Raw genomic sequence first — 115,343 nt, forward strand, 5'->3', positions numbered from 1 at the left:
TGTTCGGTCCGGAAATCCCGAATGGCTTCCGCTTCTTCACTTAATGGAAACTCCTCTTTCCGTTTTATTCGAACATTTGCTGGCAGGAAAATTATTTTCTCCGGTATGGAAGTCCGGATCCTGGGCCGCGAGCGTCGTCGCCTTTCCGAAAAATTATCCATTAGGAGGCGAAGATGAGCGAAACGACCATTCGTTTCGATTTGCCCGTTTACCCCGGAGCATCAAACTCACCGGAGAAAGAATACGAAAAAGCGGCGATTTTTACCGCGCGGAAGATGGACGGTGTTTCACTCTTACCTCTATCGGAAGCGACTGTAAAGCGATGATGGGAGAATTGTATGCTTATTTGGAAGCGATTGAAAGCGGTCTTTGCTATCGATCGGATGTCGGTAAAGAGGGGATCAGCTTTCGTAAGGAACGAGCTTTCCTGAAGATCCTTCCTTCGAATGTTTAAAGATCTTATTCGATTTGAGCCCATCCTCTTAGACTTTTTTCGATCGTATCTCTTGTCTCCTCTAAGGCTTCCATAATGGAAAGCGCTTCCTGATCCGAAATCGGACTCTTTAACGGCATAATGATCTCTTTCAGTTTGAAAGTATCCCCGTTTTTCTCCAAGTAGGGACTTATTTTGTTCTCCCTCGTTCCGATTAATTCAAAAATTTCGACGGGGACATGAATCCCCTTGATCTGGACTTTCCCGAGCGATCTGGCACGGAACTCGTCTTTAATCAATTCATATGTGGAAACCGAGATTAGGATCGAACCCGGGCGCGCTAATTGTTCTAACCTAGCGGCAACGTTCACCGTATTGCCGATGATCGTATAATCCATTCTTATATCCGAACCGAAGTTTCCCATCGTGCAAAAACCGGTATTAATGCCGATGCGTACCTGCACGGATTCCGATATTCCGAATTCTTTCCAGGCTAACCGGATTAAACGAAGTCTCTTTTGCATTTCCAAGGCCATATGGATACAGTTTAGCGCATAAGCCTTTCCGGAATCGGAATCGGATTCTTCAAAAAAAATCATCATCGCGTCCCCGATGAACTTATCGATCTTACCTCCGTACTTAACTGCAAGCCGGGACATATCGTTCATATAGCAGTTTAAGCAACTAGCGATTACTTCGGGTTCGACGCTATCGGTAAGTTCGGTAAAACCGACTAGATCGGAAAAGAATACGGTAAGTTTTTTTCTTTGGTATCCGCTCGAAATCGATAATTCTCCGTCAGTAACCCTTTCATACAGCTTCATCGGCAGATATTTCTGCATATTCTGCAGTAAGCGCTCGATCTTCCAGCGTTTATCTTCCAACTCGTTTTCAAGCAACGTAGCATGCTCTATCGTGTTCTTATAGAGGATCCGCAGATCACGCAGTTCGGACCGAAGCCGCGATATCTCGCTCGCGGGCTTGCTAGGATTTTGTGAAGTGCTCATCGTATGACCAGATCAATCTCGGGCCAGAGTTTCTTGAGATTGCCGAGAGATTTGGACTGCCAAGGAATACTTTTTGATCCCTGCACGCATATCGCCGTTTTGGCGTTGTTTCGGGTTTCTATAATAAACAGGCTGATGCAGGTGATCCCGGAGCTATTTAGAAAAATCAGTTTGGAAAAGTCTAGGACAAGTTTCGAATGACTCGTCGTGGAAGACGCATTCTTTAGTAAGGCCTTTATCGGACCGTAAGCATCCAGACTTTGCAAACGCAGAGATCCGGAAAAGCTTACGACCGACCTTGAAGAATCGAATAGGACTTCATAGTCCTCCTTATTGATTAGAGAGTCCATCCTTCCTCCTTCGAAAGGTCGTTCTTTTTAAGATATGCACAGACTCCGATCTCATTTTCGTCTTCACCTATCTTCCTAAATTTAAAACCGAAATCAGCAGGATAATCCTTCATCAACATCAACAAGCCGATGCCGGAATAAGAAGCATCCTGGTCCCTGACTTCTAACGACTTCAGGTACTCTTCTTCCAGATCCGTTGAGCATAATCGTTTTACCACTTTTTCGAAATTGCTCCTGGTCCGATCGGAAATCAGATTCGTGACTTCGATGCGTAGGATATTCATGTAATATTTAAAATCGATGGTTACCGTAGCATCGCGGACCTTGGAATACTTCGCCGAATTTTCGATAAGTTCGTTGACGATCGTCGAGACGATATTCTTAAAGTATTCGCTGTCTTGGCTGCAGTACGAACAAAAGGCGGCCGTAAAGTTTGCCGTGAGACCGCATCGATTCCAAAACGCGGTGAGATCGATAGGCTGAATAATGAGCCGAAAATAAGACTCCGGAGGAATGCTATCCTGAAGCAAATCATACCGACCGTACTTTACCTCTTCTTTCATAGATGGCTTCCTAATCATTATTTTCCATATTTTAACGCTAAAAGCGTGATATCATCTTCGATATAAGTATTGTCGCTCCAACTCTTCCAGTCCCGTAGAATCAGATTCAGCATATCTTTCGCGCTATTATCCGCATGCGCAAGAAAGGATGCCGCTAATTTCTCTATTCCGAAGAAATCCCTTGATTGGTTTTGGGACTCGATAATTCCGTCGGTGTAGAATAGGACGGAATCCCCATGTCTGAGAGTTATCTCGAATTCGGAGATGTGAGCCTCTATGTCCGGCACGAGACCCACGTACATTCCGAAATCGATGGTATCGATAATTTCTATTTTTTTCGAACGAGCTCTTTTGATTAAAATCGATTCATGTTGCCCGCATAACGTAAGTTTTGCGCCTTTCAGCCTTCCTAATAGCAGAGACATATTGCAGCCGTTTTGGATGCGGATCTGATTGTTCTTATACAATGTGGAATTTAGATTTATAAGCATAACCTTGAGATCGTTTCCTAAACCGCTTTCCACAAGGGTCCGAAAGGAGGATTGAGCCATTAGCATCGTTAAGCCTGATTCCAGTCCGTGATCGGTAACGTCACCGATGCTTAGATAAGTCGTATTTCCGTTCACTAAGATATCGAAATAGTCCCCTCCCACTTCGGCTGCGGTCTCCATGATTCCATATATTGAATAATCCCCGGAGACTAACGTTTCCTCTTCTTTCGGGAGTATCATAGTCTGTATTCGTTTGGCTATACTGAGTTCCGTTCCTAAGCGGACATTTTCCACTTCCAGTCTGGCTTTCTCCTCCGATCCTTTTCTTATATTTTCAACGACCCTCGGTATGACGGTGAGTATTTTCCGCACTATTCCGGATTCCTGATAAATCAAAAGGATCGACATGATGAAATACGTCAGGATAAACGAAAGAAAACTCGTCATAGGAATCGATTCCGGAAAATTCCAATCGCTATTATAAACGTATTTGAAGCCGACTTTATTTGCGGCAAACAGTAGGTTTGATAGTAGGATAAACGACACGATCAAGCCGGTAGGCTTATTAGTCAGCATGAAGGTTATCAGGATCACCGGGATTCCCGTCCAAGCGTCGACCAACAGGGCCAGCGGAGGGTTTTGACTCACATAAAGAAGACTAACGGAGAAGATCGAAAAAAGAATCACCGTCCCGTAGGAGAAAAATTTGAATGTTCGGGATTCTTCCTGTCCGACATTTTTCGAACGGAATCCGATCATTATCATGCAGCTTAACGTAAATAAAATTCCCGTACTAAAGTAGATCCAATCCATTTGCGGGTTATTGGTATGGCCTCTCAGTGCAAGCTGACCGATCAAATTGACGATCAGTAACATCAATGCGACCGAGTTTACGAAGAGAAGAATGTGCCTACGAGCATTCAGCGAAGGGCCGAGCAGCATTTTCTCCGCCTCTCCCAAAACGTTTTCACGCAAAGAATTCCTTTTATTACTCATACTATGAAATTTCTTGATCTTCGGTGAATCCGATCTTCTCGTACAAATGCAATTGGACTTCGGCTTCGATAAGAATTTGTTTGTGCACATATTCGTTTCGAAAGGATTCGTAAAGGGCCGAAGTTTCCCTTCTTTGCCCCATGTAAGAAAGTATCGTCAAAAAGATCATCTTGCCTAAACTGAAGCGAGGGTATTTCATAACAGGCATCGATTCGGTTCCTTGGTTATCGACGAATAATGTCTGCCCCGAATACAAGGAAAGGCCCACTTTTGCGGCTTCCGTTCTGAGCGAGTCCAGCACATAGCGGTTTCCTTCATGAACTTCCGCATGTTTTTTCACTAATTCGCATAACAATTCGGAACCGCGTATGCTCCGATCGTCGGGATTGATCGTATAAAATTTCCCGCCGGGTCTTAATACTCTAGCGATTTCTCGAAGAGCCATCCGAATATCCCGGACGTGGATCAACAAGTACGACGCCAATATGAAATCGAAAGAGTTATCTTCGAAAGGCAGGGAATTTATATCCGCTCGCATCCAGTGAAATTGCGGATATCCTACTTTACCCAGGGATAACATCAATTCGGAGGAATCGACGGCAGTAACGCGTAAGTCGGTAAAATATGAATTTACCAAGCAGGACGTGAACGCTCCTGTGCCTGCACCGATATCTAAAAAATCGCCTTTTTCGGGAAGCGGGACGCGAGCCAAAAACGGAGTTTGTGCGGCGGATAATAATCGGGCCTGCTGCGATAGACGTAACAATTCTCCGCTCATGGATAGCGGATCTATATATAAATTTTCCAAAGTATTTCTCGAAGAAGAATGAACCTATTCGGCTCCAAAACGGTTTTTGTACCGAAAAAATATTCCTTTTGGATCGGAAACCTTTCGGGTCGGGAATGCGGAGGAAGGGAGGAGCGTCCACTCTCGGATCCGATTCATCAATGAAATTTATTTCCAAATCTCCGGGATCCATAGGGTCCCTTCCAATAGCGTTCTGATTTTTTGACGGTACATCTTCTTGATCGGGACCGATAAGGGGCATGAAAGATCTCCGGTTCTCATTCTCCCTTTTTTTCCTCCGAACCGGAACGAAACCCGTCTTATATCGATTTTTTCCCCAACGGCGCCTATTTCTTTCCGCGGCCAAGGAGAGTAACATTCGATCGATACCGGGATCTTCGCACACGGATCTTTCCTTCGGCACTAGCTCGGAGATTTTGCAACCGCCCCAACGATCTTATAATTCGCATAACACTCCCGGGAGAAATTCGGGCCGTTACACTAGCGTAGGATCGTCTAGTGAATATTGAGCGAGAATCGGAAGGAAGAGAATGAAAAACGTATTGGTTGAGAAAAGAAGTCCTTGGTTTTTGGGGATACCTTTCACGTTTCTCTGCGGTTTGCTTGGAACTGGTTCCGATCTACTGGCGGGAAGTTACGGCGATATTTACGGAGCTCATCCTGCCGCCACGGGAATGGCAGGGGCCGTAACCGCGACGGTTAATAACTCTTCTGCAGTATTTTATAATGTAGCCGGTTTAGGTCGTTTAAACGAAGCGGATCTCTTTATGGGTCGAATGGAAGAAGGCGAGAAGGAAAAGAATCCCTCCACAGAATTGGCGGTACCTGGGTATAACCAGAAGGATGGATTATTCAAGCAGGGACCCTTACCCAGGTCTTCCAAAAATTATCATGAAGTTACCTTTCTGGGCACGTATGCCAATCCTACGATCCGAACGAACGCTCCGACGAGCCAGGATATCAAGAAACCTCATGATAGCTTTGTCGGTTTAGGAATGACTATGAATTTGAACGAGATGTTCGATACTGGCAGGACGATCCGATTCGGACTCAACGCGATTTTGCCCGCGAACGGCAACTTACTGGTGATCAACGACCAAAATCCGACAGTCCCAAGATATTTACAATCCGGTACAAGCAACGAACGCCCTACCATTATGGGAGGAGTGGGAGTGGAACTTTGGAAGGACCATTTATTTGCAGGAATGGGATTTACGGCTTTAGCCGGAGGCTCCGGCGCAATTCTTTTGAAGGATGTTCCGATCTCACCTAACCCGGTGCAGGCGAATTCCCAGGTCGTGCTCACGGTAAAGCCCTTGATCAATCCTACCTATGGACTTCAATTCACTTACGGGGCATTCAGTTTAGGAGTATCTTATAAAAGGGAAACATACGTGGCGATCGATCCGATTCCAGCCAGGGCCCAAACGATATTATTAGGGATGCAGCTGGATTTCGATCTTGCGCTCTACGATCAGTACAATCCTAGAGTCTGGTCTTACGGGATCGGGTTCCGTCCTTTTAAGCGAGTGCTTTTCAATCTGGATATCGATCGGGAGCTATGGAGTCTTTTGAAAAATTCCCGGATCAAAGCGAATTACTCCGATCCTCTTAACTACCATGATACTACGGATGTTCGGTTCGGAACGGAGATCGAGTTGACTTCGACGATGAAAGCGAGAGCAGGTATCGGAAGGCGTCCCACACCGGTTCCGCATTATGCCGGGACAAATAACTGGATGGATAACGATCGAACGATCTATTCTTTAGGATTCTCTTATTTACTAAACGGACGAAATTTCGGATTCTTAAAGGATAAATTGAAAAATCCGGTCATCTTCGATGTGGGCTTACAGTACCAACGTCTTCGCTGGGTCGATGTGGAAAAATACGCGCCCACTCTTCAGAATCCGAATTATAGTTACGGAGGAGGGATCTTTTCCGTGTCCGCTTCCGTCAGCCTATTTTTTTAGAACAGAAGACAGAGGACAGAGGACAGAGGACTGAAGCTGCTCGAAGTTCGAAAAGTTACTGAAGTAGAGGAAAGGTCTACTATAACACAAGAATCTTCCTCTAGAACGTGGAATCTCCGCCCACCAATGTTCTGTCCTCTGCAGAAGACAGAGGACAGACGACAGATGCATTCGCTTCGCTCACGCTAGACAGAAGCTGCTAGACATTGGAAAAGTTACAGAAGTAGAGGAAAGATCCCCTGTAACACAGGAATCCTTCTTTAGAACTTGGAATCTCCGCTCACCAATGTTCTGTCCTCTGCAGAAGACAGAGGCCAGAAGACTGAAGACAGTAGCTGCTAGACGTTGGAAAAGTTACAGAGGTAGAGGAAAGATCCCCTGTAACACAGGAATCTTTCTTGAAGAACTTGGAATCTCCGCTCACCAATGTTCTGTCCTCAGTAACTCAGTAACTCAAAATCCTGTTATTGACGCCGTCTATGATGAACAAACCTCCGGAAGGACTTATGCCGATCCCGGTGGGGCCACTCATGCTAGAAGCCGAAATTCCGCCGTTATTGTTTATTGCAGTCGTGAAACTTCCTCCTTGTCCGTAGACTCTCGTTGCGGTTGTGCTTCCCGGAGGAAAATAGAGAAGGCGAGAGTTATTGTAATCACCTATGTACAACCCTCCGGAGAACGGATCCCATCGTAAGCATTCCGGAGAAGATAAGCTGTTCGCGGAAATCCCTCCCTTATTCTGTACTCCAGTCGTGAAACTTCCTCCTTGTCCATAGACTCTCGTTGCGGTTGTGCTTCCGGAAGGAAAGTAAAGGACTCTTTGGGCGTTCCTATCGACGACATACAATCCGCCGGAAGAATCCACGTCTAGGTCTTGCGGGTAGTTTATGGAATCTGCCGAAATAACGCCTACATAGTTGTTGTTTGAAGTAAAGTCCCCGTTTTGCCCGTATACTCTCGTTGCAGTTGTACTGCCGGACGGGAAGTATAGGACCCGAGACGTGCCAGAATCGACGACGTACAATCCGCCGGAAGCATCCAATGCCAAACCCTGAGGGCCAGATAGACTATTCGCACTTCGCCCTCCCTTATTGGCGGTGCCTGTAGTAAAAACTCCGCCCTGCCCGTAGACTCTCGTTGCAGTCGTTGTGCCGGATGGGAAGTAAAGGATTCGATTATTTCCATTATCAGAAATATACAGCCCATTAGAAGAATCTAATGCCAGTCCATCCGGTGCGCGCAGACTATCTGCGGAGATCCCACCCTTGTTTGCCGTGTTTGTAGTAAAAACTCCACCCTGCCCGTACACTTTTGTCGCGGTGGTGCTATTCGCCGGATAATATAGCACACGATTATTCGACTGATCGTTTACGTACATTCCGCCGGAGGAATCGAAAATTATACCACGGTAGGGGCCGTATAGACTACTTGCGGAAATCCCGCCATCATTTGCGTTGTCTGTGGTAAAATTCCCGGTTTGTCCGAATACTTGTATGGCAGTGGTAGAGGAGACCCGGAACGTAACGGTTCCGGTGGCCGTTCCACCATTCCCATCCGTCGCGGTAAGCGTATATGTGGTACTAGGGGAGCCCGCTGTCGGCGTCCCGGAGATCGTACAGGTGGTCGGATTCAAGGACAACCCTGGGGGAAGTGCTGGACTTACTGTACAATTTGCAATCGTAATTCCGTTGATCGTAGGGGTTACGCTAAAAGGATTTCCGTCGGTCAGTGTGGGAGTAAAGGATCCGAATGTAATCGGTTGCGAACTTCCACCACCCCCACTGCCGCCGAAGCCTCCACCTCCGCCGGCCGATCCCTGATTCAAGCCTAAAAGAAGGGGCCATAGATTGTCCGGATTCGAATTCTTTATGCAGGGAGGTATTTTACCCGCCCCGCATAATAAAGCAGCATCTTGTCCAACGCAGCTAACGTTCTGGGTAAAAAGAAGAAATAAAAGAAGAGAAAAAATATTCGCTTTTCTCATAAAACGACTCCTAACGTGTGTTCTTAGTGTGATATAAACGAAAAAAAAACAATATTTACGAATATTTTTTTAAAAAAAGCGGTACATTCTTTTTTTAATATTTTTCCAGATTAAAAGATAGGATAACGTTCTTTATTAAAATAAAGAATGATGTTAGCTATGAGATATTCATTTTTACAATAAAATGTCTCATAACGTATGTGATTAGAATAATATGATGAAAAAAGTATTAACCATTTTATAGATACTTGAAAGAATTAGGAAGATACGATGTATCGGATAACGTTTTTTATAAAAGAATCCTTGGATATATTCATTTTTACAATGAAAAGATTCCTAACGTGTGTCCCTAGAGTGATACAAATTAAAGAAAGTATTGGCTATTTCTTGATGACTTCACTGTATTCTGGCATTATGATGTATCGGATAACGTTTTTTATAAAAGAATCCTTGGATATATTCGTTTTTCAAATGAAATGTATCCTAACGTGTATCACTAGAGTGATGCAAATTAAAAAAGTATTAACTATTGCGTGATGGCTTGACTGTATTCTGGCATTATGATGTATCGGATAGCTTTTTTTATAAAAAAAGTAGAATATATTTATTTTTACAACGAAATGTATCCTAACGTATGCTATTAGGGTTATATAAGAGATGGGGTGTTCGCTATTATTTAAAGGCTAGTCTGAATTTAGCTTTTCCGTCGGAATCGGGGAAACTTTAGCCTATATCGACTTTCCTTCCGAGCATTGGAGAAAGATACGAACGAATAATCCTTTAGAACGTAGAAACTCCTTCCTGAATTTCAAAGCGCGGTTTTCTGGATGGTTCGGATAATTCTTAGTTATGCGAAAAAGCCGGCAAAATTTTCCGGTTAATTCGAACTTCTTAAACGCGTTCCGTGCGACTAATCTGCATCCGATTTTTTTCTTAAAAGTTAGATGCTCGCTTTGCTTTGAGATCGTACGATTATAATTGACATACAAATGTTTAGCATAAGTATAGTTTTGAATGCCTACGATATTAAAGATATTCGGCTACAGATTTCATTTTTATTCGAATGAGGGGGCAGAGCCGCCTCATATTCATTGTAGGAAGGGGAATTCGGAGTGCAAATTCTGGTTAGATAGTGTAATGTTATCTGATAACAAAGGCTTCAAGGCTCACGAAATCCGTGAAATCGAAAAGCTTGTATTTGAATATAGAGACCAATTCTTAAAGGCGTACAATGAGTTCCGTAACCAAAGATAGTATTCTCTCCAATGTTCCGGCAATTAAAGTTTGGACAGAAAGTCGCATGATCTACATTGAGCTTTCCGATGGTCGAGTGATCGGTTTTCCCGCTGATCGCTTTAAACTTTTGAAAGCGGCAACGGAATCCGAACTGAAGGAAGTGAATTTAGAGTTGGACGGTTATGCCCTACGATGGGAAAATCTGGATGAAGACTTGACGGTTCAAGGAATTCTCGAAGGTCGTTTTCAGCTTCCTTTATAATACACCAAAATTCTTAGGGTTCGTCGCCTAACTATCGGGTCTTTCCACAGCGCTTCGGGCTCGCTTCACAACTCTCGCTCGGGCTTCGCCGCATATTGCTTTGTCACTCGTCTTACTCGGTAAACCTCGTTCGTGCCAAGCGCTTGCGCACTTGCGAAACGTCGCCAAACCTTGGGCGATAACCGAAGTCCGCGATTGTAAAGTAGGGAAGTTAGCAAACCTCATGCACCTGCCTTCGGGCTCGGCAGTTTCGGAGCTATCCTTTCGTAAAAAAGATTTCGCGTAAAACCGCCGGCAATTTCTTCCAGACTTAAAAATTCCTGCCTTTTAGCCGTACGGTTTTAAATTTCCTTTGAGGGATCGTTTTCCTTCCGACGATCCGCAGCCTTAGAAATCGAATCATGTATGCATCAAGGATAGGAAACTGTTTTAGGTATTTTTTGCGTGCACAATCTTGTAGAAACTCCTTCCTGAATTTCAAAGCGCGGTTTTCTGGATGGTTCGGATAATTCTTAGTTATGCGAAAAAAAGGTCAAAATACCTCTTGACTAAGTAACACTATTGTATATACTTTGTTGTTACGGAAGGTTTTTATGATTAAAAAACTTATACAACACGGTAATAGTTCAGCTCTTATAATCGAAAAGCCTATCCTTGAGCTTTTGAGTATTACTTCGGAAACTTCATTAGATATTAAGACCGACGGTAAAAGCTTAATAATAACTCCGATAGATAAGAGATTGGAGGCTTCTTTAGTTAAGATTAACGGAAAGCATGGTAGGACATTGAAGCGACTTGCTGAATGAGTAATTTGCACGTTCGATATTTAACTCTCGAAGAAGTTTTATATATTCATACAAATCAGATAGATGAATACGGTGGATCCCATGGAATTCGGGATCGAGGTCTCCTTGAATCCGCGATTGCTCAACCTTTAGCAGGATTTGGGGACAAAGAATTTCATAGCGACCTTTTGGATAAGGCAGCTGCATATCTATTCTATCTTTGCAAAAATCATCCATTTATGATAGTGACATTGAGGAATATTTTTCTAAAATTGCCATTTCTAAAGGTAAAGACTTAAATTTTATCATTAATAAGGTTCTTAAGAAAGAAGTCGAACTTCAAAAAGAACTTAGCCTTTAACTATAAGATACTCCGCCTATCTTTCGGTTGCCGTTCCCCTCCGGGCTCTCGTGCGACCCTTCCTCAGAGGGTAGCCAAATTTCCTCTAGCATTCGAGTCTACAATTTTAAGATAGAGAAGTTAGCAATCCTTATGCACCTTCCTTAAAGCCCGGCGATTTTGGAGCTATGCTTTCGTAAAAAGGATTTCGCGCAAAACCGCCGGCAATTTCTTCCAGACTTAAAAACTCCGACCTTCTAAGCCGTGCGGCTTTGAATTTCCTTTGAGGGATCGATTTCCTTCCAACCGGAAAAAGATTGTCTATAGAGTAGAAACCAGGCAAGGGACAAGAACGCCAAACCGCCGATAATCGCAAGATTTGCCTTGCTAAAACCGAATAGAATTGCCGTAGCGACTAGAATCGCTAGTCTCGCGGGTTCCATATAAAGCGCCCATCGTTTTAAATCCAGGATCCCTCCGATAGAGACCAAAGAAAGAAAACTTAGGACAAAGATCGTATATTGAATGTTAGTCGGAATGATGGAAATTTTTACGAGCATCGCAAAGGTCCCTGCAACGGTTGCCGCGAACCAAACCAAAGAGTAAGCCGTTAATCCGGTAGGCAACGAAACATCATATTTTTTGAAAGTTTTTACGTTCACTTCGGGAATCGGATACTGTCCGCCCAGTTCCCGGGGCCTCCAGCCGGGTACGGCTAGGAAAACCTTAATTTTGTCGATCCACCGAGAGGATTTCCAGGCAAGCTCGAACATCTCCCACCAATAATGTACGTTCGCCCAAATCGGGTTGAAACTTCGAAGAGGTTTTACGGTTCCATATACCGGGGCCTCCTCTTCTTTCTGGAAAGTGCCGAACCATTTGTCGAAGATGATCAAGGTTCCGCCATGGTTTTTATCGATGTATTTAGGATTGATTCCATGATGCACTCTATGGTGGGAAGGCGTATTGAATATCGCTTCGAACCAGGAAGGTAGCTTATCGATCGCTTTTGTATGAATCCAAAACTGGTAGATTAAGTTCAGTTCTCCGTTTAAAATCATGACGATCGGAGGGAACCCTAATAATGCGAGAGGCAGGTAGAAGACCCAGGAAAAGAGGGAATGGAAGCTGGCCTGTCGTAAAGCGACCGTTAGGTTATATTCTTCGCTCTGATGGTGAACTACGTGTCCAGCCCATAGAAAATTGACCTCGTGACTAAGGCGATGATTCCAGTAATACGCTAGATCGTACAGGACGAAGCAGGTAAGCCAAACGAGGAGAACGATGGACACCGACCAGGTCTCGACGGAAATGCCTAGAAGATCCTGAGCTGGCATCCAAGAAACTCTTTCGCTAGGCCAGGCCGGAAGGTCGAAAATCCTCCAATTTTTATATATCCAGAGATACGCCAGGAAGATCGTCGTCTTAAAAATGATTCCGAATATTTGACTCGAGACTCCCGCACTCAGATCATTAATCGAGTCGTTTAAGCGATATAGTCCTCGTTTCTTGTACCAGGAAAAGAATAGTTCCAATCCGATTAACAGGAAAAAGAAAGGAATTGCGATGGTGATAAGGTTTATTTTTTCCATACGTTCGTTCTCTACGAATCATCTCTCTTGAAATTAATAGGGTCAATCCAAAACTAGCGAAGCAATCGGATTCCAATTTTTATCATAACGGTTGGTTGAAAAAATTCAAGACCTAGCGGATGCCGGTTGACTAAAATAAGAATCGTTTTGAAGATTCCCTCCTTATGGCTTCGAAAGAATGGTTACTGTATGGGGCAAATGGATATACCGGCGAGTTAATTGCTCGTAGAGCGGTTTCTCGAGGAATGAAGCCGGTTCTCGCCGGCAGAAGTCCCGCAAAAATCGAAGCTCTTGCAAAAGAATTAAGGTTGGAATACAGAGTCTTCGGCCTAGACGATCCAGAGATGATAAAAAAGAACGTTCGTTCATTTTCGCTCGTCCTTCATTGCGCGGGGCCATTCATTTCGACGTCCATTCCGATGGCCGAAGCATGCATCTCTCAAAAAGTTCATTACCTGGACATTACCGGCGAAATTCCGGTTTACGAATCTTTATTCTCTTTAAATCAATCGGCTCAGGAAGCCGGAATCCTACTCTTGCCGGGAGTCGGTTTTGATATAGTGCCGACGGATTGCGTAGCTGCCGCTTTGAAAAAAAAATTACCATCCGCATCCGAGTTGGAGCTTGCTTTCGTCGGCTTGACCGAAGTTTCTCCGGGAACGATGAAAAGCGCCCTCGCTCAGCTTCCGCACGGTTCTAAAATTCGAAAGAACGGAGAACTGGTCGGAGTTCCCCATCTAAGCTCGAGTCGGACGATATCAATCAAAGATAAAACATATCGGGTATACGGAATTCCTTGGGGAGACGTGTTTACGGCCTACATTTCGACGGGCATTCCGAATATCCAGGTGTTCACCGATATTCCCGAAGGACAGGTTAAGGCGATGAAATATCTAAAGCCATTCTTATCCATATTAAAGTTTTCTTTTATACTGAAATTGCTGCAGCTCCTTGTGGGAAAAACCGTAAAAGGGCCGGGAGAAGAAACTAGAACGAACGTGAAGACCCGCGTGTGGGGAGAAGCTCGAGCCCAATCCGGAAAGTCAGTTTCTTTACTATTGGAATGCAAAGAAGGTTACGAGTTCACGATCGAATCTTCGATTCTTGCCGTGCAAAAGGTATTGAACGGGAAGGGTGGAAAAGGAGGCTTTCGTACTCCTAGTCTAGCCTTCGGTTCCGACTTCGTGTTAGAAGTCCCCGGCTCTAAATGGGAATTCACGGAACGGAAAGAGTGATTCGATTCGACGACTGTCGTTTTGACTTTCGCCGAGACCTTCGATTAAAAAATTTCTTTACACTTTCGGTGGACGCGTAATATTTCCTTTCGCATGAACGAGACTTTTTTTATTCGTAATTTATACAAAATCGTTCTCGTTCTATTTGTCGGATCGCATTCTTTTTGTTCCGGTGTGAATATACTTACCGTAACGAACGTGGAATCTTCGACCCATCCGGTCGTAGGAGATTCCAATTTTCTCCAAATTTTATCGAAGGGAAATTGGATTTTCTCCAAGCAATCGACCGTCAGCGGGATTCCACAGCAAGGAGAAGTCGTATTGTCCTCTTCCTCGTGTGCCAGAAGTTTTCTCGGGTTAGTCGGCTGGGGAGATTCCTCCTTGGAGGAGGTTTTGAGACGATCGAATATTAAGAAAATTGCATTCGTGGAATACACTCAGGAGGCATGGCTTTCCGGCCTTTTGTTTCATTCCTTTTGTACTGTCGTAAGCGGGGAAACCGTGTCGGAGAAAGATTCCTCCATTCCGAAAGGGGACGATCCTCGCTGATCGGAACGTATAAGACTCCGTGATTTTAACGATGAATACCAAGATTCTCTCGATTCTGCTTCTTTCCTTTTTCATAAAATGTACCGGATGGAATCTTTTGAGCGCCGGATCTCCAAGAATCGAGACGCATCCGATTCGCGGGGGAAGCAACCCTGCCCAGTCGATTTCGAGAGGAGGGTTTCTCTTTTTCGAAACAAGTACTTGGACGGGAGATCTTTCAAAATCGGAACCGGCCGATTTCGGGGAATCCTGCGCCTATAGCATTTTTTCCGTTTATGCATACGGTGATGCTAGTGTGGAAGCTTCCATGCGGAACGGAAATATTCGGGACGTCGGGTTTGTCGAATTCGATCAGATCGCGGTTTTAGGAGGCACAGTGTACCAATCTTTTTGCACGGTTGTTTGGGGACGACGGAGGGCGGAGTCGATCCGACCGGCGCGTTCCGACGGAGAAAAAAAATGAGCCAGTCCCGAAAGTTTTACGTTATAGTCCGAATCTATCTTTCACTATTCCTCCTCTCTATAGTCGCCATGAACTGCGCATCGGGGCCCGTATCCGGTCTACTCTATTCGAAGACTTCATTTCCGGGTACCATCAATCCGGATGTCTCGGTTCGTAGAGAATCGAGAGCCCAGGGTTGTATTCATAATTTCCTGACCCTTTTTTCCGTCGGCAATGCGGGAGCCGGTGAAATCGCATTTAAGAATGGAATTGCCCGGATTTCATTGATCGATCATTCTAGCATGCAAATTCTGACTCTTCTCTATCGAAATTACTGTACGATCGTAATTGGAGAGAAAGGATGAAGAGTTCGATTTTCCGTTTATCGTTCGTTTTGCTGATTGCATGCGCTTCCTGCACATCGACGCCGGAACCGGGCTGGATCTATACGAATAATAAGTATCATTTATCGACGGACTCCGCGGGACATACCGTCACTTCGGCTAGGATTTTGAAAAAGGGAGAATCCTGTACTTTCGGATCCGTCCTTTTTTACTTCGGTTATTACGGACAGCAGGTCTCTTTGAAGGAAACTCTCCTTAGGAGCAGGATTTCGAAAGTGGCTTTAGTGGATCGAAGTACCGAAAGCTATCTGATGGGGTTGGTTTATTTCGATTGCGTCGAGGTCTGGGGGGAATGATTCGAAACGGAAACCCTCTATCCCGGTTTCATAACCGGCATCGGGGAATTTTAATATTTCATACTATTTTTATCCTCTTATCTCTTTTTAACTGTATTTCTTTGCGAGTGTACGTCCCCCGTACATACCCCGATCCTCGCGACGGTTTCCTGCAATGGAAAAAATACAAAGATCTGGGAACGTTCGTGGCATCCGGTTCCATCGTCGAGCCGTCGATTAGTGTCGAGTTTCCCGAAGAATCGGCAACCCAGTTTGCTAAACGCAATCCTAGTTGGCTATTTTTGGCTCCGAATTATCTAAAGAACGAATACGGTCCGTTGACTTCTCTTATGAGAAAGGAATTTTCGGAGCATCCGGACGAGTACAAGGGAAACTATCGGGTCCTTATAAAGAAATTCGATTTATCTACGAAGGACAATTGGATCGTGCATCCGTTTACGAATCTTGTCCGCGTAAATTTCGAAGCGGATGTTTTTTCACCGGGAAAGAATGATCCGATTTGGCAATTTCGTTTTCAAGACAGTATCGAATCGGCCACTACGGACGCTATGTTCGTTATCTCCACGATTTCCGTCGTCGGATGGATTATTTATCTGCCATATCTCGGTTATAGGGGAAATCGCGAAGACCAATTGAATCAGCTCGGTCGAATTGCTCTATTAGAATTTTTTGAAGGATGGAAGCGTCATCCCGTGTTGGGTTCGTTCCATCCGTCGGGAAAGAGGGACTAGGATGAGCGGAACCAAGTTCTTAACCCTTCTTATTTTCGGCACCTTTTTGCAGTTCGGATGTCTGTATTCGGCCGAAAAAAGGTACACGATAGGACAGCCTTACGATCCAACCGAAGAATATTATTTTTCGGAAGATAATCCTCAGTTCGAGGAAGGGGTCCCGAATAGTTTCCTGGACGGGTTGGGGAATATCTTGGGGGTTTTGAGTAAAATCGTAATCGGAGACAAGCGAATGAGCAATCATAGAATCTCCGAGGAGACTAAGAATTTTTTAAAGGAATATATCAAAGATAATAATCTTAGCGATGTCAAGGTCCGCTTTAACCAATATTCTCCGGGTAGCGATTTTATGAGACTCTGGAGATCCAAAAACGTGAACCCTTTATTAAAGTGGACTTTCGGTTTGCTTACCTGGGTTATAGAACTGGTTTTTCCCGAACGAATTTTTGCGAATTGCGGCCTGCCATACGTATGCGGCGGGGATCATTATAATCCTTATACGAATACGATTCATATTTATTCCGATCTTCCTGCCGCAGCAGTACATGAGGGAGGTCACGCGAAGGATTTTTCACTCCGTAAATATAGAAGTTTATATACCTTCTCGTACATGATTCCGATCTTGGGAACCTTCTATCCGGAAGCCCGGGCGTCCGACGATGCCATTCGATATTTTCGATATCGATGCGATCTCGCGACTCAAATGCATGCATTCCACGTTTTATATCCGGCGTACGGATCCTACATAGGCGGGCAATTCATCGGATTGGTCGGGGTCATTCCGGGATATATCGTAGGGTCCAGGAGTGCTACGGAAGTTTTACGCCGAGAAGAGCCCCGCGAATGCCAAATCGCGAAAGAATTGGAATCTAAGAAAAAATAAATTTCCAAATTCGTAAGCCTTTCAGAGGACTGAAGACAGATGCGTTCGCTTTGCTCACGCTAGACAGAAGCTGCTAGATGTTGGAAAAGTTATAGAAGTAGAGGAAAGATCCCAGTGTCCTCATAAAAATCTTTCTGTAGAACATGGAAATTAGGTATACCAACCGGTCTGTCTTCTGCAGAGGACTGAACATTGATGAGCAAGGTTTCCCTGTTCTGGAGAAAGATTCCTACGGTACCAGCGGATTCTTCCCGAAGTCCTCAATTTTTTCATGGATAAACTCTTATCAAAAATCCGAGAGTTCCGGAAAACCGGTCTTAAGAACTTGCATTTTGTTCTTTATTCAATATTATTGTATATTTATTGTACAACTGGAAATAAATAGATTAAAAAATAAGCGATAAATCTAAATTCTGCTTGTTAAATAGAAGGCATGGCCATATCTTCCGGTAAGAGATGGAGGAATTTCTATGCTCCTGACAAACTATCAAACAGATTCGTTTTACGATGAGATGTTCTCGCCCGAAGGCGGGATTCGGCAAAGTTACCATATCCTGAAATCCAGAATCGAGGGAATGGACGACAAGGAGTTGTTCAAACGCAAAAGCTCTGCGGAAAAAGCTCTGCTCTCTTTGGGGATTACGTTTAACGTTTACGGTGATGATGAGGAGGAGGAGAGGATCATGCCTTTCGATATCATTCCCAGAATCGTAACGGCTCACGAGTGGAAAAAATTAGAGGAAGGATTAAAGCAACGAATCCGGGCGCTCAATCTTTTTGTTCAGGATATTTACGGCAAAGAAAAAATCATCAAAGACGGAATCATTCCTGCTGAAATCATTTATAGCAGCACCGGTTACTTAAAGGAATGCAAAGGGGTCGTTCCTCCTAAGGGTACTTGGATTCATATCACGGGGACGGATCTGGTTCGGGACGGAGACGGTAGAATGCTCGTGCTCGAGGATAATCTTCGATGTCCGTCCGGAGTCTCCTACGTATTAGAAAATCGTGAAGTTATGAAAAAGACGTTTCCGGAATTATTCGCAAGTCTTTCCGTTCGTCCGATTTACGATTATCCGATTCGACTGCGCGGTATGCTGGAACATATTTCCGGAAAACCCGGTCCGAATATCGCGGTTTTGACTCCGGGAATCTATAACTCCGCCTATTATGAACACAGCTTTTTAGCCTCCAAGATGGGAGTTCCTCTGGTCGAGGGAACCGATCTGACGGTTAAGGACGATAAACTTTACATGAGGACCACTCATGGATTAAAACAGGTGGATGTTCTTTATCGTAGAATCGACGATATCTTTCTGGATCCGAAGGTATTCCGTAAGGATTCCCTGCTTGGCGTACCCGGGATTTTCGAAGCGTTTAGAAAAGGAAACGTCGCTTTGGCAAACGCGCCGGGTACCGGAGTCGCCGACGACAAGGTAATATATTCTTTCGTGCCCGAAATCATTAAGTATTATCTGGGCGAAGAGGCGATCATTCCGAACGTCCCGACTTATCTTTGTTCGAGGGAAAAGGATCTGAAATATGTCCGCGAGAATATCGCGAATCTAGTCGTAAAAGCTGCGAACGGCGCGGGCGGGTACGGTATGATTATCGGTCCGGTTGCAAGTCAAACGGAACGGGAGGAATTCATTAAAAAGGTGAATGCGGATCCGCGAAATTACATCGCGCAGCCGGTGTTGAGTCTTTCCCGAGTTCCCACTTTGGTGGAGGATAAATTAGAGGGTCGTCACGTCGACTTGCGTCCGTTCATTCTTTATGGAGAAGATATCTATGTGATGCCCGGAGGGTTGACGAGAGTCGCTTTACGAAAAGGATCTTTGGTAGTGAATTCCTCCCAAGGCGGAGGATCCAAAGACACTTGGGTGATGGGTCAAGGATGAGTAAATAGGCACCGGGTAAAATTCCCGGCAAGCGGAACCGTAGTAAAAAACGAACTAGAGAGGTTTCCTATGCTGAGCCGAGTCGCCGAGTCCGTTTATTGGATGAATCGATACATGGAGAGAGCGGAGAATTATTCCCGCTTCCTCGACGTAAATTTCCAGCTTTCTTTGGATTTAAACGAAGATGCGAATCGTCAGTGGATGCCGTTGGTCTACACGACGGGAGATAACGAGCTTTTTACGAAGAAATATTCCCTTCCGACAAAGGAGAACGTCATCCATTTTATGAGTCTGGATATCGAAAATCCAAACTCTATTATGAATTGCTTAATTAGAGCCCGGGAAAACGCGAGAACGATTCGCGAGAATATCTCCACGCCTATGTGGGAAGTAATCAACGAGTTTTATCTTACTTTTAGGACGAGGAAGAGATTCGAAGAATCCGACATGCCAGGCATCGCGGAATTTTTTAAATCGATCAGGAATCAATGCTTATTATTTTACGGATGTCAAGAGGCCACTATTTCGCACGACGAAGTTTGGCACTTCGCGCTGTTGGGACGTTTATTGGAAAGAGCAGATAAGACGACTCGGATTCTGGATATGAAATATTTCATTTTGCTTCCGTCTCACGAGGAAACAGGATCGACTTTGGACCTAATTCAATGGCTTTCTCTCTTGAAATCAGCGAGTGCCCACGAGATGTTTAATCGGATCTATACGAGGATCACGCCTAAGAATATAGCTCAATTCCTGATCCTGGATAAGCTGTTCCCTAGGGCGATCCGATTTTGTTTATCCAAAACCTTCGATAGCTTAAAGATTCTAAGCGGTACCGACAAGGATTCATACGCGAACGAAACGGAACGTAAGGTAGGATTGTTGTTATCCGAAATGAATTACGCTTCCATCGACGAGATTTTCGGAACCGGCATGCATGAATATCTGGATCAATTGCAGGTAAGATTGAACGGTATCGCGTCGGAATTGGACGAAACGTACTTTAGGAATTGATATTTACGCATGTCCTTATTGGTATCTCTAACGCACGAAACATCCTACGAATACGACAAGGCGGTTTCCCTATCCCCGCATGTGATTCGTTTACGTCCGGCTCCCCATTCTAGGACCAAAATTATCTCGTATTCGCTTCAAGTGGAGCCGACCAAGCAATTCTTAAATTGGCAGCAGGACCCGTTCGGAAATTACCAAGCGAGACTGGTGTTTCCCGAAAAAACGAATAAGCTTCGGATACTCGTCGATCTAATCGCGGAAATTCAAGTCTTTAATCCGTTCGATTTTTTTCTGGAGCCGGATGCCGAAGAGGCGCCCTTTATTTATTCCGATTCTCTACGGAAGGAACTCCTACCTTATTTGAGCGCCAGTGACGGAAGTTACGCTTTGGCGAACTATATTTCCCAACTTCGGAAAGAAGGCATATTGCAGAAAGCTCGCACCGTCGATTACTTGGTCGGATTAAATCATCGAGTCTATGAAGATGTTTCCTACGTCATTCGCATGGAGCCAGGCGTGCAAACATGTACGGAAACGCTCGAAAAAAAATCCGGATCCTGTCGCGACTCCGCGTTCCTGCTGGTTCAAATTTTAAGACATATCGGATTGGCGGCGCGTTTCGTTTCAGGATATCTCATCCAATTAAAACCCGACGAGGTTCCGGTAGACGGGCCGGCCGGTCCGAGTACGGACTTCACCGATTTGCATGCCTGGGCCGAAGTATATTTGCCGGGGGCCGGTTGGGTAGGTCTCGATCCGACTTCCGGCCTGTTGACCGGGGAAGGTCATATTCCGTTGGCTGCCGTTCCCGAACCTTCCAGTGCTTCGCCGGTATTCGGATACTCCGATCCCGCAAATTCTAAATTCCAGTTTCATATGGCGGTAAAACGGATAAAAGAATCCCCCCGTGTTACGAAACCGTATACGGAGGAACGGTGGGAGAAGATTCTGAAATTAGGAAAGAAAATCGATGATAAATTAAGAAAAAATGATATTCGCTTATCGATCGGAGGGGAACCGACCTTTGTTTCGGATACCGACCGTCAAAATCCGCAATGGAATACGGATGCTCTCGGGACCGAAAAACTTTCCTTGGCGGAAGAACTTCTGGGAAATCTTAGAAAGAGATTCGCTCCAGGTTCGATCGTACAGGTGACCCAAGGAAAATGGTATCCCGGAGAGCCTTTGCCTCGTTGGTCTTTGAACACATTTTGGAGAAGGGACGGGGAAGCGCTTTGGCATGAAGAGGCGTATTTATCCTCGGTTAAGGAAAAAAAAGACTCCGACCGAGAGGAGGAGTTGGCCAAAGCGGAAGCGATCGGGGAGCAGATTTGCGGTTCCTTAGGAATTTCCGCCAAGCATCTAATACCGGTATTCGAGGACGGCTTCTATTATCTATGGAAAGAGGGGCAATTGCCGAAATGGGAAAAGCCCGAATCTCCGAAGGAGGACGATTTTTCTTTCGAATCGCTGGAGAGAAGGAGAGTTCTCTCCGTGTTGGAAAAGGATTTTAAATTAAAGAAGGGATTCGCTCTACCATTACAATACAATTATATTTTAAAGCATTGGGAAAGCTCGGAATGGAACTACCGTCGAGAGCGTCTATATTTAGTTCCGGGCGATAGTCCGGCAGGTTTACGATTACCCTTCGCTTCCATTGCGGATTCCTTCCGCCTTTCCGCAGTTCTTACTGATATCGCGGAACCGAGCGAGCTTCCTTCCTATAAAGATATTTCGAAAAAAGTGAAGGAGCGATCGCGAAAAGAGGGAAAATTTTATCCGAGCGGCAAAGACCTTCCGATTCGAAGCACTCTCGTAATCGAGCCCCGAGCAGGGGTTTTACATATATTTCTTCCTCCGATCGAACGGCTGGATGTTTGGTTGGATTTATTGTCCTCCATCGAAGATGCCTGCGTACGAACGAAGCAGCCGATCGTGTTCGAAGGATACGAACCTCCCCACGATACTCGATTGTGCCTTTTTAGGATTACACCCGATCCGGGAGTGATCGAAGTGAATCTACATCCTTCCTCGGATTTTGCGGAATTGGAGGAGAAGACCAGGATTCTTTACGAGGAAGCGAAATCCATCAAACTCAGTGCGGAAAAATTTCAACTCGACGGTCGACATTCGGGAACCGCAGGCGGAAATCATATTACGGTAGGCGCTATGACTCCCGCGGATAGTCCCTTCTTACGAAGACCGGATTTGTTAAGAAGCTTGGTCAGTTATTGGCAGCATCATCCGTCCTTATCCTACTTATTTTCGGGGTTGTTCGTAGGACCGACCTCCCAGGCTCCGAGATTGGACGAGGGTAGGGACGAGGCCTTGTACGAATTCGAATTGGCTTCAAAGCAAGTCGATGATAGGAAAAAGGACCTTCCCCCTTGGCTGATCGATAGATTATTTCGAAATTTGTTAGTGGACCTAACCGGAAACACGCATCGGGCCGAGATTTCCATCGATAAATTATATCCACCGTCCGGACCTCGATTGGGATTGGTGGAGTTAAGAGCCTTTGAAATGCCTCCGCATTACCGAATGAGCGTCGTGCAACAACTTCTCGTTTTATCCCTCTTAGGTCGCCTTTGGGAAAAACCGTACCAGAAGTCTCCCGTACATTGGGGAACGGAATTGCATGATCGGTTTTTACTTCCTCATTATGTATGGAACGATTTTAAGGGCGTCCTGAGGGATTTAAAAGATCACGGATATGCTTTCGAGGAGGAGGATTTTATCCCGTTCTTCGAGTTTCGCTTTCCCATTTACGGAACGCTCAAGAAGGATGAGATCTTTTTGGAGTTAAGACTTGCATTAGAACCTTGGAATGTACTAGGAGAAGAATCTTCTTCGTTCGGGACTACTCGGTCCGTCGATTCCGCAGTGGAACGTTTGCAAGTAAGGGTGGAAGGTTGGACGAACGAACGCTTTCAACTGGCCTGTAATGGGGTGGAAATTCCGCTGCGGCCAACGGGTAAGCTCGGTGAGGCGGTTGCCGGTGTTCGCTTTAAAGCCTGGAATCTCCCATTTACTCTCCACCCGAACTTGCCGGTTCAAAATCCTCTAGTGTTCGATATTTGGGATACCTGGTCGAATCGGCCGGTAGCAGGGTGTAGATATTATGTTTCTCATCCCGGAGGGCGAGCCTACGAGACGTTTCCGGTAAATTCCTTCGAGGCCGAAAGTCGCAGGATCTCGCGCTTCTTCCCGGATGGACATTCCGGGGGCTCTAAATCCTCACCGCGGAAACTTGCGAAGTCCCACCCTTATACGTTGGACCTTAGATGGGTAGATAAGAGCCTTTGATTTTTCTATAACAGGTTCAGTCTGATTTTTGTCAATTTTTGAGAATCTTTCTCAAAAACACTTGTCCTCAGAAGGCCCTAGTTAATCTTGATTCTCAGATCCAAGTTTAATAACGTCTGAGGCGAAACGATGAATCGTTCGGGTTTTCGTTCCTTTGGGGAACTTCCTTTCAAAAGATCCTATTATTTGCGTAGAATTTTTTCCGGTTGCGGAACCATTCTTACCTCCACCATTCTATTTTTCTCCGTGCTTTCCTGCAATCCTAGGAACGCGTCCTCGAGTGATTCTTCGCTTGTTAACGGATTTCTCTATGCGATGTTTAATTCCTACGATCCTAAGCCCTTTTTGCAAAACATGGGTCGGAATATTATTCCTCCATTATATGCCGACCTAAATAGTAAGGCTCAGGATTTAGTGACGAAAGCCACGGCCTTGTCCTCTTGTAACGCGGGTACTCTCTCTAATGTGCAGGCTTCCTGGCTTGCGAATATTTCCGCAGTAAAAAAGGTCGAGCTATATCGCTTCGGGCCTTCCAATACATATTATCCTCTATTCGATGCTTGGCCTGGAGAAGCGACGAAGACGGTCAGTCCGGAATCGCCGCCAAGTAACGGCGATATGGACGATTTGGATGCATCTCCCGGCTTCTCCGGTACGGCAGCAGCCTATATCGGCACTTTAGATAAGGATGCGAAAGGTCTCCCCGCTATCGAATATGTCATTTATGTAAAGCCTGCCAGTTACGGTGCTAGTGCTCTTTCCTGCTCGGACATGAGTGCGAGTCGCTACCAACTTTTATTGGCATTAGTGAACGATTATGCGGCAAACGTTGCCGCTCTTGCCGCCGCCTGGGCTCCGAACGGTGCCTCCCCGTACGGGGAACAACTCGCGACAGCCGGGAACGGGTCAACGGTTTTTCCGAATTCTGCGGGAGCATTCAATACGGTCTTTGCCAGCGCTATTCGGGAATTAAGCACGATGAAGGACGGCAAGTTGGAAGCGCCCGCCGGCCTTGCAAAAGGAGGAAACGGGTCCGTTATCAATCTTAGTTTGTCGGAGTCCCGTTTTTCGGGCAACAGCATACAGAACCTTCGGAACAATCTTTCTTCCTTCAAGACGTTCTACTTAGGGGGCGGGGGGATCGGTCTGTCCGACTATGTAACTTTTTATAGTCCTAGTCTGGATACCCAAGCAAGGACTCAAATTTCCCTCTTAGAATCCACGTTAAATTCGTTTAACAGTGTTGGCGCAGGTAATATGGCCGCAATCATACAAGCCGTGACTCAATTAAATACCTTACTGACGATTTTGAATACGCAACTCGCGGCTATCGTGGGTAGCGGCGTCGTATCAGGAAAGACAGGGGATGGGGATTGATGGCGTACAAATCCCATTTGCGTACGCTCATTCTATGTTTATTCCTTCTTCTTCCGATCGCCGCGATCCTTTCCCAACCGAACGGGAACAACGGAGAAGAAAAGTCTAAGGACGGAACCGAAACCAAGGAGCAGCCTTCCAAGGAAGAGGAAGATATCAACGAAAAGCGGCGTAGGTTTTTAGAAAGCGGACAGATCAACGTGATCGGATCCAAGGACGAGGATCTAAAAAAAATTCCCGGATCGGCTAACGTCATCGGAAAGAAAATTCTGAAGGAAACGAGTCCGATCGATTCGATGGAAGCTTTGAGAAGGGTTCCCGGTGCGACGATTCGATACCAAGATGCGGTGGGTCTTACGCCGAACATCGCGTTTCGAGGAGTGAGCAACGAGGAATCTCGGAAGACTCTCATTTTAGAAGACGGTGTTTTTACTTCTTTGAGTCCGTACGGACAACCCGAAAGTTATTTTATTCCTCATATAGATAGAATGGAAAGAGTGGAGGTCGTTAAGGGTTCCGGTTCCATCCTGTTCGGTCCCACGACTCTAGGTGGTATCGTCAATTTCGTGACTCGAAAGCCGCCCGAAAAACCGACTCTAAACTTGAAATTGATCGGGGGGACCAACGGTTACGCTTCCAATTTGGTTCAGTACGGCGGAACGGTTCAGAACACGAATACGGCTTACGACGTTTCCTATTTACATACCCAAGGAAACGGATATAGAAATTACCAAGGTTTTAACGTTAACGACTTTAACGTTAAACTGATGCAAAAAATCGGAGACAAGGATACGGTTTTTTTAAAGTATCAAGTCTACCAACAAGATTCGCAAGCCACGTACCTGGGATTAACCCAAGGATTATATTGGAAAGACCCGAAAATCAACCCGGCTCGTTTCGATAGAAAACACATAGAGCGTCAAGCTGCAGTTATCGGTCACGATCACGCGTTCAGCGAAAATTGGAAATTGATTACCCGTTCGTACTGGACCAATGTGGGATTCGATTTTAAGCAGGAATCCTATTCTTATAATAGCGCGAACGAGCTGGGGCTCCCGACTCCGCCGACCGGAAACGTTTTTGCCGTGTATGCTCCCGCGCCGATCGGAAACCGTCCCGGGGATGTGATTTATATGTTGAATACCACTCCCAATCGACACCAATTTTTTCGGACTGGCGGATTGGAATCGAAACTGGAAGGTAAGTTTGTTACCTTCGGTCTAGAACACGAAATCTCCGTCGGTGCAAGGGCACATTACGAAACCGTAAACGCCGCTTATAATCAATTTCCGTATCCGACGATGAACCAAGGACTCACGACTCAACAGCAGACCCGGAATGCGAAAGCGTATGCTACGTACGTTCAGGACTCGATTAAGCTGACCGAACGATTGAAAATTATTCCGGGAGTGCGTTATGAATATATTTCCCAGGGAGTATACACTCATCGAAAATTCGCCACGACTACGGATGTAGCTTACGGATTGGCCACTACGGTCGGACAAAATATTCTCGTAAATCAGGCCAATGAAAGTTATACGAAAGTGGTTTTACCGGGCTTCGGGATTACCTATGATTTGATGGAAAAGTTCATGTGGTTTGCGGGGGCTCATACCGCCTTTGCTCCACCTTCCTTCTCCACCATCTTGAACCCCTCGTTAGGGTTAGGGTATAAACTGAACGCGGAAAGATCCAATAACTACGAAACGGGTGTTAGAGGAAATATTACAAAATACTTTTATACTCAAGTAAGCACATATGCGTTATTCTTTTCCAACCAGATTGTGAACACGAATGAAGCCGGTTCCTCGATCGGGGCGGTTCCTATCAACGCCGGGAAGTCGGTAAACCGCGGTGTGGAAAGTAATTTCGTATTCGATTTCGGGAAATTCGCCGAGTCCCGCTGGGAGATACCTCTCGAAATCGCGTATTCTTATACTCATGCGATTTCGACGACATATGTTCCGGTAGGAACGATTCAAAATTCGGACGGCACGGTTAGCGTAACCAATCAACCGTTATTCAGCGTCAATTCCTCCGGAAACGTGATCAAAGTGAATACGAGCGGAAACTATCTGCCGTATGTTCCGATGCAGACGGTCATTACTGCGATCGGCTTCAAAAGCCCCCGCGGGTTTTACGCAAGAGTCGAATACCAACATTTCGATAAACAGTATTCCGATTTGCAAAACACGAAAAATCAGAGTGCTGACGGTAGCCAAGGAGTGGTGCCGGCGTACGGGATTTGGAATGCGGACTTCGGATACGAGCTCCCCGGAGGAAGGTGGTCGATATTCGTGAATGGCAAAAATCTTGAGGACCGAGTTTATATTTCGGGAAGACTCCCGGTCGGAATCCAGCAAGGACCGTACCGTCAGATCAATATAGGGGCCACGCTGAAATTGGATTAAATTTCCGCTCCGTTTCGGAGGAGGGTTCGGGAGCCTCCTCCGGAATTCGTTCTTGCCGTTAAAAAAGGACCTATAGATTTGCTCCTAAGGGGCTTTTCCTCCGCGTAAAAACGATCTCGGGTAGTTCGAAAGGATGGAAAAAATCCGGACCGGACCGGAAAATGACTCTCGGAAGATGAGCCAGCAAGCTTCCCAGAACAATAGTCTCTTATCCGGGTATTTTCCCGTCTCCGGAATTTTTGACGAGGTATGCTCTCATCAAGGAACACCTCGCGAAAAATACGATTTTCTTCTTCGGTCTTTCGATCATTTAGGTCCTTCGGAATTACGTCGTAGAAAGGAAGACAGTCTCAGGATCCTTCGCGAGAACGGCGTCACGTATAACGTTTACGGCGACGACCGTGAAAGAATCTGGTCCTTGGATTTATTCCCGCTTTTAATGGAAAGCAAAGAGTGGGATCAAATCGAAAGGGGTTTGATCCAACGATCCGAATTACTGGATGAAATTCTCAAAGATGTTTATGGTCCTCGAAAACTTTTATACGAACGTAAAATTCCCCCGCAAGTGCTGTTTCATTCCGGCGGATTTTTACGCGCTTGCTCGCCGATTTACGATAATTCGACGTTTCGATTGGCGTTCGTCGCAACGGATATTAGTCGGGATAGGGACGGTAATTTTTTCGTAATCGGAGATAGAGTTCAGGCTCCGTCCGGTTCCGGTTACGCTCTCGAAAACCGTATCGTTTTATCCAGGATTTTTCCTTCCGTTTATCGCGATTCTCAAGTTCATCGGGTTGCCCTATATTTTAGATCCTTAAGAAAAACATTATATAATTTGTCTCCTGCAAAGGATCGCGATCCGTTGATCGTACTTTTGACGCCCGGCCCCGGAAATGAAACGTATTTCGAACACGCCTACTTGGCCGGATATCTCGGCTTTACTTTGGCTCAGGCCGAAGATCTGACCGTTCGTGAAAATAAGGTTTTCCTAAAAACGGTGGAAGGCTTACAGCAGGTGGACGTTATTTTTCGTCGAGTCGACGATTGGTTTATGGATCCGCTCGAACTAAAGGGAGATTCCTTATTGGGAGTTCCCGGAATCCTAGGAGCGGTAAGAGCAGGGACGATCGTGGTCGCGAATCCTATCGGCTCGGGTTTTCTTGAAAATCGCGCTTTGCATGCTTATTTACCCGCATTATGTAAATTTTATCTAGGTGAGGATTTAATTCTCCCGAACGTAACGACTCATTGGATGGGGGAAGAATCGTCCCGAGCGGAAGTTTTTTCGAATTACGAAAAATACGTTTTAAAACCCGCCGTTCGCTCTTCCTTCGAGCCTTCCGTATTTTTGTCCCAACTTTCTCCGTCAGAGCGCGACGACTGGAGAGCAAAAATTAACGCCAAGCCGGAGAAATACGTCGCTCAGGAAATTCTAAGCGGATCAACCTGCCCGGTTTTCTCCGGAAATTCGGAAGGATTACTGGTAGGAAAATCCGTTTTAAGGACTTTTTCCTGCCTGTCCGAAAACGGATACTCGAGTATGCCCGGCGGGTTAGTTCGTGTAGCGCCGAAACATGACGAGCTTATCGTTACGAATCAAAGAGGGGCCGTATCCAAGGACCTCTGGATCTTATCTTCGGAAGAAAAGAAGGATATCACTCTTCTTCCGGGCAATGTGGAACGAATCCCTCTCAAACGAAAAGGGGGAGGGGTTCCGAGTCGCGTCGCGGACAATATGTTCTGGATGGGACGTTATGCGGAACGCGCGGAAAATATGGCTAGGCTCGTTCGAGAAGGAGTCAATAAAATTCTCGAATCGGAAGAGTCCTACGAAAGAGACCAGTCCTCCGTTCTCCTCGGAATCTTAAGCCAAGTTTCGAATTTTTCCGGAGGATTCGACGAGGCAATCGGGTCCGGGTCCCTGGAAGCGATCCGCGATAAAGTCTACGAAATGGTTACCTCGCACTACTCGTCGGGAAGTATCCGTCACGATTTGAATTTCTTTGTCCGAACCACTAAATCCGTCCGGGACCGCATCTCCGACGATACCAGATATTTGATTTCACAGATTGAAAGCGAATCTCCGAGCGATTCTTCCTACGGAGAAATTCTAGAATACCTGCAAATATTAGTCACTCTTCTTTCTTCCTTATCCGGATTATCCTCCGAGAACATGAGCCGCGAGACCGGATACCACTTCCTGGATTTGGGAAAACGGCTGGAGCGCTCTCAATTCTTAGCAAGAGTATTGCTTTCCGTAATCGACCGGACGACTCTTTATAATAAAGGGATTTTCGAGAGTCTATTAAACGTAAATGATATTCGAATAACGTATCGCAGAAGATATAAATATAGGATCGAAGCGGAGTCGGTAATCGATATTCTATTATTCGACGAGACGAATCCTAGGTCTCTGGCTTATCAATTATCCCGGATCCGAGAAAACGCGTTGATGATTCCCGGAATCAACGGGGAGCTTCCGGAGGAAGTTCGACTTTTCAACGAACTTGTGGCTAGATTTAAGGAAGAGGATGCCAAACGATTATTCGAGTACGCCGATCCGGCGGGAGGTTTGCGACGCTGGTTGGACGATATCTTCCTACAGTTGAAAGCGGTGGCGGATGCGTTCGCTAAGAAGTATTTCCGGTACGTGGAAAATCAGGTTCGCCTGGGAGGACCGTATGGCTGAATATTCGGTACGCCATCTGACGCATTATACATATGAAAAGCCGGTCGCGCATTGTTTAAATTTGGCTCACCTATGTCCCGACTCTAACGATCGTCAGATTTGCCGGGAACTCAGGATCACTGTCGAGCCGAAACCTAAGCTAACCGAATTTCGGAGAGATTATTTCGGAAATACGGTTTATTCTTTTTCCGTAGACGAACCTCATACCGTTCTTTCCGTCCTCGCCGAGGCTAAAGTATCCACGAATTCCGTCCCTACTCGGTTTTCAAACTCTCCTACAGGCTACGAGGTTTTACGGTCCCTGAACGATTGCTCCACAAAAGAGGAAATGGAAGCGCTCGAATTTATCGGGGATTCCCTATTCGTTCTTCGATCCGAGGTATATTCCGAATTCTTAAACCGTTTTCTCCCTTTGAATAAACCCTATTTGGAAGCGGTATTGGAATACGTGATGCGGTTCCGGGAAGAATTCAAATTCAAAGCGGGGAGTACGAATATATATACGCCTTTGGAAGAAGTGCTGGATAAAAAAGAGGGAGTTTGTCAGGACTTCACTCATTTATCCATCGCCGCGTTTCGCTCCATGGGATTTCCTTGTCGGTACGTATCCGGTTATATCGAAACGTATCCGCCGCCCGGCAAACCGAAATTAAGAGGTAGCGATGCGACGCACGCTTGGATCTCCGTTTACTGTCCGGGATTGGGTTGGTTTGATTTTGATCCGACCAACGGTAAAAGCATAACGGAAGAATACATTTATACTTCCTTGGGGCGGGATTTTTCCGATGTTTCTCCGCTACGAGGAATCCTTTTCGGCGGCGGAAAGCATAAATTAAAAGTCGAAGTGGATGTGATTCAATCGGGCGGGTCAGAAGGCTGAGGACAGAGGACAGAGGACAGAGGACAGAGGACAGAGGACAGAGGACAGAGGACAGAGGACAGAGGACAGAGGACAGAGGACAGAGGACAGAAAATTATTCCTATTACCCTGACAACAATTTTTTAAAAACGAATTATGTTGGAGCGAGGTGTTACTGGATTTTCGATGCGGGGGTATCAGGGGGGTGACAGCTCAAGTGTGTAAATGACTTGTTAATAAATTAAAAAACATAGTAGATTCTTCCTCCTACCCCAGCCTTTCCAACATCTAGCAGCTTCTGTCTAGCGTGAGCAAAGCGAACGCGTCTGTCCTCTGAAAACGAATTATGTTGGAGCGAGGTGTTACTGGATTTTCGATGCGGGGGTATCAGGGGGGTGACAGCTCAAGTGTGTAAATGACTTGTTAATAAATTAAAAAACATAGTAGATTCTTCCTCCTACCCCAGCATTTCCAACATCTAGCAGCTTCTGTCTAGCGCGAGCGAAGCGAGCGCATCTGTCTTCAGTCGTCTGTCCTCTGAAAGCGAACGCGTCAGTCTTCTGACCTCTGAAAAGAAAACCCTCCTTTTTAGGGGAGGGCAATGCTGGGATCAGGTACAGTGAATTCTTATACTAGGGCCAAATCTCCGGATACGAAACGCTTCCAGGTCTTTAATGCCACTTTGAAATCAGACTGAGCGTCTTTTACGGCCTTTTTATCGACTTCCTCTTTTTCGGTTTTGAGAGCGAGTAAGCGAAGTTGTCTTTCCTGCACGGTCTTACGCAGGGATTCCAATCTTTCTTCGAATCCCGGAGCTAAAGATTCGGATTTAACTTCCAGTTTGTTACGAAGCCTCTTTTCATCCATGATCATTTTCTTACGAAGAATCTGCTCATCCGAGATGGTCTTTAGATCGCTTGCAAGTCCTAGATAGGAAAAGATATTAATCAGCCATTTGGTCGGATCATAATCGTGCCAGCGGATTCCGTTTCTATAATCCGCCTGGAATTCGTGATGGTAGTTATGGTATCCTTCCCCGAAAGTGAAGAGAGCGATGAACCAATTGTCCTTAGCGGTGTGCTTATCCGAATACGGTTGAGCTCCCTTGTAATGCGCCAACGAGTTGATGAAAAACGTGAAGTGGTGATTGATCGCGACTCTAAGAGTTCCCACTACGATCAGTCCGCCTAGCCAGTCTCCCCAAAGCCCGCAGACCAGCATCGGCAAAATGAAATTCATGAAAATCGCAACCGTATAATAATGATCGTGTTGGAATTTGACCCATTTATCTTCCCAAAGATCCGTGACATTGGTCGGTTCTCTGTAGCTTCGATCCTTAAATAACCAAAGGATATGGGCATGCCAAAAACCTTTGGTGATCGAGTAAGGATCTTCGTCCTTATCCACATATCTATGGTGAATTCTGTGATCGGAACTCCATTCGATAACGGATTGTTGAAATGCGGCGGCACCGAAGAAAATATAGAAAAGACGGACAGGAAGAGCCGCTTTATAGGCTCTATGCGAGAAAAGACGGTGATACCCGGCCGTTATCGAAAGCCCCGTTGCAACTAGCATAAAAGCGAATGCAAGCCAAGTATAGGTCGGTATTCCTCTCGTTAAGAGAAGTGCGGCCGTGCCAAACACCCCGATAATCGGAGTGGCTATCAGAAAGATGGTAGTTTTTAGCGCAATTTTTTTCGTTTGTTCCATATCGGTAATCCGGTCTTGGTTTGCTTTATATGAGCGAAAGCCGTTCGGTAGGTTGCGGAAAAGTTTCCGTTTTTCGGATTTTTTCCGAATTTAGAAAAAGCGGTTTTTCGTTCGGAGATCGTTCTTATTATGGAAAAGCGGCCCGAAACACCGCGGAGGATGCAAAGGTGAGAGAGGAATTATTTAGACTCGTACAGAATCACGCGTATCGATTTAGGGAAGAACCCTTTACGTTGGCAAGCGGAAGAAAGTCTAGACATTACTTTAATTGCAAGGAAATCACGTTGCACCCGGAACGATTGGAACTGCTATGTAGATATATTGTGGAAAGACATATTCCGAGCTCGGGATTGTCCGAACAGGAAGCTTACGGCGGTCTAACCATGGGGGCGGACCCGATTTGCTACGGAATCGCTCTTGAATTCAGACGACAGACCAGAAACGTATTTCCCTTAATCGTCAGAAAACAAGCGAAGGAGCATGGAACAAAAAATCTGGTGGAAGGCGCTGTGAATGCGGTGAAGTCCTGTGTGGTCGTGGACGACGTGATAACCACCGGCGGTTCGACTCTACAGGCGGTAAAGAGTCTCCGGGATTCCGGCTTGGATGTAACGGCTTGCATCTGTATTTTAGATAGGGAAGAAGGCGGAAGGCAAGCGATCGAAGCGGACGGAATTCGAGTACATCCTATTTTTAAAAAATCGGAATTCGGAAATTTGGAGTAAGCAATGGCAAGCTACACGTACGACGTTCCTGCTTTTCGTAAAAAATTGATGCAGCGGACCGGAATGGTGGTCTTCGTGTTCCTGCTTTTTTTAGGCGTAAATTTTCACCAAGTTTCTCCGGAGAGTCGGGAATCTTTTTTGACGATGTTTGCGGTTTTAGGCGGGCTTTTGATTTTTTTACTCGTTAAGAATTATTCGAGACAATTAAAAACTTTAGAAGGTTCTAAAGTGGAATTATCCGGAAACAGTCTCAAGCAATGGAACCCTAAAGGTCAATGCATGGAATTCGATTTGCGGGAGGTGAACGGAATAGAGAAGGATACGTTTAGAGGATACCAACGAATTCTGTTAATCACAAAACAAGGAACGTACGTCCCGATTTTGAATTTAGAGTCGATGGACGAGTTTCTTGCCGAATTGGAAAAAAAATCCGGTAAAAAAGCGGTGGTCTTCGACGAGGATTCCCGCGTTCTCACTTGGAAAACACCTCTCGCATTCCTACCGACGTTCGGAACCATCCTGGCTTATTTATTCGGTCCTTGGCATCTGAAACTGGATGCGATTTATATAGTCGCAACTGCCAACACTCTTTTGTTCTTACTGTATTGGCCTAAGGATAGAATGAATACGGGCCAAACGGCGCGAAGAAGATACATATTCACACTTCTGATCCTTTTAATCGTGCTGGTTGCGAGATATTTCGGATTGGTTTAACCTGGGCCTATCGGGCCCGAATTCGTGATTCCTTTTAGGATGTTCATTTTCTTCTGAGCTAATCGGCGCAGCTCCGTCATTTCCGATAAGAAATTATTGAGTAGAGGATCCAGGTGAACGTGACTTTCCATTACCTGCAGCGTATCGCGGACGAATTTTAATTCATCGTATTCCGCTATCTTTCCGCCTTGAATGAGTTTTTTAACCGTATCGAATTCGTATTTTCTGAGGTGAATTCGAATCAGGAACTCGGAGGAGAACTTCGAGGTCAATCTGGACCAAGGGTTTTTGGGATTGATAAGAATTTCGTTGGAAGCGACTCTATCCGCGGCTCGCTTCGTTCCGTGACTTCCGATCGACGGACCGATTTCATATTCGGGAATGTCTCTTGCTATCGTAGCGGGAGTTCCCGATTGTTCCAGTAATGCGGCAAGATTATTTCTACGACGTGCGTCCTCATATTCGTTCGGGGCTGCAGTAAGGACTCTCTGATATTCTTCCAGCATGACGACGACGTTTACATATCGTCCTAACGGAGTGTTATTATGCTCCTTGATTTTAGGAAACAATTCGCGGGTGATTTGAAAGGGGGACTTCCGTTTATAATAAGTAGCTTCGTAGGCTTTCTCTAATTTTTTCTCCGAATACGACCTAAGGTCGCTTACGATTTTGGAGTCGGCATAGATGTAGGCATCCACTCCCGGGTCCTGATTTTTAGCGTTATGGGCCGCGTCGGGAAGAACGACTTTAATGATGAAAATATATTTCGCTTCCCGTAATACCTCCAAGATTTCTCTGATTTGCGCGGTTTCCCTGGAAAAAAAAGACATCATATCCTTGAGGAAGGTATCTGAGTAGGGAATTCGGTTATCCTCTTGAGCGTTGACCTTTCTTATTTCTTCGGCTAATTCAAGGGCGGTTGCGAGCGAAGTTCCCATCGTTTTGGTAGCTTAATTCCCTCTATTTTTCAATCAAGAGAGATTTAACTCTTTTTCTATGCTAGTCGTCATACGAAGTAATTTAAATTCTTCCTATTCCGGACTTAGTTTAAAATTCAAACGTTTCAGAATGCGAAGGGGATAAAAAGAAGCTAGCCAACCCAAAATCGGAGCCGCGATCATGATCGTCATGGGCATCCAAGGGAGAAATGTGAACGTCAAAGTCCAACCGAATGCATTTCGGTTTATCACATAAAGGATGATCGGGGCCATAACTAAGGAGGCTAGAATTCCGAAAATCGCGCCGAAACCGGTTAAGAAAATGGCTTCGGCCCGAATAATCGCGGCCAATTGAGAGCGGGAGGCGCCTAAGTATTTTAGCAAACCTAGAAGTCTTTGTTTATCGAATAAATTATGCATCAAGGATGACAGGAGAGAGATGAGAGTGATGAATAGCGCCGTGATTTTTAAGGAATCCAGAACTCTAAAAACTTTGTTCACTTCGTACAAATAGAGCTCCCGAAGCTGGGAGGAATCCAAGAGAGCCAGATCGGAGAAAGTCGGGTCGGACGCGAATAATCTCCGTAATTCTTGCTTTGCGGTTGCGACTCCTTCTTTGGTCTTAAATTCGTTTTTCAGAAAAAGTTTGATGGAATTCAGGGAACGAATTCCGAATATTTTTTCGTAGGAACGAATATCCATCATAACGGTTCCTCTCTCGGAGAAGAAATGCTCCTTGATTCCCCGAACGACGAATTTTTTCGGACCGGTGGGAGTTCCGGAAATAAGCGAGTCCCCCACTTTCAATTTATGGAGGAATGCCATATTGGAAGAAACGAGAATATCGGTTTCCTCCCGAACTAATTTTTCAGGACCGTCGCTTCTCGCAGCGTATGCATCGAAATCGTAGGCGTGAACGGTAAAAACTCCCTTATCGGTTTCAAAGCGGGTATTTACCAAAAAACCGTCAAGATAAGCGGTGATCTTCAAATCCGCGATTTTTGCCAATAGGTTTCTCGGTACGCCTCCGTGTATTCCGGAATAAAAAAAGCGGTTGTTGATGACCGTAATGTCCGATGGAAATTCGGAGTCCACCCAGTCGTTCAGCGACCGCTTATAGCTATCGGTTAAAATTGTCAAACAGAGAACTAAGGAAACCGAAAGCATGACGGTCGCCGCAGTTAGAGTATTTCTTCCCGGATTTTCCTTCAATTCCTCCAGGCCGATTTTTAGAAAAGGAAAGGTAGAATCCCCTTTTTCTAATAGGAGAATCAGCATACTCGTGATCGTTTTTATGCAGAAAGGGAACGTGAGGGTAATCCCGATTACGATTCCGCCGATTCCTAAAAGCCCGGGCAGCGGGAGTTTCCAAGGCGATGGTATATTCGAAATTCCTAAAGAAAGAATAAATAATGCGATTCCGGCAACGGCGAATTTCCTACCCTCGAACGTGGAACTGCCTTTGGATGCGTCCCTTAAGATGGAGAGAGGAGTTATCTTGCCCGCTCTAGACGAAGGAATCAAAGCGGAAAAAACGGATCCTGCAATTCCGACTAGCAAAGCGATAGCATAGTCGGCGGCAGGTATCGAGCCGTATGTGGATAAAAAGGATCGATCTACAAGAGTGGATTCCGGTCTAAAAAAATCCAAACTGGAAAAGAAAGCGCCGATGCCTAACCCTAAGATGCTGCCTAAGATCCCTAAAATCAAAGATTGACTTAAAAATAAAAACGTGGCTTTTCGATGATCTAACCCGAGAGTTCTTAGGATTCCCAATTCCCTCTCGCGACTTAAATAAAGACCGGACATGGTGTTTGAGACCATAAAGAAAGCGATTAGAAGAGAGATGAACGAGATGACCAAAAGATTCAGTTGAAAGGATCGAAGCGCATTCGCCGATTTTTCCTGAATCTCACGGGATGTTTCGACCTGAAAATTTCCGCCCAGGTCTTCCGTTAGAATTCGCTTCATATAGGCCGTGTCGTCTTCCGAACAACGCAAGAGTAGATAATCGGGCCCTTTTTCGGTGTCGATATTCGCGGATGCGAGAGAAAAATCCTGAAAGACCAAAAATCCTCCTTCCGTTTTAATCGGTAGATAGTCTCGGATTTCTCGATTGGTTCCGTCCAACAAAAGATCGAAGGGTTTTCCCTTATAGCGATCCCAAACGGCTTGAGAGACGAACGTCGTGTTGTCGGGAGATGCTGTCCTTGTTCTCTCGTCCTGTTCGAGCAGGGATTTTCCCGGTGTCTCTTTAATCAAATCTATGGCTAGGTAAAGAACCCTTAAGTTGTCCGATGCGATCGCTTCGCGTTGGCTCCTCGGTAGGATATTCGTGATTTTACGAAGTCTTGGATCATTATAAATATATGATATTGTGTCCCAAGAGATCGTCTGGCCGGGTTGCGAGGCTCCGACCTTGAGTTTATAATCGCCTCGAAAATAACCTAACGAAAAATCGATTAGGGATCGTTCCGCTTTTCCCGCATTGGTGGTAGTGGATAAAAATAATCCCACGCCTAAGGAAATTCCCAGTAAGGCGAAAACCACGCGCGGGATATGGGTTCTAAAATATTCGAATAGAAAAAGTAAATAAAGACTCACCGAAGGATTTCTTCCTCCTGATAGATTCGTCCATCCTTCATTCTCAATCGGATCTCACCTTTCGCTCCGATTTCCCTATCGTGGGTGACTAGGATGAGCGCGAATTTTTCCTTCTCTTGGAGTTCCAGCAAAAGCTCTAAGACTTTTCCCGCATGGACCGTATCCAAATTTCCGGTCGGCTCGTCCGCCAAAACGATACTAGGTTTTTTACTTAAAGCTCTTGCTATTGCGACTCTTTGTTGCTCTCCTCCGGAAAGTTCGTCCGGTTTATGAGTCCTTCTGTTTGCAAGGCCGACCCTTTCTAACGCTTCCTCCGCAATCGAACGGGCGGCCTTTCGTCCGAACCCGGAAATATACAAGGGTAGAGCGACGTTCTCTATCGCATCCAAATAGGGGAGGAGGTGGAAAAATTGGAATATGATCCCGGTGTCGTTTCGACGGTATTCCGTAAGTTCGGATTCCGAAAGTTTCGTCAGATCGAATCCGTTCACCCATACTTCTCCGGAGTCGGCCGAATCGATTCCGGAAAGAATATTCAAAAAAGTTGATTTTCCCGAACCTGAAGGTCCCATCAAGGTAATGAACGCGGTGGGAAGATCGATATCGATCCCGTTTAGAACGGGCGTCGTTACTTTTCCCGTTTTATATTCTTTCTTAAGATTGCGGACGATGAGTCGATCGGGTGCTCCGAGCATACGACTATTTTCGTCCCCGGTGTGCGAATGCAAGGAAAAGAACCGGATAGTCGAAAGATTAAATAGTTTGAAGTCTAATTAAATAATCGACTATGCGATGAACGATCGATTCTATTTCGTGATTCGGGCAAAATCGATCCCTTGATAATAATGGCGAAGAATTTCGGTATAGGAATAATTTTGTTTTGCCATTCCGAAACTTCCCCATTGACTTAATCCCACTCCGTGCCCTGATCCCATTCCTTTAACTAGGAAGCCGTCGTGCTCGCGTTTGATCCCGAAGCGAAGCGATTTTACGGAAGAGCCCAATAGGCTACGGAACTCTTTCCCTTTGATTCGACTCGTTCCTTTCGAGCCTATGACTTCCATCAAATCCACTCTTCCGGACGGGGTTCTGGATAAAATTTGGACGGAATGTATACTACCCGCTCCCAGGGACACTAAGGCCTGATCGATTTTATCCTGATTGAGGACTTCCTTCCAGACGAAATTATCTCCTGCGTCGTCGAAGCGGGACGAAACCGATTCCAGATAGGGAAGTCTTTTACCGCCCCAAACTTGATCCGGGGTCTCCGTTTTTCCCCCGCTATTCGAATGGAAAAAAGTGTGAATCGGATCCTCGTCGAAAACCGCCAAAACGCCTTCGGTTTCGCGAACCGCTTTCGTAGTTTTCGGATTTTCCTTATCTAAGCCGGCGTATGCTTGGGAACTTACCGTCGCTTCCACATCGTAGGAAGAATCTTTCTTATTCAACATTTCGCGAACCGCATAGGTTCTGGAGCAGATCGCCTGCGCCTTCAATGCTTCCGTAGGCCAAGTGGCGGGAACCTCCGAAGGAACCACCGCGTACAAATATTCTTCCAAGGGAACCGCGTTGATGATAAGCGAAGTACCGGATCTATCCGGTTGTAGAATAATTTCCCCTCGATATCGTTTCCCCTTGAATTCGATTCCGGTAGTTTCGGAGACGAAGCGGATCGGAGCCTTGATTTTTCGAGCGTCGATGGAAACGATATCATATGCGCGCTTGATCAAAAGATCGTTTACGTCGAATACCGAAATGGTTCCATCCGCTTTTATGATCAGATCGGAATCTGTTTTTCCCAATAGCACTCGGATCTTATCCACCGACTTCATCTGATGGGGAGGATTCCAGGGCTTAATCACGACGGTGTTGCAGCCGATCGCCAGCGAGATAAGTAGAAGTGAATATAAGACGCGAAATTTCATCGTTCGGAACCCTGGGAATTTGTCTCTTTGGGTACTGTATCGAACGAAATAGAGGGATCCTTCAGCTATTTTTGGGAATTAAAAGCGCGACCGCTTCCAAATGAGGGGTGTGCGGAAAGGGGTCGCATATGAGTAAATCTTCGATTTCGTATGATTCCGATAAGATTCGGAGATCCTCCAGTAGTTTTTCCGGATTGCAGGAAACGTAGAAAAATTGGCCGACTCGGCTTCGGTTTAAGAGGGCGCAAAGTTCGGGAGATAAACCGCTCCTGGGCGGATCGGCGATTAACACCGAGTCGGATTGGAGAAGCCCGGTCGCTTCCAATTTTTCCAGACCTTTTTTATGGAATAAGTCGACGGACAACATTTCCGATTTCTTATCGGGAAATTCCCTTTGCAGTACGGACAATCCGGCGGCAACCGAGGAAGGAATTACATCGATTCCTAACAGGTTCGGAAATTCCCTGCCGAATAAAAGTGAAAAGAAACCGCTGCCGCAGAATAAGTCGATAAGCGTTTTCTTACCGGCAAGCCTTCGCTTTACAAAATCCAGAATATGCAAAAATTCTTTTGGGTTGGGTTGAAAGAAACCGTCGAACGGGATCAGGAAGCTGTGGTCCAAAACGATATCGACCAGGCTGTCTTTTCCTCGAACGACAAGGCTTTCCCCGGATGCGGATATTTCTCCTTTTTTGCGATTAAAGCAAAAAACTAGGTTTTTACCGATCGAAATCCGCTTTGCGGCTGCGGCGACTTTCTCTAATAAAGGATTTTCTTTAAAATCCTCCGTAAATGTGAAGATCGTCATCGAATCGTCAGTGAACACGGATTTACGAAGAGTAACGTATTTTAGGAATCCTATCTCCTTCTTTCTGTCGTATTCTATGCCGGGAAATTCGGATAAGAATATTTTTATGCGGCTCAATTCCTCGTTGGCCCAATCCGATTGTATCTCGCAATTATCTAAGAGAATTATTTTTCGGAAATTCCCGGCCATCCTAAGACCGACGATTTTATCCGGGAAAACCGCAAAGTCCATTCTGTTTCTATAATGGTATTGCTCTACAGCGGGTTGAACGGAAAAATTTTCGATTCCGCGCTCTAACAGGCCCTGCCGAATCGGTTCGAATTTTAATTCGAACTGTTTTGCATATTCCAAATGCTGTCCCGAGCAACCGCCGCATTGGCCGAAGTGGGCACATTTCGGAACTACATCACGTTTTTCTAAAGAATCCGCCTGCCATTTATAAAAAAATTTACGTTTTCCGAATTTAAAAACCCGGTAGACGTCTCCTACGAGAGAGTAGGGTATTTCGACGGATTTTCCGCCCAATTTTCCGGAACCTCGCAGGTTCCGCCCGAGTCTTTCGATCGTGATGACGCCCGTAGGTTCGATATTATCCATGCTTGACATTACGATACGCGTTTGCTCGACGTGAAAGGATACCGAGTCTCGGCTTCACTTAATCTCGATATTATCCAAACCTTGGTTGGCAAAGATCTCCTCGTACTTCGTAATATAGGGAGCCTCTTTTTCGATTCTTTCTTCGATCGCCATAGCCGCAATTCCGTCTTCGCCGTATTCGATCGCAAAGTCTCGACGAGCCATCCTATGAATCAACTCGTCCCAAAATAGTTCGTTATCGTATTCGGAGATGATATCGAAGATGTCCGTTTGATCCTCGAATTTTCGGGTCGGATAATAGACGTTATCCGCGGCATCATAGTCGACGAATTCCTGCTTTCCAAAATCCTTTGCGAATGACAGGATGTATTGTTCGAGTTCGGAATAAGCCGTCGTTTCTTCGCTGCCTTCGTTAAAGGCGTTGATCATCCAGCTCGAAATAGCGATGGATTTAAGCAAAGTCTCGAATTGCTCCGGTGTGAACTCAATTTTCATTAGAAATCCTCGGTATGGGGTCAATTTTACCCGAATGCCACTAGGGGAAACAAGATTTTTGAAGAAATTACGCGCTTCTCTGTTTACGATTTGGCTTATCGGTTTGTTCGCTTCTTGTGCGACCTCCGCCAAATTTCAGTCCTTGGAAAAGACGACCGACGCGCGGGCATTACTCTACGTCCTGCGTCCTTCCCGAATGGCGCTCTCTCTTTGGTCCTTTCGAGTGGAATTATTTCAGTACGAAGGGTCCTTCACCTCGGATAAGAAATCATTGATCGCTAGTTGGAGTTTGGATTCCGCGGATTTTATAAAAGTCCGATTGGATCCCGGTTTTTATTCGCTTCGCTGTAAGGACATGGATAAAATATTTTACGCGAAAGAAGGGGAAATTCTTTTCCTATCACTCGAGCTATACAATAGGGGGCCTTTTTCGCTTCCGGGCTTGTTTATAAAAAGTTTAAACGCGGAGGATGCGCTTCGTAATTTATTGGAAGGGTCAAGGATGAACGAAATCGGTGGAGGATAAATCCGTTCTCCACTCGACGAAATTCGAGCGTCTATTTCGTCCTTGGATAGTTGATGCAGTCCTATTGCCCAATAGAATAAAACCCCTTCCGTCGGATCGAAAGGGGTTTTCTATCAAAGTTGGCAGGTACTATTCAACTTTTGATTGGAAGAGACTTCCTGTCTTATTTTCTGCAGGAAGGAGTCCGGAGAATCCTGATTAAAAAGTACGGCATACTTCTCTTTCCCGATTCTGCTGAATGTCGCCGAATCCGAGCAACCCATCAAAGAAGCCAATGCGCCGACTCTTTCTCCGCTTCCCTGAGCGAATTCCTGCTCCAGATAGCGGTAGTTCACATGGACGAAGATTTCCTGCGCTTTTTGTTTTTGGGCAAGGCTAGCCGTCTTACAATTCAAGGTGCCTGTGGAGATTCCGAAAGTTTGATTTCCTAAGGTACCGTTCACGGTAGCTGCGATGACTTGGTGGACCTTTTTATTCTCCGTGATTACTACCGATCCGAGTCCGCAACCTGCGGCTCCGTATCCGTCTTTTGCCGCGATATAAGTCGGTAAAATCGCTAGAGTGACAACTAATAATGTTAATAAGAATTTCTTCATGTCGTTTTCCATTAAATCTTGCAACTACGAGATAGAGTTTCGTCTTCTCGAATACCGTCTTTTACTGCGGAAAGAAGGGTCGATGGAGTCGTCTCTTTTACGAAGAGCTTTGCATAGTTCGTTTTTGCCAACAAACCGAGTTGGTTAGCGCTTTCGGGACTGCAACCGAGTAGATGCGAAAGGGTATTCAATTTTTCCCCACTTCCGCTGGACATTTCCCGCTCTAACGATTCAAAGTTTTGAGCGATGAAAATTTCCTGAGCCTTTTCATTCTTTACGATTCCATCCGTCGTACAATTGAGCGAGCCGGTGGAAATTCCAAACGTTTGGTTCGCGGATGTTCCATTTGTCGTCGCGGCTAATACTTGAAGAACGGTCGTATTCTTGCTAAAAATAACCGAACCGAGTCCGCATCCGGCAACTCCATAACCGTCCGCGAAGATGCTATTTGCACTGGATCCGAGCAGCAGGAATGTACCTAAGCCGATCGAAATTAGTCTTTTGTCCATAAACTAATCTCTCCTATATTTTAATTAAAGAAAACATGTGATCTACCGAAATGGTTATGTCAACCAGAATAAACGACGGTCCTTTTTGAGAGGGCTCGAAGTAGGTTCCGATGGAATCTAAAATTTTTACTCGGGTTTCGTTCGCGAAGGTTTCGTCGATTGAAATTAGACTTTTTAAAAGGTTTATTTTTGAGCGCAAAATACCTTCCGGGGAGGCGTCGGAATGATCGAAAGAACGTATCCGGCAATTTCGAATTACGGACGAGCGGAACCCGACTCGATCCATCGTTTCGAATTTGGAAAAGAGAATCCAGGCTATCGGGACGGACTCGAAGAGGTGGTCGAGTCGTCGTAAATTCTATTTTTATAATTCTATTAATGATCATCGATTTCGGAAGAAGGAATTACCGCTTTGCAAATGCGATTTAAAACCTGCCTAAATAAATCATGCTAAGCGAATTGATATATGTCAAAGGGGGCGCGGAGCGTATTTAAATAGGTCGTTCTATATCGATTCATTTTTAATAGGGAAGTAGGATTCGAAACGGCGATTTTTAGAATGAATTCGAGTTACGATTTAGTCGTAAACTTATTTCCAATATAATTCCGGCTTTGTGTAATAAGATAGAAACGGGATGTTTGAGCTATCCTAAGTAGGGTAAAGAAAATAAAAAATCGATTTATTTCTGTCGTTCGACCTTTGAGGCTTCGGACTCTCGCAAGTAGCGCAAAAAAGTCATTGACTGCCGACTTTTCCTGAATACGGTGAAGCCCTATTTTTCCTTAGGAGACAGTAGAATGAAAAACCGATTATTGGCAGTTCTATCAGTTACTGCTTTGGCAGGTGCGTTATTTGTATCGCCGAGAGTGGAAGCGAAAGGCTATGGGATGGCGGGATGCGGCTTAGGCTCTCTGGTCATAAAGAGCAACGATATTTCTCAGATTTTTGCGGCAACCTTAAATGCGACCGGGATTCAGACATTCGGAATTACTTCAGGAACTTCAAATTGCAGTTCCGACGGAATTGTCCTGAAAGAGAAAGCCCAGGAGCTGTTCGTGACCGTTAATTATGAAAGTCTCGAACAGGAAATGGCATTAGGAAAAGGTGAAAAATTAAATACGTTCGCTCAGCTATTAGGATGCACTTCGGATATTTCTTCGGCACAATTCGGTAAAATGGCGAAGGACAAATATTCTTCTCTGATTCATTCCGATACTACTCCAGCACTTCTACTTTCAGCCGTTAAATCTGAAGTTCGTAAAAACGAAAGCCTCTCAAAAAGCTGCGCTTTACTATAAATTCGGAGAATAAAAGATCATGAGAAAACTTATTATTTTATCCTTTATTTCTTGTTTTGCATTCTCTTTCGGAATTGCGAATCTTTCGGCGAAAGGTTATGGGCAAGCCGGTTGCGGTTTGGGTTCGATCATAATTAGCGGAAATGGAATCGAGCAAATTTTTGCGGCGACGACCAACGGGACTTCATACAATCAGACCTTCGGAATCACTTCCGGAACTTCCGGCTGCACGAAAGACGGAATCGTTCGGACCGAAAAAGCTCAGGAAATTTTCGTCCATATGAATTACGAAAGCTTAGAGCAGGAAATCGCAAAAGGACAGGGGGAAAAGCTCAGTAACTTGGCATCTCTTTTCGGTTGTCCTAAAGACTCGAAACGTTTTCAAACGGTCGCGAAGGAGAATTATTCCAGAATCTTTACCTCTGCGTCTTTAAAAGATCCGAGCCTGGTGCTGACGAATTTAAGAAGCCAAGTCGGAAGTGACTTAGAACTCAAAAATTCCTGCAAGATTTAAAAATCGGTTTGCAGCCTTTTAATTAAGAAATACCCTGGGGAGCTAAGACCCCCAGGGTATTTTTTTGTGACGAAAGTCAAACGTCTTACTTTTATATTAGTCTTCTTTCTCATCCTTTCCCTTTTCGGCCAAAGCAAAAAAGAGCCGGAGCTTTCGGGCGAAAACTCCAATTCAAAAATTGAAGAGGAGCCTGTGACTTCTTCCGAGTCGGAACCACCTCGCGTTATTCTTCCGAAACCGGAGGACGAGTTGAAACGAAATCGATTTTATTCGACTTTTATTCCTACCGATCCGACCCAATCCGTTTATCTAAACGATTTGCTCAAACGGATTGATGAGAAAAAATTGTACGAGGAAAAACACTGGTATCGTCTACAGCGGTATTCCAAAAATCTTTGGGGAGGCGTGGAAAGCGAGTCCGACAGCGTTCTCTATTTTCTTTCTCCGGAAGGAAGAGTAAACCCAGCTGAAGAAATGAGGGCTACGATCCGCGCCTTTTTTGCGCCGGAACCGGTCGAGGAAGGAGCCATGCATCCTCAATGCATTTATCCTGAACGGTATTTTTGGCTGAAGCAGAAATTGTCCTTTAATGGGGCGCTATTGCAGGAACGCGAATGCGCCCGGTTTCAAAATTGGAGGGAGGCATTGGATCCTGGAAGCATCACGGTCGTATTTTCGTCCTTTTATATGCAATCACCCGCTTCCGTGTTGGGTCATACTTTATTCAAAATCGATTCGGCTAAAAATGCGGACTCGGAACTTCTGGATTACGGAGTAAATTACGCCGCGAACACCGACGACACGAATCCTTTTACCTACACTTTTCGAGGATTGACCGGAGGTTATCCGGGAATGTTCGCCCTTTTTCCGTATTACCTTAAAGTAAACGAATACAACGATATGGAAAGTCGTGATCTTTGGGAATATCGTTTGAACATTTCCAAGGAAGATCGAGAGAGATTTTTACGCCATTTATGGGAGATGGGGAGGAATTATTTCGATTATTACTTTTTTACTCAGAATTGTTCCTTCCATATGCTAGGACTGCTCGAGGCCGCCGATCCCGATCTTGATATTTCCAGCAAGGCAAGTTGGATCGTAGCCCCTCCGGATACCGTAAAGATATATTTATCCGTGCCGGGTTTAGTGGTGGATCGCAAATATCGCCCTTCGCTTTACTCCAAAGTGAAACAAAAAATCGTAGCAATGACGTCCGAAGAGAAGGAGATGTATTGGTCTCTTCTGGACGGGGAAAAGGAAATCGATTCCGTAAAACCGATCGGAATCAGATACCCTTTGATTCTGGATACGCTTTTAGATTCCTACCGGTACAGAAAATCGAGAGATAAGAGTTCGGAAGCCGAGCAAGCCAGATATAGAAAGTTTCTGCTACTTCGAAGTAAAATTAACGAGCAGATTACGATTAATGAAAATGAGGAAATGACGACTCCACCGGAAGATTCGCATTCTCTTAGTCGAGTTTCGACAGGATTCGGTTTTTCTAATGTGGGGCCCTTTGCGGAATATAAATACAGAGTCGCATATCATGATATTTTAAATACGGATCGCGGACATGTTCCGAATTCGGAAGTCCAATTTATGAATTTTACGCTTCGCAAATACGAAGCGGCTCCGCTGGAATTTACCTCTATGAATCTGGTACGTTTGCTGTCTTTTACCCCGTATAATGCGGTTTCGAAACAATTTTCGTACGGAATCGATATTGGAACGGACACCGTTATGGTGGAAAAGGAGAAATTCCAGAAAGATTTGAACGTAAATCGGTTAGGTGCTTTACTCACCGGGGATCCGACCGCTCAACTTTTAAATATGGATGCCGTAGCGAGGGGTGAGAAAGATGGGCGCGAATATATCCGGAAACAGGCCGGAAATTTCGAGGTTCTATATGGGTATTCTTTTCAGGACGAATTCTCGCAAAAAAAAGCTCCGGTTTTGATTTCATTTCTCGGCGGAGTAAAAGCGCAGCCTGCTGCGTTTTTCAACGGGGGAGTCCGATACGGACCCGAAGCCGTCGTCAGCGTCTTAAAAGAATACGGATCTTGGAAATTTCAATTGTACGGAGCATATCAATATTATCAGGGAAGCGGAAACGAAAACAACTATTCGGGGAATCTTAAAATTCGCTATCTGATAAATAAGAATAACGAATTGAGATTCGAGGTAAATTCTATGAGGTATTATGCAGAAGCTTTACTTTCTTATAATTTTCTTTTTTAAAACAATTTGTCTGTTCTGTTTGATAAACGGTTTCGCTTGCACTAGCTTATACTATCATCCTTCAAAGCAGGAGTATTTTTCTCCGGAAAAACTCGGTTTTTACAGCAAAAATATATTCTTAACCGCCAAAGACGGAATTCGTCTTCATCTATGGCAAATAACCGATCAACATAAATCGTCGAACGAACCGAAAGGAGTTATTCTTCAGTTTCACGGTAACGGGGAAAATATGACTACGCATTTTATTTCGTTGGTATGGTTGGTTAACCAAGGCTACGAATTATATACGTACGATTATCGGGGTTACGGACTTTCCGGCGGCGAACCCGATCCGGAAAGCATTTACAAGGATAGTCTAATCGTCTTGGATTACGTCCATTCATACGCGAAATCAATTCATAAAAAACTTATCGTTTATGGACAGAGCCTAGGAGGTGCAATCGCCCTGAGATCCATTCCGGATATGAAGGAAAAAGGGAATCTAGGTCTGGTCGTAGCTGACGGGACTTTTTTTTCCTACCGTTCCGTCGCCAAGCAAATAGCAAATAAGACCCTATTCCCTCCGATTGGATTTCTGCTCGCTCCGTTTTTCAGCGACGTAGCCAGTCCGAAAGAATATATTCCGAAGATCGCTCCTGTTCCGCTTTTAGTCATTCATGGCACTAACGATCCGGTCGTTCCGTTCGATAACGGAAAGGAAGTTTTTCGATTGGCCTCCGACCCGAAAATTTTTTGGGAGATTCGAGGAGGAGGTCATGTGGACTGGATGCAATTAGGGCGAAGCGACGGGGCAAAAGATTTCCTGAAATTATTGAACGGTTATTTCGAGGTTTCCAAATAGATTTTAGAAGGCTCTCGGATTAATTTTTTGTCCTCTAATAGATGCGTTAGAGCCGTTTGTTTTTCTATTTCCTTTAAAAAATACTCGGGGCCCGAGAACTCGCTTTTACTAAAAATGATGAATTCTAAGAAACGCACTTCTTCGTTCTTTAGCTTGAATATTTTTTCGACGGATTCGTCCGAATTTAAAGTAAGTTTATAAAATCCTTCCGGCAAATTTTCCATAAAAAAGGAACCGTTAGACAATCGAATCGTACCTATTTCCTGCGGATTCTTGTCGGTTTTGAAATTTCCCGTATATTTGTACAAACGAAAGGAATAGTTCCAAATCGCCATTTGGGTTGCGATCGGGCGAATTACGTAAAGTATTCCGGAATTCTTATTAGGAGTTTCTAATATTACGAAATGATCTTTGCGAGTGCAGGAATTGAGTTGGGAAATCGATAGGTTCAAAAACAGGATTATAGATACTCGCTTTAAATAGTGCGCGATTTTGTTTTTTGAATGCATTAGAAATGATTACTCTCCGGAATAACGATCCTGGCAATTTCGGAGTTATACAAGCCTAAAACGAATCTCTCTTCTCCGGTCTGATATAAACCGAACGCGTATATTTCGAACAGAAACGCGGCACCGAAACCGTAACTACCGTCGACTCGATCGTCGCAGGCTTCCGTATTTTCCAGGGGAATTTTGGGAGATCGCAGGCTGACGTACGGAAATCCTTCCGGACATTTCGAATGTGTGAATTCCCGTCCGTCGGCATGTCTCGCTTCGTGAATTAAAACTAAGGCCTGTTCCACTTTTGGAAGAGTAAAAAAATCTTTACCAAGTACGACCATACCGTCGTGAAAATAAGCTATATATTTCCCGGTAGGTCCCATCTTGAAAACTTTAATTCGAGAATTGAGCCATGCGGATAAATCCGCGCCCGAAAAAGAAAACCCGAAGAGTTTCCGAAAATTTGATTTTCGACGGTAAAAGCTTTTATCGATATGCAATCGATTCGAATTCAATTCCTGAATGTAAAACTTTAAAGATTCGATCTTAAGAGATTCTTCGGCGTTCGGTACACGCAACGTCCAATCCGAAAAGAAATCGCATGCCAGCAAGGGAGAAGTAGACAGAAAGAGAATCGTTATTATCCGTATCATAGATTCAGATTCGTTAGACGTTGCCTGTCACGATAGATTAGGAGATCCGACAGAATCACCCCTTTCGGATTCTATTTTAGAAAGTCCTTCGAATCCGCGAAGAACTTATTCGTTATCGCCGCAAAGGCTTCCTGCTCATTATAAGTGGATGCGTTTATCCAAACGACCGGAAGCATAAGAATCCAGGCGAAAACTTTTCTGCGAATCGGATACGTGTATGATTTTACGGGAGATCCATCTTTCGAGATTTGGAACTCCACATCGTAGCCGTCCTCTCTACTCCAAGCCGGAAGTATCGTTAAAGTTGCCATGGAAAAATATCCGAATAGGATCGCCGGAATACTGGGGGGGACGGACTCGATTTGAACTCTTACAAATAACCCCTTTGCCGGCGGATTTGCAGTGGATATCGTTTCGGAAAAAGGGGTTTCCTTGGCAAAAATTTCTTTCAGACGATTTTTCCCTTTGAAAATCGTTCCGTTCTCGATTTTATAATATAGAATACTCTTGCCGGTCGTCTTTTCGGGAGCTTTATGGATGAACTCTTCCGGGAATTGATGATAATCAATGCAGGTATTTAAGAAGAAAAAAATTGAAATGATTCCGAGTGAAACAGAACGAATCCGAGATCTAAGCATGGATTCATAGGAGACTTTTTCGAATTCGTGTCAAGATAATAAACGACGTTGGTCCGAGGCCGGTTCTAACCTTGGACTTCTTTCAAGCAAATAAATTCCTGTCGATCGGAATATCCTCGGTTTAGCGATTCGATTTGAACCTCCTTTTTTTATTTTTAAACGAATCGGTTTATTGTAAAATTTACTAGCGGCTTATATCCAAAATTGGATATAAGCGATCGATAGACTCGTTACCTAAGCAAACACCTTCCCCAGGAATTGCGGAAAGCCGCCGCAAGAGAGATCGTAGATTTTCTATCTTATTTTTTCAAAATAATAAAAAATTATTTATTATTTTGGTATTTTTATATTACTGTAGAATTTGATAGTTTGATAAATTTTATTATTTTTAATAGCATTTACGGTTGGGAATACTAGGGATTTGCAAGAGTTGAATCGTGATTCGTAATCGAAGCCTCTAAATTTTCGAGGAGCTTTAGAGTCATTGGTGTCTCGTTTTACGTTTATCGGTGAAATGATTTTATTTGGATTTATATGATAATTTTAGGATTTTGAAAATAGAGGTTCTCGTTGTTGGAGTAAATTTTAACTTTTTGAACTCTATTCGCGAGAGTTTGGATAATTTTCGTATGATTTAAGTGAGACTGAGCGGACCGAGAATGTCTCAAGAATCTATTCGTCCTCTCGGTTTATTCCTTTTTTGATTCCATTTATAATAACTTTAATATTCTATATTTGAATATAATTTTTATATTCATTATTTTAAATAAGGCATGTTATTTTAAATATATTAAAAATACGAATATTCTTTTCAAAAAAGTCGCGCCGGTGGCTTTTGGTCGAATGAGAAAGAAGAATATTACTTTGTTATTGGTTCTTTTTCCGTTACTGATCGGATCGATCGCATGTACTTCCGGGGAAGTACTGATCCAGCCGAAACTAACGGGAAATGAAAAGGCTATTCGGAGAGTAAACGGCGAGGCATGCGGCTTTTTGGGCCTTGGTTTCACCGCCTATTATTTTCTCCCGATCATGCATAATTCTAGAGTGGACCGTGCCTATTCGAACGCTCTAATGCAGGCGCCGGGAGCCGTAGCTCTTACGAATATTACGATCGAGGAAAGCTGGACATGGATCTTATTAGGGACGTTACGTTGTCTAAAAATTTCAGGGGACGCAGTACAATGAGATACAATTCGTTACTAATGAGCGCGATCGTCGCGTTGTTTTTCATCGGCTGTGATTCGACTCGGCTCGTAATTCCCGAAGCCCCTGTAGTTAAACCGCCGACAAAAGGACAAACGATTTCCAGTTATCCGATCTCGGCGGAATCTTGCGGATTTCAACTTCTTCTATTTATTCCGATCGGAATTAATTCCAGACAGGGAGAGGCGTATTCGAAATTGACGGCTCTTGCCGCCGGCAGTAGAATTTCCGATCTTAGGATGGAAGAATCCTGGTACTATGGTTTAGTCGGGACTGGTTATTGTACTCGATTCTCGGCGTTGGCAAACCGAATTAATTAAGACTAGAACGGTTATCGAGGGGTTGCAGATCCTTTGATAACCGTTATTCCAAGATTTTTGTAGCAATCCTAGGTATCGGAAATTGACTGAAAGCCTATACTCGAAACGGAAGATCGGTGCTCGGTTTCCTCTGCCTATTCCCCTGCGGACGCATTTTCCAAAAATGACTCGAAGCTTCTATCCAGATGATAAGGACCGGCAAACCTGGATAAATCGTTTTCCCTTTCTTGGCTTCGGAGGGACAAATATCTTTGTCGCAAATCGGAGATGGCTTTCTCGGATTCGTCGGTCCTTTCGGATTTCTTGATTTCGGATATAGCAAAACTGAGTATTTCCCAATTAAATCGAGTTTGCTTCAATAGAGTTTCCCATTCGCTCCCGGATAGTTTTTTCTTCTTCAAAAGAACGTCCTCCAGCAAATCCATTGCGAGTGTATCGTTAACCGAACCGTTTTGGAGATAGATTCTCCGAATCGGTACTAGATAGTCTTTTTCAGGAAGCTGACTTTGTTGTAAGGCCAAGAGCAGCGCCCTTCTTGCCAATGCGCAGGAATCCACGTATCTCTTTTGGTCCAAGTATTCCATGGAAAGAATATGTTGAAAAACCGGATCGTCCCGGAAAATTACCGCGCGTTGGATCAATCCTTCCTCGAATAATTTCGGGTCCTTGTTTCTATAGGAAAGTATGCAGGTTCGATGGAGGTCCTTATTTTTCGGAAAAAACGGGAGAAATTTACGGCAACGAGAAATGACAATCTCGTCTTTTTTACCGGATTGTAAAATGCGAATTTCGTCCAAAAGCGCTCGTTCATCGGAGGCGTACGGATTAGAGACTTCTAATTCCCGTACTGCATTTTTGTAATATTCTAGGTTTCCGGTTCGCGAGGCCCAAACCATCGCGCGATAACGAAGTTCGGCGTCATCGGGTTGTTTCGCTAGGATCACTCTGGCCGTTTCCAACGCCTTGTCGGGGAGGCGAAGTCTATCGTATAGCTCCGTCATTTCCCTTAGCAGAGGTTGTTGGTCCGGCTGGAGCTGTAAGCTGTGCCGAAAATTCCGCAATGCGTCTAATTCGCTCCCTTGTCCCAATTGGGCTTTTCCCAACACCCAATAATAGCGAAAGTCCCGAGCTTCTCCGGTCTCGTCCGCGATCCTGAGTTTTTCTAAAGCCTGCTCGTATCTTCCCCTCCGGACTTCCTCGGCGGCTTGCTGTAGGAGTTCCTCCCAAGAAAAGGTTGAATTCAAGGGTAGGATGGATTTTATAGTGCAAATAACTAGAAAGAACCAAATGGAAAATGTGCGTCGCATTATAGGAGCCCGCCCTGGAGTGTAAGCTTCGTATACACGGTCGAATGCATTCGTATGCAACCAAGATCCGCCGTGCCCCAAAAAATGCTCATTCCCATCTTTTTAAACCATCGGACATTTTAAAAAAAACAAGAGGTTTCTCTGAATGAATTCGGTAACGATTATTCTGTCCTTGGCCGTCCTGGCAATTTTGACCGCCGTAATTTACGCGCTTAAGGTCACCAGGATTACCATCGGAACCGAGGGCGGTAAAGACCAAGAATCCAAAAAATTGGTCGAGATCTCCTCCGCTATTTCGGAAGGCGCTATGGCCTTCCTGGTTCGGGAATATAAAACTATTTCCCTGTTCATCGGCTTTATGGCCTTGTTGATCTTCTTTCTTTTAGATAACCCGGAATCGGCCGATTTCAACGACGGCCTTTTTACGGCTATTGCATTCGTTTCCGGAGCGGTCATTTCCTGCCTTTCCGGTTTTATCGGAATGAAGATCGCGACTGCCGGGAACGTCAGAACGGCCCAAGCGGCAAAAACGTCCATGTCGAAAGCCTTCAGGGTCGCTTTCGATTCTGGTGCAGTGATGGGTTTCGGTTTAGTCGGTCTGGCCGTTCTTGGAATGATCGGTCTTTTCCTTCTCTACACCAGCATGTTTCCGAACGTCAGTAAGCTTTTTCTAATGGAAGCACTCGCAGGATTCGGTTTAGGCGGATCGGCAGTTGCCCTTTTTGGTCGAGTCGGCGGCGGAATTTATACTAAGGCAGCCGACGTGGGTGCCGATTTGGTCGGTAAAGTCGAAAAAGGAATTCCCGAGGATGATCCTCGTAACCCCGCAACGATTGCGGATAATGTCGGAGATAACGTAGGCGACGTGGCGGGAATGGGCGCCGATTTATTCGGTTCCTGTGCGGAAGCTACTTGCGCCGCGCTCGTGATCGGAGCCACTGCAGCGGGCCTTTCGGGAAACGTAGACGCGCTTTTGTATCCGCTATTGATTTCGGCGTTCGGAATTCCTGCATCTCTTTTAACTTCGTTTATTGCTCGGGTAAAAGAAGGCGGTAACGTCGAGACCGTCTTAAAGATCCAGCTTTGGGTTTCGACTCTACTGGTCGCCGCGATCATGTATTTCGTGACCGATATTTACATGACCGATTCTTTCGAGATCGCGGGCAAAACGATTACGAAATGGAACGTTTACGTTTCCTTAATCGTGGGTCTATTCTCCGGAATGTTTATCGGGCTGATTACGGAGTATTATACTTCTCATTCCTACAAACCGGTTCGTGAAGTTGTGGAAGCTTCCAAGACCGGTGCGGCCACTAACATCATATACGGCCTGGCATTAGGTTACCAAAGCTCGGTGGTTCCGGTAATTTTATTGGTGATCACGATCGTAACCGCGAATCTTTTAGCGGGAATGTACGGAATTGCCATTGCGGCGCTTGGAATGATTTCCACGATCGCAATCGGACTGACAATCGACGCATACGGACCTGTTTCGGATAACGCAGGTGGAATCGCGGAAATGGCGGAATTAGGCAAAGAAGTCAGAAACCGGACCGATACCCTGGACGCCGCGGGTAATACCACTGCGGCAATCGGTAAAGGATTTGCGATCGGATCGGCGGCGCTTACTTCGCTCGCTCTTTTTGCCGCCTTTATTACGAGGACCGGTACGGTCGGTCTGGATATTTTAAACGCGGAAGTATTCGGCGGTTTATTATTCGGAGCCATGCTACCGTTCGTTTTTACCGCCATGACGATGAAATCCGTCGGCAAGGCCGCAGTCGATATGGTGGAGGAAGTTAGGAAACAGTTCCGCGAAATACCGGGAATCATGGAAGGAAAGGCCAAGCCGGATTACAAACGCTGCGTTGATATTTCAACATCCGCGGCTCTTCGCGAAATGATCCTACCGGGTTTACTCGTTCTTTTAACGCCTATCGTTGTCGGTTATCTTTTCGGTATCAAATCTCTTGCAGGAGTTCTTGCAGGAGCTCTTGTCGCAGGAGTGGTTCTTGCAATTTCTTCCGCAAACTCGGGAGGCGGTTGGGATAATGCCAAGAAATATATCGAGAAAGCCGCGGGGGGAAAAGGTTCCGATCAGCATAAAGCGGCCGTTGTGGGAGATACCGTAGGTGATCCGTTAAAGGATACTTCCGGACCTTCAATCAATATCCTTATCAAACTCATGGCAATAACCAGTCTTGTCTTTGCAGAATTCTTCGTTCAACAAGGCGGACTCCTATTGAGACTTTTCCATTAGGAATCTATTCGGAGGAACTCCTCTATCGAGGATGTTTACTGAAGGATATCCCTCGAACGAGGGATGGAAAAGGGGACCGACTCGGTCCCCTTTTCTGTTTCATAGTATTTTTTGCGTCTGTTTGTTCGGATTTTAAGGAGTTAGAAAATTCTTAAATAGAATGAAGGAAAAGAATTAGGTTGAACGATTTCGGGTTAGAGATTATACTAAAGCCCGATAAGCGGTATTAGCCCATGATTAAAATGAAATATTTGAAAACGAATCATGCTTCGAGTCGCTACAATCTTGGAATCTTTGCGCTATTGCTTGCGCTCCTTTTTCTCAATTGCGGCGCATTGCTGATCACCGAGTCCGAGGCGAATAAAGTTACCCAGAGTTCGAGCCAGACGGATGCTACTTTAGGTTTATTGGGATTATCTCTTTCCAATCGCCCGAATGGCGGGACCTTCTCCCTTGCAAATACCCCGTCCGGACAGATTTCTTTGCCGCAGATGAATTATACGGTCAGTTATCAGATCGTAGGGGCTTCGGTTGCGACTTCGACGAACCTGACGATCTTGATTCAGAAAAGCTGCAGTGCTTTGAATATGTCGGACTCGTTTAGTTTTCCGGGAGCGTCCCCTGCTGCGAACACTTATACGGTGCAATATCCCCAAGATTTCAGCAACGGATCCGTTTCCATCGGCATTGCCATATATAATAGCAGCTATACCACCGATACATGCAGTTATTTGCATATAATCTCCGCATCGAATAATATAGCGTTACCTGTCGGGACTAATCTCGGCACTGCAACGATTAGTTATTGGAATAGCGGTTGAACAGAGGACAGAGCATTGCTGAGCGGAGTTTCCACGTACTAGAGAAAGATTCTTGTGTTTTAGTGGATTTTCCTCTGTCACGGCTGCCTTCCCAACTTCGAGCAGCTTCTGTCTAGCGTGAGCAAAGCGAACGCGTCTGTCCTCAGTCTTCAGTCCTCTGAAAGCGAGCGCATCTGTCTTCTGACCTCTGGTATTTTCAGACGAACAAACGATCCGAATTTAAGTCCAATCGAATATGGCTTTTAACGAGCCGAAGGGCTTTCTTTCAAAGCATTAAAGGTTTATTTATTGGTGAATTCGACTTTGAAAATTCTGGGTATCGTAGGTAGCTTGCGTTCGAGTTCCGTGAATAAGGCTCTACTTTCTGCGGCAATGCGTTCGGTACCGGAATCTGTGCAATTCGATATTTACGAAGGGATCGGAGACCTACCTCTATTTAATCCCGATTTGGAAGGGCAGGAATCCGAAAGTGTTTTGGGTTATCGTTCCGCTTTGCGATCGGCAGACGCGATTATGATTGCAAGTCCGGAATATGCCCACGGAATTACGGGCGTTTTAAAGAACGCTCTAGATTGGGTTGTAGGAAGCGGAGAATTCGTCGATAAGCCGGTGGCAATCTTGAACTCCTCGAAACGTGCCACCATAGCGTATGATTCGCTTGTGGAAATCATGACGGTACTGTCTGCGAATATTATCCGCGAGGCCTCCCTAACGATACCGTTATCAGGTAAAGATATCACGGAACAGGAAATTTTGGCCGATGGTGAATCTACTCATCTCTTAAAAAAATCCCTGGAAGCCCTGCGTTTCGCAATCAAAGCAAATAGCGAGAAACAAATATCGCGATAAGTAAACCGACGGAAAGTTGAAAATATTCATCTAAGCTTGTCGGTTCAATCGACTAATTTTCGAAAACGAATATAGAAAGGATCGAAGCCCAAGGATTTCCAAAAGGCAACCGCATTTTCGTTTTGGGCGATTGCACGTAACTCTATCGCTTTGATTCCCTGTATTTTTGCCCATTCGAAGGTAGCTTCGACGAGAGGTTTCATAAAACCGGATCTTCGCTTCCCTTGTTTCGTGATTGCGAGGTCGATATAAAGGTTTTTTTCCTCTTCGAGATACGGCTTGTCTTCGACTCTTGCGATCAATAGGGAAACCAGTTCTTCTCCGAGAAAGCCGCCTAAAAAAACGATCTTCTCCGTTCCTCGTAGTTTCAGATAAATATCCACCATTTTAGCTGCGGCTCTCGGTCGGATCTTAAATACGCCGTCTAACGTTAGTTTGTTGATGAATCGGAAGAACTGATTTACGAGTTCGATCGCCGCTTCCCGCTGTTCCGGTAAAACGGGTTTTATGATAAAATCTTTTGCATTCATAGTACTACGGAAGAAAAAAGAAACTTGATTTAGGATTAAATCTTTACTGTTATCGAAGGGATGAAAGCTCGATTAGGGACATTTTTTATGCAAAAAAACGCCGGTCGAGTGTTTTTAAATAGGATGGCGGTCCGGAGTTTTTTTAGCGGAATTCTATTCCTAGCTCTCTTCGTCTTCACAAATTGCCAAAACCACCACGAAGGCCTCCCGGCTCCGGTACTCGATTTCATCGTTTTGGATTATGTGATATCTCAAGACCCCGATCGTTCGGCCGTCTATTTTTCGACCGTTCGAAACGTCGGCGTGGAAGTCGCTTATGAAACGGGGGCTACTCCCGAAGACGGAACGTTCACAGGCACTGTCCCGCCCATGCCGGTTTGGGAAGTTACTCGTAGGAATTTGGAAAATGTATTTGCAAATAGGGGTTATTCCGTTTCCGTTTCGACTCCGTCCGGAGTCTCGGGAGAAATGCAGGAAATTCCGAGCCAGGGGAAGGATGTTTGGAGCGTGGGTGATTTAGTCGCTTTAGCCTCGAAGTATAGAAGAAAATCCTCCGATTTTCAAACGGCGAATTTCTTCGTAGTATTCGTGAACGGAAAAATGAAAGACAGCAATATCATAGCAATTACGATTTCGGGAATATTCAATATAGGCGCGCCGGCGGTCTTCGTATTCAAGGATATCATTAACACTTTTCCCGCCCAGTATCGAAAATCGGGAGAGCAGTCGACCGTCGTGCATGAGTTAGGTCATGCGGTTGGATTGGTTAACAACGGAATTCCGATGCAGTCTTCCCACCAGGATCTTTCCCACGGTGCTCATTGCACGAATAAGAAATGTACGATGTATTATTCCATACAATTAGAGAATTTTAATGCATCCACTCCCTTGATCTACGGCGACGAGTGCATAGGCGATATTAGGAATTATAAACCTTAGACAGAGGACAGAGGACAGAGGACAGAGGACAGAGGACAGAGGACAGAGGACAGAGGACAGAGGACAGAGGACAGAGGACAGAGGACAGAGGACAGATAATTATTCCTATTTCCCTGACAACAATTTTTTTAAAATCGAATTATGTTGGAGCTCCTGTGCATTAGATCTTTTCCTCTACCTTAGCTGCCTTTCCGACATTGAGCAGCTTCTGTCTAGCGTGAGCAAAGCGAACGCGTCTGTCCTCAGTCTTCTGACCTCTGAAAGCGAACGCGTCCGTCCTCTGACTTCTGTCCTCTGAACGCAAGCATCTTCGATTAAAGAATTTTTTCCGCAAAGAACGTCTTGAGGTTCGCGATCGGCAGTCTTTCCTGAGACATGCTATCTCTCTCTCTGACGGTCACCGTTTTATCCTTAAGAGAATCGTAATCTACAGTGATGCAGTAAGGGGTTCCGATTTCGTCTTGGCGACGATAGCGTTTTCCGATCGCACCTCCGTCGTCGTATTCCATATTTCCCAAGGAGGATAAATCGGAAAAGATGGAGCGAGCCAGTTCGGGGAGTCCGTCCTTTTTCATCAACGGGAAGACTCCTATTTTTACGGGCGCTACCTTGGGGGCAAAGCGAAGCACGGTTCTAGTTTCCCCATCCGCTAATTTTTCTTCGAAGTAAGCATCGGTAATCGTAGCAAGGAAGAGGCGATTTAAGCCTAACGCAGGTTCGACGACATAGGGAATGTATTTCTTATTGGCGACCTGATCCTGATACTTTAAATCTTCGCCCGAGAATTTTTCGTGCTGAGTTAAATCATAGTCGGTACGGGAGGCGATCCCCCAAAGTTCTCCCCATCCGAATCCGTATTTGTATTCGATATCGGACGTTGCCTCGCTATAAAAGGATAGCTCCTCTTTCTCGTGCTTTCGGATCTTCAGATTTTCCTTACGAAGTCCGACGTGATCGGTCAAAAAACTCAAACAATAATCGACCCAATGCGAGAACCATTCTTTCTGGGTTCCCGGTTCGCAAAAATATTCCATCTCCATTTGTTCGAATTCGCGGGTTCTAAATACGAACTGTCTGGCCATAATTTCATTTCGAAACGATTTTCCGATTTGCGCGATTCCGAACGGTATCTTACGTCTTGTGGTGGAGACTACGTTCTTAAAATTGATGAAAATTCCCTGAGCGGTCTCGGGTCGTAGGTAGATATCCTGCGCGTCTTCGGCGGATGCACCGTGGGACGTTTTGAACATCAGATTGAAATCGCGTGCCTCGGTAAAAGTGCCGCGGTTCCCGCAGGTCGGGCAGGCGAAGTTTCCTTCCTTAATCACCTGATTCATTTTTTCCAGAGTGAGGCCCGTTGCGGCGCCTTCCCCTTTTTGGTCTTCCAAAAATTTATCCGCGCGGATGCGGGCTTTGCAATTTTTACAATCGATCAACGGGTCGTTGAAATTCGAAACGTGACCGGAGGCCTCCCACACTTTCGGATTCAGAAGTATGGAGGAATCCAAGCCCACGACGTCTTCTCGTAAGTGAACGAAATGCTTCCACCAGAGTCGCTTTAAATTATGGAGAAGTTCCGCCCCGTACGGACCATAGTCGAAAGTATTCGAGAGTCCCCCGTAAATTTCCGAACCTGGATAAACGAAGCCGCGTCTTTTACATACGGACACGATATCTTTCAACGATGAATCTAGGGTTTCTTTCTTCTCCATGCATCCAAGAATTCCCGAATCGGTGTTACGATAAAGTATTAAATTCCCGCAAATCCTTCAATTCTTGTTTGCGTTGGAAGACTAGGGAGGTCCAATAGGCGGAGGATGTTCGAGGCAGTGTTTTCCCGTAAACGTCGAATCGTAGAGTGGGGGATTAACTTTCTTTCCTGGATTTCACCGTTCGTCGGATTCGGCATCTTTTTTCCCCTAGGGGTCTTGTTTGCGTTTCCGACCGGAAGAAATGTTAGAAGAAACGCTTTTTCTTCTTTGGCGTTACAAATCGCCATACTTGGAATTTTATATCCTCTCGAAATTATTCAGCTTTTTTCCCCGAAAGCCGAGGAATTCATTTCAATCTTCGTCTTAGTAAGTCCGCAGATATCCGGCTTACACGGATGGTTTATTCTCCCCCTGTTCTTTTTGCTCGGCCTTGTATTCATGCTTCTGCAAGCAAAGTCGGTTCGTTCTAAATTGCGCTCGGGGGATAAAAAGCCTCTAATCCTCGTACCCGTTTTTTCGATTTTGGCCTTATTCGGCGTCTTAATTCTGACCCACCATCTAGCCTTCGAGGATGAGTTCAGGGTAAAGATGGCGCCTTTTGTGGTTTTGTCCGAAAGTATTTGGATATTCTTCCCTTGGTTGATCGCAGTCGCAGGAATGATATCAGGAGGCCGTCCGATCTTTTTATTTCGGAAACCCTGGGCTTGGTTTTCAAAACAGGTTTTCGTTTCTAGAGTTTCCGAGACTAAGGAAACTCCATCCGCTTTTAAGAAACGAAAATATTCGACGATTCGAGACTTATTACTTCCCGGTTGGGGGCATATTTATTCCGGAAATCTTTGGAAAGGATTTCCGATTCTGTTCATTTACTTACTTCTTCTTTTATTCTTTGCGACTTTCTTTTTCTCTTGGATGGAACCTGCATTCGGAATTCGTTATTTAGCCTCTCTGGGTTTGAAGCCCGGGATACCGGATAAGAAATTTTTCGAAGTAGCTTCCTCCTTTTTCCCCTGGTTTATCGCGTTGTTGCTTTTATCGGCGACCAACGGTTTCTCCCATTGGTTATTGCGTAGATCGTTTCGGACGAATTTGCCTGCTCGCGGTTTACGACCCGGGTTCGCGAATAATATCGCGCTCAGCGTTTTGATTCACTTGGTTCTTCTCTCTTTGATTTTAATCATCCCCGCGATGATTAATCGGAAAGCGGATAAGGAAAAATCCAAACCGGAAGGACACTATACTCCTGAAAATACGATGGAATATTATTTCATCGATCCGAACCTTCCTGACGAAGTGCAAGGTTTGAATGGGGGAGTGATCACCGGGACGGAAACCCCGAATACGCAGCAAGGAGAGAAGATTCCGAACGAGAAACCTTCCGACGAGGGGCGGGTCAAAGGAGAAGTAAAACGCATTCGAGGAAAGAAACTTCCTCCCACATATTCCAATTATATTTCCGCCAAAATGCGGGCCTTCGAATCCTTTATGGAATATTGGAAGACGGCTCCACTCAATTATTCCTGCGTAGTTGCATACACGATCACTCCTGAAGGCGATGTCGTTGACGTCGAGCTCGTGGAAAGTTCTCCCTACCCCGAACAGGATCGGAGGACCTTGGAATTGATCGAGAATCTATCTCCGATGATGCCTCCGCCCGGAACCAAGGGCTTTGTTCGAGTGACCGAGCTTTTCTGGAACGGCACCATTAATCCCGAAACTATGCCTACCAAATTACAAAGTGATTTGGTGCAGATGTTCGACGGACGTTATATGGAGGAGTTATGAGCGTCGAACTACTTGCCATCCTGAGTATTTTCCCCTGGGCTTTCGTCTTGGTTTATATTCATCCTAAAATCCCCGTTTCTAAACTCTTGTTTACCCTGTTCGGTGCTCTTGCCTTAGGTTGGCTGGCTACCGAATTGGTTCTGCAGTTGAATGCTTGGTTCTGGCCCAACGTTCCTGTGCCAGGTAAAAAACCTTCCGGGTCGATTCTATCCCAGACGGTTCACATCGCTTTCGTTCAGGCGGGAATGATGGAGGAAGCCTGTAAATCCGCCCTTATTTTAGGATTTTCTTATTTAGTGGCGTATGACAGAACCGCAAAGCGATTCTTACCGGAAGTTTTCCTGATCGGAGGATTTGTGGCGCTAGGATTTGCCGGCGTGGAAAATTATCATTATATACAGTCCGCAAACGAACATGACCGCGTTGCGACCTTCATCGCTAGAACGTTGAAATCCACGAACGCGCACTTACTCATAAACTTATGCTTCTCCCTGTTCCTGATCAAAAGTAATTTTAAGGAGAAGGGGGACAAGGCCAAGTATCTAGGCCAGGCATTCCTGCTTGCCGTTTTTCAACACGGCCTGTTCGATTTTTTCGTACTGCCTAACGGGAGATTCGGAGCCTGGATCGCGATCGCCTTATTCGTCGGGATTTGGGTTTGGATAGTGAAGGATCGAAGAAAATACCTGGTTCCACTTGATGTAGAAATCGTAGATGACGGTAGGGTCCGTCTACCTAACTTGTCCTCAGGACGGTCGGGTGAAGTATAAGGAAGTTAAGGTATCCATACCTAAAGATTTTGCGGAGGAGTTTTCCTCCCTGCTTGATGAATGGCAGGTCGCGGGATATTATGAGATTCTTTTCGATAGGGAAGAAGCTAGAAAACCGGACGAGGAAATTATTTCGGATAATACTCCGATTCGGGTTTACTTAGCGGAAGAAGATCCGACGTCGGAAGCGAAAATCTGGGTTTACCTAAAGGCGATCGCTCCGGAGAATTCTTTCGCCGAATCGAGATGGATCGAAACGAAAGAATACGAAGAAGCTTACAAGGAATTTTATAAACCCTTTTCGGTAGGAGTGTTTTGGATAGTACCAACTTGGGAAAAGGACGATTGGGAAAATGCCAAGGCTGCCGAAATTCAACCTGCCGTTCCCATATACATCAATCCCGGACTGGCCTTTGGTACCGGACATCATGAAACGACCCGATTGGTATTATCCCGACTCGGGGATATCGAGCTGACCGGAAAGCGCGTGGTAGATATCGGCGCAGGTTCGGGAATTCTTTCCGTCGCTGCTTCCAAAATCGGCGCTTCGGAAATTCTCGCCGTCGATATCGATCCGAATGCGGTTCGATCTTCCGGTTTCAATCGGGATGAAAATCAAATCTCCGATTCGAAACTTAGAGTGGAAGAGGGCGGATTCGATCACCCATTAGTCTCGGAAAAAGAATACGATCTCTGCGTCGCAAATATAACCTTCGCCGTCCTGAAGGCGAATATGGAACGGATTGCCTCCTTAAAAACGAATCATTTCCTATTTAGCGGGGTGATAACGGAAAGAAAGGAAGAGTTCCTGGAACTTCTCGCCACCATAGTCCGAGGAAGGTTGGTCTACGAAACCTCTTGGAACGGTTGGGAGTTGATCGAATGGCTTCGCGAATGAGGCATTACCCGGTCGGCTTTCGTCGGCGAACGGAAAACGTTAATCCACTTTAGATTTATTGCATTTTACTTTTATAATAGTTTAGGAGATTTTCATGAAACATTACGACGTATTCGGAATCGGAAACGCATTAGTCGATATTTTAGTATTAACCGATGATCCTTTTCTGAAGGATTTAGGTTGGACCAAAGGAATCATGACGTTGGTGGATTCCCTAACGCAGGGGAAGGTCTTGACGGCTCTCGACGGACATAAGAAGGAATTGCGTTCCGGCGGAAGCGCGGCAAATACGATGATCGCCTTGGCAAACTCCGGCGGAACCGGAACCTATACCGGAAAAGTCAGCGAAGATACGTACGGCGAATTCTATAAACAAGATATGGAAAATGCCGGGATTCTATTCGAAGTTCCTCCGGTAACGAACGGGCATACCGGTACTTGCGTAATTTTAACGACTCCGGACGCCGAAAGAACGATGCTTACCCATTTGGGGATCTCGTCCACATTAACGAAGCAAGATATCGATCTCACTAGATTGAAAGCTTCTTCCTATAGCTACTTGGAAGGGTATCTTTGGGATGTTCCTTCCACAAAGGAAGCTTGTATTTTAACGATGGAAGAATCCAAAAAAGCGGGAGTCAAAGTCGCTTTTACCTACAGCGATCCGTTTTGCGTGAATCGCTCCCGGGAAGATTTTATTAAATTAACTAAAGAATATTGTGATGTAGTTTTTTGTAATGTAGACGAGGTAAAGGCTTTGGCCGGTTCGGAATCGAAAGAAGAGGCTCTTAAATTCGTAGCATCCCTTTGTCCTACGGTTTTTATGACGGACAGTTCCAACGGAGCGTTCGTATCCGAACAGGGATCGATACGTCATGTCGGAGGTTTTCCCGCTCAGAATTTATTGGATACTACCGGCGCAGGAGATAGTTTCGCTGCGGGTGCCCTATATGGTCTTACGCACGGATTTTCCCTGGAAAGGTCGACAAAATGGGGAAACTACGTGGCATCGCGAATCGTTCAGGAAATCGGACCCCGTCTAACCGTTCGATTGATGGGAAGACAAGAGGAAATCCTGGGGAACGTTTCCTAACGAGGCATCCGACGGTAGAGAAAAGACTTTGCGAATCGGCGAGATATTACGGACAGTTTAAGGAAACCGCCATAGTATTTCCGTTCCCGTTAGGAGGAACGGAAAAGGTGGTCTGGCGTACGATCGTATCCGGAAAACCGTCGACTCTCGCAATGTCTCCTAGGCAAACGAGCTGGTATTGTCCTGGCATGATGTATTTGATCGGCGTAGCCCCCGAAAGAGCCGGAGATGCGATCAAAGGTAGTTTTTTCAACAGGTTGATTTCGGTGTCTCGGAAAATTCCATAATAGTGGTACGTGGAACCGCTTCCTCCGTTGATCAGCAATCGGGAGGCGGAACTAGGGTAAATGGTTCGGGAACGGAGTAGTAAATTTCCGCCGATATCCGTTTGACCTTGGTGATCCACATTCCAATCGCTGACCGCAACCAAGGTTCCCGCATTCGATCCGTCTAACGCAGCGAACGAGTGAACCATTAAGTTTTCCTTAAGATTCATCCTCACTTCGAAGATATAGGGTTCATAACCGGGGCGGAATTCCATGTCGCCGTTGCCCATGGGTCCTCCTTCGTCGCCGCCCATAGAATAGAGTAAGGGGAAAATCAGCGGAGTGGTGGATTTTGTCAATGCACCGGGAACATAGGCCATTCTTGGAACGATATTGAAGCCGCCGATCGGATAGTTATCGAAAAAGGTGATCGTAGTCAGATCCACATTCGGAATATTTCCCCAGGCGGTGACCATGCTTCTTAGGAAGACTCCCGTGTAATAATATTGACTAGGGTTGCCTTGGCTAGTCCCCTCCGTCGGATCATTCGAGTCGTACTGAGCCCCGTCTCCGTTCAATAATTGCTGCATTTTAAATTCGCCGTTTTGCGATCTGCATGTATTGGAATTCAGGGTATACGGAACGGTGCAAAAGACTTCGCGGTTCGGCGCGATAAAATCCCAAAAAGCTTTCGATTGCTTTGTCGTCGTAATTTGGGAAAGATTCCCCAGCCCTTGTTGGTACTTGGATGAGATCCTGATTTCTCCGATATCGATAAAAATCGGTAAGTTCTTTGCCAGGGGAAGGCCGGTAAGATTGAATGCAGGATCACCGGGTACATCATCCTGGTACAAGGCTCCCGTTCCGCCGTTGTATTGCGAAAAATCCTGAGGATTATCGGTCGCATAGGTGGCTTTTAAAAGAAGAAGCATTCTATTATTAAAAAGAGAACTTACGACGGGCGCTCCGGTAAGATTTCCTTTCCAGTCGCCTTGGCGACAAGCCGCAAGCATGAGGCCGAGCAAAATGGTCGTTAAGATTTTAGGATTCATAAGAACATACTCACCATAAGACCGAAGTTGAAAAATTCCGTATTTACCGTATGATAATAATTGGGATTCGTAAGTCGAGAATCTTCCGTAGGTCCAATGTACGGATATTTGGTCGCACTGGGAGGTTCCAAGTCTGTCTCGAATATTTTATAATAATCCACTCGAATTCCGATTCGAATTTTTTTTCCTGCGATGAAGCTGGCCTCAAAGCCTGCATACAAAGTTTTATCCCAGCGAGACGTGTTTGCTGGACGAGCGACTACATAGGTTTCTCCAGCTCCGGCTTTTACGAGGAAATTGATGGGAATTTCAAACGGAAGCTTATAAACCAATGCACCATAGGTTGGAATGGTCGTAAGAGCACGTTCCGACCTTGATAGATAATTGGCGTAGGAAGCGCCGAATTCCAGATAAAAGATCCAAGGCCAGGGTATCCTAAAAAATAAACCGGCCCCCAGAGTCGTATTTAATATTTGTTGGGATTTGCTTCCGGGGAAGGGGTTAGCGGCGCCGAGCCAAAAGCCGATCTCCGGTTTCCGATTATCATAAAAGCTGGGGAGGTCCTCTGCTTCCTCGTCTTCTCCCTCTTTGTCGTCGTTCTTTTTCCCGGACCGGGTCAGTCCCGAGGACGGAAGATTTCCGCCTTGGGCGACTAATTCCCCGTTTCGAAAGCTATTTCCTATCTTCGGTAAGTTCCAAGTTCCAGGTATGCTGGATCCGCCTAAAAAGTTCAGAGCCCGTTTACTTAGCCCATCAGGAACAGCCAAGACACCGGTCCAAGGAAAAAATAAAAAGGCAATCGGGAGAAATTTTTTCAACGTGAAATTCCCCCAAGAGTATCCCGATCGACATACAGTGAATCAATTTGAGGAAAGGAATCGTAATACGCTCGAATAAAATATAATCCGTAAGGTGGAAGAGTAATTCCGGCTATCGTTCGATCTTTTGAGGATAGGATTTCCAATATATTCGTCTCTTTGCGCTTTCCTGTCGCGATCTCTAATAACGTGCCCGTTAGAATACGGATCATATTATGGAGAAAGCCATTTGCCTTAATCCGGAAGCGATACAATCCCGGTTCCTCTGGGCTCTCTTTTAAACTCGTATCATAAATGACCCGAATCGTAGTCTTTCGGTTCCTCATGGAAGTGGCCTTGGCCAGACTACGGAAATCATGCTCGCCTTTTAATAGTTCCAGTTCTTGCCGTAACCGGGAAACGTCAATCCGATGTTGGTACCAAAACACTCGGTTTTTCCAAATAGGTCGGGGAATTTTAGAGTTTAAAAGCAGGTATTCGTATTCTCTAGCCGTACAGGAAAATTGGGAATTGAAGTTTTCCGGAACTGGACTGATTCCTAGGAGGGACAGACCTGGGTCGGTGAGTGCATTCAGTCCGAGTAGGAAGCGAGATAATTCTCGGATCTTGGATTTCGTTTTGAAATTTACGATCATTCCCCGGGCATGAACCCCGGTGTCAGTCCGCCCCGCTCCGTAGATGCGCGTGGGTTTCCCTAAAAGAATCGCTAGAGCTTTCTCTATTTCGTTCTGAATCGTAGGTGTTTGCCTTTGAGTTTGGTAACCGTAAAAGCATCCACCGTCGTATTCTAGAAGGAGAGCGTAATTGCCGGGCTCGTCCATTTCATTCATGTTTCGGAAACCGCGGGAGAGTTCGACGGAACGGGAGGGAAAGGGTTATTTCTCTCCTCCCATCTCATCGATGATCTTGTTATACTCATCGTACAATTCTTTTGCCATATCGATGATTACCGACGGTTTGGATTTAGAAGCTTTCCCGGAACCGTACAGTCTAGAAAGAGTTCGTTTGGCTCGAACCAGCAGATTCAGTTTGGACTGAGGATCCGAAGCCAATTCGTCTTTGAATTTCATCGTAAGGTATGCGGAAAGATAAATGACCCCGTCAAACCCCCAGTTTTTATCCGTATCGGGACCTAACAAATAAGAAGCTGCATCTACCGGCTCGGAACCGGATTGCATGATTTCCATCGTTTCCGTATACCAACCGGCGGCTTTCTGGTAGAGGAGGTCCCGAATCCTATCGAATCCGATTTCGGGAAATTCGGCATGCATGTCGTCGAAGTACCAGGCTCCACGCACCGCGCAGACGGCTTTTTTGGGCGTCGGGGCAACGTTTACTTTTCTGCTTTGATAGCATTCGATCGCCAATAAGTAGGATGCCGTTCCTAAAACTAGATTTCTGTCCTGGTAAAAATCAAGAGGACCGAAGATTAGTTCGATATTCTTTCTGCGGGTTTCCGCACTTTCTCTTAGTTTTGTGTTTTCATCAATGTCTAAAGAGGACCAGTCTTTGGGGAATGCGGTGTACAGGCATCTAGGACAAACATTGAGAACATAGTCGTTCGGACTAACCCGGCCGAATTTTTTGTTCTTTTCGTAGAGGCGACGTAATTCCTGGGTAAGTCGACCGGCAATTAGGCGCCCGCCACCTTGAAACATGCTCTCCCGTTGGTGAACTTCGTTGCATACGGGGCAAACGGTGTCTTCCTTATTGCGGAAGGAGATTTTCTTACCTTGTGCTAGTGCGATTGCTGTCATTAGTTAGAGAATTTCCGGAAAAATCCAGCCGGAAGCGTCAATTCTCACCGTATTCTAACCGATAGACTAAGAAGAAAAGCACGATTTTCGGGTTGAACCCGGTCTCTTATGGGAGATAGTAAAGAAAAGGTCCGCCAATGAAGAAACTACTCGTTTTCACGATCGCGATGTTTATCGCGCCCGCAATCCTCCACGGCGAAGCCGTTTCGATGAAGGCATATAAGAAACGGGTCGAGCTCCTTACCTACTTACGGGAGATAGAGCCGATCGTCCGGAATTATCCGGGCGAGCCAAAAACGCCCCAGAACCAGCAAGGTCAGGCTGCGCCGCAATCGGAAGGGGATCGAATCGGGAAATACAAAGAGTTGAAGCGTCTGTACCAAGAGGGATTGCTCTACTACTTTGAAGGGAATCACGTAAATTCCTATCGTCGTTTCTTGGAAGCGCAATTGGGAATGGAACTTCTGCTGGAAGAAATTTCCCAAGCATATGTGGAAAGAACCGAAGAAATATTGAAAACGGCGATTGAACGAAAAAACCAAAACAATCCGCAGGACAAGGCTCTTGTAGATATCGCAGTCGAATACGGACAGGGGAGTTATATTCGCGCGGATATGAAGGAAAATCGCGAAGCACCTCATTTCCGGAGAATGTACAACCCACGCGAGTATCATTACGTAACCAATAAATACACGATTGAAAAGAATATGGAACTAGGTTATCAATTTTTGGGAGAAGCGAAAGAAACCAGAAATAACGCGCTAAAAATCGAGAAGCAATTGGAAAAACACCAAAAGCTTCAACCTAGCCATCGCAAATATCGGATCGAATATTACTTAGGAGCCATCAATCTCTGCCGGGATGCAAGAGCCAATGCGGTCAATATCTTTAAATTGAAGTATCCGTATGATAATTACTTTATTCAAAGATCCGATGCTAAGACGGAAGAGCTGAAAAACGAATACGGGGAAATCACTCCCGCGGAAGTCGTTTCAATCGAAGGAATTACCTACGATTTCACGCAGAATCCTCTAGTCCGTATGGATGCAAAAATGAGCCCCGTATTTGATAAACGAATTCCGGATGAATACCGCAGGGATGCGGTGGATATTCTTGGCAGGGTGTATGACGACGAGATCAGTAGTCGTTTGTATCTGAGATGGGATGCCGAAAAGAGAAAAGCTCTCGTTGGAGATAAACTTCCTCCGGGGAAAACGAAAGCAACCCAACCCGCGAACCCGAATAAGTAAGCGTCTTGGTCTAAGGAACTTCTCGAGTAGTTCTTTTCCAAATTTCGAAGTTCGTTCTGAATGCCGTTCGTTAAAGGAACGGCATTCCTATTTATTACCGTTTCATTCGTTTCGTAATAAAAGAGAGTCGGTTACGCTTACAGAAAGTACTTTCCAGACGGCGTCCTCTCCGAGAGCATAGCCATGCATGAGTCCATTCAAGTTTTTGGAAAGTCGACTGGGTAGATTCTCGAAGGAATACCAGAAACTCGTTTTACGAACCTATCTGATTACGGTCCGATTGGTATTAACCACCGCTTTACCTTCCATGATTAAAGGAATTTATTATTCTCTGATCGGGAATCGTTCCAAGCAATATATTTCTTTTTTGAAAGGTTCGGCTCTGTGGGGTGAGTCCGTCCGTAAGATGACGAAAACGAAACTGATTCTTACGAACGAGATTGCGATTCCGCAAACCGGACATATGATTTTTTTAAATCATGTGAATGAGATCGATTTCCCGTACGATTGCCTGGTGGTGAATAAACCTTATCTTGCGAATCAGGTGATTAAGAAAACTCTAGTAGCGTATTGGTGGATGAAGGCCATGGGTTCTCAGGTATTCGAGACGTCCAAGGCGACTACGATTGCAGTCTCCGTTCGAAAACTACTGAAAGGTTTAGATACGACTTCGTACATCGTGTATCCGGAAGGCCATAATACGTATTCGGAGACGATCCAACCGTTAGTGAAGGGAATGGTCAAGATCGCTTTCGAAAATCGAATTCCGGTCGTTTTGGTTCTCAAATCCGGGATCGCCCGGTATCAAACGGATCCGATGAACGTAACGGTGGGTTATAAGTATGTCGGGAGATTCGAGCCGAACGGTTTTGCAACCTGGGAAGCGTTTAGAGAATCCTTGCAAGAAGTTATGATTCAGGAGAAGGCCCTTCTGGATCAACAGATCGGAACACAAAGAGAGCCCGAACCGGTAAAGCCAAAGTGATCCACACATTGCTCATTGCGAACCGGGGTGAGATTTCTCTTCGGATCCAAAGGACCTGCAAACGACTCGGAATTAAAACCGTCGCAGTTTTTTCGGATGCGGATGAAAATTCTCCCTTCGTTCGACAAGCCGATCTTGCCTATCATCTAGGCGCTTCCGAGCCCTCTAAATCGTACCTCTCAATCCCATCGGTCTTAAAGGCGGTCAAGGAAACCGGCGCAAATGCCGTGCATCCGGGTTACGGATTTCTTTCGGAACGAACCGAATTTGCTCTCGCACTCGCTAAGGAAGGAATCTTATTTTTAGGTCCTCGTCCCGAGAGCGTGGATTTGATGGGAGATAAGATTCGTTCCAGGGAAGCGATGGTGCTCGCCGGAATTCCGGTTGTTCCGGGATATAATGGGAATTCGCAGGATCCAAAATTATTAATAAGCGAAGCCAAAAAAATTGGGTTTCCGGTGATGATTAAGGCGAGCGCCGGCGGCGGCGGAAAAGGAATGAAGAGAGTGTATTCCGAATCGGAATTTTACCATTCTCTTGAATCCGCTCAGAGAGAAGCGAAGAACGCATTCGGGGATGCCCGAGTATTTTTGGAAAAATACATTACCAATCCGCGTCATATAGAAGTGCAGGTTTTCGGGGATTCCAAAGGCAACGTTCTCCATCTGTTCGAAAGGGAATGTTCCATCCAACGTAGACACCAGAAAGTCATTGAGGAATCACCTGCTCCGAATTTGGATCGGAATTTGCGGGACAAGATCTGCGAGGTCGCCGTTAAGGCGGCGGAGTCCATCGGTTATCTCGGCGCAGGCACGGTGGAGTTCATCCTCGGCGAGGACGGAAATTTTTATTTTCTGGAAATGAACACAAGACTTCAGGTGGAACACCCGATTACCGAGATCGTAACCGGATACGATCTAGTCGAGTGGCAGATACGCATCGCCGAAGGAAAAACCTTACCCGAACTCTTAAAGGGCTCCAAACCGAATCAGACAGGGCATGCCATCGAAGCTAGGGTCTATGCGGAAGATCCGGAGAATGAATTTCTTCCCTCGATTGGAAAGATCGAATTTGCTTCCTTTCCGGAAGGACAAAATATTCGCGTGGATAGCGGGGTCGTTACCGGTTCGGAAGTATCCTTATATTATGATCCTATGTTGGCGAAAGTAATCGGATCGGGCAAGAGTAGGGAAGATGCCCGAAAAAATCTGATCAGTGCGCTGGAAAATACGGTAGTGTTCGGGCCTATTACGAATGTTCCGTATCTGAAAGGGATTTTGGTTCATCCTGAATTCGCAAATGGACATACCCATACTCATTTTCTGGAACAATACTCGATATCCGTCGGCGAGAACGGGGAAGAGAAGGATGCTTTAGAAAAAGTCGCCTCCCTACTTGCCGCTCGGAGAAAAAAAGCGCCGTCTATCTGGGAGGCATTGGGCTCGAGGGATTTATGGGAAGTGAATTCGTGAGTAACTTATACAGAATTCGCTGGAAGGAAACGGAGTACCTTCTCGATTTGGGAGAGTCTTCGTCTTCCGCAAGAGTCTTTGATCCTCGATCCGGCTGGGAAACCCTGCTTTCCCATTATTCTTGGACAAGAGAGACGGAAGGGACTTTTTCGCTTCCCGACGGCTCTATCGCGTTGGTTTCCGGCGCGAAAATTTTCATCCATACTAGAGGACGCAGTTTTCAGTTTTTCTTGAAGGGGAAAGAAACTAGCGGAGTCGATGCTGCGCAAAACGAAATTAAAAGCCCGATGCCTGGAAAGCTAATTAAAGTCGAAGTAAAACCTGGCGATTCCGTAAAGAAGGGGCAGGTACTTGCCGTCGTCGAGGCAATGAAAATGGAGCACGCTTTAAAGGCGGGCGCAGACGCCGAGGTCCAGGAATTGAAAGCATCTCCAGGCGAACTAGTAGCCCAGGATCAGATAATTTTAATACTGAATTCGTAATCCTTTTTCCAATTTTCGGAATCGCCATTCAGATTGCCTTCCATAGCAGGTGCCGCTCGGAACGTTAGTCGCTCCAACGGGAAGTATTTCCGCCGAATCAATTTCGAAGCGAAAAAGAAACCCAAGTATTGTTCTCGAACGCTTCTATCCTTTCGCAAGCATTCATTGCTCTTATTACGGTGCGAATTTTTTTAGGAATGCGTTTAAACATTCGTTCATTTCTTACATCGTCTCGGACTCTTAGTATCGAAAGAGAAGAAGGACGTTTATTTCGATCTCGAATTATGAGATATAAAACATGTTTTTGGTGCAGAGCTTAAACTTTCTTCTTGTTCAAGATTACAATTCTATTTCGAACGATTGTACGGACTCGAATCTAGAAAATTTGTGAAAGACCCACTTAAACCAGCAACGGTTCCCCGTTTTCCAGGAATAAATTTGACATGGCTTCTTACCCAACTATAACTTGCGAAATCGTATTTTATTACCTGGGCTCTGAATGAAGAATTTTCTTGTTTGTCTTGCTTTAATCGGACTGATCACCTTTGGATTCGCTGAACCGATATCCGCGCAGAATATCATCGGCGGATGCGAAAAGCCCGAGGCCCGTAAGGATCTCCCGTTTCCAATTAGCCAACAGAGGCAACTCTGTAAGAAGGATTTAATAAAAAAGAAGGAGGGTTGGTTTCCGACCGGGCTCCCGCTTCTAAATTCGGATCCGAATAGCGGCGTGGGATACGGTGTACGTATCTTCGCTTATAATAATGGAAAGAGAGAAGATCCGTTTTTCGAATACACGCCGTATAAATTTCGTATCTATGCTCAGTACTTTAACACGACCAAGAATCGACAATACCAAGACGTCGCATTCGACGCGCCGTACGTTTTTGGAACTCAGTGGAGGTTAAGAGGCGAGGGCGTATACGATGCAAACCCGAATACTTTATTCTTCGGCGTCGGGGAATCCTCGCTTCAAAATTTAAGTTCTCACGATCGTAACCAACCGGGTTCGCAATTGGATACGAACCAAACGTTCACGCAGCAGCAACAAAATCTCGCTTATACTAGACCGGGAGGTCCCGGTGATCCAGTCGCCTTAGGTGGAGGAACGTATAGCGGTTTTCCCGCGCAGAACGGATTTAGGGTTTCCGACGGGCAGTACAATCGATACAATATCATTTCTCCGACGGCGAACTTAAGCGCGGAGCATTCTTACTTAGGCGGAACGGTTAGGCTTGTTACGGGAGCTAGGTTTTCGCAGAACATCGTTCGTACGTTTGACGGGACGCAAGTAAAGGGGAACGACCCGATTTTGGACGGATGGCCTATCAATTCGGGTGGGTTGGTCTATAACGGTGTGACAAAGTTGACGCAAGATCAGCAAGCAGGTAAGATTTTAGGGTACCACGGCGGAAATGTGAATTCTATTCGTTTGGGTTTAGTGTATGATACTCGCGATTTGGAACCTGATCCCAACCAGGGTGTTTTCATGGAGGCGACCTATGAAAGAGCGACCAAAACGATGGGATCCGATTACAATTATTCGAAATATTTCGCTCAGGCTAAATTCTTCTATAGCCCGTTCCCGAAAGTTTTTGATAAACTCGTATTGGCGGGCCGGGGAGGTTTCTCGCTTACCGAAGGCGACGTTCCCTTTTTCGAGTATAGAAATATGTGGGGAACGGAAGGTGTGATTTCCGGTCTTGGGGGCCGCACGACTCTTCGCGGTTATAAACAAGATCGATTTGTGGGTCGTACGATGGGTTGGGGAAACTTGGAGATTCGATATAAATTCGCGGAATTTTCGATATGGGGGCAGCACTTCGCCTTCAATATCGTTCCCTTCTTCGACTTCGGCCGCATTTGGGACGACGAACATAAGATCGGCACCCAGGGATATAAATATTCCAGGGGAACGGGACTCCGGATTGCCTGGAACCAAACTACGATTATCATGATCGATTACGCTGTTTCTCGAGAAGATAAACAACTTTTTATAAACTTTAATCATGCATTTTAATAGAGTATTATTTATGAAGAACCAGTTAACCATTTTCTTTTCATCGATCCTTCAATGTACCCTCGTTCTTTCGATTTCGTTTTTTGCAATCGCAAACTGCGAACAAAAAAAGGATAAGGAGACTCAAGGTTTCTTGAATGAGGACGCAAGCGTATTGTTGGCCGGTGCGTTATTCTTCAGCACGTATCGATCTAACGGGGACGGAACGATCACGGATTCTTCCATCGGGTTGACTTGGAAAATTTGTTCCCAGGGACAGACCTATGTTGCCACGTCGGGGGGTTATAGCTGCGAAGGAGGCGGTCTTATAAACAACGGATGGGGCGCCGTTCAATTGCAGTACTGTAATCTAAACAACGATGCCTGTAACGCGGTAAGTTTACCCAAAGCGTTAGTTCCGGTTTCCCAGATCGGGGTGGCCGGTAGTTCGGAGGCTTATACTAGTTGTTCGGGAGATAGGACAGGGGGATATTCGAACTGGCGAGTGGCGAGTTATACGGAGCTAAAATTGCTAAGTTCCTCGAGTCGCGCCGAGATGCTGTTGAAGTTTCCCGACACGATAGAAGATCTGTATTGGAGTTCCTGGGCCAACGAACAGGACCCTTCCAATCAAACTGCTCGAGCCGTTTCATTTGCGAGAGATAAATTCGGAACGGACAATGCATCCAACAAAACTAATCGTTATTATATCCGCTGTGTTCGCCCCTGACCGCTATTCGTTTAATAACGAAGGATGGATCGAGTTATTTATATTTTTATAAAATTCTAAAATGCTTGCTGATTCGATTCGTTCTTTGCGAGGCTTATCTCCGTTCGCGTCGCTCTCCGAGTTAGTCGGTCTTGTTATGAGAATGCGAGTATTTGGTCACGATTTATATTTGACAATTTTAAAAAATTGCGTATCTATCTTATGAATTTGAAAATGTGGGAATCAATGAGCCGCTCCAGGAAGATTCGAAATATCGGAGATCTTGCTTGCCTGCTTACTCTTTTGTACGCGTTCGAATCCGTTCGAGCGGAAGCACCTCCTCCGACCGGAGGTTGCGAAAAACCGACACCCCGATCGAATCTACCGTTTCCGATGGACCCGAGCAAACAGTTATGTAAAAAGGATCTGGATCAAAAAAAAGAAGGTTGGTATCCGACCGGCTTGCCTCTGATTAACTCGGATCCGAACGAAGGGATAGGCTACGGAGTTCGAGCGTACGCATATAACAACGGGAAAAAGAGCGACCCTTTATTCGACTACACTCCGTATCGAGTCCGTTTCTTTGCGCAGTATTTTGATACGAATAAGAATGCCCAATATCACCAGCTCAGTTTGGACATGCCGTTTATTGCAAATACGCAATGGAGATTGAGGGCGGATGCATTTTTGACGATCACTCCGACCACTTTATATTTCGGAATCGGACAGGATTCCATGAAAAATCTAAGTTATCATGATCGAAATCAGCCTGGGGGAAACCTGAACACGAACGCGACGTACCAGGATCAGTCTCAGAATCTAGATTACTGGCGTCCCGGAGGTCCTCAGGATCCCGTTCGGTACGGGAATAACACCTATGCCGGAATTCCTAGTCACCCGGGCTTTGTGGTTACCGACCGTATGTACAACCGCTACCAGATTCAAACTCCTATGATTAACCTAAGCACCGAGCGATCCTATGTCGGGGGAACCGTTCGTCTGGTCGCGGGAATTAAGGCTTCCGATAATATCGTTCATACTTTCGACGGTAAGTTCGTACAAGGTCATGACCCTTTGCTCGGAGGGGATCCTTTAAACTATGGTGCCAAAGTTCCGAACGGTAAAACTAGACTCACACAAGATCAGGAAGCGGGAAAAATTTTGGGATACGCGGGCGGCTTTGTGAATACGCTCAGAATCGGACTAGTGTATGATACTCGAGATTTCGAACCCGACCCGAACAGCGGAGTTTTTCTGGAAGGAACGTACGAAAAGTCCAGTAAGGCGATCGGCTCGGATTTCGATTTCCAGAAATATTTCGCGCAGGGTAAGTTCTTTTATAGTCCATTTCCGAAAGTTTTCGATAAGCTCGTTTTCGCCAGCCGTTTCGGAATGGGATTAACGGACGGGAATACTCCATTTTTTGAATATAGGAATCTGTGGGGAACGGAAGGAGTCATCGGAGGCTTGGGAGGTTTGCGGACCTTACGCGGATACAAACAGGATCGATTCGTGGGCAGGGTAATGGGTTGGGGGAACTTGGAAATTCGTTGGAAATTCGGGGAAGCCTCCGTTGGAAGCGAATACTTTGCCTTTAATATCGTTCCATTCTTCGATTTCGGGCGGGTTTGGGACGACGAGCACAAGATCGGAACTCAAGGGTATAAATATTCCGAAGGGTTAGGTTTGCGTATCGCTTGGAATCAGGCTACGATTATCATGATCGACTATGCAAAATCAAGGGAAGACGAACAGCTTTTCGTGAATTTTAGCCATGTCTTTTAATAAGGCTTATTTATTAAAAGAATTAGAATCGCCTATTCCCGCAGAACGGTATCGTCCCGCAATATGGTGTCGTGACGGGAAGGGGCGCGATTTTCGGGATAATCCGTGGAATAGTGCAATCCACGACTTTCCTTTCGAGAAAGGGCAGCCCTTATAATCAACTCTCCGACTAAAACCAAGTTTCTCAATTCCAGTAAAGGGGCGGTAATAATCGTCCGCTTGTAATAGTCTCGGACTTCCGAAAATATCAAATCCATTCTTCTGAGAGCTCTTTCCAGACGAAGGTTGGATCGGACTATTCCGACGTAATTCGACATCGTATTCTTAATTTCTAATAGATCATGGGAAATTAAGACCCATTCTTCGGTGTTTACCAACCCTTCCTTATTCCAAGCGGGAATCTGATCGTGTTCGGGCAGGAAAGTAGGAGGATTTCGTTCCACGTCCTGTGCGATACGATTCGAAAAAACGAGGCATTCCAATAAACTGTTGGATGCTAGACGATTCCCGCCATGAACTCCCGTGCAGGCCACCTCGCCTGCGGCATATAAATTCTCGATATTCGTTTTTCCGTGTAGGTCGGTCGCGACTCCGCCGCACATAAAATGCGCGGCAGGGACCACCGGAATCGGTTGGGAAGTGATATCGATCCCTAATTCCATGCATTTTTCGTAAATGGAAGGGAAGGCCGCCTTGATTTCCGAGGCCGGCTTGTGCGAAATATCCAGCCAGACATGGGGATCTCCCGAGCGTTTCATTTCCGCGTCGATCGCCCTAGCTACTATATCGCGGGTCGCCAAGTCGGCCATCGGGTGATACTTTTTCATGAACGGCTCCCCGTCCATAGTCAACAAGATCCCGCCCTTTCCGCGAACCGCCTCCGAAATGAGAAACGAATCGCCTTTTTCGTGATAAAGCGAAGTAGGGTGGAACTGGTAGAATTCCATATTCTTAATTATGGCACCGGCGCGATAAGAACACGCAACGCCGTCGCCCGTCGCAATTTTCGGATTCGTAGTATGAGAATAAACCTGTCCGGCTCCTCCGCTTGCGAGAACGGTTCGCTTAGCAAGAATCGGAATCACTTCTCCGGTATGATTGGAAAGTACGTACGCCCCGAAACAGATAAGTCCTTTTCTCTTGAGATGATGGGGTGTGATCAAATCCACCAATGTATGATATTCTAAAATTCGAATTCTCGGATTTTGTTTAACGTTTTCTAATAGAGTTTTCTCTATTTCCCGCCCGGTCCGATCGTGGGCGTGAACGATTCGATTTGTTCCATGTCCGCCTTCTCGATGGAGATCGAAACCTCCCTGGGCGTCCAAGTTAAACGGAACGCCGTAGTCTAGCAATTCGCGGACGAGGGCCGGACCTTCCTGGACGAGAATATGAACCGCTTCCGGATCGCAAAGTCCCGCTCCGGATTCCAGCGTATCCCGCACATGATCCTCGAACTTATCGCCTTCCGCAAAGACGGAGGCGATTCCTCCCTGGGCATAATTGGTGTTCGATTCATAATCGGATTTTTTGGTGATGATCGTCACTTCTCCAAAGGGAGAAAGTTTGAGAGCTTGAAAAAGTCCGGTAATCCCGGTCCCGATGATAAGGAAATCGGTACGAATTCTAGGCATGGATAAATCCCCGGATTGCGCTATAGAACGAATGTCGTTCCATAGCGCTTTATATATTATTTACGTTTGTTGGCTCCAGTATTCATGAGAGCCTCGACGTAATCGATGGACCGAATCAATTGGTAATCCGGTTTAATCGGGTCATTCTTATGTTCTTGGATGAACTTTTCGGCCTTGCCGTTAGCTTTGACCCAAGCTTCCAATTTCTTCACATCGAAGTGGCTCTTTTCTTCCGCGGCGGAAGGTAATTCCGGAAGGTGATTCCACATGTTTTCCTCGCGATAATGGAACGGAAAGCTTCCGTCCTCTTCCGCGGAAACCTCTACATCCGGTTTTACTCCGACTACCTGAATCGTATTTCCGGACGGGGCGTAGTACCGAGACTGCGTTAATTTTATGTAGTAGGCTCCGTTACCCGGCAGTTCCTGCAACTTCTGAACCGTAGCCTTTCCGAAAGAACGTTCGCCTAAAATCAATCCTCGTCCATGGTGTTTCAAGGCGGATGCGACGATCTCGGAGGCGGAGGCGGACTTGGCGTTAATCAACACCGCGACCGGAAGATCGGTTAAGTCCCTGTTCTTCGCGTTCGAGTCTTCGGGACTTCGGTTCGGGCTCTTAACGGAAACTATGAGTCCATTTGTGATGAACATATCCGCTAAGTCGATAGCCAGGTCCAAATATCCTCCCGGATTATTTCGCAGGTCCAGAACCAAAGCTTTTAATTTAGTTCCTTTGGCCTGGGCTTGTTTTTCCAGGTCCTTAAAGTGAATTACGAACTCCTTATCCACGGAAGGATCCGACTTAACAAAGCCCGTTAATTTAATATAACCGATCTGATTATGGCCTTCAATCAACTTACTTGCAATATTCTTAATTTCGATGGTATCTCGTACGACGTCTATATTCAACGTGCCGGAGGTTCCCTTGCGTCGGATCGTCAAGCTGACGGTGGAGCCTTTCTTCCCCTTGATTCGCTCGACAACCTTATCCAGGATCATTCCTTTTACCGATTTTCCGTCGACGGCAAGAATCACATCACCTGCGCGAACACCCGCGTTGACGGCGGGTCTGCCTTCGAGCGGATTTTCCACCACGACTTCCTTATTTCCGCCTCCGCTTAAAATCGCACCGATGCCTTCGAAGCTCCCGTCTTCTATCTTCGCCATGGATTCTTCCCAAACGGCTTTTAGAAATACCTGGCTATGCGGATCGAGAGATGATAAATATCCGTTAGCTGCAGCTAGGTAAACGTCCTTGATGGAAAAGGGTTCCTTATCTTTCGTTTCTTCCGTTCCGAACGGATCCTTTAAGGGAGGAGTCGTATAATTTTGAAGATTCTTTTCAATGAAGGCTAGCACCCGATCGAAGTCTTTTTTCGAGAAATTCGTTTGCTCCCATTTTGCGGACAAAACGGCTTTTCTTACTTTTTCCCGTTCGACTAGCTTGATCACTTCTTCCCCGGAAAGTTTGGGCTTATTGGCCTCTTCTTTTAACTTTCGATCTCTGATTTTTTCGACTTCTTTGTAGTCGGGATCGAAAACGACAAACTTGTCTTCGGAGGATAATTTGAACGTTTTACCGGGAAAAATATCATCCGGCTCCTCGTATTTTTCCCGGTCCTTAAAATAGCTTTCGGGATAAAGATATAATGCATGCGGGAGCGCGAATAGAGCGAAGATCGCTGCGTCCTTGTATGCACGATTTTTATCTATGTTTTTATCGATATAACTTCGATCAACGGTCTTGACTACACTGTCAAAATCTTTAAGAGTGAAATCTGCGGTAGTCTTGGAGTGTCCAGAGGAAGGCTCGCAAAAGAAGATACTCGTACATAATACGACGGAGACGAAGGAGAAAGAGAGTGATCTCAGGCTTTTCAAATCGGTTCCTCTTGCCGGTCGGGTTATTTTCGAACATTTTCCACCTCGTACGGGGTCTGTCAATACATTCCCCCGAAAAGGCGATCTATCCTTCGACCGATCTACCATGAATGGACAAACATACGTGAATATCTTTCTCATTTTTCCGATCATTATTTTTCTCTTTTCGGGAACCTTTGGCTGTTCGTCTGTTTCCGTTCCGGGAGGCGGAAGATTCGGTTCCGAGTTAATCCAGGAGCAGGCGATCTTGGATTTTTATGGAACCGAAGAGGAAAGGATTTCCTCCTTGAAATTACTGCGATCCACCTGTCGTTCTATTCGAAGCGATCGAGGGCTTGCTTGCTATAATTTATCCGTTCTATATCAATCGTTGGGAGATTTGGACGGAGCGATAGAATATGCGATCCGCGCTAAATCGGCCAATCCTAAAGATCCGTTATATGCTGAATTGGCGTTTCAAACCGCCTTAGCAAAGGATAATCGGGAACGTTCCGATTTGGATCAGGGTGAAATTTCACTGATCTCCGCGATTCGGGCCTGTAAAGAAGGTCGGAAGGACGACGCGTACCTTTTTCTTGCTCCTCTGGTCGCCTCCGGGGAAATTTCCAAAGAATCCTTGAGCCGAGGATTGTTTGCGGATTGCGGGCTGGATAAATCCTTCATTGCCGAGGCAAAATCGAATTCGATAAAACCTTCGTTAGAATATTATAAAACGTTGGAAAAGAATCATCCCTTCCGGAAAATATGGGATCTATCGGGGGAATTCGGGAGAAACCAGAAAGAATCCTCCGCAAATAAAGCCACTCGCTCCTGGCAGGAACTGCGCAAGGCCCTCCCCTTGAGGGATATCGCTTCTGCGAAAAAGCATATCGTTTCCTTCAAACAAGGGCTGGAGGATTTATCGAGAGAAACTCCGGCTTCCAAACAGCTGGCACTTCACCTTAAAAAAGCCGCGTATTTGCTTTTGTCCGAGGATTCGAACTTCTCCACGTTTAAGGATTTGGCGAAAGAGCTTTCAGATAGGCCTGTACAGACTCAGTGATTCCCACCTCCAATGCGTAGGAAATCAACCTATGTCCTATGGAAACTTCCAAAAGACCGGGCAGCTTGGAAAAAAGAAGCAGATTGAATTGATCCAAATCGTGGCCGGCATTGATTCCGATTCCGGTAGCGAGGAGGGCTTCGGCGGCGGTTCGATACGCCTGGAAGGATTTTTCCCCTTCTTCCCGAGAAGAATCGAACGCCATTGCGAAGGGACCCGTATAAAATTCCACCCGGTCCGTACCGGTGTCCGAAGCGTACTTTAAATTTTCGAGATTTGTCTCCACGAACAAGGAAACTCGAATTTTTGCATCATGAAATTTCCGAATATAAGTTCCTAGCGCGTCCCCGTCTTTTTTTAGATCGAAACCGTGATCGGAAGTGATTTCCCCCGGAGTAACGGGGACTAACGTGACCTGGTCCGGTTTTGCTTCCAGGACCAAATCCAAGAATCGAGGAGACGGTTCTCCTTCCATATTATATTCTATTTTTCTGTTCTTGGATTGATTATACGAAATTAAGAAATTTTTAAGCAAAAACACGTCGGATTTCCGGATATGCCTTTCGTCTTCTCTGGGGTGAACCGTAATCCCGTGAGCTCCCGCGTCTAGAATCAATCTAGAAATATGCAAAATATCAGGATGGTTTCCTCCGCGAGAATTGCGAAGAGTTGCGACTTTATTTACGTTCACGCTCAGCTTGGTCATTTGCTTCCGTTTGGCCTCATTTCCTAATATCTAAAGGGAATCGGAAACTAGATTTCAAATAGGTTTTTCTGCTTGAATCCGGTTTTGTGTATTCCACGATGGTCAATTCCAATGGCAACCGCTAAGAAAACGGCTAAGAAAAAAGTGGCCCCTAAGAAGAAAGTTCCGGTAAAAAAACCGGCTCCGAAAAAGAAGGTCGCAGCAAAAAAGAAGGAAATCGCAGTTTCTGCAAAGCCTGCCGTATCATCCTCATCGTTCGCAAAGAGATCTTTTGCAGGAAGTAAAATTTCCGCAAATCCGTTGGGTAAAAAGTTCACCTGTCATACTTGTGGAACTAAATTTTACGATTTAAATAAGGAAGATAAGATCTGTCCAAAATGCGGTGCCGATCAAAATAAACGACCAGTAGTCAAAAGTCGGGCGGCCGCTCGGCCTCGTATCGAAGAGGAGGAATTTCTCGAGGATACGATCGTGGAAGACGATGCGGAAGTCGGTTTCGAAGACGAAGAAGCCATCGTGGAAGAACCTCTGGAAGAAGAGGAGGACGAAGAAGAGGAGGAGGAATAATCCGCTCCCAGTCTTCGATCATAATCCTGGCCGCGCCGACTGGCGCGGGTAAGACGGCTCTGGTCTCGGAATTGGACCCTTCTCGTTTCGAGATTCTTTCCTTTGATTCCCGGCAAATCTATCGAGAACTCCCGATCGGAACGGCTTCTCCGTCTCCGCAGGATCTGGAGAGAATTCGGCATCACCTAACGAATTTGATCTCTCCTGCCGAGAGGATCGATGCGGCTCAATATACGAACGTTGCGGAAAAGGCTTTGGATACGGTCGTCTCCAAAGGAAAGATTCCCGTACTGACCGCAGGTACGGGGTTTTATTTGAATGCATTTCTATTCGGAATGTTTGATGTTCCGAAGATTAGTCCGGAAGTTCGCGCTCGTGTAGAATCATTTCCGATGGAGGAAAAAACGAGATTGCTCCGCGAATTAGACCCGGTCGCGTTAGAAAGAATATTCCCGAATGATGATTATCGATATGGTAGAGCCTTGGAAGTTAATTTAATGGGAGTTCGATGGTCCGAATTAAAAATCAAAGAAGGATCGGGCGCCTTACATACTCGAAATTTGAATATTCTTCGAGGTTATTTTTTGGATTTAGATCGTAAGGAATTGTATCGCAGGATCGACGAACGGGCCCGGAAAATGATCTCGGGCGGAATGGCCGAGGAAGCTAAAAGAGTCGCCGACAAATACGGCGAGAGTTGTCCCGGGCTCTCGTCGCTTGGTTATAATTTCGCGCTTGAAAATATTAAAGGAAAGTCCAATCTTGAGACATTCTTAGGGAATTTAAGCCAATCCCACAGAAATTACGCCAAACGACAAATCACTTGGTTCAGGAAGCAAGCCTTCTTGACTCCCGTGAAACCGAGCGAAGCGTATAAAAATATACAAAATATATAAAACGGATAAAACCTATGTCTGCTAAAAACAATATCCAGGACCAACTCCTTAACACTGCAAGGAAGGAAAAATTGGAGCTCACCATCTACCTTCTGAATGGAGTTCCTTTAAAAGGAAAGGTTGTAAGTTTCGATAATTTTACAATCATCCTGGAGCAGGAAAATAAGCAGAGTTTAGTTTACAAACATGCGATTTCTACCATCATTCCTTCCAAAGTGATCAAACTATATACCGAAGAAGCGGCGAAGGAAACTCCTTCTGCCTAGATGATTCGATGGATTGGTAGAGCTTTTCTATTCCTCCTGTTAGGAGGAATCCTAGTCGGAATCGTCTATCCAATTTATATTATAGGGGACGGAGAAGTTCTCGTTTCCTGGTCATCCGACTCTCGAGTATCGTCCTTTATACGTGGGCCCGGGTTCGCTTACGAACCTCGGGTGTATTTATTCTGGGATCATAAAGTTCTAAAGGAAGAATTGCGTTCGCTTTCCGAAGAAGTGCAAATCTCCTACGATTTGTCCTCCGGCTTGTTTCCGAAAGATTCGGAAGAGGGGAGGATTTTGGCCAGGTTCGAGGTCGTTTTTTCCTTAGAGGGAGAAGGATCTAAAAAATGGTTTTCCGCCGGAGGAATCTCCGAATCCTCGAGGAAGAAATTTCTCTCGGGGATTTTCCTGTCTTTGCTCCGGTCTCGGATCGAAGACGAAAAAAATCTGAATCTCACAAAGGACGGACTCTCGAATTTTCTGAGAAAGGAGGCTTCTATCGGTGTTTCGAACCAATTACCCTGGCTCCGTGTCGAGTCGGTTCGGATCGTGGAGCTACAGGTTCCGGATCCGTTAGTGATTAATAACCTGTTAAGAAATCCGAATTACTTATTGGCCAAAAAACAGGAAAAATTGGATGCGCTAAAAAAAGCGGAACTCCTCTTGGTTCAAGAAGAGGCAAAGCTTTCCGCCGCAAAAAATCGTTGGGAAGCGTATCGAGACTTCTTAAAAAAGAATCCGGAAATGAAAGAGTTTGTACTGTACGAAAGCCTGGGAGATAAGGTCGAAGTAATCCTCCTTCCTGTGGACTCCATTCTCGGAGATCCGAAGGCTTTGGGGAAAAAGAAACAAACCGCTCGAAAACCCAAAGAAGTGGAGTAGAGATGAGTCAGGAAAAACCCGTAGTTTTAATTATGGCGGGGGGAAAAGGGGAGAGGTTTTGGCCTCGGTCCCGAATTTCCACGCCGAAGCAGCTTCAAAAAGTCTATTCTAAAAATACCTTACTTAAGGAAACCTTAAATCGGGCCTTAAGCATCACTAGCTTGGATCGGATCTTTATCGGGACTAATCCTAGCTTAAAGAAAGCGATCCTAGCCCAGGAACGGAATTTTCCGGAAAAGAATTTTATTATCGAGCCCGAAGGCAAAAATACGGCACCGATCATCGCCTTGGCCTCTCTCTATTTTAGGGAAATGTTCGGCGATCCGGTTCAGGTAGTTCTTTCCGCGGATGCTTGGGTCAGTTCCGATAAGGAATTTACCAAAACGATTCAAAAGGCGATTCCTGAAACGAAAGACCATTTGGTCCTGCTTGGAATCAAACCGAATCGCCCTGAAGTAGGATACGGTTATATTTCTTCCGGTAAACCTACCAAGCACGGATTCGAAGTGAAGGCGTTCTTCGAAAAGCCCGATGCGAAGACCGCATTGAAGTACATTAAAAAAACGAACTTCTATTGGAATCCCGGAATCTTCATTTGGAAAACCGGTTTGATTTTAGACGAGTTCTCTTCTTTAGCTCCTAGAATTTTAAAACCGCTTCAGGATCGTTTTCCCTTTAAGAAAGCCGGAGAGTTGGGCGAAGCGTTCCGATTACTTCCGTCGGAACCGGTCGATATCGCGATCATGGAAAAGAGTTCGAAGATTCGAATGGTGGAAGCGAGTTTCGGCTGGGACGATGTGGGCTCTTGGCTTTCGTTGGAGAGAGTGCTCCCGGGCGATTCGCAAGGAAATCGACATATCGGAAAGGATATTCTATTTTTCAAATCTTCGAATAACGTAACTCAGACTCGAAAAGAGTTCACTGCCTTACTCGGAGTTCAAAATTTAGTCGTAGTGGAAGAGGAAGATGTGCTGTTCATCGCTTCTAAAGAAGGTATCGGAGAAATCAAAACACTAGTGGCCGAGATCCGTAAAAATAAAGGTTTACAAAAGTATACCGAATAATTTGCTGACAGGGTAGGAAACCCATAGGAGCACCGAATGCCTTCCGGTAAAAAAAGAAAGCGAAGAAAGATCGCGACTCATAAAAGGAAGAAAAAGAGAAGACTTAACCGTCATAAGAAGAAAGGCAAATAGACCGGGACTGACCGGACTTTAAGATCGGGTTCCTCTTCCATCATAGGCGAGCCCCGGTCTCGCCGCCCACCTTTCCGACTCGAAGGTTTCCTTCGAAATTCAAAACCGCCTCAAACGGACCTAAAGCAATTTTTGAAATTCACCGATAGGAACGTTGTATGGCCTCGTTCCAGGATTATTCCGTTCTTCGTCGCTGGTGGAAACCCGAGTTTCCTCCGGCAAAGGGATATACAAAATCTTACCAAGCTAAAACTCCGGACGGAGATATTCTCCAAGTCGATTTTCATTATCATGATCGTAAAATTCGTCTGACACTAGAGGTCGCCGGAGAGAACGGAAGGATCTATGTTTCTACGATTCGAGACGGTTCGATTCTCAAGGAGACCGATCTAAGTACGGGCCGTTCTTATCCTCTGTATTCCAGATTCGCTCCCTTTCGTGATTTAGTTTCCTCTCTTCCCGACAAGGACGCTCTGCAAGTTATGGGCGGCGCCTATGGGGTTTCTCCCGAACCCTTAGGAGCTCCGACGGAACGAAAAGAGTCGAAACCTTGGGAGAATTCCACGAAATACGACCATGTCTTCGGGATTCGTAGGGGACCGGGCTTCTGGGAGAGATTTTCGGATAAAACCCCTCCTGAGCCCTTATGGCCGAGAATCCGTCGCAGGCTCTGGGGGGACCTGCACGATCTGTTTTTAGGAATCCTGAGTGCGGTCGGAATTTGGTATGCCTACCTGGATTTTTATTTACTGGGTTTTTCACTCGCCGTTTTCGGTTTGCTTTTTGGCGGTTTAGACTGGATACTGAGGAAACGCGATCCGCTCTTTTCGAAGGTGATGCTTTTCTTAGGTTCAGGATCGTACTTCTATTATTACGGATACACCCGTTTCTGAGGAGGGGGAATGTCCGACGAAATCGAACACCAATACATTCTGTTTAGTTTAGGCGAAGAGGAATATGCAATTCCGATTTCCTGGGTAGACGAGATCATTAAAATTAATAATCTCGTACGAGTGCCTCGTTCTAAAAATTACTTTGCCGGGATTATGGACATTCGGGGCAAAGTCGTAAAAATGGTTGATCTCGCAGTAAAATTAAATATTCCGAGGGAGCACGAATCCGAATACGATCGAGCGATCGTAGTTAAGATCGGCGGAGAATCGGTAGGAATTATCGTGGATAAGGTCGCAAACGTGGCCTTGTTTCCGCCGGAAACTGTCAATCCTCCTCCGCCTTCGGTTAAAGGAATTTCCTCTCGATATATTACCGGTGTAGGTAAAAAAGATGATCGATTTATTATATTGATTGATATCGAGAAGATCCTTGGTTCCGAAGAGCTATCGGAGTTAGGTTCTGCGGTAAAATGAATTTTCTCCGCCTGAAAACGGGCGCGCTGCTTCTGGTTTGTATCGGGTCGGCGGGCTTGCTTTTGGCGGACGAGCAGGATCAAAGACTCGATCCCGCCGGGATTTATAAACTTCCTCATGAAGTTATCCCGCCGGACGATATCGCAAAATTAAAGGAAACTTTAGCCAATCCTCCGGAAGGCGCCGATCCGATCGCGTTGATACGGGCGCCCTTGGACCGTTATTACGCGCAATTCGTAGATCCTAAGCGCACAGAAGAAGAACGACGACTCGGAAAAATCTTCACCGAAAAGACCGATAGAAATACATTACGATTATTGATTTTAAAAATGGTGAATAAGCTCGCCGATGGATTTGTGCTCCGCGAGTCTCCCATTCTCTTCGAACTTCATTCGCTTTTGGCGCATGAATACGCCAAGAAAAAGCAGAATTTCAAGGCGTTAGAGGAGGCTAGTACCGCTTTACGCTACCGGGATTTTGCCCACACCGAAGAGTCGTTCTCAAAAGAGTCGCGACTCAGGGAATTGTACGATACCGCCGAAATCGAAAAGGCGAGGGGACATGGGAGGATTGCAAAGGAACTCTCCCAGGCCGGAATCGATTGGAATAAGGCCAAGGATAAGGTTCATGTTTTGGAGGCGGCGAACGTAAGAGGGAAGGAGCTTCTCTTCGAGGAAAACCGACCCAAACGAAAGATAGATCCTAAGGATATGGCGGATGCGAGGCAGAACGTAAAGCTCGCCGAAGAACGTCTTAAGCAAGCGGACGCCTCTTACAAAGATTCATTCGAGAAAAATTATTATCCGTTTTTTAAGAGAAAATCCAGGGAGGACGCGAGCGCCGTATTCGATTTGGCAAAATACGTAAAGGAAGCGGAAAACGAAAACAAGGAAAGACTTAAAGTAGTTAACAAGACTTCGGTTAGCGGACAAGGGATCTTCGTTTTATTCGATTATAAGAGAAACACGGACTACTTCGGCTATGCCGGCCTGCTCGAAATCGCGTTTCGACTGGATCCGGAATATTCTCCGGTGGTCTTAAACCTTGCCCAGGAATTGCGTTCCGCCGGAAAGAAATCCAAGGCTTTGGATTTTTACTTAAAATATCTTACTCTTGCTTTAAAAGAAAATAAAACCGACGCCGAGATGGCTCAGACCTATCGGGAAATCGCGTCTCTTCATACCGAACTGAAACAGTACGTCTTAGCGGCCGAATATTATGAAAAATATTACCAAGCCGAACCCGATCCGAAACGGAAAGGATTGTACGCCTTTGAATTGGGTAATTTTTTCGAAACTAAAATCGGGAATTTGGAAAAGGGTGCTTTCTATTATTCGGATTGGCTGGAGGGTAGGGCGAAAGAGACCGAAACGGAATCCGAACTTTCATTTCCCGATTCTCAAGAACGCTTTAGAATGGAAACCCTCGCTCATCTGGGAATTTCACGTTTGTACAGATATCAGAAAAAGCCGGTCAAAGAAAAGGCGGAATTATTAAAGGCGATCGATTCCTATACTAAGCTCCGTGAAAATTTGGCAAAGGAAGATCGTAAATATTCGGAAGGCAAAAAGGAATTATTGGCGATCAAGAAAGGCCTCTTGGAACGCACGAACGATCAGGATATGGCTCAATATCGATTGAAGAGTTTGGAATTGGAGGAAACCAAGGAGAGGATGGACGTCGTTCGGACAAAGCTGGACACTTCTCCCGGGACGAAAGCTATGCAGAGAGTTTCCATCTTATTCGAGTTCGATAAGGACTTTGCCGGCGCAAAGAAATTCAACGAAGAGATTCTAAAAACCGGGACTCAAACCGAAATGAATCTGGCTTTGCGGAATATAGAAAGAATTAATCGAATTCTGGAGGACGGTATTCCCCGCGATGCTTATCCCCGGGATCCGCTTGCGAGCGACACTCCCTAATCCTTTCCGTTTCTTGTCTTGGAATATTTTTCGATATCGTCCGAGTTGGATGATCCGTCCTCATCCTCTTCCGCCGATCCTTGGGAGGAAACGATCCTAAACTCGACGCTATCGATCACGTCCTCATCGTACGAAACTTTAAGCAGATATTTTCCTGTAGGCAGATCGCGAAAGCTCCCTCGAATCGTGGATGTGGATAGATCCGGACGTTTTCGACTGACTTCTATTTCATTAAATCCTAATTGAAATCGGCTTAGGCTAACGTAAGTTTCGGCATCGGGATTCGGCAGGCGGGAGAATTTGTAAATATACGCTAATGTCTTATCGTTTGGAAAAGCCAACTTATCCCGAGTTAGAGTGAATTCGTTTATGCGGGTCATCCGCTTTTCGAGAAAATCCAATTGGTCCTCATCCAAAATAGCCCAACCGAATTCTCCCTTCATACCAAGGCATGAAAGCATAAAGAACGTGAGCAATGCTAAGGGAAAGGAGAGCGGAGATTTCTTCATCGATTTTCAGAATCTTTTTTTTCTAAAATTCTAGCTTTATCGGAAATATCTTTTTCCCGTCCGACATTCTGCGAAGGATCCGGAAAAATAACCCGAAATCCGGCTCGTCCTTCTTTCGAAATCGGAGAGAGCACTCTCTGAACGAATCGAAAAACAAGATAACTGAGTAGTAAGAAAAATAGGAACTTCATCCTAGAATCATTCTTTCGATAAAAAGGATTCCGGCAACCTGATTTCGTCTAGCTCGGACGGAGGCGAATCGACAGAATCGTCGGGAACCCGACCGGAAAGCGGTAATTTTCGTATTTGCCGTGGACGATACGGACTAGCCGCTCAAAGTTCAAATAAAGCCGGATTCACTATAAATATAACGTTTCAGATTTTTATTTTCCTCTTCCGTTTTTTCGATTTTAGCTTTTACCGCATCCCCGATGGAAATAATACCGGTGAGCCGATTCCCATCCAGAATCGGCATGTGTCGGATTCTTTTTTTTAGCATAATCGCTAAGACTTCGTCTACTTGGTCTCCTGGAGTCATCGTGGTCAACTGGGTTGACATTACTTCCGCAACGGTTTTATCAAAGACGTTTTCCCGATCCGTGGAGGCAAAGTGCAGTAAATCGCGCTCCGTAAAGATTCCTGCCAACTTTCCCGCGTCCAAAACGATTACAGAACCAATATCGTACTTGGTCATGAAGCGAATCGCCTCCCAAACCGTCGTTTGGGGTTCTACCGAAAGAATCTTTCGGTCCTTCTTTTCCAAGATTTCCTTAACCAGCATGTTAAACCTCCGGGCCAAAGTGTATGTCCGAAGATGCGCCGGTTCAAGGATTTTTTATCACTTTCCGGATGGGCTTTTCAGAAAGTACAAGGCGAAATTAAGGAAAAAAAGCATCGAAATTCCGAAAAATAAGTCCTAATTCCCGCACTTCCCACGAATTTCGAAGGTACGATTTATGGAACGTTCCGGCTAAACTGAAAAAAGGTTTCCCAATTCATACTAACGTGGAAGGATATCGACAGAGGAAGTCGCCTGCTATCACTGTGGGACTAATTAAAAAAACAATCACCTATGAGCTCAACTTCTTCTGAGCAACCGAATATCTTAATCGTTGAAGACGAATGGTTGCTATCGTTTAATCTTCAAAAGACTCTTCAAAATTTGGGTTACCGGATTGCCGGTGTGGCTGCGAACGGACAGGACGCGCAGACGATCTTTCAAGAGACCGATCCCGATCTCGTGCTCATGGATATCTCCATAGAAGGAGATATGGACGGGATTCAAACCGCGCAGAGTATCCAAAGAATCAAGGATGTGCCGATCGTTTTTATGACCGCATACACCGACGATTCCACGTTCATGCGCGCAATGGATTCCGCCTCTACGTACGCTTATATTACCAAGCCGTTTCAAAATCACCAATTGAAATCCTCGATAGAGATCGCGCTTCGTCAGCAAAAAAGATTCGGTCAGGTTAAGGAAAGCGGGAACGAATATAGGAACGTTATTCAAAGTATTTCAGAAGGTGCGGTTTCGCTCGATGGGGAAGGAAAAGTGATTTTCTTAAATCACGCCGGAGAAGAGTTAACGGGGTGGAGGTTGGCGGATGCAATGGGGCAACCCGGGGATAGGGTCCTCTCTTTTATTCAAACTCAGTTCGGCGATTTAGAAGAAGATAATACGGATTTAGGGAATAATCTGCGTTATATCCCGGCAGTACTTGCGCGTCGAGACGGTAAAAAAATTCGAGTCGGATTTAGGGTGTCGCCGATTCGGGACGAAGACGGTCGCATCATCGGGAGCATCGTAACTTTTTCGGAACTTTCTTTGCTCACCATTTCCGAGCAGAGAATCTCCGAAATGGAAAAAGTCATTCAGTCCGAAATGAGATTGGATTCCATCCAAAAACTGGCCGCAGGTATCGCACACGAAATCAATAATCCCTTAATGGGAATTATTAATTACGGAAATATTATCCGAAATCATCGCAGCGTCGAGCCGGACATCAGGAACTATGCTCGCGTTATCATCGAGCAGGGTGAAAGAATTTCGGGAATCGTTCGAAATCTCATTCTCTTTTCCAAATCCGATAATGAAGAAGCGACCTGGATCCGCTTCGAGGAAATCGTTTCGGCAGTGGAGGGGATGATTTCCGCGTTGTTAGGTTCTAAGAATTTGGAGTTAATCAAAGATATTCCCGATGAACTGCCGGAATTATTTTTAAAGCAGAGTCAAATTAAGGAAGTTCTATATTATTTACTCTACTATTATGCGGCCGCAATGGCGTCCCAAGGCGGCGGCATCCGGCTGACCGCAAAATTCATGAAAGGTAGCGATGTCGGAAAGCCGGAAGAAACGAATCTAGAAATTCGCGTATCCGGTTCCTTATCATTGGAAATCGATCCTGATAATGCCTTCCAACCTTTCGAACGAATCCAGTCGGATGATACTAGAGTTGGGATGGGTCTTTCCGTTTGTTACGGGATTATCCAGTCGAACCGAGGCAAGCTTCTCGTTCGCAAATCTCCTTCGGGAACCGATTTCTTTGTTAAATTTCCCGTAAAATTCAGGTAGATTGATCGCGTCGATTCTAGATCGGAAAAGCGATGGAAATTTTGGGGTTTTCCAAAAAAATGGACTCCAAGATCCAAATCCATTAAGGTAGCAACAGGAATGTTAGACAAAATCAAGAGCGCACTCGGCGGAGAGGCGGATTTCCTATTGAATCACGTATCTAAAACGATTCCGAAGGAGACTCTCACCATCCCGGGTCCTTCGTATGTCGATGATATCTTTTCTAAAACCGACAGGAACAATGGTGTTCTAAGAAATTTCCAATCTATTTACAATACGGGGCGTTTGGCCGGAACCGGCTATCTTTCGATTCTTCCGGTCGATCAAGGCATAGAACACAGTGCAGGCGCTTCGTTTGCCAAAAATCCCGCATATTTCGATCCTGAAAATATCGTAAAACTCGCGATCGAAGGCGGCTGTAATGCGGTGGCTTCCACACTCGGAGTTTTGGGTCTGGTTTCCCGTAAATACGCACATAGAATTCCGTTCGTCGTAAAGATTAATCATAACGAACTCCTAAGTTATCCTAACAAATTCGATCAGATTTTATTCGCGAATGTGGAGCAGGCTTTCGATATGGGAGCCGCTGCCGTCGGTGCCACGATTTATTACGGTTCCGACGAGAGTTCCCGCCAAATCCAGGAAATTTCGGAGGCGTTTCATAGAGCTCACGAACTCGGCTTAGTTACGATTCTCTGGGCGTATCTCAGAAACGACGCGTTTAAGACCGATAAAACGGATTATCATGTTGCGACGGATTTAACGGGACAGGCCAATCATCTTGCCGCGACTATCGAAGCGGATATAGTAAAACAAAAGTTACCCGAAACGAATGCGGGCGGCTTTAAGGATCTTAAGTTCGGCAAGAAGGACGATAAAATGTATACCGATCTTAGTTCCGATCATCCGATCGATATGGCACGTTATCAAGTAGCGAATTGTTATATGGGAAAAATAGGTTTAATCAATTCCGGGGGGCCTTCCGGATCGAACGATCTTGGCGACGCCGTAAAGGCTGCCGTCATTAATAAACGTGCCGGCGGTATGGGATTGATTTCGGGAAGAAAGGCTTTCCAAAAACCGATGAAAGACGGCGTCGCGTTGTTGAACGCGATTCAAGACGTATACCTTTCGAAAGACGTAACGATCGCATAAGCGGGTCGCAGCGGGCAGATATCTCATCGACAGGAACTAAAATGTCGAACGAATCGAGGGGAAGGGGATCGGCGCTTATAGCGTCGGCTCCTTCCTTTTTTATTCCCGTTAGTATCAGAAAATTAGAAGGGACACAATGAAGATCACGAAAGGTTTTCCGGGAACTGTGGGGAATACTCCTCTGATTCGATTGAATTATTATTCCGATAAAACCGGCTGTGAAATTTTAGGTAAGGCTGAATTTCTAAATCCGGGAGGTTCCGTTAAGGATCGCGCAGCCCTTTATATAGTGGAAGACGCGGAAAAAAAAGGACTATTGAAACCGGGCGGCACCGTCGTCGAAGGGACCGCCGGGAATACCGGGATCGGATTGACACATATTTGTAATGCAAAAGGTTATAAAACCTTAATCATTATACCTGACACTCAGTCGAAAGAGAAAATCGATCTGTTAAAAACTTTAGGCGCGGAAGTCCGGACGGTTCCGGCAGTACCTTACAAAGATCCCGGAAATTATGTGAAGGTATCGGCTCGCATTGCCGGGGAAACCCCGAACGCGATCTGGGCCAATCAGTTCGATAACCTCGCCAATCGTTTGGCACACTATCATACGACGGGTCCGGAAATCTGGGAGCAAACGGAGGGTAAAATCGACGTATGGGTAACTTCCTTAGGAACCGGAGGTACATATGCGGGAACGGCGCTTTATTTAAAGGAAAAGAAATCGGGTCTGCTTTCCGTAGCGGCAGACCCGATGGGTTCAACAATTTATAATTTCGTTAAGAAAGGGGAAATCGGCTCCGAAGGGAGTTCCTTTACGGAGGGGATCGGTAACGGACGCATTACCGAGAATATGAAAGACGCCCCTTTTGACGACGCGATTCAAGTTACCGACGGCGAATGTTTGGAAGTCGTTTATACTCTATTGAAAAAAGAAGGACTATTTTTGGGCGGCTCCTCCGGGATTAATGTCGGTGCGGCTATAAAGTTGGCGGAGAAGCTGGGTCGCGGGCACACGATCGTTACGATACTCGCCGATAGCGGAGCAAGATACCAGTCTCGTCTTTTCGACCAAGACTGGTTGAAAACGAAGGGTTATTCTATTCCTAAGATTTAGAATAAAGTAACGTAGCGTACGTCGGTCCTATATTCCGATCCCGCTATACTTCCTCCGGCTGCCATCGGTACATATACGCTTTTAACGTTTATTCCTGCGGACACCTTTTCACCGGACGGAGTTTCCACGAAGTTATGGGTGGCCCATTTCTTGCCGACAAAATAACTATGTAATAATTGGATTGCGTAAATTCCGAGTCCTAGGCTTAACGCATTATGGCTGTAAGAAGAATAGTTGTGTTCCTGGTTTTTTATCTTATTCAAGTCCTGAAGTTTTGAAATCTGATCCTGTTGTATATAGAGCTGGGCTGTCGAAGCGGGTAAAACCGCGCTAATTTGCGCGTATATCAGCGGATTTTTTAATAGGACGTCGTTTACTTTATCGTCGTACTTACTCGATCTATCTTGCGCCGCCTTTTCAAAACCGAAATAAGCCAATGCAGAAACGATGAAGACCGTTTGGTAGGCCCTACCGTTTGCGTTTTGCTTCATGTGGCTTAATCCCCAGCCGGGCAGAATGGCAGCTCTCCATACTGGGTCCCAAGGACTCCGTTTGGATGTAATATATTCTTCCCAGTCGGTATCCTGCTCCTCCAGATATTTTTCGATCAAAGCGAGTCGTTTTTGCACGACTTTATAGCTGTTTTCCTTGATCATCTGCTCGAGCAGTATCGTATCTAACTGTTCTTCCTTCTCGTTTTTTTTGCCTTCTTTATTCAGCTTCTTCTTTTCGGTTTCTATGATTTTTGCGAGTTCCGCCTCGTCCTTAATGTCCTTAAAGATAATTTTAAGAATTTGACCCTTGGGGATCGATTGACGCTTCGTATCTTTCAAGATCGTAACAAAATCGGTGGATTGATCGATTACCGTGGCGTACACTTTATCTCCATTCTTTAAAAGAATGGTTTCCGCCGAAATCGAGCCGGATAGAATAAAGATCAGCGTAAAAATAATCGGAAATAAATTTCCGATCGATGGTTTTAGGGAAAATTCTTTCATTACGATGCCTTTCGAAGAATATATTCCCTTTTGGTATCTCTGCAGATAGAATGTCAAGCGAAAATATTCAGTAATCGAAGGAATCGATTCTTTTTTGCCTTGCGGGAGAAGCAAGACGAAGAATAACTGATGCTTATGTTGTCGATACGTTCGATATCAATCGTACTTGTCTTATTGGCGTTCCTATTTATAGAACATGTTTGGAGTGCCTCTTTTGCGCCCGGTTCTCCTTTGTCTAAGCAGGGCTTTTCATTGAAGAAGGTTGCGGAGGAACCTGGATCTCAAAAGAAGAACGAATCTCCCTCCAAGGATTCGGAAGATAAAAAGAAAACCATAAAAGGTTGCTGTCGTATAAAATATCAAGGCGGCGGATTCGATTACTTTCCCGCTACGGAGGAAGAATGCGTGACTAAACCGGGATATCATAGTTTTCTAAAAGATTCTCCTCTTTGTTTTCAGTCGATTTGGGATTGAATTCGAATCATCGTCTTTCCATCGGAGAGAAAGCTTCGGTTTCGATGTTCGGTTCTTCCGATTTTTTCTCTTCCCCCGGCGACTTGGAGTTTCGCCATTCCGGAATTTCAAAAGATAACGATGTCGTGATGGCATAATCGTACAATCTAATATCGGAATCCCGCTCCAAGGGAAACCTTCCCGCTATCGTAAGATAAGATCCTTTGAAGGCTTTGCAGCTAAAGCCAGAACTGACTTCCTTGAAGGTTCGAGGAAATGTTTTTCGATTATTCGGAGTTTCATTTACCAGGCTTCCGCCTCCGATTACGTTCACGTAGGGAATTCGAATCAAATAACCTGCAAAAACGTTAAGATTCGGAGTGAGTCGATACGTGGCATATCCGAACCATTGGGTTACTTTTTGGGTCTTGGGAAATGTTTCGGGAGTTTGAAGCGTATTTGTTGTTTGTGCCCAATAAGGAATACCGGCTTGCTCCGTCGTGGAGGAATGATCCTTGGACAACGGAAAAATTCCGGAACCTCGAATCACAAATAGCCAACGATTAAAGCTCGCGCCCAGGGTGACGTTGGCGAGTCCGGAATAATAATCTCCTCCGGTAAATTTACTAGAATCCCCTCCGGAAGGAAATCCCAGTCTTGCTTCCAATAGTAAAAAAAACGGGCCGGTAGAATCTAAAAACGGATTCCATTTAAATCCGATATAGGGCTTACCGTATCTTGCGGCATCGTCTCTTCCTATTTGCCGATAGTATATCCAAGGTACGCTGAAGTTCAGTGCAAACTTTCCTCCCGAATAAAACGTCTCTCCGAACAGTGTGGTAGTGTACAGATTCGAATTATCGATCGTTCCTTTTTGATAATCCTGAGTTATCAAAATATAATCCGACGGCGTTTCTCTTTTTCCCGTAAATGGGTCTATGAATCGGGTGGACGATGCCATTGTTTGTCCCTCTCCTGCATGATGAGGTAAAAGAGATTTTTGAAAAAGAAGGAATATTGCAGAGACCGTAAAAAAAGGAATCCATCGATTGGAAGAAAATAATTTCAGGGAAATAAACATGAGTAGAATACCAAAACTTGTCCGGGAGAGTTGAAGGTTTGTGTCGTTTCGATCCGCCAGGCGGTATTTTGAAGTTCGCCGATCGTAACGGACTGGTTTCCGGATTGGAATACCTGATCCGGAAGGGAGAAGGTGGATCCGGGGCGTACGGAGACGAGTCCATCCACCCTAAAACCGATCGAAAATGCAATCGATTTAGAATACGGAAAGCCGATGTTGCAGGAAGCTTCGATTTGGAAATTTAGATTTCTAAGATCCAAATAAACCGTTTTGACCGATCCGTCGGAGATTCTCTTCACGGATAAGTTTAACAGTATTTTATTATATACTCCGTATATATGGGAGAGAACTCCGTAAGGGACGTCCGGAAACCCGTAAAGGAATTGGGAGCGAACGGGGCCTGTAGGAATCGAATCGTTTATCGAGGAAATATCTCCCGCCGGAAAATTGCCCGATATTCCGTACGTACGCGCATAATTCGATCCTACCGGGTTATCGGAATTTACGCTCGGATCGGACGAATGCATATTCTTAGGGATTCCGATTTCATACTCGTAAATTGCGTCTCGTTTCGACAGGGAGCCCTTAGGCAATAGGAATGACCGGTTTGGATCCGGCCGAATGAGCAAGTAATATTGTCCTAATTCCACGGAATTTGAATCGATCGTGATCTCGTAGGAATCGACCGGTGTGGAGACCGTAAATTTTCCAAGATCCGAATCGGCTTGGTCGTCGGAGTAATAGATTACGGGAAGAATCGGAGTTTTTTGCGAATCGACTATTCTTGCAATCGCCTGCACTATGGCTTCATTCTCTTTCGTCGAATTACCTATAGTTCCGAACGCGCATCCGATATAAAAAGGGAATTGAATCAGAACGACGAATCGTCTTACATCGAATGCCATCTTAAAAAGGATCCTGAAATCTGCGATTTTGGATAAAGCTCGGATCCGTTAAACTTTTTAAGAATTCCACGAGGTCGGCTTTTTCCGATTCGGTTAAGGAAAAACTTCGCACGAGAGAATCCCGATTTGGATTCGTTCGTCCGTCTCCAGATCCTCCGCTCGCATAATGATTTACGACCGATATCAGATCCGGTATGGAGCCGTCGTGCATATACGGCGCCGTTAGCTCTACATTTCTTAAGGAAGGAGCCCTGAATTTTCCCCTGTCATTCGCCTTTGCAGTGAACTCGAAGAGTCCTCCGTTCGGCACTTGGTATCGGGACGAATCTAAGCCGTTATTATGAACCGCAAATTCTTCGAAAACGGTCTCCGAATGAAGGACCGTATCCGTAAAATTGAATCCGGCGTGACAATGAAAGCATTCGGCGCGTTCTCCGAAAAAAAGATTTTTACCTCGAATTGCGGATGGGTTCAGCGCATTTAAATGCCCTGCATTATATTTGTCGAATGGAGAGTCGCCAGAGAGTAGCGTTCGTTCGAAACTTGCGATCGCGAAAACGACACTTTTCAAAGAAATCGGATCCGAGTCCGCGGGATACGCCGCTTGAAATAAAGCTCGATAGACCGAATTTTCTCTTAGTCTTCCGAGGAGTTCCTCTTCCCGGTCCCTCATTCCCAGCTCTACCGGGTTGTCTCCAAAAATGGGAATCGGGATTTGGTCTTCCAATTTTACGAGTAAAGGATTCGCCCAAGTTTGCCTTACGTTATAAGCGATGTTCGATAAGTGCTGGGCGTTGCGAGTGTGTAATTGGCCCGTTGAACCGACGGAAACCGTTAACCCGTCCGTAAACGCTTTTGAAGGTTGATGACAGCTTCCGCAGGATTGAGTGTTGTTCGCGGAAAGTCGTTTATCGAAGAATAGTAAACGACCGAGCGTCACTTTTTCTTCCGACATCGGGTTTTCCACGGGAACCTTAGGTGTGGGAAATCCCGGAGGAAGATTCCAGGCATAACCCGATCCGCCTTTCCCCAATAAAGCGACGGATAAGAGCGTTGCTTGAAGCGAAGAATCTTTCTTTTTCGATTCGATTCCTAGTTCGGAGCATGAAAGCGCTAGTAGAACTAGGCTAAATAAATATTGATATTTCATAATGATCCGCGCCTGCTCCTATATCCGGAAAACCCGGAGATAGGAGCAGGATATTCTTATTCGTTCGAGATCGAAAAAACCGATTGGGTTCCGGATAAGTTTCCGGTTGAAAAATCGATTCCAAGGTTTGCGAAAGGAGAAGCGCAAGTCGTCGCATTCTCGGAGTGACAGGAAACACTTCCAGCGCGGATATCCCAACCGTTAACGAGAGCCTTGAGATCCAATTTTACGGACTGAGTCATGGGATTGTATCCGCCGGGAGGTTCTAGATCGATGACGGCTCTGTTCGGTCTAGAACAGGCGTAAGGCGCGGACATGAAACATCCTCCCGAACCCAAATGGAAGACTGCGGTATTTCCGTTTGCGGTCGGGTCGTGGGAAACGAATTCGGCGACTAAAAAGCGATAACCCATCGCCCATCCCCAAGCTAATCCGCTTACGTTTAAAGGGCTATTCGCGAGAGCTTGATTTTGGTGATTGAATTCCTCGGGAACTCCTACTTCGAAGCGAATGCCTTTGTAAAGTTTATTGGGTAGCGGGACTTTAATAAGCGAATTGGTATCCGACGTACCCGTACAGTCTCCCGAGTGATCCTCAAAATCCAGCAGGGTTACGGAGCCGTTCTGCCATTTTCCGTCGGCTATCGATGCCGGTTTCGTTTCGGAACCGTCCGCTTCGAGTAAGGTCAGATTCGAGACGTAAAGCCTCAAATCTTTTAGGCTGATCGGCATGATTTCCGCTATGTGAAAAGTCCGCACGATTCCTTCCGAAAAGGATTCCGTTCCGGTCGTTCTAAAGGCAGAATGACCCGTAATATCCTTGCCGCATTGTAATGGGCTAGCACCCGCCATTGCCTTAAAACGGATTCCGGGAGGAGGACTGCTCGCGAGTATCCCCGCGAGCAGTAAAGGCATATTCGATTTTTCTGTGTTTCCGTTACAATTGCCTGAGAGTGCAACGGTCGATGTCAAAAGTAGCGCACGTATCGTTGTTTTTAAAAAGAACATTATAATCTCCTAATGTATCCAGGGTCCGCGATCGAATCGGGTCGCGGGATCCTGGACCGCCTAATGTAAATTAGGCGGTAAAACTAAGCATCGGTCTATAAGTAGCCGACGGGTTCGTTCGAAGGGAGATGTCAGTAGAAGCGGGGGGGACGTTCGATATCGTTGGAAAGGTCGATGCCGGAAGTTCTGGTTTGTAAGGATATGATGTTCGATTCCTCGAGGTTCGGGAAAAATCTGAAAGTATCCAGGGTGAATATCTGCGTAACGAGAGTTCCGGTAAGGAACGAAACCTTGTCCTTCGCTTTTGCGCAGGAACATTTGTGAGCTTCTCCCGAGTCCGCGGATTGGCAATCGGGCAAAGGATGGTTTACCGTGTCGGTATGTAGAGGGAAAGAGTCGACGGCCGCTAACTTAGTTTTGAACGATAAATCTTCGGCGGTCGCATGAGTTTCTTTTCGACTGCCATGATTGCATTCGCAAAGTTTGATTTCGTCGGCGAGGATTCCGCCGAACCACCCGCTACCGAAAACGAGGCTATGAAACAGGAAGCAATGGATTAATACTAAGGTGGTCCCCTTCATTGCAAAGAGATCTTAAGGCGATTCAGAACGGACCTGAGTCTTTCGCTTGTTTTGATTTCCACCGGAATTCCGCGGGATTTAAGTTCCGCAAGAAGTTTCAGAATTCGGTTCAGAATGAGAGACGGAATTGCGACCACGCTTTCCAAATCCAGCTCGACCGATTTCGGTTGTACGTCTTGGATTTTATTTAAAATTAGGGTAATTTCTTCCGTTTCGACAGAACATACGTTCCGTACAAACACTACCCTAAACCGATTTTTGTCGGGATAAACGTGAGACTCCGTAAATTGGATAGCGGAAGGTGCCATAAGTTTTAACCAAAATTTCCCGCATTAGGCTAATCGGGAAACTAAAAAACGAAAGCCTTTTTCAGCGAGAACTATAAAAAAGGAATCATCCATCGATTAGGCCTCTACAAGGCTTTTAGAAAAAAGTTTCCAGACGAATGCCGATCCCCAAAAAAACAGAGCCTATGCTTGTGCGCACGAGAGTTCTTATCTCCGGGATCGTTTGCATTGTTACGGTTTCATTTTTATTTTCTTTCCTTTTCTATTATCCGCTTTCGTTTCGTTTCCCGATCATCGGCTGCGCGTTTCTTTGGATCGGAATTTGTTTTTTAAAACCGATGTCCGGTTTGTTCCTTTTGTTTGCCGTTCTTCCTTTGTTTGGAAATCATCCGGGCGGACGCTTTATGGAAATCGCAGATTTTCTATTGCTGACTTGGCTTTGTGGAGCCTATTACAACGCGAAGCGAGCGGATGCTCGCATTCTTATTTTTTTTAAAAGTATAGGAGGAATGTTATCAGGCGGATTCGTTTTTGCCGGATTCCTAGGACTATTCTTCCAGCCGGATATCGTAAGAGACTGGGAGCATTATCGAACCAATCCGTTTTTCTTTTTTCGTTCGGGTGAATTGGAACCTATGTATCCCGTAAAAATGATACTCGTAACGATTTCCATTTACCTCCTGTTCGTACTAGCCGGAGCCTTGAACCGGGAGAAGGGAGGTTTTCGAATTCCGACCGTTCTATTCGGCGGACTACTAACTGGCTTTAGTGCGACTTTTATTCTCGGGTATTTGGAATTTATCTTTCCTAAAGTATCCGGTTGGCTTGATTTCTATCATATATGGCTGGGAGGATACGTCGATCGGAACGTTCCTCACTCCGTACTTCCTTTCCGGTTCTCGGATGATCGAAGCATTCAATCTTTGTTTTGGAACAGAAGTTGGTATGCGATGTATTTAATCGCGTGTCTTCCGTTTGCGGCTTTGAGTTTAACGGCTTTCATCAAGAAGGGACGATCGGCCGTGTTCGGATATAATATTTCGTTTTTATTAATTTCCTGTTTGGTATTCGGTTTTGGATTCACGCTAGTTCTGGTCGGCGCTCGCGGAGCGATCCTGGCTTTCGGCGTTAGCATATTCTGTTTTCTATCGATAAGCGTATTGTCTTTGAAAAAGGACGGTAAATTCGGCAGAACGCTCGCATTGCGAACGACCCTCGTCTTACTTTGCTTGGCATTACTATTTCCTTTTCTTTTTGCGAAGGGCCTCGGATTTCTTTCAGGGGGAGAAGAGCGAAAAGAGCTGTTCTCCGCTGGTATTTTACTTTCTTCCTATTCTCCGATTTTTGGAGGGGGGATGGAATCCTACGCTTGGGGCAACGAACATTTTTTGAAGGGGATCGATAAAGGAAGCAGATTACATTCTTCTCATAATCAATTCCTGCAAGTTTTGTCGGGAGAAGGAGTTTTCGGTTTATTTTTCTTTTGCGCATTATGGGGAACCGCGATCGTTCGCGGAATTCGTTTTTCAATCGGGAATAAGGGAATAGTTCATCGAATCATACTGTCCTCCCTTCTCGGAATTTTCGCATATAGTTGTGTGCAAGAATGGTTTTTCTTGAGAGCGATACAAATCCCTTTTTGGATATTGATATTATCAATTACGGGTAAGCGAAGAGCGACCGCCCGCGAATTCAAATTCATAGTCTTTCTCTTTTGCGGACTCCTCGTTGCAGCCCTTTATTTGTCCGGCAAAAAGACCTCCCGATTCGGGACGTTTTTCCCGCCGGATCGACCCGGAGAATCGTATCTATTGGAAGGGTCTGGATGGATGAAAATTTCGGCGCCCAGAAAAATGATCTTGGAAGCCGATTTTCCTTTTTTACAAGAAGCCACGAACCGAAAACGAATTTTAAAACTCTCTAATAATGATTCGGAGGAGAGGGTAATCCATCTGGAGCCTAGGATGAAGTTAGAGTTTTCGATTTTGCCCGGAGAATTGAAATGGGTCTGCGAGGTCGAGGACGGACCGGAAATCGACGAACGGCTGAATTTCTTTCAAAGACTTCTATCCAAGCAAGTGGAAGATCCGGAGCCGAGAAAAATCTGTCTTAAATTTTCCGCGACTCCATAATCTTTTCGATTCCATAGGTTGCGTTTAAGGAATTTTCGTTTTATTCCATTGAATGATTCCTGCGTCCTCTAATTGACAGGAAGTATAGATGATGTAAGAGCCTAGATCGATCGGCTGCGGAGCGGAATTACAAGTGGCATAAAGTTGAACCGCTTGCGCGTATTGTATATCGAACGTAACTCCTATATTCCGAATCGTTGAAGTACATTTATCCAAGGAAGATTGGGTATAAACTTTAGTATCTTGGATCGTAAAGTTCCTGACTTTAGCGAAGAAATCCTTTAACGCAAGCGCATCGAAACCGCTTAATCGGGTGGCTCTGGCCCCTCCGTAATTGGTGCAACTCGGAGGATTGAGTAGGAGAGGGTAGATCTGTGCTACGAAAAGGTCGTTCTCATCGCTCACTGCTTCCTTGATTTTTAATTTTGCATCGGATCCTCTGACTCCTCCCGGGCCGGCGTATCCGAGATTATTGCAATGTATCGAAATGAAAAATACCAGCAGAATCGTCAGGAATCGTTTTAATGATATCATAAGAGTTCTCCGAAAGTTTATCGTTCCGCCCGGTTTCCTTACGGATCATACCGGAGTTCGGAATCCAAAACTTTGTCAAAAAATTGCCGGAATTAGGGTTGGAATCAATTCATTTTCGTCGGCGAATCGATTGTTTTTTCGCAATACTGCGATGATAGCGGGTCTATATCATGGTTTCGGACGGAGTTTACATGTTTCGCCGATACTGTCCGCCCACTTCATAAAGAGCCTGGGTCATCTGTCCAAGAGAGCATACTTTAGAAGCTTCCATTAGCTGGTCGAAGCTGTTGGAGTCTTCGATACAAGCCTCTTGCAGTTTTTGTAATGCTACCGGAGCTTCGTCTCGATTTCTTTCCTGGAATTTACGGAGTTGAACTATTTGGACCTTCTTTTCCTCGTCGGTAGAGCGAATAATTTCATCGGGGAGGATCGTAGGCGAGCCGTCCTTTCCCAGAAACGTATTTACTCCGACCACCGGAATATAGCCGTTGTGTTTTAAATGTTCGTAATGTAACGATTCTTCCTGGATTTTATTCCTTTGATACATCCTCTCCATCGCGCCCAATACTCCGCCTCGTTCAGAAATTCTCCGGAATTCGGCTAGTATCGCCTGCTCGACTAGATCCGTTAATTCGTCGATTATGAAGGAACCTTGTAGCGGATTCTCATTATTAGCCAGACCTAACTCTCGATTGATGATCAATTGAATCGCCATCGCTCTTCTAACGGAGTCCTCGGTCGGAGTCGTTATCGCCTCGTCATACGCGTTGGTATGAAGGCTATTGCAATTATCATAAATCGCATACAACGCTTGAAGAGTCGTTCGTATATCGTTAAACGCTATTTCCTGTGCGTGCAAAGAGCGTCCGGAGGTTTGAATATGGTATTTCAACATTTGAGATCGCTCGCCGGCTCCGTATTTGTTCTTCATACTCTTTGCCCAAATTTTTCGGGCAACCCGGCCGATCACGGCGTATTCCGCATCTATTCCGTTGGAAAAAAAGAACGAAAGATTCGGGGCGAAGTCGTCTATCTTCATTCCTCTAGAAAGATAATATTCAACATAGGTAAATCCGTTCGCCAGAGTGAATGCGACTTGGGTGATCGGATTTGCACCAGCCTCGGCGATATGATATCCTGATATCGAAACCGAATAGAAATTGCGCACCTTATTCCGAATGAAATTCTCCTGAATGTCTCCCATCAATTTTAGGGCGAATTCCGTGGAAAAGATGCAGGTATTCTGAGCTTGGTCTTCCTTTAGAATATCCGCCTGAACCGTACCTCTTACCGTAGTTAACGTTTCGGCTTTGAGTTTTTCGTAAACTTCTCTGCTTAGGACCTGATCTCCCGTAATTCCCAATAGAAGAAGACCTAGTCCGTCGTTGCCCTTGGGAATCTCGCCTTTGTAAACGGGCGTTGGAACTCCTTTCGCTCGGTAAATCGCCTGGATTTTCTCCTGGATCTCCTTAGTTTTCCCTTCCGATCGAATGTATTTTTCGCAGGATTGATCGATAGCGGCGTTTAGAAAAAAAGACAAAAGCATAGGAGCAGGGCCGTTGATCGTCATGGAAACGGAGGTGCTAGGTTTGCATAGGTCGAATCCCGAATAGAGTTTCTTCGCGTCGTCTAACGTTGCAATGCTGACCCCTGAGTTCCCGATTTTTCCGTAAATATCGGGTCTTTCCCCCGGATCTTCTCCGTACAGAGTTACCGAGTCAAAGGCCGTGCTCAATCTTTGCGCAGGCATTCCTAAACTGACGTAATGGAATCTCGCATTTGTGCGTTCCGGGCCGCCTTCTCCCGCGAACATTCTCGTCGGGTCTTCTCCGGTTCGTTTAAACGGAAAAACTCCGGCGGCGAAAGGGAATTCCCCCGGAAAATTCTCCCTGTAAGACCAGCGGACGATTTCTCCCCAATTCCGAAATTTCGGAACCGCTACTTTCGGAATGCTTATATTACTTAAAGATTTTGTAAAGTTTGGAACTTTAATTTCCTTATCGCGAACCGAATAGGTAAAGAAATCGCCGGAGTATTTGCCGATTTTCGTCTCCCAATTGCGTAGCAGGTCCCTTGTCTCGGGACGAAGCTGCGCTTCCTTCCCATGAAATTCTTTTTCGAGATCGGCGGTATTCTTTCCTCTTTCCCGAAGAACCTCGATCGCTCCTTGGATTCTATATAAGACTTCCGCCAACGAGGCCTCGTTTTCCGCAAAGGAATCGTATTTCTCGCATTCCTCTGCGATTTCGGAAAGATAACGTTGCCGCTCCGGAGGGATAATATGAATTTTTTGACTGGTTTCCTTCGTAATCGAGAAAGTGGAGTTCCAGCCCAAATCGAATTTCGAATTCAATGCGCTTATCAACGCTGCATACAGATTATTCGTTCCAGGATCGTTGAATTGGGATGCGATCGTTCCGTAGACGGGCATTTCATCCGGAGATTCTTCAAAGAGTTTTCGAGATCGTTGGAACTGCTTTTGCACGTCCCTAATTGCGTCCTGAGCTCCCCGCTTATCGCATTTATTTACGGAGATGAGATCGGCGTAATCGATCATATCTATTTTTTCAAGCTGGGTCGCGGCTCCGAATTCGGGAGTCATTACATATAAGCTGATGTCCGCGACTTCGGTGATCTCCGAGTCGCTCTGGCCGATTCCGGCGGTTTCGACAATGATCAAATCGAATTCGGAACTTCTTAGAATTTCCAGACTCTTTTTTACGTTCTTGTTTAAAGCTATATTCGCCTCTCTGGTTGCGAAGGACCGCATATACACGTTCGGATGAGAGATGGAATTCATACGAATTCTATCTCCCAACAAAGCTCCGCCGGTCTTTCTCTTGGAAGGGTCGACCGAAACGATTGCGATCGTCTTGCTTGGAAAATCCTGTATGAATCGGCGAACGAGCTCATCCGTAAGAGACGATTTTCCTGCGCCACCCGTTCCGGTAATTCCGACAACCGGAATTACGCGAGACGGGGGAGGGAAATCCAACTTTCCTCCGGCAGGAATGTCTGAGTTATTTTTATCCGTAATACTTTCGACCAAAGAAATGGATTGGGCGATGGCGATCGGGTTTCGGGTTCTTAAGGCGCCATGAAGATCCCCGTTGAACGTCATAGGCGGAAGAAAATCGGATTTTGTCAGCAGATCGTTGATCATGCCCTGGAGTCCCAGGGCCCTTCCGTCATCCGGAGAATAAATTTTAGTAACTCCGTACGCTTCCAATTCTCGGATTTCCTGCGGAAGAATCGTACCTCCGCCTCCTCCGAAAACTTTGATATGACCGGCTCCTTTTTCCTTTAATAAATCGATCATGTACTTGAAATATTCTACGTGACCGCCTTGGTAACTCGTGACTGCGATTCCTTGCACGTCCTCCTGGATCGCGCATTCCACGATGTCCTTTACGGATCTATTATGCCCGAGATGAACGACTTCCACTCCGGAGGATTGTAGTATTCGTCTCATGATATTGATGGAAGCGTCGTGTCCGTCAAAGAGAGATGCAGCAGTAACGAACTTTAGTTTATGTTTAGGATTGTATGCTTGCGCTTCCATTTCGAAATTCTCCTATGATTGCGTTTCGCTCGATTTGTCGTTGCTACGACGACTTCCGGATAAATCGGCGACCCGATGTTCGAGCTCTTCGGTTAATAATTTTGCGGCCCGCTTTAAAGGTTCCTTGGGGAATTCCGACGGAAGTATCGGCTTTCCGATTTTATAAACTATCTTGGTTTTAAATACTCTGCCGCTTAAAAACGAATCCAATTTAGTCATTCTCCAGGCTCCTTGAATTCCGGTAGGAAAGATCGGTACACCCGCCTGGATCGCGATTTTGGCGGCCAAGGCCTTGAATGCGCCGAGTTTTCCGTCTTCGGACCTTGTACCCTCCGGATAAACGGATACCAATTCCCCTTTTGAAATAATATTCACCATGTATTTTTCGAGATCTTCATAATATTTTGCGGCGGATTTGGAATCCGTAATATTATGAGATCTTAATATTGGTACTCCGCCCCAATTTATCAACGTTTTTCCCTGGTAACTCCCGAGAGTGTTCAATGTCGCATGAAGTCCGGTTTTTATCAGGCTGAGCGGAAAATTATCAAAAGCCGGATTCTTGAGCAATTCTATCATGGATTCCTGAGGATGAAAGAGTTCGTACTTTCCCAAATAGACGATCTTTCTCGTAACCGAAGTACCTTGGACGATCACGTCGAGATTATCCGTATGATTCGAAATAATCACTCCTCCGCCGGATGCGGGGATGTTTTCGACTCCCTGTATTTCTACGTCATAGATCAGGTGAAGGAATCCTTTTAAAAAAAGTCTGGCATATTCCCTCGGGATAAGAAATAAACTCTCCAATTCTCCTAATTGCGGCGCGGCTTCGTCCATGAAAATCCTATCTAAGCTAAATTCAAACTTTGGAATGTTATAAACAATCCCGGAAACGATCATCGAGCGAAGTTAACAACCGTTCACTTTGCGATCTTCCTTTGATTCATGCTACCCCTGCGCTTACATTACATCAACTTAGATTTTGTTTTTGCTCGGGCAATTCTACGAGGTTTCCGCGGTTAATCTACCATTCGTTCGGAATCAATTCCAAGGGAAGAAATCCTTTCGTTGAAAAATCTTTGCTGAGAACGGGACGTTTCTTAGGCTGGTCGCATGGGCTGGAAGAGTTCGGTATTGAGCGATGGGATTTTTAGTAATGCTCCTTTGGAAGCGCTTCACGGATTCGGATTGGATGCGATCCTGGGTCCGCTTTCAATATTCTTCCATTACTTGGGTTCGACGGCCTTCTTCATGGCCCTTGTCTCCTTCACCTACATATGTCTGGATCGCAAGATCGGAATTCGAATGGCGTTAGGATTGATGGTCGCAGGTGTTTTGAACGGAACTTGCAAAGCGTTATTGGAATTTCCTCGGCCTGCCGGTTTGCCTTTTTCCGCCGAGCTAGGCCTTTCGGAGCCTTCCTTCGGATTTCCTTCCGGACACGTTCAAACTGCCGTCGTCCTGTATGGCACGATGTTTTTGCATTTTAAAGTTCGATGGCTCAGGGGAATTTTACCGGCTTTCATTCTGCTTATGCCCGTCACTAGAATGTATGCGGGGCTGCATTTTCTGGGAGATGTGATCGGCGGTTTTATACTGGGCCTTTCACTTCTTTTCGGATTAGAATTATGGTTCAAAAAGAATCGGAATCTACTCGAGGCGAATTTTTCGGACGGCAAAAAACTTTCATCCGACCGTATGAAGTCTTATATAATTCTAATCATCGCGATCACGTTACCGAGCGTTTTGCTATTGGAAGGATCTAAGATGGATCAAGCGTACCATTCTTGGGAGGTGGTCGTCTCTTCCTCCGGAGCCTTAGCGGGATTCGGAATCGGGATCGTTTCTAATCGTTCTGCCGGTCTAGACTGGAATGCCGGCTCTAATTGGATGTCGTTTCTAGTGAGAATCGGAATCACCTTGCTTGGCATTTTAGTATTTTTCATTTTCTTGGGAGAACTCTTCAAAGTACTTTTGCCGGAAAATCCGGTTGCCAGATACGTAAGGTATGGGATCGTATGTTACTATATTAGCCACGTTTCTCCCTTTCTCTTAAAGAGGATCAAAGGAGGAATTTACTTACTTTAACGAATGTCCCGACTATCGGATACCTTGAAAGTTTTTCCGGAAGCGATTAGCCGCCTCCGCACTTCGGGGTTCTTACGCTCCTTTTTTTCGGTAGGGGGTTCCAAGGTCCTTGCGTCCCTCTTAAATTTCGTATTTATGGTCTACTCGGTTCGAATACTGAGCAAAAATGAAAACGGTATTTTTCAATACTACTCCGGATTTCTGCCGATTTTGCTCGCCATCGCGGAGTTCGGACTGCCCACAGCGTTGGTCAAATATCTTTCTCCGTTAACGGAAGATAAGAAAAAAATCGGAGTATTATTAGCCTCATCCTTGTGGATTAAATGGGGCGCCTTCGCCGCGTTAGCCGTCATCTCGGGTGCGGCCGGAATTCTGCTTCACGAAAATGCGTTAGTGGTCTTTTTGCTCGTATTCGGAAGTTTTGTTCTTTCGTTTAATACGTATTTCGAGAGTATTTTCGTCTCTTTCGGACAATATCAATCACTCTCGCTCTGGTATCCTCTCCCCAATCTTTTTCGGTTAACGATATTGTACTTTGCCGATCAGTTTACGGATCGAGCATTAAATAATCTAGATATACTTGGGATCTTTACTTCCGCTCCCGCTCTAACCATCGTACTTTTCTTCTTTTTGTTTCCGAGAGAAAAGTTGAACTGGGTGGGTGAGAAAGAGGAGATAAGGATTCAGACCCGGGAACTGGCCTCCTTTAACAGATACGCTTTTTTGGCGTCTTTGTTTGCGATCGTGTCGGACAGGATGGAACTATTCTTCCTGAATCGTTACCACTCCAACGATGCCGTCGCCTCGTACGGAACCGCCTTGCAACCTTTCAGCGGGTTCGTGATCCTTTTTTCGGTTCTCAACTCGATGATCTATCCGAAACTTTCCAGGCTGACGGAAAACGGCGAGTTCGCAAAATTTCTAGGCAAATCGATTCTAATGGCAAGCGGATTGGCCCTGCTTTTAGGACCCTGGGTCTTGCTTTCGGATTGGGTGTTCGCGGCCTTATTTTCAGGTAAGTATCCGGAATCCGTCCCGGTTTTTCAATTATTGTATCCGAATTATCTTTTGCAATTGGTCTTTTCTCCGCTTGGAATGGCACTCTTTGCCTTGGGTCAACCGAGAATGCTGGCTCTTCTCGCATTAGTCCGATTGGTTTCCGGTTTGATATTGGACAATTTGTTGATCCCGGAATACGGAACTATGGGAGCCGCCGGCGCGTTTTTCTTAGGACAGATTCCGTCCTGGCTTCTTTTAAGCGGGTATTTTTTGGCCTATTACCGGCCGTCGAGTAAGTGAGTATTCCTAGATATATTCAATTTTTATCCTGTAGTTTGCTCGTAATCGCATGGACCAATACGAGCGCGGATTCGTATCCTAAATATCGAATGGACGACGCTTCCCTGTTGTCGGATGGAAATATTCGAGTCCGTTCCCTGGGACGTTCCGCGCAGACTCTGGAAGATCCTCCTAAATATAAGTCCTGGTCCGGTTTTTATACGTCCCTGTATTCATCCGGTCGAGGATTTTCTCAAAAAGGAGGAGTTCAATCGGACGCAGCCGCAAAAACTTCCGCAAAAGCTTCGCTCAGCCCCGAGTTAGGATGGATCGGCAAATCGACGACTTGGGAAGGTCAATTTCTCGTATCACCGTATCTTACTTACATGGTAAAGGATGATTCGCAAACCAAGATTTATCGCCTAACGGATGGAGAGGCGATCGGCTCTCTTTCCCTGAGGCTCGGTGGAGTCGGCTTTCGAGCTGAAGGTGGGCGAGGTTTCCAACGATTAGATAGCGCGGGTTTTCTTTTTGCGAGTATCGCTAACTATGCGGAATTCGGTTGGTCGGTTCCTTCTTGGAAAATACGCGGGGGTTTTATCGGATTGGAATTTCAATCCCAGTTTTCTTATTTGCCGAGAGATACGACTCAGTCTCCTCTCCGGGTAAAGGGCGGGGATTTTTTATGGGAGCCGGAACATATTATAAAATCCTTACGCTTTTTCTACTACCAATATTCCGAGCCTAGACAGGAACCGGTGAAAGCCAGTTATTTTCAAACTGCGGAACCGTTTCGCGCTTACGGGTTTTTTAGATATTCCGGAATCGAATGGGAATTTCTAAAATTTAAAGAAATGAAATTCGACGGCTCCGCCTTTCATGTGGAAGGGCGAAGAGAAAACGGAACGGATGCATTCAACTCGTACGATACTCGTCAAGCAACGAACGCTTGGATGGGAACGCTTTCGGGAACGCTTGAGTCGGAATCTTATTCCGTTTTTGCAAGAGTATTGTATGCGACAAAGGATAGAACGTTCAGAACGGATCATGATTCAAACGGGTTCGCGGGAATTAAGGGTGATCCTAGGGGCTTTCTGGCTCCCGTGTCGATTTTATTATTGCGGGACTTTCAAGCCAAGCAGGACTCTCCTTTTTACGGAATAGATTCCGTTCGAACGCCGAATTATGAGAACTCGGGAATGCAGTATTACCAAACCGGTATTCGAAAGGAATTGGACGGGGGCTGGAGCATGACTTTGGCTACCGGGATAGGAATTTCCTATATCGGTCGCGGCCTCGAATTGATTGCGGCGGGAGGCTGGAAAGGAGAACTCGGATATTTGTTGTTAGGTGCCGCTTATGCCTGGGTTAAACCCGGCCAAGACGAGTCTTATATTCTGGACGAAATTAGAAGACCAATCGCGGTGCGCGAATATTTTAGATGGTATGCAAGTGCGGGTATAAGGTTTTAACCCTTAACGGAAACGGAAGCCTGCAATTTCTTGACGAAAGTGACCCGATTGCCCTTTCCGTTATATTCCAGAGAGTCGACGTTCATTCGGACTAAAAAGATTCCTCGTCCGGATAGTTGGCTCGCGTTAGGATCGTTTACCGGATCGGGGACTCGATCCGGGTCGAAACCTTCCCCTTTATCTTCCAAGATGACGGTTACTTGCTTGTCGTCGTAATGGACTTCCACTTCGATCCATTCTTCCTTGGATTCGCAGATATTATCCACGTAGGAGAAGTAATCGTTTTCCTTAAACATCAATTCCTGTTTTTGATGATAGGAAATTCTAGCGCAGCCGTGTTCTATGGCGTTTCCGACCAATTCGTAAAGGGAGACTTTGAGAGAAAGAAGGTCGTCGCTATGAAGTCCCGGTAAATGAGAAATGGAGCGCAGAATTAAATGAACATATTGATTAAGATTTCCTAATCTAGGAATTAATGCGAATTTCTGTCTGGATTCCCGAACCTGAAAAAACCGTTTATCTACTAAATCTTTTCCCGCGTAAAAAAGATTTCGGAATCGAAGCAGGGAATATCGGATCGCTTCCATTCGGAAGGGTTTTAGGAAAAAATCCACCGCTCCCAATCGAAGTGCGTTGATGGATATTTGGATGTCCTGGTTTCCGGTAATGACTATAAAGGGAGTTTCCACTCCTTTTTCTCGAAGTTTCGTTATTAACTCGATTCCGTTCATTCGCGGAAGTCGGATATCCGTGATGATAAGATCGAACGCGTCCGAGTCGGCAATTTCCAGGGCCTGCTCTGCGGTTCCTGCAAGCGTGAGTTCATACTCGCTACCGAAGATTTCCTGGAATAAATCCCGGATAACCTCCTCATCATCTACGAAAAGGATTTTCATGGAAAGTTCCGAATCCAAAGAAAATCTCGGAATCGAGACTTAGTCAAGAATTTTGTCAATCTACGTTATCTAGGGTGTCCAAAGAATATAAGGACTTTATACGGGTATCGAGTTCCTTTGCTTCGTCTTTTCCGAAAACCACGATTCGATTTCCCGAAAACCGAAAGACGTAAAAATCATCCTTGGTATCCTGCAGTAAGGCTTTTAGTCCTTCGATAGAATCCACCGTTTTATCATTCACCGACTCTAAGATAAGATCCTGGAATTCTTGGTAGGAACGGTTTTTCTCATCCGGAAACGTTCTGGAGAGTAGGACGATTCTTCTTTTTTCCGGATGAAGTTTTCGTGAAAAACTATCCGCCAAATATACTAATTTTCGTTCCGCGGAAGATTTATATTTTTCTCCGAATTCTTTCAGGTATGCGCGAGTGAATTCCGTAAATAAGAGACCGCCGGAAATCAAATATCTAGGAGCTCCTTTGTCGATTCGTTCGGGTATTAGGAAGGAATCCTCACTGTACGGTTTCAATCGGTAAATTACCTCTCGTCGACGTCCGTCCCGGTATAAAACCAAATCCACCGAATCCCCGGTATTCAGGGTCGCTCCGTGTCGAGTAAGAATAAGATCGTATAGACGCTGTTTATCTTTGGAAGCGACCGAAATTCCGTTGATGGAAAGAATCGCGTCTCCGGGAAACAAATTATGCATAGGGCCTATTCCGGGAAGGACTTCCGATACGACCACGCCCACACTTCCTTTCGGAAAGTAATAATTTTCCTCGGCCGGAGTCAGACTCGTATCCGCCGCGAATCCCGGGTGAGGAAAGGGGGAAACGGAGGAATATCGGTGGGTGTAAAATCTGCGCAGTAGATCCGAACCTGCATTCCAAAAACCGTCGGTGAAGCCGCATACGACGCCGTGAGAGAAGAGAAATTTTCTTACGGATTCGCCTTCCTCTCGCTTAACAATTTTGGTTAATGGAAGCAAAGTCTTGGAATTATCCAGACTTCCCCATTCTTGATTCGTAAAGTACGAGCCGCAGGCTTTTGATCCGCGATGAAGGTGCTCCAGATAAGAAATGGGGATTCTTTTTCTAGATCTGCCCACGTCTTCGGGAAGAATCAGAATTCCTAAACCGGTTTCCACGTCCACTTTCTCGAAATAGGCCTTACGACCGGCCGATTCGTCCGGGTGGAGTTCCGCAAAAAGAGGGATATCCCCCGGTTTCAGGAGGGCTAAGGCCGTTCGTTCATCCAACCGGATCGCAGGAATCCGTTTTTGAAAAGGGATTCCTTTTTGAAACGGATTATGATGCGAGTATTTTCTGAAATGTACTAAAACCGAAAATTCTCCGTTCGATCTCGCTTCGATGAAGAGGGAAGGAACGAAAAATAGGATTAGAAAAGTATAAACGGATCGTAAAACGAGGCGAAGTTTCATTTTTCCTCCTTGTTTCCGTTTGGGCGCACGTCGAATCGTTTTTTGACTCTTGCGTCGATGGTTCGGATCGTTTTCGCATCCAATATCATCGGTAAACCCACGCCCCGAAATTTTAAAACGATCGTACTGTCCGAATATTTCCTCCATAATTCCTTAAAGTCCGCTAAATCGGTAGGCGTCTTTCCGTTGATCGATTCTAGAATCTTAAATCGATAGGATAGGTATTTGGAATTTAAAGGGTCCGGAAAAAGGGTTGTGAGAATCAGATCCCGTTCCGTAAATCGGAAGAGCTCGTCTTGTATAAAATAACTATAATGATAACGTAATGCGGCTTCGATTCTCTGGCTTTCCTTGCCGAATAAGGCCCGATTTACCGATTGGAACATTAGCCCGCCGCCTACGAAACTTTTGGCGTCCCTATCACGATACATGTCTAAGGATTTGGTTTTCTTTAATTGGGTGGGAACTTTGAAGTGTTTGCCGTTTCGATAAAAGAAAAGAGTCAGGGTTTCTCCGATAAAATGCGGCTCTATCAAATCGACGACCGTTCTCCCGGTAAATTCCAAAAGACCTCCTTCGTTATTCAAAAAAGCGTCGTCTATCTTATACAAGAAATCATCCTGCTTTAAAACTTCCGAAAAAGAAGAATCCGGATAAACTTTATTGATTAAGATTCCCTGTAAGCCTGCCGGGACTTTTAAATATCGCTTTAAAGACTCCGAATTTCCGTTTTGAAACGTGAATCCTGCATACGGAAATCCGTCATACGAACCGTCCTGAACGTCCTTTAAAAAGTGGAGAACGATTTCCGGAGGAATGAGATATGCCGTGTTCCCTTGCAGCTGGCTGACCTCGAATGTGATTCCCGCAACCTGACCGTTTTGAACGGCAGGTCCGCCCGAATAACCCGGAAGAATGTTGGCAGTGACCCGAATGACCTTCCGATAAT

106 protein-coding genes and 1 pseudogene (2 of these 107 cut by a window edge) are annotated in these 115,343 nt (G+C 45.5%); 63 read left to right on the forward strand and 44 right to left on the reverse strand.

Annotated features, from left to right (window positions below; genetic code table 11):
- On the forward strand, positions 1-454 hold the final stretch of the coding sequence (locus LEP1GSC047_RS06250) for a phosphoribosylamine--glycine ligase (protein WP_020988520.1). 896 nt of this gene lie to the left of the window's left edge; the window shows 454 of its 1,350 coding nt (coding positions 897-1,350); its start codon lies beyond the left edge, outside the window; the stop codon is at positions 452-454.
- 5 nt (positions 455-459) lie between these two features.
- Here the strand turns inward: LEP1GSC047_RS06250 and LEP1GSC047_RS06255 are convergent, their stop codons facing one another.
- From LEP1GSC047_RS06255 to LEP1GSC047_RS20800, 5 genes are read right to left on the reverse strand one after another with little or no spacing between them, the layout of a single operon-like run.
- Positions 460-1,440, reverse strand: coding sequence for an adenylate/guanylate cyclase domain-containing protein (locus tag LEP1GSC047_RS06255; protein WP_010411645.1), 981 nt, complete (start codon positions 1,438-1,440; stop codon positions 460-462).
- On the reverse strand, positions 1,437-1,790 hold the full coding sequence (locus LEP1GSC047_RS06260; RefSeq protein WP_010411642.1) for a slr1659 superfamily regulator: 354 nt from the start codon (positions 1,788-1,790) through the stop codon (positions 1,437-1,439). Before LEP1GSC047_RS06260 ends, LEP1GSC047_RS06255 begins: the two co-directional genes overlap by 4 nt.
- Positions 1,778-2,353 (reverse strand): slr1658 superfamily regulator, encoded by a 576-nt coding sequence (locus LEP1GSC047_RS06265; protein WP_010411639.1) that lies wholly within the window; start codon positions 2,351-2,353, stop codon positions 1,778-1,780. Before LEP1GSC047_RS06265 ends, LEP1GSC047_RS06260 begins: the two co-directional genes overlap by 13 nt.
- 17 nt (positions 2,354-2,370) lie before the next feature.
- Positions 2,371-3,840 (reverse strand): PP2C family protein-serine/threonine phosphatase, encoded by a 1,470-nt coding sequence (locus tag LEP1GSC047_RS20795; protein ID WP_010411637.1) that lies wholly within the window; start codon positions 3,838-3,840, stop codon positions 2,371-2,373.
- A gap of 1 nt (position 3,841) precedes the next feature.
- Positions 3,842-4,648, reverse strand: coding sequence for a class I SAM-dependent methyltransferase (locus tag LEP1GSC047_RS20800; RefSeq protein ID WP_010411634.1), 807 nt, complete (start codon positions 4,646-4,648; stop codon positions 3,842-3,844).
- Between the two features lie 530 nt (positions 4,649-5,178).
- Here LEP1GSC047_RS20800 and LEP1GSC047_RS06285 point away from each other — a divergent pair.
- Complete coding sequence (locus tag LEP1GSC047_RS06285) at positions 5,179-6,621, forward strand: OmpP1/FadL family transporter (protein ID WP_010411627.1); 1,443 nt, start codon at positions 5,179-5,181, stop codon at positions 6,619-6,621.
- Between the two features lie 445 nt (positions 6,622-7,066).
- On the opposite strand, the gene LEP1GSC047_RS06290 is transcribed toward LEP1GSC047_RS06285, so the two are convergent.
- Positions 7,067-8,605: a putative Ig domain-containing protein gene (locus LEP1GSC047_RS06290; RefSeq protein ID WP_010411624.1), complete on the reverse strand. Its 1,539-nt coding sequence runs from the start codon at positions 8,603-8,605 to the stop codon at positions 7,067-7,069.
- 702 nt (positions 8,606-9,307) lie between these two features.
- Here LEP1GSC047_RS06290 and LEP1GSC047_RS22495 point away from each other — a divergent pair.
- The 5 genes and pseudogenes from LEP1GSC047_RS22495 to LEP1GSC047_RS22500 form a co-directional block, all read left to right on the forward strand.
- Positions 9,308-9,445, forward strand: a pseudogene (locus LEP1GSC047_RS22495) (transposase); the annotation flags it as partial.
- Positions 9,446-9,619: 174 nt separating this feature from the next.
- A complete protein-coding gene (locus tag LEP1GSC047_RS21140) occupies positions 9,620-9,859 on the forward strand; it encodes a DUF4160 domain-containing protein (RefSeq protein WP_010411616.1) in 240 nt (79 codons plus the stop codon).
- Positions 9,837-10,103, forward strand: a complete 267-nt coding sequence (locus tag LEP1GSC047_RS06305; protein ID WP_010411613.1) for a DUF2442 domain-containing protein — start codon at positions 9,837-9,839, stop codon at positions 10,101-10,103. Before LEP1GSC047_RS21140 ends, LEP1GSC047_RS06305 begins: the two co-directional genes overlap by 23 nt.
- A gap of 593 nt (positions 10,104-10,696) precedes the next feature.
- Positions 10,697-10,909, forward strand: coding sequence for an AbrB/MazE/SpoVT family DNA-binding domain-containing protein (locus tag LEP1GSC047_RS06310; RefSeq protein WP_010411608.1), 213 nt, complete (start codon positions 10,697-10,699; stop codon positions 10,907-10,909).
- On the forward strand, positions 10,906-11,187 hold the full coding sequence (locus tag LEP1GSC047_RS22500) for a type II toxin-antitoxin system death-on-curing family toxin (protein WP_010411604.1): 282 nt from the start codon (positions 10,906-10,908) through the stop codon (positions 11,185-11,187). The genes LEP1GSC047_RS06310 and LEP1GSC047_RS22500 overlap by 4 nt, the downstream gene beginning before the upstream one ends.
- Positions 11,188-11,485: 298 nt before the next feature.
- Here LEP1GSC047_RS22500 and LEP1GSC047_RS06320 read toward each other — a convergent pair whose 3' ends face one another.
- Positions 11,486-12,820 (reverse strand): sterol desaturase family protein, encoded by a 1,335-nt coding sequence (locus tag LEP1GSC047_RS06320; RefSeq protein WP_010411601.1) that lies wholly within the window; start codon positions 12,818-12,820, stop codon positions 11,486-11,488.
- Between the two features lie 164 nt (positions 12,821-12,984).
- On the opposite strand from LEP1GSC047_RS06320, the gene LEP1GSC047_RS06325 reads away from it, so the two are divergent.
- The 14 genes from LEP1GSC047_RS06325 (at position 12,985) to LEP1GSC047_RS06390 (ending at position 30,938) form a co-directional block, all read left to right on the forward strand.
- Positions 12,985-14,055: a saccharopine dehydrogenase family protein gene (locus LEP1GSC047_RS06325; RefSeq protein ID WP_020988457.1), complete on the forward strand. Its 1,071-nt coding sequence runs from the start codon at positions 12,985-12,987 to the stop codon at positions 14,053-14,055.
- 93 nt (positions 14,056-14,148) lie between these two features.
- Positions 14,149-14,604 carry an adhesin Lsa14 gene (lsa14, locus tag LEP1GSC047_RS06330; protein ID WP_010411599.1) on the forward strand — a complete coding sequence of 152 codons (456 nt, stop codon included), beginning with the start codon at positions 14,149-14,151 and terminating at the stop codon, positions 14,602-14,604.
- Positions 14,605-14,635: 31 nt separating this feature from the next.
- On the forward strand, positions 14,636-15,067 hold the full coding sequence (gene lsa14 / locus LEP1GSC047_RS06335) for an adhesin Lsa14 (protein WP_238325527.1): 432 nt from the start codon (positions 14,636-14,638) through the stop codon (positions 15,065-15,067).
- A complete protein-coding gene (locus tag LEP1GSC047_RS06340; protein ID WP_010411593.1) occupies positions 15,064-15,411 on the forward strand; it encodes a TRL domain-containing protein in 348 nt (115 codons plus the stop codon). Before lsa14 (LEP1GSC047_RS06335) ends, LEP1GSC047_RS06340 begins: the two co-directional genes overlap by 4 nt.
- Positions 15,408-15,746 (forward strand): TRL domain-containing protein, encoded by a 339-nt coding sequence (locus LEP1GSC047_RS06345; RefSeq protein ID WP_010411590.1) that lies wholly within the window; start codon positions 15,408-15,410, stop codon positions 15,744-15,746. The genes LEP1GSC047_RS06340 and LEP1GSC047_RS06345 overlap by 4 nt, the downstream gene beginning before the upstream one ends.
- A 185-nt stretch (positions 15,747-15,931) precedes the next feature.
- Positions 15,932-16,477 carry a hypothetical protein gene (locus LEP1GSC047_RS06350; RefSeq protein ID WP_020988281.1) on the forward strand — a complete coding sequence of 182 codons (546 nt, stop codon included), beginning with the start codon at positions 15,932-15,934 and terminating at the stop codon, positions 16,475-16,477.
- 1 nt (position 16,478) lies between these two features.
- On the forward strand, positions 16,479-17,360 hold the full coding sequence (locus LEP1GSC047_RS06355) for a hypothetical protein (protein ID WP_010411584.1): 882 nt from the start codon (positions 16,479-16,481) through the stop codon (positions 17,358-17,360).
- A 470-nt stretch (positions 17,361-17,830) separates the two neighbouring features.
- Positions 17,831-19,261, forward strand: coding sequence for a circularly permuted type 2 ATP-grasp protein (locus LEP1GSC047_RS06360; protein WP_010411579.1), 1,431 nt, complete (start codon positions 17,831-17,833; stop codon positions 19,259-19,261).
- Positions 19,262-19,330: 69 nt separating this feature from the next.
- Positions 19,331-20,275: an alpha-E domain-containing protein gene (locus LEP1GSC047_RS06365; RefSeq protein WP_010411577.1), complete on the forward strand. Its 945-nt coding sequence runs from the start codon at positions 19,331-19,333 to the stop codon at positions 20,273-20,275.
- 9 nt (positions 20,276-20,284) lie between these two features.
- Positions 20,285-23,581, forward strand: a complete 3,297-nt coding sequence (locus LEP1GSC047_RS06370) for a transglutaminase family protein (RefSeq protein WP_010411574.1) — start codon at positions 20,285-20,287, stop codon at positions 23,579-23,581.
- A gap of 129 nt (positions 23,582-23,710) precedes the next feature.
- Positions 23,711-24,958: an imelysin family protein gene (locus LEP1GSC047_RS06375; RefSeq protein WP_010411573.1), complete on the forward strand. Its 1,248-nt coding sequence runs from the start codon at positions 23,711-23,713 to the stop codon at positions 24,956-24,958.
- Positions 24,958-27,369: a TonB-dependent receptor family protein gene (locus LEP1GSC047_RS06380; protein ID WP_010411571.1), complete on the forward strand. Its 2,412-nt coding sequence runs from the start codon at positions 24,958-24,960 to the stop codon at positions 27,367-27,369. Before LEP1GSC047_RS06375 ends, LEP1GSC047_RS06380 begins: the two co-directional genes overlap by 1 nt.
- 175 nt (positions 27,370-27,544) lie before the next feature.
- Positions 27,545-30,058, forward strand: a complete 2,514-nt coding sequence (locus LEP1GSC047_RS06385; RefSeq protein ID WP_020988387.1) for a circularly permuted type 2 ATP-grasp protein — start codon at positions 27,545-27,547, stop codon at positions 30,056-30,058.
- Positions 30,051-30,938 (forward strand): transglutaminase family protein, encoded by an 888-nt coding sequence (locus LEP1GSC047_RS06390; RefSeq protein WP_010411567.1) that lies wholly within the window; start codon positions 30,051-30,053, stop codon positions 30,936-30,938. The genes LEP1GSC047_RS06385 and LEP1GSC047_RS06390 overlap by 8 nt, the downstream gene beginning before the upstream one ends.
- A gap of 606 nt (positions 30,939-31,544) precedes the next feature.
- Here LEP1GSC047_RS06390 and LEP1GSC047_RS06395 read toward each other — a convergent pair.
- On the reverse strand, positions 31,545-32,630 hold the full coding sequence (locus LEP1GSC047_RS06395) for an acyl-CoA desaturase (RefSeq protein WP_010411565.1): 1,086 nt from the start codon (positions 32,628-32,630) through the stop codon (positions 31,545-31,547).
- Between the two features lie 167 nt (positions 32,631-32,797).
- Here LEP1GSC047_RS06395 and pyrE point away from each other — a divergent pair, with 167 nt between their 5' ends.
- The gene (pyrE, locus tag LEP1GSC047_RS06400) at positions 32,798-33,355 is read left to right on the forward strand and encodes an orotate phosphoribosyltransferase (protein WP_039934360.1); all 558 of its coding nucleotides are present in this window, start codon (positions 32,798-32,800) and stop codon (positions 33,353-33,355) included.
- Between the two features lie 3 nt (positions 33,356-33,358).
- Positions 33,359-34,069, forward strand: coding sequence for a hypothetical protein (locus LEP1GSC047_RS06405; protein ID WP_010411562.1), 711 nt, complete (start codon positions 33,359-33,361; stop codon positions 34,067-34,069).
- Here the strand turns inward: LEP1GSC047_RS06405 and LEP1GSC047_RS06410 are convergent.
- The 6 genes from LEP1GSC047_RS06410 to LEP1GSC047_RS06435 form a co-directional block, all read right to left on the reverse strand.
- Positions 34,066-35,007 (reverse strand): hypothetical protein, encoded by a 942-nt coding sequence (locus LEP1GSC047_RS06410; protein WP_010411561.1) that lies wholly within the window; start codon positions 35,005-35,007, stop codon positions 34,066-34,068. The genes LEP1GSC047_RS06405 and LEP1GSC047_RS06410 overlap by 4 nt on opposite strands.
- 93 nt (positions 35,008-35,100) lie before the next feature.
- Positions 35,101-37,611 carry an FtsX-like permease family protein gene (locus LEP1GSC047_RS06415; RefSeq protein WP_010411559.1) on the reverse strand — a complete coding sequence of 837 codons (2,511 nt, stop codon included), beginning with the start codon at positions 37,609-37,611 and terminating at the stop codon, positions 35,101-35,103.
- On the reverse strand, positions 37,608-38,306 hold the full coding sequence (locus tag LEP1GSC047_RS06420) for an ABC transporter ATP-binding protein (RefSeq protein WP_010411557.1): 699 nt from the start codon (positions 38,304-38,306) through the stop codon (positions 37,608-37,610). Before LEP1GSC047_RS06420 ends, LEP1GSC047_RS06415 begins: the two co-directional genes overlap by 4 nt.
- 111 nt (positions 38,307-38,417) lie before the next feature.
- On the reverse strand, positions 38,418-39,536 hold the full coding sequence (locus LEP1GSC047_RS06425; protein ID WP_010411555.1) for a SpoIID/LytB domain-containing protein: 1,119 nt from the start codon (positions 39,534-39,536) through the stop codon (positions 38,418-38,420).
- 61 nt (positions 39,537-39,597) lie between these two features.
- Positions 39,598-40,941: a class I SAM-dependent RNA methyltransferase gene (locus tag LEP1GSC047_RS06430; protein ID WP_010411553.1), complete on the reverse strand. Its 1,344-nt coding sequence runs from the start codon at positions 40,939-40,941 to the stop codon at positions 39,598-39,600.
- A gap of 54 nt (positions 40,942-40,995) precedes the next feature.
- A complete protein-coding gene (locus LEP1GSC047_RS06435; protein WP_010411551.1) occupies positions 40,996-41,436 on the reverse strand; it encodes a hypothetical protein in 441 nt (146 codons plus the stop codon).
- A gap of 58 nt (positions 41,437-41,494) precedes the next feature.
- Between LEP1GSC047_RS06435 and LEP1GSC047_RS06440 the strand changes: the two genes are divergently transcribed.
- Positions 41,495-41,962 carry a hypothetical protein gene (locus LEP1GSC047_RS06440; protein WP_010411549.1) on the forward strand — a complete coding sequence of 156 codons (468 nt, stop codon included), beginning with the start codon at positions 41,495-41,497 and terminating at the stop codon, positions 41,960-41,962.
- A 113-nt stretch (positions 41,963-42,075) separates the two neighbouring features.
- On the opposite strand, the gene LEP1GSC047_RS06445 is transcribed toward LEP1GSC047_RS06440, so the two are convergent.
- The gene (locus LEP1GSC047_RS06445) at positions 42,076-42,558 is read right to left on the reverse strand and encodes a DUF3015 family protein (RefSeq protein ID WP_020988487.1); all 483 of its coding nucleotides are present in this window, start codon (positions 42,556-42,558) and stop codon (positions 42,076-42,078) included.
- Between the two features lie 11 nt (positions 42,559-42,569).
- Entirely contained in the window at positions 42,570-43,067 is a 498-nt protein-coding gene (locus LEP1GSC047_RS06450; protein ID WP_010411545.1) for a DUF3015 domain-containing protein, read from the reverse strand.
- A 223-nt stretch (positions 43,068-43,290) separates the two neighbouring features.
- On the opposite strand from LEP1GSC047_RS06450, the gene LEP1GSC047_RS22335 reads away from it, so the two are divergent.
- From LEP1GSC047_RS22335 to LEP1GSC047_RS06475, 5 genes are all read left to right on the forward strand, one after another.
- Entirely contained in the window at positions 43,291-43,422 is a 132-nt protein-coding gene (locus LEP1GSC047_RS22335; RefSeq protein WP_020988247.1) for a hypothetical protein, read from the forward strand.
- Positions 43,423-43,865: 443 nt separating this feature from the next.
- A complete protein-coding gene (locus LEP1GSC047_RS06460; RefSeq protein WP_010411541.1) occupies positions 43,866-44,366 on the forward strand; it encodes a DUF3015 domain-containing protein in 501 nt (166 codons plus the stop codon).
- Between the two features lie 19 nt (positions 44,367-44,385).
- The gene (locus tag LEP1GSC047_RS06465) at positions 44,386-44,880 is read left to right on the forward strand and encodes a DUF3015 domain-containing protein (protein WP_010411540.1); all 495 of its coding nucleotides are present in this window, start codon (positions 44,386-44,388) and stop codon (positions 44,878-44,880) included.
- Between the two features lie 66 nt (positions 44,881-44,946).
- Positions 44,947-47,118, forward strand: a complete 2,172-nt coding sequence (locus LEP1GSC047_RS06470; protein ID WP_010411537.1) for an Lnb N-terminal periplasmic domain-containing protein — start codon at positions 44,947-44,949, stop codon at positions 47,116-47,118.
- Positions 47,081-47,959 carry an alpha/beta hydrolase gene (locus LEP1GSC047_RS06475; RefSeq protein WP_039934184.1) on the forward strand — a complete coding sequence of 293 codons (879 nt, stop codon included), beginning with the start codon at positions 47,081-47,083 and terminating at the stop codon, positions 47,957-47,959. Before LEP1GSC047_RS06470 ends, LEP1GSC047_RS06475 begins: the two co-directional genes overlap by 38 nt.
- On the opposite strand, the gene LEP1GSC047_RS06480 is transcribed toward LEP1GSC047_RS06475, so the two are convergent.
- From LEP1GSC047_RS06480 to LEP1GSC047_RS06490, 3 genes are all read right to left on the reverse strand, one after another.
- Entirely contained in the window at positions 47,938-48,468 is a 531-nt protein-coding gene (locus LEP1GSC047_RS06480; protein ID WP_010411532.1) for a hypothetical protein, read from the reverse strand. The genes LEP1GSC047_RS06475 and LEP1GSC047_RS06480 overlap by 22 nt on opposite strands.
- Positions 48,468-49,112 carry a hypothetical protein gene (locus LEP1GSC047_RS06485; RefSeq protein ID WP_010411531.1) on the reverse strand — a complete coding sequence of 215 codons (645 nt, stop codon included), beginning with the start codon at positions 49,110-49,112 and terminating at the stop codon, positions 48,468-48,470. The genes LEP1GSC047_RS06480 and LEP1GSC047_RS06485 overlap by 1 nt, the downstream gene beginning before the upstream one ends.
- A 71-nt stretch (positions 49,113-49,183) precedes the next feature.
- Positions 49,184-49,750 (reverse strand): LIC12231 family lipoprotein, encoded by a 567-nt coding sequence (locus LEP1GSC047_RS06490; protein ID WP_010411528.1) that lies wholly within the window; start codon positions 49,748-49,750, stop codon positions 49,184-49,186.
- A gap of 843 nt (positions 49,751-50,593) precedes the next feature.
- On the opposite strand from LEP1GSC047_RS06490, the gene LEP1GSC047_RS06495 reads away from it, so the two are divergent.
- Together LEP1GSC047_RS06495 and LEP1GSC047_RS06500 are read left to right on the forward strand one after the other, a co-directional pair.
- Positions 50,594-50,938, forward strand: coding sequence for a hypothetical protein (locus LEP1GSC047_RS06495; RefSeq protein ID WP_039934364.1), 345 nt, complete (start codon positions 50,594-50,596; stop codon positions 50,936-50,938).
- Positions 50,935-51,276 (forward strand): hypothetical protein, encoded by a 342-nt coding sequence (locus LEP1GSC047_RS06500; protein ID WP_010411524.1) that lies wholly within the window; start codon positions 50,935-50,937, stop codon positions 51,274-51,276. Before LEP1GSC047_RS06495 ends, LEP1GSC047_RS06500 begins: the two co-directional genes overlap by 4 nt.
- 134 nt (positions 51,277-51,410) lie before the next feature.
- On the opposite strand, the gene LEP1GSC047_RS06505 is transcribed toward LEP1GSC047_RS06500, so the two are convergent.
- Complete coding sequence (locus LEP1GSC047_RS06505) at positions 51,411-52,583, reverse strand: tetratricopeptide repeat protein (protein WP_010411522.1); 1,173 nt, start codon at positions 52,581-52,583, stop codon at positions 51,411-51,413.
- A gap of 145 nt (positions 52,584-52,728) precedes the next feature.
- Between LEP1GSC047_RS06505 and LEP1GSC047_RS06510 the strand changes: the two genes are divergently transcribed.
- The 3 genes from LEP1GSC047_RS06510 (at position 52,729) to LEP1GSC047_RS06520 (ending at position 56,513) form a co-directional block, all read left to right on the forward strand.
- Positions 52,729-54,843 carry a sodium-translocating pyrophosphatase gene (locus tag LEP1GSC047_RS06510; protein ID WP_010411520.1) on the forward strand — a complete coding sequence of 705 codons (2,115 nt, stop codon included), beginning with the start codon at positions 52,729-52,731 and terminating at the stop codon, positions 54,841-54,843.
- A 233-nt stretch (positions 54,844-55,076) separates the two neighbouring features.
- Positions 55,077-55,664 carry a hypothetical protein gene (locus LEP1GSC047_RS06515; RefSeq protein WP_010411518.1) on the forward strand — a complete coding sequence of 196 codons (588 nt, stop codon included), beginning with the start codon at positions 55,077-55,079 and terminating at the stop codon, positions 55,662-55,664.
- Positions 55,665-55,955: 291 nt separating this feature from the next.
- On the forward strand, positions 55,956-56,513 hold the full coding sequence (locus LEP1GSC047_RS06520) for an NADPH-dependent FMN reductase (protein ID WP_238325528.1): 558 nt from the start codon (positions 55,956-55,958) through the stop codon (positions 56,511-56,513).
- 44 nt (positions 56,514-56,557) lie between these two features.
- Here LEP1GSC047_RS06520 and LEP1GSC047_RS06525 read toward each other — a convergent pair whose 3' ends face one another.
- Positions 56,558-57,043 (reverse strand): GNAT family N-acetyltransferase, encoded by a 486-nt coding sequence (locus LEP1GSC047_RS06525; RefSeq protein ID WP_010411514.1) that lies wholly within the window; start codon positions 57,041-57,043, stop codon positions 56,558-56,560.
- An 87-nt stretch (positions 57,044-57,130) separates the two neighbouring features.
- Between LEP1GSC047_RS06525 and LEP1GSC047_RS06530 the strand changes: the two genes are divergently transcribed.
- On the forward strand, positions 57,131-57,982 hold the full coding sequence (locus LEP1GSC047_RS06530) for a hypothetical protein (RefSeq protein WP_020988407.1): 852 nt from the start codon (positions 57,131-57,133) through the stop codon (positions 57,980-57,982).
- Between the two features lie 314 nt (positions 57,983-58,296).
- Here the strand turns inward: LEP1GSC047_RS06530 and LEP1GSC047_RS06535 are convergent, their stop codons facing one another.
- A complete protein-coding gene (locus LEP1GSC047_RS06535; RefSeq protein ID WP_010411509.1) occupies positions 58,297-59,694 on the reverse strand; it encodes a glycine--tRNA ligase in 1,398 nt (465 codons plus the stop codon).
- 105 nt (positions 59,695-59,799) lie between these two features.
- Between LEP1GSC047_RS06535 and LEP1GSC047_RS06540 the strand changes: the two genes are divergently transcribed.
- The 4 genes from LEP1GSC047_RS06540 (at position 59,800) to LEP1GSC047_RS06555 (ending at position 64,240) form a co-directional block, all read left to right on the forward strand.
- Entirely contained in the window at positions 59,800-61,479 is a 1,680-nt protein-coding gene (locus tag LEP1GSC047_RS06540; protein ID WP_010411506.1) for an energy transducer TonB family protein, read from the forward strand.
- Complete coding sequence (locus tag LEP1GSC047_RS06545; protein ID WP_010411503.1) at positions 61,476-62,249, forward strand: PrsW family glutamic-type intramembrane protease; 774 nt, start codon at positions 61,476-61,478, stop codon at positions 62,247-62,249. The genes LEP1GSC047_RS06540 and LEP1GSC047_RS06545 overlap by 4 nt, the downstream gene beginning before the upstream one ends.
- Positions 62,239-63,147, forward strand: a complete 909-nt coding sequence (locus LEP1GSC047_RS06550; protein ID WP_010411500.1) for a 50S ribosomal protein L11 methyltransferase — start codon at positions 62,239-62,241, stop codon at positions 63,145-63,147. The genes LEP1GSC047_RS06545 and LEP1GSC047_RS06550 overlap by 11 nt, the downstream gene beginning before the upstream one ends.
- 94 nt (positions 63,148-63,241) lie before the next feature.
- Positions 63,242-64,240 (forward strand): adenosine kinase, encoded by a 999-nt coding sequence (locus LEP1GSC047_RS06555; RefSeq protein ID WP_010411497.1) that lies wholly within the window; start codon positions 63,242-63,244, stop codon positions 64,238-64,240.
- Positions 64,241-64,286: 46 nt separating this feature from the next.
- Here LEP1GSC047_RS06555 and LEP1GSC047_RS06560 read toward each other — a convergent pair whose 3' ends face one another.
- From LEP1GSC047_RS06560 to LEP1GSC047_RS06575, 4 genes are read right to left on the reverse strand one after another with little or no spacing between them, the layout of a single operon-like run.
- Positions 64,287-65,558: an LIC11270 family surface protein gene (locus LEP1GSC047_RS06560; protein ID WP_010411495.1), complete on the reverse strand. Its 1,272-nt coding sequence runs from the start codon at positions 65,556-65,558 to the stop codon at positions 64,287-64,289.
- Positions 65,555-66,376, reverse strand: a complete 822-nt coding sequence (locus tag LEP1GSC047_RS06565) for a hypothetical protein (RefSeq protein WP_010411491.1) — start codon at positions 66,374-66,376, stop codon at positions 65,555-65,557. Before LEP1GSC047_RS06565 ends, LEP1GSC047_RS06560 begins: the two co-directional genes overlap by 4 nt.
- Positions 66,373-67,206 (reverse strand): tRNA pseudouridine(38-40) synthase TruA, encoded by an 834-nt coding sequence (truA, locus tag LEP1GSC047_RS06570; protein ID WP_010411488.1) that lies wholly within the window; start codon positions 67,204-67,206, stop codon positions 66,373-66,375. The genes LEP1GSC047_RS06565 and truA overlap by 4 nt, the downstream gene beginning before the upstream one ends.
- 45 nt (positions 67,207-67,251) lie before the next feature.
- Positions 67,252-68,133, reverse strand: a complete 882-nt coding sequence (locus tag LEP1GSC047_RS06575) for a DUF2225 domain-containing protein (RefSeq protein WP_010411485.1) — start codon at positions 68,131-68,133, stop codon at positions 67,252-67,254.
- A gap of 137 nt (positions 68,134-68,270) precedes the next feature.
- Here LEP1GSC047_RS06575 and LEP1GSC047_RS06580 point away from each other — a divergent pair, with 137 nt between their 5' ends.
- From LEP1GSC047_RS06580 to omp85 (LEP1GSC047_RS06615), 7 genes are all read left to right on the forward strand, one after another.
- Complete coding sequence (locus LEP1GSC047_RS06580) at positions 68,271-69,383, forward strand: LIC11274 family protein (protein ID WP_010411483.1); 1,113 nt, start codon at positions 68,271-68,273, stop codon at positions 69,381-69,383.
- 187 nt (positions 69,384-69,570) lie between these two features.
- Entirely contained in the window at positions 69,571-70,368 is a 798-nt protein-coding gene (locus LEP1GSC047_RS06585; RefSeq protein WP_010411480.1) for a lysophospholipid acyltransferase family protein, read from the forward strand.
- Positions 70,365-71,840 carry an acetyl-CoA carboxylase biotin carboxylase subunit gene (locus tag LEP1GSC047_RS06590; protein ID WP_020988421.1) on the forward strand — a complete coding sequence of 492 codons (1,476 nt, stop codon included), beginning with the start codon at positions 70,365-70,367 and terminating at the stop codon, positions 71,838-71,840. Before LEP1GSC047_RS06585 ends, LEP1GSC047_RS06590 begins: the two co-directional genes overlap by 4 nt.
- Complete coding sequence (locus LEP1GSC047_RS06595) at positions 71,837-72,322, forward strand: acyl-CoA carboxylase biotin carboxyl carrier protein subunit (RefSeq protein ID WP_020988482.1); 486 nt, start codon at positions 71,837-71,839, stop codon at positions 72,320-72,322. The genes LEP1GSC047_RS06590 and LEP1GSC047_RS06595 overlap by 4 nt, the downstream gene beginning before the upstream one ends.
- 499 nt (positions 72,323-72,821) lie before the next feature.
- A complete protein-coding gene (omp85, locus tag LEP1GSC047_RS06605) occupies positions 72,822-74,342 on the forward strand; it encodes an Omp85 family outer membrane protein (protein ID WP_010411470.1) in 1,521 nt (506 codons plus the stop codon).
- A 13-nt stretch (positions 74,343-74,355) separates the two neighbouring features.
- Positions 74,356-75,051 (forward strand): surface adhesin Lsa25, encoded by a 696-nt coding sequence (gene lsa25, locus LEP1GSC047_RS06610; RefSeq protein WP_020988338.1) that lies wholly within the window; start codon positions 74,356-74,358, stop codon positions 75,049-75,051.
- A gap of 225 nt (positions 75,052-75,276) precedes the next feature.
- Entirely contained in the window at positions 75,277-76,815 is a 1,539-nt protein-coding gene (omp85, locus tag LEP1GSC047_RS06615) for an Omp85 family outer membrane protein (protein WP_020988422.1), read from the forward strand.
- Positions 76,816-76,847: 32 nt separating this feature from the next.
- On the opposite strand, the gene nadB is transcribed toward omp85 (LEP1GSC047_RS06615), so the two are convergent.
- Together nadB and LEP1GSC047_RS06625 are read right to left on the reverse strand one after the other, a co-directional pair.
- Positions 76,848-78,449: an L-aspartate oxidase gene (gene nadB, locus LEP1GSC047_RS06620; RefSeq protein ID WP_010411464.1), complete on the reverse strand. Its 1,602-nt coding sequence runs from the start codon at positions 78,447-78,449 to the stop codon at positions 76,848-76,850.
- Between the two features lie 56 nt (positions 78,450-78,505).
- Positions 78,506-80,329, reverse strand: coding sequence for a S41 family peptidase (locus tag LEP1GSC047_RS06625; RefSeq protein ID WP_020988526.1), 1,824 nt, complete (start codon positions 80,327-80,329; stop codon positions 78,506-78,508).
- Between the two features lie 124 nt (positions 80,330-80,453).
- On the opposite strand from LEP1GSC047_RS06625, the gene LEP1GSC047_RS06630 reads away from it, so the two are divergent.
- Entirely contained in the window at positions 80,454-81,371 is a 918-nt protein-coding gene (locus LEP1GSC047_RS06630; RefSeq protein WP_010411457.1) for a hypothetical protein, read from the forward strand.
- On the opposite strand, the gene LEP1GSC047_RS06635 is transcribed toward LEP1GSC047_RS06630, so the two are convergent.
- A complete protein-coding gene (locus LEP1GSC047_RS06635) occupies positions 81,322-82,077 on the reverse strand; it encodes a pyridoxine 5'-phosphate synthase (RefSeq protein ID WP_010411452.1) in 756 nt (251 codons plus the stop codon). The two genes, LEP1GSC047_RS06630 and LEP1GSC047_RS06635, sit on opposite strands and share 50 nt — an antisense overlap.
- A gap of 111 nt (positions 82,078-82,188) precedes the next feature.
- On the opposite strand from LEP1GSC047_RS06635, the gene LEP1GSC047_RS06640 reads away from it, so the two are divergent.
- From LEP1GSC047_RS06640 to LEP1GSC047_RS06675, 8 genes are all read left to right on the forward strand, one after another.
- Positions 82,189-82,644 carry a TIGR02300 family protein gene (locus LEP1GSC047_RS06640; RefSeq protein ID WP_010411448.1) on the forward strand — a complete coding sequence of 152 codons (456 nt, stop codon included), beginning with the start codon at positions 82,189-82,191 and terminating at the stop codon, positions 82,642-82,644.
- A gap of 20 nt (positions 82,645-82,664) precedes the next feature.
- Entirely contained in the window at positions 82,665-83,540 is an 876-nt protein-coding gene (gene miaA / locus LEP1GSC047_RS06645; RefSeq protein ID WP_052580637.1) for a tRNA (adenosine(37)-N6)-dimethylallyltransferase MiaA, read from the forward strand.
- Positions 83,541-83,554: 14 nt separating this feature from the next.
- The gene (hfq, locus tag LEP1GSC047_RS06650) at positions 83,555-83,806 is read left to right on the forward strand and encodes an RNA chaperone Hfq (protein ID WP_010411443.1); all 252 of its coding nucleotides are present in this window, start codon (positions 83,555-83,557) and stop codon (positions 83,804-83,806) included.
- Positions 83,807-84,685, forward strand: a complete 879-nt coding sequence (locus LEP1GSC047_RS06655) for a hypothetical protein (protein ID WP_010411440.1) — start codon at positions 83,807-83,809, stop codon at positions 84,683-84,685.
- A 2-nt stretch (positions 84,686-84,687) separates the two neighbouring features.
- Positions 84,688-85,749, forward strand: a complete 1,062-nt coding sequence (locus LEP1GSC047_RS06660) for a mannose-1-phosphate guanylyltransferase (RefSeq protein WP_010411437.1) — start codon at positions 84,688-84,690, stop codon at positions 85,747-85,749.
- A gap of 290 nt (positions 85,750-86,039) precedes the next feature.
- Positions 86,040-86,774, forward strand: coding sequence for a hypothetical protein (locus LEP1GSC047_RS06665; protein ID WP_010411434.1), 735 nt, complete (start codon positions 86,040-86,042; stop codon positions 86,772-86,774).
- 9 nt (positions 86,775-86,783) lie between these two features.
- Positions 86,784-87,248: a chemotaxis protein CheW gene (locus LEP1GSC047_RS06670; RefSeq protein WP_010411432.1), complete on the forward strand. Its 465-nt coding sequence runs from the start codon at positions 86,784-86,786 to the stop codon at positions 87,246-87,248.
- On the forward strand, positions 87,245-89,170 hold the full coding sequence (locus tag LEP1GSC047_RS06675) for a hypothetical protein (RefSeq protein WP_010411427.1): 1,926 nt from the start codon (positions 87,245-87,247) through the stop codon (positions 89,168-89,170). Before LEP1GSC047_RS06670 ends, LEP1GSC047_RS06675 begins: the two co-directional genes overlap by 4 nt.
- Here LEP1GSC047_RS06675 and LEP1GSC047_RS06680 read toward each other — a convergent pair.
- Both LEP1GSC047_RS06680 and LEP1GSC047_RS06690 read right to left on the reverse strand, forming a co-directional pair.
- Positions 89,167-89,679 carry an LIC_12238 family plasminogen-binding lipoprotein gene (locus LEP1GSC047_RS06680; protein ID WP_010411424.1) on the reverse strand — a complete coding sequence of 171 codons (513 nt, stop codon included), beginning with the start codon at positions 89,677-89,679 and terminating at the stop codon, positions 89,167-89,169. The genes LEP1GSC047_RS06675 and LEP1GSC047_RS06680 overlap by 4 nt on opposite strands.
- 340 nt (positions 89,680-90,019) lie before the next feature.
- The gene (locus tag LEP1GSC047_RS06690; RefSeq protein ID WP_010411420.1) at positions 90,020-90,460 is read right to left on the reverse strand and encodes a CBS domain-containing protein; all 441 of its coding nucleotides are present in this window, start codon (positions 90,458-90,460) and stop codon (positions 90,020-90,022) included.
- Between the two features lie 291 nt (positions 90,461-90,751).
- Between LEP1GSC047_RS06690 and LEP1GSC047_RS06695 the strand changes: the two genes are divergently transcribed.
- The 3 genes from LEP1GSC047_RS06695 to LEP1GSC047_RS06705 all read left to right on the forward strand — a co-directional run bounded on the left by LEP1GSC047_RS06695 (position 90,752) and on the right by LEP1GSC047_RS06705 (position 94,526).
- A complete protein-coding gene (locus LEP1GSC047_RS06695; protein WP_010411418.1) occupies positions 90,752-92,254 on the forward strand; it encodes an ATP-binding response regulator in 1,503 nt (500 codons plus the stop codon).
- Positions 92,255-92,353: 99 nt separating this feature from the next.
- Positions 92,354-93,409 (forward strand): class I fructose-bisphosphate aldolase, encoded by a 1,056-nt coding sequence (locus tag LEP1GSC047_RS06700; protein ID WP_010411416.1) that lies wholly within the window; start codon positions 92,354-92,356, stop codon positions 93,407-93,409.
- A gap of 136 nt (positions 93,410-93,545) precedes the next feature.
- Complete coding sequence (locus LEP1GSC047_RS06705) at positions 93,546-94,526, forward strand: cysteine synthase A (RefSeq protein ID WP_010411412.1); 981 nt, start codon at positions 93,546-93,548, stop codon at positions 94,524-94,526.
- On the opposite strand, the gene LEP1GSC047_RS06710 is transcribed toward LEP1GSC047_RS06705, so the two are convergent.
- Complete coding sequence (locus tag LEP1GSC047_RS06710; protein ID WP_039934376.1) at positions 94,523-95,524, reverse strand: LA_0442/LA_0875 N-terminal domain-containing protein; 1,002 nt, start codon at positions 95,522-95,524, stop codon at positions 94,523-94,525. The two genes, LEP1GSC047_RS06705 and LEP1GSC047_RS06710, sit on opposite strands and share 4 nt — an antisense overlap.
- A 135-nt stretch (positions 95,525-95,659) precedes the next feature.
- Between LEP1GSC047_RS06710 and LEP1GSC047_RS06715 the strand changes: the two genes are divergently transcribed.
- Positions 95,660-95,998 (forward strand): LIC_11321 family protein, encoded by a 339-nt coding sequence (locus tag LEP1GSC047_RS06715; protein ID WP_010411405.1) that lies wholly within the window; start codon positions 95,660-95,662, stop codon positions 95,996-95,998.
- Between the two features lie 7 nt (positions 95,999-96,005).
- Here the strand turns inward: LEP1GSC047_RS06715 and LEP1GSC047_RS06720 are convergent, their stop codons facing one another.
- The 6 genes from LEP1GSC047_RS06720 to LEP1GSC047_RS06745 form a co-directional block, all read right to left on the reverse strand.
- A complete protein-coding gene (locus tag LEP1GSC047_RS06720; RefSeq protein WP_010411403.1) occupies positions 96,006-97,058 on the reverse strand; it encodes an LIC11086 family outer membrane transporter in 1,053 nt (350 codons plus the stop codon).
- Entirely contained in the window at positions 97,043-97,963 is a 921-nt protein-coding gene (locus tag LEP1GSC047_RS06725) for a hypothetical protein (protein ID WP_010411401.1), read from the reverse strand. Before LEP1GSC047_RS06725 ends, LEP1GSC047_RS06720 begins: the two co-directional genes overlap by 16 nt.
- Position 97,964: 1 nt before the next feature.
- Complete coding sequence (locus LEP1GSC047_RS06730) at positions 97,965-99,113, reverse strand: methanobactin export MATE transporter MbnM (protein ID WP_010411399.1); 1,149 nt, start codon at positions 99,111-99,113, stop codon at positions 97,965-97,967.
- A gap of 56 nt (positions 99,114-99,169) precedes the next feature.
- Positions 99,170-100,120: an MbnP family copper-binding protein gene (locus LEP1GSC047_RS06735; protein WP_020988510.1), complete on the reverse strand. Its 951-nt coding sequence runs from the start codon at positions 100,118-100,120 to the stop codon at positions 99,170-99,172.
- Between the two features lie 131 nt (positions 100,121-100,251).
- Positions 100,252-100,701, reverse strand: coding sequence for an LIC_11090 family protein (locus tag LEP1GSC047_RS06740; protein WP_010411390.1), 450 nt, complete (start codon positions 100,699-100,701; stop codon positions 100,252-100,254).
- Positions 100,698-101,009 carry a hypothetical protein gene (locus LEP1GSC047_RS06745; protein WP_010411386.1) on the reverse strand — a complete coding sequence of 104 codons (312 nt, stop codon included), beginning with the start codon at positions 101,007-101,009 and terminating at the stop codon, positions 100,698-100,700. The genes LEP1GSC047_RS06740 and LEP1GSC047_RS06745 overlap by 4 nt, the downstream gene beginning before the upstream one ends.
- A gap of 137 nt (positions 101,010-101,146) precedes the next feature.
- On the opposite strand from LEP1GSC047_RS06745, the gene LEP1GSC047_RS06750 reads away from it, so the two are divergent.
- Positions 101,147-103,120: an O-antigen ligase family protein gene (locus LEP1GSC047_RS06750; protein WP_039934192.1), complete on the forward strand. Its 1,974-nt coding sequence runs from the start codon at positions 101,147-101,149 to the stop codon at positions 103,118-103,120.
- A 24-nt stretch (positions 103,121-103,144) separates the two neighbouring features.
- Here LEP1GSC047_RS06750 and LEP1GSC047_RS06755 read toward each other — a convergent pair whose 3' ends face one another.
- The 3 genes from LEP1GSC047_RS06755 to LEP1GSC047_RS06765 form a co-directional block, all read right to left on the reverse strand.
- Positions 103,145-103,654, reverse strand: a complete 510-nt coding sequence (locus LEP1GSC047_RS06755; protein ID WP_010411379.1) for a TIGR04452 family lipoprotein — start codon at positions 103,652-103,654, stop codon at positions 103,145-103,147.
- 187 nt (positions 103,655-103,841) lie between these two features.
- On the reverse strand, positions 103,842-107,216 hold the full coding sequence (locus LEP1GSC047_RS06760) for a methylmalonyl-CoA mutase family protein (protein ID WP_010411377.1): 3,375 nt from the start codon (positions 107,214-107,216) through the stop codon (positions 103,842-103,844).
- A 12-nt stretch (positions 107,217-107,228) separates the two neighbouring features.
- Positions 107,229-108,056: a lysophospholipid acyltransferase family protein gene (locus LEP1GSC047_RS06765; protein WP_020988395.1), complete on the reverse strand. Its 828-nt coding sequence runs from the start codon at positions 108,054-108,056 to the stop codon at positions 107,229-107,231.
- 276 nt (positions 108,057-108,332) lie between these two features.
- On the opposite strand from LEP1GSC047_RS06765, the gene LEP1GSC047_RS06770 reads away from it, so the two are divergent.
- From LEP1GSC047_RS06770 to LEP1GSC047_RS06780, 3 genes are read left to right on the forward strand one after another with little or no spacing between them, the layout of a single operon-like run.
- Positions 108,333-109,307 carry a phosphatase PAP2 family protein gene (locus LEP1GSC047_RS06770; RefSeq protein ID WP_010411373.1) on the forward strand — a complete coding sequence of 325 codons (975 nt, stop codon included), beginning with the start codon at positions 108,333-108,335 and terminating at the stop codon, positions 109,305-109,307.
- Between the two features lie 3 nt (positions 109,308-109,310).
- Positions 109,311-110,606 carry an oligosaccharide flippase family protein gene (locus tag LEP1GSC047_RS06775; protein WP_010411370.1) on the forward strand — a complete coding sequence of 432 codons (1,296 nt, stop codon included), beginning with the start codon at positions 109,311-109,313 and terminating at the stop codon, positions 110,604-110,606.
- Positions 110,603-112,057 (forward strand): hypothetical protein, encoded by a 1,455-nt coding sequence (locus LEP1GSC047_RS06780; RefSeq protein ID WP_010411368.1) that lies wholly within the window; start codon positions 110,603-110,605, stop codon positions 112,055-112,057. Before LEP1GSC047_RS06775 ends, LEP1GSC047_RS06780 begins: the two co-directional genes overlap by 4 nt.
- On the opposite strand, the gene LEP1GSC047_RS06785 is transcribed toward LEP1GSC047_RS06780, so the two are convergent.
- The 3 genes in view from LEP1GSC047_RS06785 to LEP1GSC047_RS06795 are tightly spaced (at most 55 nt apart) and all read right to left on the reverse strand, a layout consistent with a single transcriptional unit that may run on beyond the window.
- Positions 112,054-112,953, reverse strand: a complete 900-nt coding sequence (locus LEP1GSC047_RS06785; RefSeq protein ID WP_010411365.1) for an ATP-binding response regulator — start codon at positions 112,951-112,953, stop codon at positions 112,054-112,056. The genes LEP1GSC047_RS06780 and LEP1GSC047_RS06785 overlap by 4 nt on opposite strands.
- Before the next feature lie 55 nt (positions 112,954-113,008).
- Positions 113,009-114,394 carry a PDZ domain-containing protein gene (locus LEP1GSC047_RS06790; protein ID WP_010411362.1) on the reverse strand — a complete coding sequence of 462 codons (1,386 nt, stop codon included), beginning with the start codon at positions 114,392-114,394 and terminating at the stop codon, positions 113,009-113,011.
- Positions 114,391-115,343 carry the 3' portion of a S1C family serine protease gene (locus tag LEP1GSC047_RS06795; protein ID WP_010411360.1) on the reverse strand. It continues 535 nt past the right edge of the window, so only the last 953 of its 1,488 coding nucleotides appear in the window; its start codon lies off the right edge, out of view — the gene reads right to left on this strand; the stop codon is at positions 114,391-114,393. The genes LEP1GSC047_RS06790 and LEP1GSC047_RS06795 overlap by 4 nt, the downstream gene beginning before the upstream one ends.

This window comes from Leptospira inadai serovar Lyme str. 10 (genome assembly GCF_000243675.2).
Taxonomy (GTDB): domain Bacteria; phylum Spirochaetota; class Leptospiria; order Leptospirales; family Leptospiraceae; genus Leptospira_B; species Leptospira_B inadai.

Excerpts from the sequence above, each read along its gene's own strand:
- LEP1GSC047_RS06495 (WP_039934364.1), top strand. The coding sequence starts at position 50,594 with ATGAGAAAGAAGAATATTACTTTGTTATTGGTTCTTTTTCCGTTACTG.
- LEP1GSC047_RS06310 (WP_010411608.1), top strand. The coding sequence starts at position 10,697 with ATGATTAAAAAACTTATACAACACGGTAATAGTTCAGCTCTTATAATC.
- LEP1GSC047_RS06540 (WP_010411506.1), top strand. The coding sequence starts at position 59,800 with ATGTTCGAGGCAGTGTTTTCCCGTAAACGTCGAATCGTAGAGTGGGGG.
- LEP1GSC047_RS06500 (WP_010411524.1), top strand. The coding sequence starts at position 50,935 with ATGAGATACAATTCGTTACTAATGAGCGCGATCGTCGCGTTGTTTTTC.
- LEP1GSC047_RS06460 (WP_010411541.1), top strand. The coding sequence starts at position 43,866 with ATGAAAAACCGATTATTGGCAGTTCTATCAGTTACTGCTTTGGCAGGT.
- LEP1GSC047_RS06525 (WP_010411514.1), bottom strand. The coding sequence starts at position 57,043 with ATGAATGCAAAAGATTTTATCATAAAACCCGTTTTACCGGAACAGCGG.
- LEP1GSC047_RS06285 (WP_010411627.1), top strand. The coding sequence starts at position 5,179 with ATGAAAAACGTATTGGTTGAGAAAAGAAGTCCTTGGTTTTTGGGGATA.
- LEP1GSC047_RS06255 (WP_010411645.1), bottom strand. The coding sequence starts at position 1,440 with ATGAGCACTTCACAAAATCCTAGCAAGCCCGCGAGCGAGATATCGCGG.
- LEP1GSC047_RS06340 (WP_010411593.1), top strand. The coding sequence starts at position 15,064 with ATGAGCCAGTCCCGAAAGTTTTACGTTATAGTCCGAATCTATCTTTCA.
- LEP1GSC047_RS06345 (WP_010411590.1), top strand. The coding sequence starts at position 15,408 with ATGAAGAGTTCGATTTTCCGTTTATCGTTCGTTTTGCTGATTGCATGC.
- LEP1GSC047_RS06770 (WP_010411373.1), top strand. The coding sequence starts at position 108,333 with ATGGGCTGGAAGAGTTCGGTATTGAGCGATGGGATTTTTAGTAATGCT.
- LEP1GSC047_RS06720 (WP_010411403.1), bottom strand. The coding sequence starts at position 97,058 with ATGTTTATTTCCCTGAAATTATTTTCTTCCAATCGATGGATTCCTTTT.
- LEP1GSC047_RS06560 (WP_010411495.1), bottom strand. The coding sequence starts at position 65,558 with ATGAATCCTAAAATCTTAACGACCATTTTGCTCGGCCTCATGCTTGCG.
- LEP1GSC047_RS06725 (WP_010411401.1), bottom strand. The coding sequence starts at position 97,963 with ATGGCATTCGATGTAAGACGATTCGTCGTTCTGATTCAATTCCCTTTT.
- LEP1GSC047_RS06365 (WP_010411577.1), top strand. The coding sequence starts at position 19,331 with ATGCTGAGCCGAGTCGCCGAGTCCGTTTATTGGATGAATCGATACATG.
- LEP1GSC047_RS06380 (WP_010411571.1), top strand. The coding sequence starts at position 24,958 with ATGGCGTACAAATCCCATTTGCGTACGCTCATTCTATGTTTATTCCTT.
- LEP1GSC047_RS06375 (WP_010411573.1), top strand. The coding sequence starts at position 23,711 with ATGAATCGTTCGGGTTTTCGTTCCTTTGGGGAACTTCCTTTCAAAAGA.
- nadB (WP_010411464.1), bottom strand. The coding sequence starts at position 78,449 with ATGCCTAGAATTCGTACCGATTTCCTTATCATCGGGACCGGGATTACC.
- LEP1GSC047_RS06370 (WP_010411574.1), top strand. The coding sequence starts at position 20,285 with ATGTCCTTATTGGTATCTCTAACGCACGAAACATCCTACGAATACGAC.
- LEP1GSC047_RS06290 (WP_010411624.1), bottom strand. The coding sequence starts at position 8,605 with ATGAGAAAAGCGAATATTTTTTCTCTTCTTTTATTTCTTCTTTTTACC.
- LEP1GSC047_RS06535 (WP_010411509.1), bottom strand. The coding sequence starts at position 59,694 with ATGGAGAAGAAAGAAACCCTAGATTCATCGTTGAAAGATATCGTGTCC.
- hfq (WP_010411443.1), top strand. The coding sequence starts at position 83,555 with ATGTCTGCTAAAAACAATATCCAGGACCAACTCCTTAACACTGCAAGG.
- LEP1GSC047_RS06755 (WP_010411379.1), bottom strand. The coding sequence starts at position 103,654 with ATGATATCATTAAAACGATTCCTGACGATTCTGCTGGTATTTTTCATT.
- LEP1GSC047_RS06545 (WP_010411503.1), top strand. The coding sequence starts at position 61,476 with ATGAGCGTCGAACTACTTGCCATCCTGAGTATTTTCCCCTGGGCTTTC.
- LEP1GSC047_RS21140 (WP_010411616.1), top strand. The coding sequence starts at position 9,620 with ATGCCTACGATATTAAAGATATTCGGCTACAGATTTCATTTTTATTCG.
- LEP1GSC047_RS06665 (WP_010411434.1), top strand. The coding sequence starts at position 86,040 with ATGGCCTCGTTCCAGGATTATTCCGTTCTTCGTCGCTGGTGGAAACCC.
- LEP1GSC047_RS06475 (WP_039934184.1), top strand. The coding sequence starts at position 47,081 with ATGCAGAAGCTTTACTTTCTTATAATTTTCTTTTTTAAAACAATTTGT.
- LEP1GSC047_RS06775 (WP_010411370.1), top strand. The coding sequence starts at position 109,311 with ATGTCCCGACTATCGGATACCTTGAAAGTTTTTCCGGAAGCGATTAGC.
- LEP1GSC047_RS06660 (WP_010411437.1), top strand. The coding sequence starts at position 84,688 with ATGAGTCAGGAAAAACCCGTAGTTTTAATTATGGCGGGGGGAAAAGGG.
- LEP1GSC047_RS06360 (WP_010411579.1), top strand. The coding sequence starts at position 17,831 with ATGCTCCTGACAAACTATCAAACAGATTCGTTTTACGATGAGATGTTC.
- lsa25 (WP_020988338.1), top strand. The coding sequence starts at position 74,356 with ATGAAGAACCAGTTAACCATTTTCTTTTCATCGATCCTTCAATGTACC.
- LEP1GSC047_RS06750 (WP_039934192.1), top strand. The coding sequence starts at position 101,147 with ATGCCGATCCCCAAAAAAACAGAGCCTATGCTTGTGCGCACGAGAGTT.
- LEP1GSC047_RS06385 (WP_020988387.1), top strand. The coding sequence starts at position 27,545 with ATGAGCCAGCAAGCTTCCCAGAACAATAGTCTCTTATCCGGGTATTTT.
- LEP1GSC047_RS06450 (WP_010411545.1), bottom strand. The coding sequence starts at position 43,067 with ATGGACAAAAGACTAATTTCGATCGGCTTAGGTACATTCCTGCTGCTC.
- LEP1GSC047_RS06305 (WP_010411613.1), top strand. The coding sequence starts at position 9,837 with ATGAGTTCCGTAACCAAAGATAGTATTCTCTCCAATGTTCCGGCAATT.
- LEP1GSC047_RS06710 (WP_039934376.1), bottom strand. The coding sequence starts at position 95,524 with ATGAAAGAATTTTCCCTAAAACCATCGATCGGAAATTTATTTCCGATT.
- LEP1GSC047_RS06740 (WP_010411390.1), bottom strand. The coding sequence starts at position 100,701 with ATGAAGGGGACCACCTTAGTATTAATCCATTGCTTCCTGTTTCATAGC.
- LEP1GSC047_RS06635 (WP_010411452.1), bottom strand. The coding sequence starts at position 82,077 with ATGACCAAGCTGAGCGTGAACGTAAATAAAGTCGCAACTCTTCGCAAT.
- LEP1GSC047_RS06680 (WP_010411424.1), bottom strand. The coding sequence starts at position 89,679 with ATGAAGAAATCTCCGCTCTCCTTTCCCTTAGCATTGCTCACGTTCTTT.
- LEP1GSC047_RS20795 (WP_010411637.1), bottom strand. The coding sequence starts at position 3,840 with ATGAGTAATAAAAGGAATTCTTTGCGTGAAAACGTTTTGGGAGAGGCG.
- LEP1GSC047_RS06515 (WP_010411518.1), top strand. The coding sequence starts at position 55,077 with ATGATTAAAATGAAATATTTGAAAACGAATCATGCTTCGAGTCGCTAC.
- LEP1GSC047_RS06465 (WP_010411540.1), top strand. The coding sequence starts at position 44,386 with ATGAGAAAACTTATTATTTTATCCTTTATTTCTTGTTTTGCATTCTCT.
- LEP1GSC047_RS06695 (WP_010411418.1), top strand. The coding sequence starts at position 90,752 with ATGAGCTCAACTTCTTCTGAGCAACCGAATATCTTAATCGTTGAAGAC.
- LEP1GSC047_RS06390 (WP_010411567.1), top strand. The coding sequence starts at position 30,051 with ATGGCTGAATATTCGGTACGCCATCTGACGCATTATACATATGAAAAG.
- LEP1GSC047_RS06675 (WP_010411427.1), top strand. The coding sequence starts at position 87,245 with ATGAATTTTCTCCGCCTGAAAACGGGCGCGCTGCTTCTGGTTTGTATC.
- LEP1GSC047_RS06320 (WP_010411601.1), bottom strand. The coding sequence starts at position 12,820 with ATGGAAAAAATAAACCTTATCACCATCGCAATTCCTTTCTTTTTCCTG.
- LEP1GSC047_RS06325 (WP_020988457.1), top strand. The coding sequence starts at position 12,985 with ATGGCTTCGAAAGAATGGTTACTGTATGGGGCAAATGGATATACCGGC.
- LEP1GSC047_RS06765 (WP_020988395.1), bottom strand. The coding sequence starts at position 108,056 with ATGGACGAAGCCGCGCCGCAATTAGGAGAATTGGAGAGTTTATTTCTT.
- LEP1GSC047_RS06745 (WP_010411386.1), bottom strand. The coding sequence starts at position 101,009 with ATGGCACCTTCCGCTATCCAATTTACGGAGTCTCACGTTTATCCCGAC.
- LEP1GSC047_RS06425 (WP_010411555.1), bottom strand. The coding sequence starts at position 39,536 with ATGAAATTTCGCGTCTTATATTCACTTCTACTTATCTCGCTGGCGATC.
- LEP1GSC047_RS06410 (WP_010411561.1), bottom strand. The coding sequence starts at position 35,007 with ATGGGAACTTCGCTCGCAACCGCCCTTGAATTAGCCGAAGAAATAAGA.
- LEP1GSC047_RS06735 (WP_020988510.1), bottom strand. The coding sequence starts at position 100,120 with ATGTTCTTTTTAAAAACAACGATACGTGCGCTACTTTTGACATCGACC.
- LEP1GSC047_RS06260 (WP_010411642.1), bottom strand. The coding sequence starts at position 1,790 with ATGGACTCTCTAATCAATAAGGAGGACTATGAAGTCCTATTCGATTCT.
- omp85 (WP_020988422.1), top strand. The coding sequence starts at position 75,277 with ATGAGCCGCTCCAGGAAGATTCGAAATATCGGAGATCTTGCTTGCCTG.
- LEP1GSC047_RS06445 (WP_020988487.1), bottom strand. The coding sequence starts at position 42,558 with ATGAAGAAATTCTTATTAACATTATTAGTTGTCACTCTAGCGATTTTA.
- LEP1GSC047_RS06670 (WP_010411432.1), top strand. The coding sequence starts at position 86,784 with ATGTCCGACGAAATCGAACACCAATACATTCTGTTTAGTTTAGGCGAA.
- truA (WP_010411488.1), bottom strand. The coding sequence starts at position 67,206 with ATGAATGAAATGGACGAGCCCGGCAATTACGCTCTCCTTCTAGAATAC.
- omp85 (WP_010411470.1), top strand. The coding sequence starts at position 72,822 with ATGAAGAATTTTCTTGTTTGTCTTGCTTTAATCGGACTGATCACCTTT.
- LEP1GSC047_RS06480 (WP_010411532.1), bottom strand. The coding sequence starts at position 48,468 with ATGCATTCAAAAAACAAAATCGCGCACTATTTAAAGCGAGTATCTATA.
- lsa14 (WP_010411599.1), top strand. The coding sequence starts at position 14,149 with ATGAACGAGACTTTTTTTATTCGTAATTTATACAAAATCGTTCTCGTT.
- LEP1GSC047_RS06715 (WP_010411405.1), top strand. The coding sequence starts at position 95,660 with ATGTTGTCGATACGTTCGATATCAATCGTACTTGTCTTATTGGCGTTC.
- LEP1GSC047_RS06705 (WP_010411412.1), top strand. The coding sequence starts at position 93,546 with ATGAAGATCACGAAAGGTTTTCCGGGAACTGTGGGGAATACTCCTCTG.
- LEP1GSC047_RS06355 (WP_010411584.1), top strand. The coding sequence starts at position 16,479 with ATGAGCGGAACCAAGTTCTTAACCCTTCTTATTTTCGGCACCTTTTTG.
- LEP1GSC047_RS06690 (WP_010411420.1), bottom strand. The coding sequence starts at position 90,460 with ATGCTGGTTAAGGAAATCTTGGAAAAGAAGGACCGAAAGATTCTTTCG.
- LEP1GSC047_RS06530 (WP_020988407.1), top strand. The coding sequence starts at position 57,131 with ATGCAAAAAAACGCCGGTCGAGTGTTTTTAAATAGGATGGCGGTCCGG.
- LEP1GSC047_RS06395 (WP_010411565.1), bottom strand. The coding sequence starts at position 32,630 with ATGGAACAAACGAAAAAAATTGCGCTAAAAACTACCATCTTTCTGATA.
- LEP1GSC047_RS06405 (WP_010411562.1), top strand. The coding sequence starts at position 33,359 with ATGGCAAGCTACACGTACGACGTTCCTGCTTTTCGTAAAAAATTGATG.
- LEP1GSC047_RS06730 (WP_010411399.1), bottom strand. The coding sequence starts at position 99,113 with ATGAAATATCAATATTTATTTAGCCTAGTTCTACTAGCGCTTTCATGC.
- LEP1GSC047_RS22335 (WP_020988247.1), top strand. The coding sequence starts at position 43,291 with ATGATCGAAAGAACGTATCCGGCAATTTCGAATTACGGACGAGCGGAA.
- LEP1GSC047_RS06760 (WP_010411377.1), bottom strand. The coding sequence starts at position 107,216 with ATGGAAGCGCAAGCATACAATCCTAAACATAAACTAAAGTTCGTTACT.
- LEP1GSC047_RS06505 (WP_010411522.1), bottom strand. The coding sequence starts at position 52,583 with ATGCGACGCACATTTTCCATTTGGTTCTTTCTAGTTATTTGCACTATA.
- LEP1GSC047_RS06640 (WP_010411448.1), top strand. The coding sequence starts at position 82,189 with ATGGCAACCGCTAAGAAAACGGCTAAGAAAAAAGTGGCCCCTAAGAAG.
- LEP1GSC047_RS06785 (WP_010411365.1), bottom strand. The coding sequence starts at position 112,953 with ATGAAAATCCTTTTCGTAGATGATGAGGAGGTTATCCGGGATTTATTC.
- lsa14 (WP_238325527.1), top strand. The coding sequence starts at position 14,636 with ATGAATACCAAGATTCTCTCGATTCTGCTTCTTTCCTTTTTCATAAAA.
- LEP1GSC047_RS06485 (WP_010411531.1), bottom strand. The coding sequence starts at position 49,112 with ATGATACGGATAATAACGATTCTCTTTCTGTCTACTTCTCCCTTGCTG.
- LEP1GSC047_RS06555 (WP_010411497.1), top strand. The coding sequence starts at position 63,242 with ATGAAACATTACGACGTATTCGGAATCGGAAACGCATTAGTCGATATT.
- LEP1GSC047_RS06655 (WP_010411440.1), top strand. The coding sequence starts at position 83,807 with ATGATTCGATGGATTGGTAGAGCTTTTCTATTCCTCCTGTTAGGAGGA.
- LEP1GSC047_RS06790 (WP_010411362.1), bottom strand. The coding sequence starts at position 114,394 with ATGAAACTTCGCCTCGTTTTACGATCCGTTTATACTTTTCTAATCCTA.
- LEP1GSC047_RS06490 (WP_010411528.1), bottom strand. The coding sequence starts at position 49,750 with ATGCTTAGATCTCGGATTCGTTCTGTTTCACTCGGAATCATTTCAATT.
- LEP1GSC047_RS06580 (WP_010411483.1), top strand. The coding sequence starts at position 68,271 with ATGAAGAAACTACTCGTTTTCACGATCGCGATGTTTATCGCGCCCGCA.
- LEP1GSC047_RS06585 (WP_010411480.1), top strand. The coding sequence starts at position 69,571 with ATGAGTCCATTCAAGTTTTTGGAAAGTCGACTGGGTAGATTCTCGAAG.
- LEP1GSC047_RS06430 (WP_010411553.1), bottom strand. The coding sequence starts at position 40,941 with ATGGATAATATCGAACCTACGGGCGTCATCACGATCGAAAGACTCGGG.
- LEP1GSC047_RS22500 (WP_010411604.1), top strand. The coding sequence starts at position 10,906 with ATGAGTAATTTGCACGTTCGATATTTAACTCTCGAAGAAGTTTTATAT.
- LEP1GSC047_RS06575 (WP_010411485.1), bottom strand. The coding sequence starts at position 68,133 with ATGACAGCAATCGCACTAGCACAAGGTAAGAAAATCTCCTTCCGCAAT.
- LEP1GSC047_RS06420 (WP_010411557.1), bottom strand. The coding sequence starts at position 38,306 with ATGCTCGGAGCACCCGATCGACTCATCGTCCGCAATCTTAAGAAAGAA.
- LEP1GSC047_RS06265 (WP_010411639.1), bottom strand. The coding sequence starts at position 2,353 with ATGAAAGAAGAGGTAAAGTACGGTCGGTATGATTTGCTTCAGGATAGC.
- LEP1GSC047_RS06510 (WP_010411520.1), top strand. The coding sequence starts at position 52,729 with ATGAATTCGGTAACGATTATTCTGTCCTTGGCCGTCCTGGCAATTTTG.
- LEP1GSC047_RS06700 (WP_010411416.1), top strand. The coding sequence starts at position 92,354 with ATGTTAGACAAAATCAAGAGCGCACTCGGCGGAGAGGCGGATTTCCTA.
- LEP1GSC047_RS06435 (WP_010411551.1), bottom strand. The coding sequence starts at position 41,436 with ATGAAAATTGAGTTCACACCGGAGCAATTCGAGACTTTGCTTAAATCC.